General features: G+C 48.4%; 114 protein-coding genes (1 of these 114 running past the window's edge). 113 read left to right on the top strand and 1 reads right to left on the bottom strand.

From position 1 onward, the window contains the following. The 10 genes from EDM21_RS06530 to EDM21_RS06485 all read left to right on the top strand — a co-directional run. On the top strand, positions 1-214 hold the 3' portion of the coding sequence (locus tag EDM21_RS06530; protein WP_157334051.1) for a KH domain-containing protein. The gene continues 17 nt to the left of window position 1, outside the view; 214 of the gene's 231 nt are visible here — the last part of the coding sequence; its start codon lies off the left edge, out of view; it ends in the stop codon at positions 212-214. A gap of 183 nt (positions 215-397) precedes the next feature. Beyond that, positions 398-919, top strand: a complete 522-nt coding sequence (gene rimM, locus EDM21_RS06525; RefSeq protein WP_157334049.1) for a ribosome maturation factor RimM — start codon at positions 398-400, stop codon at positions 917-919. Beyond that, a complete protein-coding gene (gene trmD, locus EDM21_RS06520; protein ID WP_157334047.1) occupies positions 916-1728 on the top strand; it encodes a tRNA (guanosine(37)-N1)-methyltransferase TrmD in 813 nt (270 codons plus the stop codon). Before rimM ends, trmD begins: the two co-directional genes overlap by 4 nt. A 234-nt stretch (positions 1729-1962) precedes the next feature. After that, positions 1963-2304: a 50S ribosomal protein L19 gene (rplS, locus tag EDM21_RS06515; protein WP_068774603.1), complete on the top strand. Its 342-nt coding sequence runs from the start codon at positions 1963-1965 to the stop codon at positions 2302-2304. Positions 2305-2387: 83 nt separating this feature from the next. Continuing rightward, a complete protein-coding gene (gene lepB / locus EDM21_RS06510) occupies positions 2388-3020 on the top strand; it encodes a signal peptidase I (protein WP_157334045.1) in 633 nt (210 codons plus the stop codon). A 36-nt stretch (positions 3021-3056) separates the two neighbouring features. Continuing rightward, on the top strand, positions 3057-3926 hold the full coding sequence (gene ylqF, locus EDM21_RS06505) for a ribosome biogenesis GTPase YlqF (protein ID WP_068774605.1): 870 nt from the start codon (positions 3057-3059) through the stop codon (positions 3924-3926). Positions 3927-4141: 215 nt separating this feature from the next. After that, positions 4142-4777, top strand: a complete 636-nt coding sequence (locus EDM21_RS06500; RefSeq protein ID WP_268893062.1) for a ribonuclease HII — start codon at positions 4142-4144, stop codon at positions 4775-4777. Positions 4778-4831: 54 nt separating this feature from the next. Beyond that, positions 4832-7003, top strand: a complete 2172-nt coding sequence (locus tag EDM21_RS06495; RefSeq protein ID WP_157334041.1) for a hypothetical protein — start codon at positions 4832-4834, stop codon at positions 7001-7003. Next, positions 7000-7356: an EscU/YscU/HrcU family type III secretion system export apparatus switch protein gene (locus tag EDM21_RS06490; RefSeq protein ID WP_157334039.1), complete on the top strand. Its 357-nt coding sequence runs from the start codon at positions 7000-7002 to the stop codon at positions 7354-7356. Before EDM21_RS06495 ends, EDM21_RS06490 begins: the two co-directional genes overlap by 4 nt. Position 7357: 1 nt before the next feature. Then, on the top strand, positions 7358-7732 hold the full coding sequence (locus EDM21_RS06485) for a YraN family protein (RefSeq protein ID WP_157334037.1): 375 nt from the start codon (positions 7358-7360) through the stop codon (positions 7730-7732). Positions 7733-8004: 272 nt separating this feature from the next. On the opposite strand, the gene EDM21_RS06480 is transcribed toward EDM21_RS06485, so the two are convergent. Then, positions 8005-9606: a YifB family Mg chelatase-like AAA ATPase gene (locus tag EDM21_RS06480; protein WP_157334870.1), complete on the bottom strand. Its 1602-nt coding sequence runs from the start codon at positions 9604-9606 to the stop codon at positions 8005-8007. 144 nt (positions 9607-9750) lie between these two features. Between EDM21_RS06480 and EDM21_RS06475 the strand changes: the two genes are divergently transcribed. The 103 genes from EDM21_RS06475 (at position 9751) to EDM21_RS05965 (ending at position 115060) form a co-directional block, all read left to right on the top strand. Continuing rightward, positions 9751-10011, top strand: a complete 261-nt coding sequence (locus EDM21_RS06475) for a hypothetical protein (protein ID WP_157334035.1) — start codon at positions 9751-9753, stop codon at positions 10009-10011. A gap of 321 nt (positions 10012-10332) precedes the next feature. After that, positions 10333-11490, top strand: coding sequence for an ADP-forming succinate--CoA ligase subunit beta (sucC, locus tag EDM21_RS06470; protein ID WP_068774612.1), 1158 nt, complete (start codon positions 10333-10335; stop codon positions 11488-11490). Between the two features lie 69 nt (positions 11491-11559). Next, on the top strand, positions 11560-12492 hold the full coding sequence (gene sucD / locus EDM21_RS06465) for a succinate--CoA ligase subunit alpha (protein WP_068774613.1): 933 nt from the start codon (positions 11560-11562) through the stop codon (positions 12490-12492). 133 nt (positions 12493-12625) lie between these two features. Next, positions 12626-13735 (top strand): DNA-processing protein DprA, encoded by a 1110-nt coding sequence (dprA, locus tag EDM21_RS06460; protein ID WP_157334033.1) that lies wholly within the window; start codon positions 12626-12628, stop codon positions 13733-13735. Positions 13736-13804: 69 nt separating this feature from the next. Further along, the gene (topA, locus tag EDM21_RS06455; RefSeq protein WP_157334031.1) at positions 13805-15898 is read left to right on the top strand and encodes a type I DNA topoisomerase; all 2094 of its coding nucleotides are present in this window, start codon (positions 13805-13807) and stop codon (positions 15896-15898) included. A gap of 16 nt (positions 15899-15914) precedes the next feature. Then, positions 15915-17243: an FADH(2)-oxidizing methylenetetrahydrofolate--tRNA-(uracil(54)-C(5))-methyltransferase TrmFO gene (gene trmFO / locus EDM21_RS06450; protein ID WP_157334029.1), complete on the top strand. Its 1329-nt coding sequence runs from the start codon at positions 15915-15917 to the stop codon at positions 17241-17243. 159 nt (positions 17244-17402) lie between these two features. Beyond that, positions 17403-17954, top strand: coding sequence for an ATP-dependent protease subunit HslV (hslV, locus tag EDM21_RS06445; protein WP_068774617.1), 552 nt, complete (start codon positions 17403-17405; stop codon positions 17952-17954). A gap of 81 nt (positions 17955-18035) precedes the next feature. Next, the gene (gene hslU / locus EDM21_RS06440; protein WP_157334027.1) at positions 18036-19436 is read left to right on the top strand and encodes an ATP-dependent protease ATPase subunit HslU; all 1401 of its coding nucleotides are present in this window, start codon (positions 18036-18038) and stop codon (positions 19434-19436) included. A 60-nt stretch (positions 19437-19496) separates the two neighbouring features. Then, positions 19497-20282, top strand: a complete 786-nt coding sequence (gene codY, locus EDM21_RS06435) for a GTP-sensing pleiotropic transcriptional regulator CodY (protein WP_157334025.1) — start codon at positions 19497-19499, stop codon at positions 20280-20282. A gap of 219 nt (positions 20283-20501) precedes the next feature. Further along, the gene (gene flgB / locus EDM21_RS06430; RefSeq protein WP_157334868.1) at positions 20502-20915 is read left to right on the top strand and encodes a flagellar basal body rod protein FlgB; all 414 of its coding nucleotides are present in this window, start codon (positions 20502-20504) and stop codon (positions 20913-20915) included. Between the two features lie 3 nt (positions 20916-20918). After that, positions 20919-21368, top strand: a complete 450-nt coding sequence (gene flgC / locus EDM21_RS06425; RefSeq protein WP_157334023.1) for a flagellar basal body rod protein FlgC — start codon at positions 20919-20921, stop codon at positions 21366-21368. A gap of 21 nt (positions 21369-21389) precedes the next feature. After that, positions 21390-21701 (top strand): flagellar hook-basal body complex protein FliE, encoded by a 312-nt coding sequence (gene fliE / locus EDM21_RS06420; RefSeq protein ID WP_157334021.1) that lies wholly within the window; start codon positions 21390-21392, stop codon positions 21699-21701. Positions 21702-21747: 46 nt separating this feature from the next. After that, positions 21748-23319 carry a flagellar basal-body MS-ring/collar protein FliF gene (gene fliF / locus EDM21_RS06415; RefSeq protein ID WP_166541865.1) on the top strand — a complete coding sequence of 524 codons (1572 nt, stop codon included), beginning with the start codon at positions 21748-21750 and terminating at the stop codon, positions 23317-23319. Positions 23320-23331: 12 nt separating this feature from the next. Further along, a complete protein-coding gene (gene fliG, locus EDM21_RS06410; protein WP_157334019.1) occupies positions 23332-24351 on the top strand; it encodes a flagellar motor switch protein FliG in 1020 nt (339 codons plus the stop codon). Continuing rightward, the gene (locus EDM21_RS06405; RefSeq protein ID WP_157334017.1) at positions 24344-25177 is read left to right on the top strand and encodes a FliH/SctL family protein; all 834 of its coding nucleotides are present in this window, start codon (positions 24344-24346) and stop codon (positions 25175-25177) included. The genes fliG and EDM21_RS06405 overlap by 8 nt, the downstream gene beginning before the upstream one ends. Further along, a complete protein-coding gene (gene fliI, locus EDM21_RS06400) occupies positions 25174-26505 on the top strand; it encodes a flagellar protein export ATPase FliI (protein ID WP_157334015.1) in 1332 nt (443 codons plus the stop codon). The genes EDM21_RS06405 and fliI overlap by 4 nt, the downstream gene beginning before the upstream one ends. 7 nt (positions 26506-26512) lie before the next feature. Then, positions 26513-26959, top strand: a complete 447-nt coding sequence (gene fliJ / locus EDM21_RS06395) for a flagellar export protein FliJ (RefSeq protein ID WP_157334013.1) — start codon at positions 26513-26515, stop codon at positions 26957-26959. Beyond that, positions 26868-27887 (top strand): MotE family protein, encoded by a 1020-nt coding sequence (locus EDM21_RS06390; protein WP_235918107.1) that lies wholly within the window; start codon positions 26868-26870, stop codon positions 27885-27887. The genes fliJ and EDM21_RS06390 overlap by 92 nt, the downstream gene beginning before the upstream one ends. 43 nt (positions 27888-27930) lie before the next feature. Beyond that, positions 27931-29286, top strand: a complete 1356-nt coding sequence (locus EDM21_RS06385) for a flagellar hook-length control protein FliK (protein ID WP_157334009.1) — start codon at positions 27931-27933, stop codon at positions 29284-29286. 34 nt (positions 29287-29320) lie between these two features. Then, a complete protein-coding gene (locus tag EDM21_RS06380; protein WP_157334008.1) occupies positions 29321-29833 on the top strand; it encodes a flagellar hook capping FlgD N-terminal domain-containing protein in 513 nt (170 codons plus the stop codon). Continuing rightward, complete coding sequence (locus tag EDM21_RS06375; protein WP_157334005.1) at positions 29830-30204, top strand: TIGR02530 family flagellar biosynthesis protein; 375 nt, start codon at positions 29830-29832, stop codon at positions 30202-30204. The genes EDM21_RS06380 and EDM21_RS06375 overlap by 4 nt, the downstream gene beginning before the upstream one ends. A 112-nt stretch (positions 30205-30316) precedes the next feature. Continuing rightward, entirely contained in the window at positions 30317-31147 is an 831-nt protein-coding gene (gene flgG / locus EDM21_RS06370) for a flagellar basal body rod protein FlgG (RefSeq protein ID WP_157334003.1), read from the top strand. A 62-nt stretch (positions 31148-31209) separates the two neighbouring features. Further along, positions 31210-31431: a flagellar FlbD family protein gene (locus EDM21_RS06365; RefSeq protein ID WP_157334000.1), complete on the top strand. Its 222-nt coding sequence runs from the start codon at positions 31210-31212 to the stop codon at positions 31429-31431. Further along, the gene (locus EDM21_RS06360) at positions 31431-31883 is read left to right on the top strand and encodes a flagellar basal body-associated FliL family protein (protein ID WP_166541864.1); all 453 of its coding nucleotides are present in this window, start codon (positions 31431-31433) and stop codon (positions 31881-31883) included. Before EDM21_RS06365 ends, EDM21_RS06360 begins: the two co-directional genes overlap by 1 nt. 41 nt (positions 31884-31924) lie before the next feature. Continuing rightward, positions 31925-32923, top strand: coding sequence for a flagellar motor switch protein FliM (gene fliM, locus EDM21_RS06355; RefSeq protein WP_068774633.1), 999 nt, complete (start codon positions 31925-31927; stop codon positions 32921-32923). Then, positions 32913-34175, top strand: coding sequence for a flagellar motor switch phosphatase FliY (gene fliY / locus EDM21_RS06350; RefSeq protein ID WP_157333998.1), 1263 nt, complete (start codon positions 32913-32915; stop codon positions 34173-34175). The genes fliM and fliY overlap by 11 nt, the downstream gene beginning before the upstream one ends. A 27-nt stretch (positions 34176-34202) precedes the next feature. Next, complete coding sequence (locus EDM21_RS06345) at positions 34203-34565, top strand: response regulator (protein ID WP_068774635.1); 363 nt, start codon at positions 34203-34205, stop codon at positions 34563-34565. 32 nt (positions 34566-34597) lie between these two features. Continuing rightward, entirely contained in the window at positions 34598-35233 is a 636-nt protein-coding gene (locus tag EDM21_RS06340; protein ID WP_157333996.1) for a flagellar biosynthetic protein FliO, read from the top strand. Continuing rightward, entirely contained in the window at positions 35220-35993 is a 774-nt protein-coding gene (gene fliP, locus EDM21_RS06335) for a flagellar type III secretion system pore protein FliP (RefSeq protein WP_157333994.1), read from the top strand. Before EDM21_RS06340 ends, fliP begins: the two co-directional genes overlap by 14 nt. A gap of 25 nt (positions 35994-36018) precedes the next feature. Then, positions 36019-36288: a flagellar biosynthesis protein FliQ gene (gene fliQ / locus EDM21_RS06330; RefSeq protein WP_068774638.1), complete on the top strand. Its 270-nt coding sequence runs from the start codon at positions 36019-36021 to the stop codon at positions 36286-36288. Positions 36289-36296: 8 nt separating this feature from the next. After that, complete coding sequence (gene fliR / locus EDM21_RS06325) at positions 36297-37094, top strand: flagellar biosynthetic protein FliR (RefSeq protein ID WP_157333992.1); 798 nt, start codon at positions 36297-36299, stop codon at positions 37092-37094. A gap of 26 nt (positions 37095-37120) precedes the next feature. After that, entirely contained in the window at positions 37121-38218 is a 1098-nt protein-coding gene (gene flhB, locus EDM21_RS06320) for a flagellar biosynthesis protein FlhB (protein ID WP_157333990.1), read from the top strand. 17 nt (positions 38219-38235) lie between these two features. Next, positions 38236-40269 carry a flagellar biosynthesis protein FlhA gene (gene flhA / locus EDM21_RS06315; protein WP_068774641.1) on the top strand — a complete coding sequence of 678 codons (2034 nt, stop codon included), beginning with the start codon at positions 38236-38238 and terminating at the stop codon, positions 40267-40269. Beyond that, entirely contained in the window at positions 40266-42074 is a 1809-nt protein-coding gene (gene flhF / locus EDM21_RS06310) for a flagellar biosynthesis protein FlhF (RefSeq protein ID WP_157333988.1), read from the top strand. The genes flhA and flhF overlap by 4 nt, the downstream gene beginning before the upstream one ends. Then, a complete protein-coding gene (locus tag EDM21_RS06305) occupies positions 42067-42957 on the top strand; it encodes a MinD/ParA family protein (protein WP_157333986.1) in 891 nt (296 codons plus the stop codon). Before flhF ends, EDM21_RS06305 begins: the two co-directional genes overlap by 8 nt. A gap of 27 nt (positions 42958-42984) precedes the next feature. After that, positions 42985-44151, top strand: a complete 1167-nt coding sequence (locus EDM21_RS06300) for a protein-glutamate methylesterase/protein-glutamine glutaminase (RefSeq protein ID WP_157333984.1) — start codon at positions 42985-42987, stop codon at positions 44149-44151. Positions 44152-44186: 35 nt separating this feature from the next. Beyond that, complete coding sequence (locus tag EDM21_RS06295; RefSeq protein ID WP_166541863.1) at positions 44187-46280, top strand: chemotaxis protein CheW; 2094 nt, start codon at positions 44187-44189, stop codon at positions 46278-46280. Between the two features lie 22 nt (positions 46281-46302). After that, positions 46303-46764, top strand: a complete 462-nt coding sequence (locus EDM21_RS06290; RefSeq protein ID WP_157333982.1) for a chemotaxis protein CheW — start codon at positions 46303-46305, stop codon at positions 46762-46764. A gap of 4 nt (positions 46765-46768) precedes the next feature. After that, positions 46769-47389, top strand: a complete 621-nt coding sequence (locus EDM21_RS06285) for a chemotaxis protein CheC (RefSeq protein ID WP_166541862.1) — start codon at positions 46769-46771, stop codon at positions 47387-47389. Beyond that, positions 47386-47880, top strand: a complete 495-nt coding sequence (locus EDM21_RS06280) for a chemotaxis protein CheD (protein WP_157333980.1) — start codon at positions 47386-47388, stop codon at positions 47878-47880. Before EDM21_RS06285 ends, EDM21_RS06280 begins: the two co-directional genes overlap by 4 nt. A 197-nt stretch (positions 47881-48077) precedes the next feature. Further along, complete coding sequence (locus tag EDM21_RS24915) at positions 48078-48296, top strand: hypothetical protein (RefSeq protein WP_235918082.1); 219 nt, start codon at positions 48078-48080, stop codon at positions 48294-48296. A gap of 14 nt (positions 48297-48310) precedes the next feature. Then, entirely contained in the window at positions 48311-49093 is a 783-nt protein-coding gene (locus EDM21_RS06270; protein WP_068774650.1) for a FliA/WhiG family RNA polymerase sigma factor, read from the top strand. 27 nt (positions 49094-49120) lie between these two features. Next, positions 49121-50533 carry a DUF342 domain-containing protein gene (locus EDM21_RS06265; RefSeq protein WP_157333976.1) on the top strand — a complete coding sequence of 471 codons (1413 nt, stop codon included), beginning with the start codon at positions 49121-49123 and terminating at the stop codon, positions 50531-50533. A 47-nt stretch (positions 50534-50580) separates the two neighbouring features. Then, positions 50581-50901: a hypothetical protein gene (locus tag EDM21_RS06260; protein WP_157333974.1), complete on the top strand. Its 321-nt coding sequence runs from the start codon at positions 50581-50583 to the stop codon at positions 50899-50901. 46 nt (positions 50902-50947) lie between these two features. Beyond that, positions 50948-51592: a hypothetical protein gene (locus EDM21_RS06255; RefSeq protein WP_157333972.1), complete on the top strand. Its 645-nt coding sequence runs from the start codon at positions 50948-50950 to the stop codon at positions 51590-51592. Next, positions 51579-52088: a hypothetical protein gene (locus tag EDM21_RS06250; RefSeq protein ID WP_166541861.1), complete on the top strand. Its 510-nt coding sequence runs from the start codon at positions 51579-51581 to the stop codon at positions 52086-52088. Before EDM21_RS06255 ends, EDM21_RS06250 begins: the two co-directional genes overlap by 14 nt. 299 nt (positions 52089-52387) lie before the next feature. Next, positions 52388-53086, top strand: a complete 699-nt coding sequence (gene rpsB, locus EDM21_RS06245) for a 30S ribosomal protein S2 (RefSeq protein ID WP_068774655.1) — start codon at positions 52388-52390, stop codon at positions 53084-53086. Between the two features lie 104 nt (positions 53087-53190). Next, entirely contained in the window at positions 53191-53847 is a 657-nt protein-coding gene (gene tsf, locus EDM21_RS06240) for a translation elongation factor Ts (protein ID WP_157333970.1), read from the top strand. 114 nt (positions 53848-53961) lie between these two features. Next, complete coding sequence (gene pyrH, locus EDM21_RS06235; protein WP_068774657.1) at positions 53962-54687, top strand: UMP kinase; 726 nt, start codon at positions 53962-53964, stop codon at positions 54685-54687. Between the two features lie 3 nt (positions 54688-54690). Then, a complete protein-coding gene (frr, locus tag EDM21_RS06230; protein ID WP_157333968.1) occupies positions 54691-55245 on the top strand; it encodes a ribosome recycling factor in 555 nt (184 codons plus the stop codon). A gap of 62 nt (positions 55246-55307) precedes the next feature. Further along, on the top strand, positions 55308-56078 hold the full coding sequence (locus tag EDM21_RS06225) for an isoprenyl transferase (RefSeq protein WP_157333966.1): 771 nt from the start codon (positions 55308-55310) through the stop codon (positions 56076-56078). Positions 56079-56102: 24 nt separating this feature from the next. After that, positions 56103-56900 carry a phosphatidate cytidylyltransferase gene (locus tag EDM21_RS06220; protein WP_157333964.1) on the top strand — a complete coding sequence of 266 codons (798 nt, stop codon included), beginning with the start codon at positions 56103-56105 and terminating at the stop codon, positions 56898-56900. Positions 56901-56955: 55 nt separating this feature from the next. Beyond that, positions 56956-58101, top strand: a complete 1146-nt coding sequence (locus EDM21_RS06215; RefSeq protein WP_157333962.1) for a 1-deoxy-D-xylulose-5-phosphate reductoisomerase — start codon at positions 56956-56958, stop codon at positions 58099-58101. Between the two features lie 200 nt (positions 58102-58301). Next, the gene (gene rseP, locus EDM21_RS06210) at positions 58302-59552 is read left to right on the top strand and encodes an RIP metalloprotease RseP (protein WP_157333960.1); all 1251 of its coding nucleotides are present in this window, start codon (positions 58302-58304) and stop codon (positions 59550-59552) included. Positions 59553-59663: 111 nt separating this feature from the next. Beyond that, the gene (gene proS / locus EDM21_RS06205) at positions 59664-61112 is read left to right on the top strand and encodes a proline--tRNA ligase (RefSeq protein WP_157333958.1); all 1449 of its coding nucleotides are present in this window, start codon (positions 59664-59666) and stop codon (positions 61110-61112) included. A 127-nt stretch (positions 61113-61239) separates the two neighbouring features. Further along, positions 61240-65541, top strand: coding sequence for a PolC-type DNA polymerase III (locus EDM21_RS06200; RefSeq protein ID WP_157333956.1), 4302 nt, complete (start codon positions 61240-61242; stop codon positions 65539-65541). Between the two features lie 198 nt (positions 65542-65739). Beyond that, positions 65740-66198, top strand: coding sequence for a ribosome maturation factor RimP (gene rimP / locus EDM21_RS06195; protein WP_157333954.1), 459 nt, complete (start codon positions 65740-65742; stop codon positions 66196-66198). 48 nt (positions 66199-66246) lie between these two features. After that, positions 66247-67344 carry a transcription termination factor NusA gene (nusA, locus tag EDM21_RS06190; protein WP_068774665.1) on the top strand — a complete coding sequence of 366 codons (1098 nt, stop codon included), beginning with the start codon at positions 66247-66249 and terminating at the stop codon, positions 67342-67344. Positions 67345-67370: 26 nt separating this feature from the next. After that, positions 67371-67685 carry an RNase P modulator RnpM gene (rnpM, locus tag EDM21_RS06185; protein ID WP_068774666.1) on the top strand — a complete coding sequence of 105 codons (315 nt, stop codon included), beginning with the start codon at positions 67371-67373 and terminating at the stop codon, positions 67683-67685. Then, positions 67672-67974, top strand: coding sequence for a YlxQ family RNA-binding protein (locus EDM21_RS06180; protein WP_068774667.1), 303 nt, complete (start codon positions 67672-67674; stop codon positions 67972-67974). Before rnpM ends, EDM21_RS06180 begins: the two co-directional genes overlap by 14 nt. A 22-nt stretch (positions 67975-67996) precedes the next feature. Further along, complete coding sequence (infB, locus tag EDM21_RS06175; protein WP_338043942.1) at positions 67997-70741, top strand: translation initiation factor IF-2; 2745 nt, start codon at positions 67997-67999, stop codon at positions 70739-70741. Positions 70742-70747: 6 nt separating this feature from the next. Continuing rightward, positions 70748-71104, top strand: a complete 357-nt coding sequence (gene rbfA / locus EDM21_RS06170) for a 30S ribosome-binding factor RbfA (RefSeq protein ID WP_068774669.1) — start codon at positions 70748-70750, stop codon at positions 71102-71104. Further along, positions 71101-72105, top strand: coding sequence for a DHH family phosphoesterase (locus EDM21_RS06165; protein ID WP_157333950.1), 1005 nt, complete (start codon positions 71101-71103; stop codon positions 72103-72105). Before rbfA ends, EDM21_RS06165 begins: the two co-directional genes overlap by 4 nt. Then, complete coding sequence (gene truB, locus EDM21_RS06160) at positions 72102-73040, top strand: tRNA pseudouridine(55) synthase TruB (protein WP_157333948.1); 939 nt, start codon at positions 72102-72104, stop codon at positions 73038-73040. The genes EDM21_RS06165 and truB overlap by 4 nt, the downstream gene beginning before the upstream one ends. Positions 73041-73142: 102 nt before the next feature. Further along, positions 73143-74087: a bifunctional riboflavin kinase/FAD synthetase gene (locus EDM21_RS06155; protein WP_157333946.1), complete on the top strand. Its 945-nt coding sequence runs from the start codon at positions 73143-73145 to the stop codon at positions 74085-74087. 156 nt (positions 74088-74243) lie between these two features. Further along, a complete protein-coding gene (rpsO, locus tag EDM21_RS06150; protein ID WP_157333944.1) occupies positions 74244-74513 on the top strand; it encodes a 30S ribosomal protein S15 in 270 nt (89 codons plus the stop codon). A 262-nt stretch (positions 74514-74775) separates the two neighbouring features. Beyond that, positions 74776-76881, top strand: coding sequence for a polyribonucleotide nucleotidyltransferase (gene pnp, locus EDM21_RS06145; RefSeq protein ID WP_157333942.1), 2106 nt, complete (start codon positions 74776-74778; stop codon positions 76879-76881). Between the two features lie 143 nt (positions 76882-77024). Beyond that, a complete protein-coding gene (locus EDM21_RS06140) occupies positions 77025-78077 on the top strand; it encodes a polysaccharide deacetylase family protein (protein WP_157333940.1) in 1053 nt (350 codons plus the stop codon). A 99-nt stretch (positions 78078-78176) separates the two neighbouring features. Next, a complete protein-coding gene (locus tag EDM21_RS06135; protein ID WP_166541860.1) occupies positions 78177-79433 on the top strand; it encodes an insulinase family protein in 1257 nt (418 codons plus the stop codon). Next, the gene (dut, locus tag EDM21_RS06130; RefSeq protein WP_157333937.1) at positions 79420-79899 is read left to right on the top strand and encodes a dUTP diphosphatase; all 480 of its coding nucleotides are present in this window, start codon (positions 79420-79422) and stop codon (positions 79897-79899) included. The genes EDM21_RS06135 and dut overlap by 14 nt, the downstream gene beginning before the upstream one ends. 343 nt (positions 79900-80242) lie before the next feature. Continuing rightward, positions 80243-81142 (top strand): dipicolinate synthase subunit DpsA, encoded by a 900-nt coding sequence (gene dpsA, locus EDM21_RS06125; protein ID WP_157333935.1) that lies wholly within the window; start codon positions 80243-80245, stop codon positions 81140-81142. Continuing rightward, positions 81139-81735, top strand: a complete 597-nt coding sequence (locus tag EDM21_RS06120; RefSeq protein WP_157333933.1) for a dipicolinate synthase subunit B — start codon at positions 81139-81141, stop codon at positions 81733-81735. The genes dpsA and EDM21_RS06120 overlap by 4 nt, the downstream gene beginning before the upstream one ends. Before the next feature lie 35 nt (positions 81736-81770). Continuing rightward, positions 81771-82811 carry an aspartate-semialdehyde dehydrogenase gene (locus EDM21_RS06115; RefSeq protein WP_157333931.1) on the top strand — a complete coding sequence of 347 codons (1041 nt, stop codon included), beginning with the start codon at positions 81771-81773 and terminating at the stop codon, positions 82809-82811. 87 nt (positions 82812-82898) lie between these two features. Then, positions 82899-84116 (top strand): aspartate kinase, encoded by a 1218-nt coding sequence (dapG, locus tag EDM21_RS06110; RefSeq protein ID WP_157333929.1) that lies wholly within the window; start codon positions 82899-82901, stop codon positions 84114-84116. 21 nt (positions 84117-84137) lie between these two features. After that, a complete protein-coding gene (dapA, locus tag EDM21_RS06105) occupies positions 84138-85004 on the top strand; it encodes a 4-hydroxy-tetrahydrodipicolinate synthase (protein WP_166541859.1) in 867 nt (288 codons plus the stop codon). A 176-nt stretch (positions 85005-85180) separates the two neighbouring features. Continuing rightward, a complete protein-coding gene (locus tag EDM21_RS06100; RefSeq protein ID WP_068774681.1) occupies positions 85181-86857 on the top strand; it encodes a ribonuclease J in 1677 nt (558 codons plus the stop codon). Positions 86858-87536: 679 nt separating this feature from the next. Then, entirely contained in the window at positions 87537-88352 is an 816-nt protein-coding gene (locus tag EDM21_RS06095) for a ClpP family protease (protein ID WP_420850646.1), read from the top strand. Then, positions 88349-88579, top strand: a complete 231-nt coding sequence (locus EDM21_RS06090; protein WP_157333925.1) for a YlzJ-like family protein — start codon at positions 88349-88351, stop codon at positions 88577-88579. Before EDM21_RS06095 ends, EDM21_RS06090 begins: the two co-directional genes overlap by 4 nt. Positions 88580-88643: 64 nt before the next feature. Beyond that, complete coding sequence (locus EDM21_RS06085) at positions 88644-91226, top strand: DNA translocase FtsK 4TM domain-containing protein (protein WP_166541858.1); 2583 nt, start codon at positions 88644-88646, stop codon at positions 91224-91226. A 128-nt stretch (positions 91227-91354) separates the two neighbouring features. Continuing rightward, a complete protein-coding gene (gene sleB / locus EDM21_RS06080; protein ID WP_157333920.1) occupies positions 91355-92134 on the top strand; it encodes a spore cortex-lytic enzyme in 780 nt (259 codons plus the stop codon). 140 nt (positions 92135-92274) lie between these two features. After that, positions 92275-93561 carry an EF-P 5-aminopentanol modification-associated protein YfmF gene (gene yfmF / locus EDM21_RS06075; RefSeq protein ID WP_157333918.1) on the top strand — a complete coding sequence of 429 codons (1287 nt, stop codon included), beginning with the start codon at positions 92275-92277 and terminating at the stop codon, positions 93559-93561. Continuing rightward, entirely contained in the window at positions 93558-94844 is a 1287-nt protein-coding gene (yfmH, locus tag EDM21_RS06070; protein WP_166541856.1) for an EF-P 5-aminopentanol modification-associated protein YfmH, read from the top strand. Before yfmF ends, yfmH begins: the two co-directional genes overlap by 4 nt. Then, positions 94841-95596, top strand: coding sequence for an elongation factor P 5-aminopentanone reductase (gene ymfI / locus EDM21_RS06065; RefSeq protein ID WP_157333916.1), 756 nt, complete (start codon positions 94841-94843; stop codon positions 95594-95596). The genes yfmH and ymfI overlap by 4 nt, the downstream gene beginning before the upstream one ends. Positions 95597-95728: 132 nt before the next feature. Then, entirely contained in the window at positions 95729-95980 is a 252-nt protein-coding gene (locus tag EDM21_RS06060; protein WP_068774688.1) for a DUF3243 domain-containing protein, read from the top strand. Positions 95981-96248: 268 nt separating this feature from the next. After that, a complete protein-coding gene (locus EDM21_RS06055) occupies positions 96249-97013 on the top strand; it encodes a DUF3388 domain-containing protein (protein ID WP_068774689.1) in 765 nt (254 codons plus the stop codon). 48 nt (positions 97014-97061) lie between these two features. Continuing rightward, the gene (locus tag EDM21_RS06050) at positions 97062-97919 is read left to right on the top strand and encodes a helix-turn-helix domain-containing protein (RefSeq protein ID WP_157333914.1); all 858 of its coding nucleotides are present in this window, start codon (positions 97062-97064) and stop codon (positions 97917-97919) included. Between the two features lie 50 nt (positions 97920-97969). Beyond that, a complete protein-coding gene (locus EDM21_RS06045) occupies positions 97970-98461 on the top strand; it encodes a YajQ family cyclic di-GMP-binding protein (RefSeq protein WP_157333912.1) in 492 nt (163 codons plus the stop codon). A gap of 130 nt (positions 98462-98591) precedes the next feature. Next, positions 98592-99920: a 30S ribosomal protein S12 methylthiotransferase RimO gene (gene rimO, locus EDM21_RS06040; protein WP_157333910.1), complete on the top strand. Its 1329-nt coding sequence runs from the start codon at positions 98592-98594 to the stop codon at positions 99918-99920. Beyond that, positions 99917-100504, top strand: a complete 588-nt coding sequence (gene pgsA, locus EDM21_RS06035) for a CDP-diacylglycerol--glycerol-3-phosphate 3-phosphatidyltransferase (protein WP_157333908.1) — start codon at positions 99917-99919, stop codon at positions 100502-100504. Before rimO ends, pgsA begins: the two co-directional genes overlap by 4 nt. Before the next feature lie 85 nt (positions 100505-100589). Next, the gene (locus EDM21_RS06030) at positions 100590-101843 is read left to right on the top strand and encodes a competence/damage-inducible protein A (RefSeq protein WP_157333907.1); all 1254 of its coding nucleotides are present in this window, start codon (positions 100590-100592) and stop codon (positions 101841-101843) included. 220 nt (positions 101844-102063) lie between these two features. Beyond that, positions 102064-103125, top strand: a complete 1062-nt coding sequence (gene recA / locus EDM21_RS06025) for a recombinase RecA (protein WP_157333906.1) — start codon at positions 102064-102066, stop codon at positions 103123-103125. Positions 103126-103255: 130 nt separating this feature from the next. After that, positions 103256-103918 carry a RecX family transcriptional regulator gene (locus EDM21_RS06020; RefSeq protein WP_338043941.1) on the top strand — a complete coding sequence of 221 codons (663 nt, stop codon included), beginning with the start codon at positions 103256-103258 and terminating at the stop codon, positions 103916-103918. 318 nt (positions 103919-104236) lie between these two features. Next, positions 104237-105778 (top strand): ribonuclease Y, encoded by a 1542-nt coding sequence (rny, locus tag EDM21_RS06015; RefSeq protein ID WP_068774697.1) that lies wholly within the window; start codon positions 104237-104239, stop codon positions 105776-105778. Between the two features lie 86 nt (positions 105779-105864). Further along, positions 105865-106659 carry a TIGR00282 family metallophosphoesterase gene (locus EDM21_RS06010; RefSeq protein ID WP_166541908.1) on the top strand — a complete coding sequence of 265 codons (795 nt, stop codon included), beginning with the start codon at positions 105865-105867 and terminating at the stop codon, positions 106657-106659. Positions 106660-106776: 117 nt separating this feature from the next. After that, a complete protein-coding gene (locus EDM21_RS06005; protein WP_005550495.1) occupies positions 106777-107037 on the top strand; it encodes a stage V sporulation protein S in 261 nt (86 codons plus the stop codon). A gap of 109 nt (positions 107038-107146) precedes the next feature. Continuing rightward, positions 107147-108085, top strand: a complete 939-nt coding sequence (locus tag EDM21_RS06000) for a dipeptidase (RefSeq protein ID WP_157333905.1) — start codon at positions 107147-107149, stop codon at positions 108083-108085. Between the two features lie 222 nt (positions 108086-108307). Further along, positions 108308-110059, top strand: a complete 1752-nt coding sequence (locus EDM21_RS05995; RefSeq protein WP_166541855.1) for a 2-oxoacid:acceptor oxidoreductase subunit alpha — start codon at positions 108308-108310, stop codon at positions 110057-110059. Further along, positions 110047-110913, top strand: coding sequence for a 2-oxoacid:ferredoxin oxidoreductase subunit beta (locus EDM21_RS05990; protein ID WP_157333903.1), 867 nt, complete (start codon positions 110047-110049; stop codon positions 110911-110913). The genes EDM21_RS05995 and EDM21_RS05990 overlap by 13 nt, the downstream gene beginning before the upstream one ends. Positions 110914-111043: 130 nt before the next feature. Then, the gene (gene pduL, locus EDM21_RS05985) at positions 111044-111613 is read left to right on the top strand and encodes a phosphate propanoyltransferase (RefSeq protein ID WP_157333902.1); all 570 of its coding nucleotides are present in this window, start codon (positions 111044-111046) and stop codon (positions 111611-111613) included. Between the two features lie 146 nt (positions 111614-111759). Continuing rightward, positions 111760-113244, top strand: a complete 1485-nt coding sequence (miaB, locus tag EDM21_RS05980; protein ID WP_157333901.1) for a tRNA (N6-isopentenyl adenosine(37)-C2)-methylthiotransferase MiaB — start codon at positions 111760-111762, stop codon at positions 113242-113244. A 31-nt stretch (positions 113245-113275) separates the two neighbouring features. Next, a complete protein-coding gene (locus EDM21_RS05975; protein ID WP_068774704.1) occupies positions 113276-113692 on the top strand; it encodes a YlbF/YmcA family competence regulator in 417 nt (138 codons plus the stop codon). Between the two features lie 144 nt (positions 113693-113836). Continuing rightward, the gene (locus EDM21_RS05970) at positions 113837-114607 is read left to right on the top strand and encodes a DUF2087 domain-containing protein (protein WP_157333899.1); all 771 of its coding nucleotides are present in this window, start codon (positions 113837-113839) and stop codon (positions 114605-114607) included. A gap of 99 nt (positions 114608-114706) precedes the next feature. Beyond that, positions 114707-115060: a four-helix bundle copper-binding protein gene (locus EDM21_RS05965; RefSeq protein ID WP_157333897.1), complete on the top strand. Its 354-nt coding sequence runs from the start codon at positions 114707-114709 to the stop codon at positions 115058-115060. The last annotated feature ends 283 nt before the right edge of the window (positions 115061-115343 follow it).

Below are 115343 nucleotides of genomic sequence, written 5' to 3'. Positions count from 1 at the left end.
CGTTATCGCTAAGGCACTCGTGGATCATCCGGAAGACGTGCGTGTGAATGCAGTGGAAGGCGAGAGCAGCATCGTTTACGAGCTGTCGGTTCATCCCGAAGATGTTGGTAAAGTTATCGGCAAACAGGGACGTATTGCCAAAGCTCTTCGCACAGTCGTCACGTCGGCAGCAGTGAAGGAAAGCAAACGTGTTACGGTAGAAATAATGTCATAGAGGAAAAGGTTGGGATCATTCCTAGCCTTTTTCTTTCATCTTGGCCGGTAACCGGTTTCTTGAGAAATGGTCTTTACAGGAATGAGGCAGAGCTCGTTGAGGTGAACAGAAACGAGTCTGTGAGCACCTGTTTTTAATAGATGCAAGGGTTTGAAATCAGTACGGAGGTGGAAACATATAAAGATGAGCGATAAATTGTATACGGTTGGAACGATCGTTAACACCCACGGCTTGCGCGGTGAACTTAAAATCGTGCCCCATACGGATTTTCCGGAGCAGCGATATGCGGATGGAAGCAAGCTTATTATTGAGGACGCCAAAGGAAAGCACATTCCGGTGACAGTGAAAACATCGCGCCTGCATAAAAATATGTATATCGTACAGTTCAAAGAGTTTGCTAATATAAACGAGGTTGAATCTCTTAAAGGTTCTCTTTTGAAAGTGGAAGAACGTTATCTGGACGACCTGGAAGATGATGAATATTACTATCATGAGATTATCGGATGCCGTGTTGTTACGGAAGAGGGCGAAGAGCTTGGCCTCATTCAGGAGATTTTGACCCCTGGGGCCAACCATGTCTGGGTAGTAGGCAGGCCGAACAAGAAACAGCTGCTTCTGCCAGTTATAGATGATGTGGTGCTGGATGTCAATGTGAAGGACAAGATAGTGACCGTGCATCTGCTGGAGGGACTTCTCGACTTATGAACATCGATGTGCTGACTTTATTTCCCGCTATGTTCGAAGGTGTCTTTTCATCGAGTATTCTGGGCAAGGCCCGGGACAAGGGTCTTGTCCGTTTGTCCACGGTTAACTTTCGGGATTTTGCGACCAACAAGCATAATACGGTGGATGATTATCCGTACGGCGGCGGCGGCGGGATGGTGCTGAAGCCAGATCCCATCTTTGCGGCTGTAGAGTCCATTCTGCCGGCTGATGGTCATGTGGCGGATGCGGACCCCGCTGCCGGACCAAACGTTCCTCATCCTGCTGCAGGACCAGGAAGCGGAAAGCCGCGGGTTATTCTGATGTGTCCCCAAGGAGAAACCTTTACGCAGAAAAAGGCAGAGGAGCTGGCGAAAGAAGATCACCTGATCTTCATCTGCGGGCATTATGAGGGCTATGACGAGCGTATCCGTGAGTTTCTAGTAACGGATGAGTTGTCAATCGGCGACTATGTTCTTACCGGGGGAGAACTGCCGGCTATGGTCGTCATAGACAGCGTCGTGCGTCTGCTGCCAGGGGTACTTGGCAATGAACAGTCCGCCGTAACCGACTCCTTCAGCACGGGACTGCTCGAATATCCGCACTATACCCGCCCTGTGGAATTCAGGGGCTGGACGGTGCCGGATGTGCTCGTCTCGGGGCACCATGCCAACATTACTGAGTGGAGGCGCATGCAGTCTCTTTATCGTACCTACAAGCGCCGCCCTGAGCTTCTGGACAGGGTGGAGCTAACAGATAAGGAAAAGCGCTGGCTCAAGGAAAAAAGGCTGGAAGAGAGCCGCAAGGAGTAATGGAGAAGTTCTTGGAACCCGGCTTAAAGCTCTAGGGGCTTCGGGTTCAGGTGGAGCTTTCAAAATTATCGGCATTTCTCTAGAAAGTCGGGATTTTAGTTGTGTTTCTTCTGGGTATATGGTAAACTATCCAATGTTGTGTTGTTTGAATCGGGTGGTCCTCTACGTATGCAGCAAGAGTACATCTTAAGAGAAGACGGAATGAACACCTATTGTGAAAGGAGTGAATCTTAAATGAATATCATTCAGGAAATTACCAAAGATCAAATTCGTACAGATCTTCCAAACTTTCGCCCAGGCGATACATTGAAAGTGTACGTAAAGGTTATCGAGGGATCCCGTGAGCGTGTTCAGCTGTTTGAAGGTGTTGTGATCAAGCGTCACGGCGGCGGAATCAGCGAAACATTTACCGTTCGTAAAATTTCTTACGGCGTTGGCGTGGAAAGAACTCTTCCGCTTCATTCTCCGAAGATTGAGAAAATTGAAGTTGCTCGTCGCGGTAAAGTTCGTCGTGCGAAACTTTACTATCTGCGCGGACTTCGCGGTAAGAAAGCTAGAATTAAAGAAATTCGTTAATAAAGACCTGGGGGGCTTGTTTTCAAGTCCCCTTTTAGTTTTCCGATAAACATTTCATTTGAACAGGAAATGGGGTCTGGATCATGGAGAGAAAAGAGCGGGAGCCGGTGGCTGAAGCAGGAAGCCAAACGGTCCAAACTACCAGCCCGGTCAAGAAAGAAATATGGGAATGGGCGAAGGCTTTGCTTATTGCAGCCGTTCTTGTGTTTGTGATTCGTTGGCTGTTATTTGCTCCGTTTATCGTCGAAGGCCCTTCGATGGAACCTAACTTTCACACAGGCGAGCGGTTAATTGTCAACAAAGTTACATACAAGTTCAGTGAACCGAAACGTGGAGAAGTCATTGTCCTCCGCGCCCCTGAAGGGATAGATTATATCAAGCGGATTGTAGCGCTTCCCGGTGAAACGATTCGGGTGAATGGAGACAAAGTCTTCGTTAATAATGAGGCCATAGACGAGCCTTATCTTAAAGAAGCGATTGATAATGCTCTGAAAGAAGGGCATGCTTATAATAGAAGAAACTTCCCAGAGCTGGGGGCGGACCCGGGTACAGAAGTGAAAGTACCGGCTGACTCCGTATTCGTAATGGGAGATAACCGTTCCGACAGTAAAGACAGCCGTTTCTCAGAAGTGGGATTCGTTCCTTATGATAAAATTATCGGGCGGGCAGACTTAGTGTTCTGGCCCATCAATAAAGCAGGTTTCGTGCACTTCTGATGAAGAAGTGCTCGTTTTGTATACAGAGGTGATAAGATGACGATACAGTGGTTCCCCGGTCATATGACCCGGGCAAGAAGACAGATCGAAGATAAGCTCAAATTGATTGATGTCGCGATCGAATTGCTCGATGCCCGCATTCCTTTATCGAGCCGGAATCCCATGGTGGATGACATCCTTCAAGGCAAGCCGCGACTGGTTCTGCTTAATAAAGCAGATTTGGCCGATCCGGCTATTACAGCGGAATGGGTGCAATATTTTGCGGATCAAGGTCTGAAGGCGCTGCCGATGGACGCGTCAACAGGAACGGGAATTAAAGAAATTTTGCCCCGCTGCAAGGAGCTATTGAGCCACAAGATCGAAGCCCAGCTTCGTAAAGGGATCAATCCCCGGGCAATACGGGCGCTGATTGTTGGAATCCCGAATGTTGGGAAATCTACATTGATTAATCAACTGGCTGGACGTAAAATCGCGAACACAGGTGATAAGCCGGGTGTTACGAAGGGGCAGCAGTGGATTAAATTCGGAACAGATATGGATTTGCTGGATACACCCGGTATTCTGTGGCCTAAATTTGACGATCAGAATGTCGGGATGAAACTGGCTGCTACCGGAGCGATTAAAGAAGAGATTCTTCATCTGGACGATATCGCCTTTCATACGATCCGTTATATGATCGATTACTACGGAGAGCGTCTAATGGACCGTTTCGGCATTGGAGACCTGCCGGAGGATACAGAGAATCCGAATGAAGTGATCGAGGTCATGGAGACGATCGGACGTAAACGCGGCTGTATCGTAAGCGGGGGACGTGTGGACTTGGATAAAACCTCCCTGCTGTTCCTGCGTGAACTTCGTTCCGGCAAACTGGGACGTGTCAGTCTGGAAGTACCGCCGGAATATTGAGGTAGGCTGCGCTTACCTTATTGAGTAAGTAAATATTTTTTTCGAAAATGTGATGTCTAGTATTCACTAGTACAAGTGAATAAGGCATCACGTTTTTTGTTTTTGTCCAAAGGAGCAGGAACGGTACAAAAAAGCCCGGATGGAAATGTTTTTTATGAGAAAGAGCAGGTTTCTTTAGACGGTTTTCATGGGATAAAGTTAGTTCTTCCGTTATAATGGAGAGCGGGAGGGGAATACAGAACATGCTTCAGGAAGAAACACATTTGTGGCAGCAGGGCTTCGAGCATGTCGCTGGCGTTGATGAAGTCGGACGCGGCTGCTTGTTTGGTGACGTCGTGGCTGCTGCCGTTATACTGCCTAAAGGACTTATTCTCGAAGGGGTCAATGATTCGAAGAAATTGTCTGAGAAAAAGCGTGAAGAACTATACACGGTTATTATGAATGAAGCCATTTCGGTAGGCATCGGTATCATTGATGTGCCAACCATTAACGAAATCAATATAAAGCAGGCATCCAGGCTTGCGATGCGGACTGCCGTCAGGCAGCTGACTCCCGATCCTGATTTTATACTGGTAGATGCTGAAAATATAGATACATCCATACCTCAAATGCCCCTAATTCACGGGGATGCTGTAAGTCAAACGATCGCGGCGGCATCCATTATTGCAAAAGTAACCCGGGACCGGATGTGCCAGGAGTGGGACATGCTGTATCCGGAGTACGGGATTGCGAGGCACAAAGGGTATGCGACTAAACAACATCGTGAAATGCTGATCGAGTACGGGCCTACCCATTTGCACCGCAAATTGTTTATCCGCAATGTCATGCTGGTGCAGCAGGAGTTATTTTAAAAGGGGCTCCAGCCGATATATACATAAAAGAACGTGTAAACGGAGGCGGTCGGCATGAATATCAGCGGAATGATCCGGGGTTTGGCCGGGAATGTGCGTGCGGCAGAGCCTAAAGCTCTCGAGTTAAAACCAGGACAGGTCGTGAAAGGCGTTGTCCTCCAAGTATATGATAATCAGGAAGCCCAGATGTCGATAGACGGCGTTCAGGTCCGTGTAAAATTAGAAGCCCAGATGTCACAGGGTCAGACTGCATGGCTTCAGGTTCAGCCAGAAAGTCCCGGCGGGCAGATCGTTCTTAAGCCTGCGGCAGCTGCTGCTGTACCTGTAACGGATGAAGAGCTGGGACAAATGCTGCGGCAAACGGGTTTAAAAGATACACCAGTGAACCGGGAACTTGTGCAGCTCATGCGCCAAAATGGTCTGCCTCTCACGAAGGAATCAGCAGCTCCGATCCAAGATATCATCAGCCGGATGCCTGCATCCGCAAAGCCGGAACAATGGCTGCAAACAATAGGCGTCGCTCTTTCCAAGGGGCTGCCTATGACGACGGACACGGTTAGCGCCCTTCATCAGACTTTATTCGGCAAACCCTTCGGGGATACTCTCAAAGACTTGTCGCAGGCTATCCAAAGCGCCTTGAACAAAGGAATGGGAGAAGCCTCCGGCGGCTCTGCGGATAAACTGCTCCGGCAGCTGGGCGATGTTCTGCGAACGTTAGAGCAAACAGCCGGCAGCGCAGCAGGGAAGAATGCTTCCGCAGGAAGCGGTGCAGGCGGACAGGCTGCAGGAAGCGCTGCCCCTGGCCCGGGAGCCGCTCTACTGGGCCAGGGAGCGGCAAACATGAGCGGTCAGGCTCCGGCAAGTACTGGCGGTCAAGCAGTTGTCTCTGCTGGCACAGGACAGCCGGCACAAGGGGGCTCTCCGGCTGGCGGCACCATCCCCGCCGCCGGGACAGCTTCCGGAGCCGCGCATGGAGGCGGAGCGGCAAACGCGCAGGTGCAGCTCGGCGGGTCCGCTGCTGGTACCGGCGGCCCTGGCCCGGGTCCGGGAGCCGGTACACTGCCCCAGGGGTCAGGTGCCCCTGGGCAGGGTCCTGCAGCCCGCGCAAGCGGCCAGTCTTCTGGTCCCGCTGCCGCAGGGCAGCCGGCACAGGCGGCTGTGCACGCCGGCAGTTCTACTGGCGCAGCAGGGACAGCCGCTGGTGCTGCGCAGGGCAGCAACACGGCAAGCGCGCTGCCTGCCTCAGGCGCAGGACAGGGGAGCACCCCGCCGGCAGCGCTTGGCGCAGGCTCGGCATCTGCTGCCCGTGGCGGCCAGGCGCCAGGCCCCGGCGCCGCCCCTGGCGCCGTCCAGGCGCAGCAGGCTGCCAGCGGCACTGGCGCGGAGGCGCCTGGCAGGAACCCCGCAGGGGGCGCTTCTGCCGCGCCTGCCGGCACAGCTCCGGCGGAAGCGGGGCCGGCCCGCAGCGCGCAGCCAATTAGTGGCAGCCAGGCTGCTGCCACTGACAACGGATGGGTGCGCGAATTGCTGCGCGCAGTCGGCGTAGATCATGAGAGCCGGCTGCTTAAGCAGCTTGGCGGATCTCAGGCGGCTGCCGGAGCCGGGCTGCCGGGAGGAGCGCGGGCGGCAGGCGATATGCCGCTTGCCGCTTGGAAGCCCGAAGCGGCAGAGACGCTCAAAAGCCTGCTTCTGCAGCTGTCTACTGCGGACGGGCTCCCTGCATCGCTGCGGGATTCTGTCCAGCAGGCGGTGCAGCACATAACCGGGCAGCAGCTTCTGATGTCGCAGGACAAAAGCGGTATGTTCACTCACATGACGCTGTTCGTGCCGCTTTTGAATGCGGAGGGTCAGCCTACGGCAGCTATCCACATACAGTCGCGCAAAGGTAAGCGTGGCGAGCTTGATGCGGAGAATTGCCGCCTCTTATTTGATCTTGATATGAAATCACTGGGAAGTACGCTTGTAGATGTTCAGGTAATGAACAGGATTGTAAGCTTGCAAGTGTTTAACGATATGCCTTTTATAGGTGAGCTGCTCAATAATTCAAGGGAGGAAGTTGGCGAGGCACTGGGCAAATTAGGGTATCAGTTCCTATCATTGAAAGCTTCTCCTTTTCCTGATACGGCTGCCAAGAAAGATTCTGCGAATTCTTTACCGTTAAGCCGTACGATGATCGACACCATAGCACCAAGTGTACCGTACCAGGGAGTTGATTTTCGTATATGACGTTATCAGAGGATAGGGACCCGTCAGGCAAACCTGCGGTTCCCGGCAATCAAAACGAGGGTAAAGCAATCCGAAAAGCGGTAGCCCTGAGGTATGCTCCAAGTGAGCAGAAAGCACCGTCGGTTATAGCCAAGGGGAAAGGGAAAGTTGCCGAGGCGATTGTAGATAAAGCAAAAGAAAACGGTATCCCTGTCCAGGAAGACGCCTCTCTGGTCGAGGTATTGTCCAAGCTGGAAATAGACCAGGAAATTCCGGCCGAACTGTATCAGCTGGTCGCAGAAGTTTTAAGTTACATTTACCGCTCGGATAACCGTATGAAAGAAATGCGGCAGCAAGAGCGAAGGGAGCTGTAGGATGGCCGGCGTACCCTCTACCAGACAATCACTGGGTAAATACGGGGAAAATAAGGCAGAAGAGCATTTGCAAGGTCTGGGCTACCGTATTCTCGCACGCAATTGGCGGTGCAGGTACGGTGAGCTTGATCTGATTGCCGAGCATGAAGATGTTGTCGTGTTTATCGAAGTCCGGACGCGGAGATTAACCGGCCGGTTCGGGTATGCCAAAGAATCGGTTGATGGCCGGAAACAGACGAAAGTACGTCAGATTTCGCAAATGTATCTGCATTCCGTTAAACAGCAGGAACGCAAGCTGCGCTTTGATGTTATTACAGTTGAAATGTCTGCTCTTTCCGAATTCGTCAAGCTTGAACATTTGTGCGGCGCATTTTAAATGATTTCCCCGTTTTCTTCCTTGCACGCTTCCTCTTATTTTTACAAGGCTTTTTCTGTCAGGCTGATTTGTCTCCTATACCGAGTAGACAGAGTAGACAGCCTTGCGAGCATAACTCCTCCGATGGAAATCTTCTGTACCGATTGCTTCTCTAGGGTAGTTCTTTTCTTTCCGAACCAAACAGACTCCCTGGAACAAGGAGTCTGTTTGGTTCGTTTTTATATAAGGTCTTGAGTTTCATTATCGATGTAAATCAAGTTTTTTCATAGGAGTCACAGCATACCTGATTTATCTAAATTCCGGTACTGTATCGCTTCAGCCAGGTGCTGGGCGGCCAAATGTTCTTCGCCTTCAAGATCTGCTATCGTTCTGGCAAGCTTGAGAATGCGGTCATGAGACCTCGCACTCAAATGAAGGCGATCAAAGGTTCGGCGAAGGAGCTCTTCGGCATCAGAGGGAAGGCGGCAAAACTGCCGCAGCCATTTGCCGCTGAGTTCCGCATTAAAACGAACGGGAGTTTGTGCATAGCGGCGCTGTTGGATCTGATGAGCTTCCCGTACACGTTCTTTCATTTGGGAAGAGGACATAGATTGCCGCTTGTCCGTCATAGCGGAATAATCGAGTCTAGGCACCTCAACGTGCAAATCAATACGGTCGAGCAGAGGACCTGAGATTCTGGCTCGGTATTGGCGTATTTTAAGCGGACTGCAGATACAACTTTGATTGGGGTTCGAATCAGAGCCCCAGAACCCGCAAGGACAGGGATTCATGGAGGCTGCCAGAAGAAATCCGGCAGGGAAGGTGAAGGTGGCTCTGGCTCTGCTGATCGTTACTTTCCGGTCTTCAAGCGGCTGCCGCAGAACTTCCAGCACACTTCTGGAGAATTCGGGGAGTTCGTCAAGAAAGAGTACCCCGTGATGAGCCAGGCTGACTTCCCCCGGTTTGGGGATGGAACCTCCTCCGATTAAGCCTGCCGCGCTTACGGTGTGATGGGGAGAACGGTAAGGCCTGATTCGCATGAAACGGTCGGACTGCGCCAACTTACCCGACACACTGAGAATCTTAGTAACTTCCAGCGCCTCTTCATCTGCAAGTGGCGGGAGAATCCCCGGGATTCGTCTTGCCAGCATGGTTTTTCCGGTGCCTGGAGGTCCGATTAGCAAAATATTGTGCATGCCCGATGCGGCGATCATCAATGCTCTTTTGACATGATGCTGCCCGATTACATCGGCAAAATCTTCAACCGGCTGCTGGATTCCTGCATCTTCGATGCCATGGACTGTTACTTGGGTTTCATGGTGGGGAATGAGGCTGGTTGAATCGGGACGGTTCCGCGTAGTAGAATCCCGAGCATTCCGCAAGTTTTCCTCGTATATGGAAGAGCTTAATTGATCTAATTTGGTTAGACCGCTGACTTTCATACCGGCAATTAATTGAGCTTCTTCGATATTGCCCTGAGGCACAAGAACACGCCGCAAGCCTTGTTTGCGTGCCGCATCTACCATAGCCAGCACGCCAGGCACAGACCGCAGGCTCCCGTCCAGAGCAAGCTCGCCGAGTATAAGTGTGTCCTCTACTTCTTCAGCCTGGATTTGTCCGCTTGTGAGAAGTATGCCTGCCGCTATAGCCAGGTCGAAAGAGGCTCCTTCTTTTCGCAAATCAGCAGGAGCCAAGTTCACCGTAATCCGCTCAAGCGGGAACTGGAATGAACAATTTTTAATCGCGGACCGCACTCTGTCAATGGATTCACGCACGGCCGTATCGGGCAGACCGACTACATTGATTTGGGGCAGGCCATTCGTGATATCCACTTCAACATCGATACAGGTACCGTCAATGCCATGCAGACAGCCGCTGGTTACTTTTCCGTACATCAAAAAACACCTCTCTCCTCATGTAAATGGACAAAGGTGCTTCCTTATGCCTTACTCGTATATCCAGTATAACAAAAGGGTCAGATCTTTAAAATGACTTTTTGTTTCTTGCAAATTGGTCATACTATAGGCGAGGTGATCAACATGCAGGAAAAACCGTATTTTTGCCCCAATTGTCGTTCCAACCGGGTTAAATTCAGTGTAATTGCGAGTTATTCTCAGTCTTTTCTGAAAGATGCGCTTACAGGTGAAGTAAAAGAAACACAAGATCCCAGCCCCGTCTCTGAGAGTGAACCGACCATTCAGTGTCTCGTGTGCAGCTATGTCGGCAATGAAATGAGGTTTGTCAAGCAGGCGGAAAGGGAGCCGCGAGTGACGACGGAGACGAATCCCTCTTATACTTAGGCAAAGCGATTGAGCAGCTGCACGAAAAATGGTAGTGATAAAATGCATAAAGCGCCCCGGGACCGATGTTTCCGGGGCCTTTTCTTTTTTATATTTCCTGCGCAATAATAAAAAACGATTTCTTTTTAAAAAGAAGAGGAAACTGTCGACAAAAAGTGATACAATAATTCGTGGCAAAAGTTTGTCCGAACCCGCTAAAAGACGGGCAGGATTTCCCCTGTCAAACGGCGAATACCCTACGTTGGTTGTGCGAAAAGAATCGAAACTTGAACATGGTTTCGTGCATACAGGGAGAAACAATACGTTTAGGAGGATTTGCAAATGAATATCCATGAGTATCAAGGCAAAGAAGTCCTGAGACAGTACGGAGTGAATGTACCCCAGGGCAAAGTGGCGTTTTCCGTGGATGAAGCGGTTGAAGCAGCCAAAGAGCTAGGCACTCAGGTCGTTGTAGTCAAAGCGCAAATTCATGCAGGCGGCCGTGGTAAAGCGGGCGGCGTGAAAGTTGCCAAGAATCTGGATGAAGTCCGTACTTATGCACAAGAAATTCTGGGCAAAGTACTGGTTACTCATCAGACCGGTCCTGAAGGTAAGGAAGTTAAACGCCTGCTGATCGAGCAAGGCTGTGATATTAAGAAAGAGTACTACATAGGCGTAGTTGTTGACCGTGATACGGGCCGCGTCGTCATGATGGGCTCCGAAGAAGGCGGCATGGACATTGAAGAAGTTGCTGCCAACACTCCGGAGAAAATTTTCAAGGAAGTTATTGATCCGGCAATCGGTCTGCAAGTGTTCCAAGCCCGCAAACTGGCTTATGCCATCAACATTCCTAAAGAGCTGGTTAACAAAGCGGTTAAGTTCATGATCGCTCTGTACACGGCTTTTGTTGATAAAGACTGCTCCATTGCTGAAATCAATCCGCTTGTTGTAACCGGCGGCGGAGATGTTATGGCTCTGGACGCTAAACTCAACTTCGATTCCAACGCGCTTTACCGTCACAAAGATATTCTGGCGCTTCGTGACCTGGAAGAAGAAGATGAGAAAGAAATTGAAGCTTCCAAGTATGACCTCAGCTACATTGCCCTTGACGGAAATATCGGCTGTATGGTTAACGGTGCCGGCCTTGCTATGGCAACGATGGATATCATCAAGCACTATAGCGGAGATCCTGCGAACTTCCTCGACGTAGGTGGCGGTGCTACCAAAGAGAAAGTTACCGAAGCCTTCAAAATCATTCTGTCCGATTCCAAAGTTAAAGGTATTTTCGTTAATATTTTCGGCGGAATTATGCGTTGTGACGTTATTGCCGAGGGTGTAGTAGCAGCAGCGAAGGAACTCGGTCTGGACCGTCCGCTCGTTGTGCGCCTGGAAGGTACTAACGTTGAGCTTGGCAAGAAAATCTTGAACGAGTCCGGTCTGAACATCGTTTCTGCAGATTCCATGGCAGACGGCGCTCAGAAAATTGTTGCGCTTGTTTAATTGCATGTGAACGTACGTTCTTTATATGTTATACGCTTTTCAATTTGTAAAGGGATGTGAACAAAGATCATGAGTATTTTGGTGAATAAAGACACAAAAGTGATCACACAAGGTATTACCGGTTCTACCGGCTTGTTCCATACGAAGGGCGCGCTCGATTACGGCACGCAAATGGTCGGAGGCGTAACCCCTGGTAAAGGCGGCACGAACGTCGACATTACCCTCGAGAACGGCGAGACTGTTTCCTTACCGGTTTTTGATACGGTCGAGCAGGCAAAAGAAGCAACGGGTGCTACCGCATCCGTCATTTATGTCCCGCCCGCTTTTGCAGCTGATTCCATCATGGAAGCAGTAGATGCGGATCTTGATCTGGTCATCTGTATCACAGAAGGCATTCCGGTTCTGGACATGGTTAAAGTTACCCGTTATATGGAAGGCAAACGTACTCGTCTGATCGGACCTAACTGTCCGGGCGTCATCACACCGGGCGAATGCAAAATCGGTATTATGCCGGGCTACATCCATACACCAGGTCACGTGGGCGTTGTTTCCCGCTCCGGAACTTTGACGTATGAAGCGGTTCATCAGCTTACGACCCGCGGTATCGGTCAATCCTCTGCAGTAGGTATCGGTGGAGACCCTGTTAAAGGTTCCGAGTTTATCGATGTCCTTCATATGTTCAATGAAGATCCGGATACTTATGCCGTCATTATGATTGGTGAGATCGGCGGTTCGGCTGAAGAGGAAGCGGCTGAATGGGTCAAAGCTAACATGAAGAAGCCTGTAGTAGGTTTCATCGGCGGTAAAACAGCTCCTCCAGGAAAACGTATGGGCCATGCAGGCGCTATTATTTCCGGCGGTAAAGGTACAGCGGCTGAGAAAGTAGCTACTCTTGAAGCTTGTGGTATCAAGGTAGCAGCTACTCCTTCTGAGATGGGTTCGACACTTGTCGAAGTCTTGGAAGAAAAAGGCCTGTTGGAGAAATGCATAACTAAAAAATAAGTTTATATTCATGCATGGATATAAATCAAACGTTGGAATGGTAAGCAACCTTCCGGTTCCCTTAGGGGAATTGGGAGGTTTTTTTGTTTCACAGGTTCAAAATTTGTGAATGCAAAGGGAGTGCTTTATACTGATGGAGAATCGAAGCATGCTCATCGGACTTCATGGAATAACCGGAGTCGGCTGGAAAACCATTAAACGTGTGATCGATTCCTGTTCCGATTTGAGGGAACTGAGAGAATGGTCATTTGCAGATTACACAAGAACCGGAATCCCAGCGGCCAAAGCAGAATGTATTATAGAAGGTTTAGATGAAGGTAAGCTTCAGGAGCGAGTAGAGCTCGCCAGAAGGCTCGGTATTGGATTTTTGACACGATTTGATAGTGATTATCCTGATTTGCTCGCAGAAACCGCACAGCCGCCGTGGGTGCTTTACTACAGGGGTTCGCTCAAAGCCTTGGAGTATCCTAAGATAGGAATAGTCGGCACCCGAACACCCACCGCCTACGGGAAGAAAATCGCGGAGGAACTGGCTGCTGCTTTGTCGGGATCCGGGATAACCGTAGTAAGCGGGTTAGCACGGGGAATCGATGCCCAGGCTCATCGGGGCGCAATAGGCAAAACTGGCGGAACGATAGCAGTTCTCGGCGTATCTCCTGATCGGATCTACCCGCCGGAACATGGCCGGCTTCAGGACGAAATTATCGGCAGCGGAGGGCTCCTTCTATCGGAGTATCCGGTTGGAACTCTTCCGCATCCGGGGCTGTTTCCACTGCGCAACCGCATCATTGCGGGACTGAGCCTGGGGATTGTCGTAGTCGAAGCTGCCGAGCGCAGCGGTTCTCTGATTACGGCAGATTTGGCTCTGGAAGAGTCGCGTGACGTATTCGCGGTGCCGGGTCCGATTCATTCCCCCAAAAGCAGAGGAGCTCTGTACCTGATTAAACAGGGGGCTAAGATGGTAATTAGTCCCGAAGATATCCTTGAAGAATATACTCATTTGTCCCCCTCCAGTGGACATTTCGTGGAGCCTCTTACGAAATCGGCAACTCAATCTCCTGAAGAAGGCATGTCTGCAGACGAAGTCGTTCTTTATCGATTCTTGTCGAGCGTACCGGTGACTGCCGACGTCCTCCTGGAGCAGACTCAATTTACGTTTGGACATTTGCATTCAGTTCTGCTATCCTTGCTATTGAAAAACAAGATAGCGGAGCAGCCCGGCTCCACATACGTATCCATATGAAAATACCATAACCATTAAAGTGATATACATGCAGCATTAGATGACGTTGAAGGGAGGAGCATTCGGTCGATGGCAGACTCATTAGTAATTGTAGAATCACCGGCAAAAGCCAAAACGATTGGGAAATATTTGGGAAGTAAATATATCGTCAAAGCATCGATGGGTCATATCCGCGACCTTCCGAAGAGCCAGATCGGTGTTGAAGTGGAACGCGGTTTTGAACCGAAATATATAACGATCCGCGGCAAAGGCTCCATCTTAAAGGAACTGAAAGATGCCAGCAAGAAAGTGAAAAAAGTGTACCTCGCAGCTGACCCGGATCGTGAAGGGGAAGCTATTGCCTGGCACTTGGCTCATTATTTAGAGTTAAACGAAACCGAAAATTGCCGCGTTGTGTTTAATGAAATTACGAAGCAGGCGGTTAAAGACGCTTTCAAAACTCCGCGTCCGATTAACATCGACCTGGTTAATGCACAGCAGGCTCGCCGTATTCTTGACCGGCTCGTTGGTTACAAGATCAGCCCGCTACTCTGGAAGAAAGTAAAGAAAGGCTTGTCGGCAGGACGGGTCCAATCGGTAGCGGTTAAGCTCATCATGGACCGCGAGAATGAAATTAAAGCTTTTGTACCCGAGGAATATTGGACGATTACAGCGATGCTGCAAGCGGGCAAAGCGAATTTCGAAGCCAAATTCTATGGCATCGACGGTTCGAAGAAAGAATTGGGTTCGGAAGAAGAAGTCAATGCTATTCTAAAAGCGATTGAAGGCGCTCCTTTTATTGTAAAGGAAGTCAAGGAAAAGGAACGTCTTCGCAACCCTTCTCCGCCTTTTATAACAAGCTCCATGCAGCAGGAAGCCGCGCGCAAGCTGAATTTCAGGGCAGCCAAGACCATGTCCGTGGCTCAGCAGTTATATGAAGGAATTGATCTGGGGAAAGAGGGTACTGTCGGTCTTATTACATATATGCGTACCGATTCTACGAGAATTTCCCCGGTCGCCCAAGAGGAAGCAAAGGAATTTATCGTAGGCAAGTACGGGGAGAACTTCTATCCTGAAACTCCTCGTGTCTATGTCAAAAAAGGCTCGAACACCCAAGATGCGCATGAGGGCATTCGTCCTTCATCTGTTCTGCGCGATCCGGATTCAGTTAAGGAATTCCTGTCGAGAGACCAATTCCGTCTCTATAAGCTGGTTTGGGAACGCTTCGTAGCAAGCCAAATGTCTTCTGCTGTGCTGGACACGATGACGATTGATTTGAATGTCAATAATGCTGTGTTCCGTGCGGTTGGCTCCAAATTGAAATTCCCGGGTTTTATGAAAGTGTATGTAGAAGGCAATGATGACGGTACTACGGAAGAAGACAAACTCCTTCCTCCGCTTTCATCGGGAGATGAGGTGGCTTCCAATGACGTCGAGCCGAAGCAGCATTTCACCCAGCCGCCTCCGCGCTATACGGAAGCTCGGCTGGTCCGATCTCTCGAGGAGCTGGGTATAGGGCGTCCGTCTACTTATGCGCCTACGTTGGAGACCATTCAGAAGCGCGGTTATGTGGCCATTGAAGAGAAGAAGTTCGTTCCTACCGAACTGGGGGATCTGGTCATTCAACTGATGGTCGAATTCTTTCCTGAGATTCTCGATGTTGAATTTACGGCCCAGATGGAAGAAGAGCTTGACCATGTAGGTGAAGGTAAAGAGAACTGGGTCAAGGTGCTCGATGAATTTTACACTTCTTTCGAGAAGAGGCTTGAGTTCGCAGAGGAAGAAATGAAAGAGATTGAGATTCAAGACGAAGTCTCGGACGAAATTTGTGAGAAATGCGGTAAGCATCTCGTTTACAAGATGGGCCGGTTCGGCAAATTTCTGGCATGTTCCGGGTTCCCCGACTGCCGGAATACGAAGCCGATTATTAAAGATATCGGTGTAACGTGCCCGAAATGTAAAGAAGGCAAAGTTGTGGAGCGGCGCAGTAAGAAAGGCCGTATTTTTTACGGTTGTGACCACTATCCTGAATGTGACTTTGTCTCATGGGACAAACCGGTTGCACAGCCTTGTCCCAGCTGCGGCTCGATGATGATCGAGAAACGTACGAAGACAGCTGTAAATCACCAGTGCGTCGAGTGCGGTTTTAAAGAAGAACTCAAAGATGAAGAAGTAAATGATTAAATTCGAGGTGTAGAAATTGACAGCAGGACAAAGAGTAACTATAATCGGTGCCGGCCTGGCAGGCAGTGAAGCCGCATTTCAAATCGCCAGTCAGGGCGTGCCCGTAACTTTATATGAAATGCGTCCCGTACGCAAAACACCCGCGCATATTACGGATAAATTTGCCGAGCTCGTATGCAGTAATTCTCTGCGCTCCAATGGCTTAACGAATGCGGTCGGCGTCCTTAAGCAAGAGATGAGAGTACTCAACTCTCTCATTCTTGCCAGTGCCGATAAGCACTCCGTACCGGCGGGAGGAGCGCTTGCCGTGGACCGGGACGGCTTCTCGGGCGAAATCACGGATACGCTGAGAAATCATCCGCTGATTGAAGTTCGTAATGAAGAGCTGACTGAGCTTCCCGATGGTATTACCATCGTAGCTTCAGGCCCTTTAACTTCGCCGGCATTGTCGGCAAGACTTCAGGAGCTGATGGGTGAGGAGTACCTTTATTTCTACGATGCGGCAGCTCCGATTATCGAGAAAGACTCGATTGACATGAGCAAAGTATATCTGGCCTCCAGGTACGACAAAGGCGAAGCGGCTTATCTGAACTGCCCGATGACCGAAGAAGAGTTCGATGCCTTCTACGATGCTTTGATTCATGCCGAAACGGCACCGATTAAGGAGTTTGAGAAGGAAATTTACTTTGAAGGCTGTATGCCGATCGAAGTCATGGCAAGAAGAGGCAAGCAAACGGCCTTGTACGGCCCGATGAAACCGGTAGGCCTGGTGAACCCGCATACAGGCGAGCTGCCTCATGCGGTCGTCCAGCTCCGTCAGGATAACGCGGCGGGTACGTTGTATAATCTCGTAGGATTTCAGACTCATCTGAAATGGGGCGAGCAGAAGCGTGTCCTCTCCATGATTCCGGGTCTTGAGAATGCCGAATTCGTAAGATATGGCGTTATGCACCGGAATACATTTATCAATTCGCCCAGCCAGCTCCGGCCAACCTACCAGTTCAAAAACCGGGATCAGTTGTTTTTCGCCGGTCAGATGACGGGTGTGGAAGGGTATGTGGAATCAGCCGCTTCCGGCCTTATTGCAGGTATTAATGCAGGCAGACTTGCACGCGGGTTGGAGTGTCTCGTTTTCCCGAGTGAAACGACCCTCGGCGGTATGGCGCAGTACATCACAACCGCCGATACAAAGCATTTTCAACCGATGAACGCTAACTTCGGGCTTTACCCGCCGCTGGCTGAGAAAATCCGCAACAAAAAATTGAAGATTGAAAAGCTGGCTGAGCGTGCGATTGAAAGTATTCAGAATTTTTCGCAAAATCATGTACAACCGCCTTGTAACTGAAACCTCGGCTGTGTTACGATAAAATTGTTTTGAACGCTTTGAATGTGCCTATATATGAAATTAACAATGGAAGCAGCATCAAAACGACCTTTTGCTGCTGCTTCTTATTTTCCGCTCTGCTAAATGCAGGCTGTACAGGAAAGAATTGAGGGGTGACTTATGGATCCTACGAATGCTACATTTCATGCAACGACTATTTTTGCCATCCGTAAGGATGGGCGGGGTGCGATTGCAGGCGATGGCCAGGTGACCTTCGGTAACAGTATGATTATGAAGAATACCGCCAAGAAGGTCCGCAGGTTATACCGGGGCAAAGTCATTTCCGGCTTCGCGGGTTCTGTTGCGGATGCGATTACTTTGTTTGAGAAGTTTGAAGGTAAACTGGAGGAACATCACGGCAATCTTCAGCGGGCGGCAGTAGAACTGGCAAAGGAATGGCGTTCTGACCGTGTGCTGCGTAAACTGGAAGCAATGATGATCGTAATGGATGAATCCGGGCTGCTGCTTATATCCGGTAACGGTGAAATTATTGAACCGGATGACGGAATCGTAGCGATTGGTTCAGGCGGAAGTTTTGCTCTGGCGGCAGGACGGGCGTTGTCCAGGTATGCTCCAGAAATGAACCCGACGGAAATCGCAAAAGCCGCCCTTGAAATGGCCGCTGACATATGCGTTTATACGAACCACAATATTATCGTGGAAGAAATATAGGTACTGCCGGGACCAGAAGCATTCGTATGCGGTCTGCCGGCGCATCGAAGTGGAACAAGTAATCATGAAGGAGGGGTTCATTTGAGCACAAGCTCACTTACTCCAAGACAAATCGTTCAGGAATTGGACCGCTATATTGTCGGCCAGAAGCAGGCTAAGAAATCGGTAGCGGTTGCCCTGCGCAACCGCTACCGCCGCAGCAGACTTGATGAGTCCATGCGTGATGAAATTGTTCCGAAGAATATTCTGATGATCGGGCCGACAGGTGTCGGTAAGACAGAGATAGCGCGCCGCCTGGCCAAGCTTGTAGGCGCTCCTTTCGTCAAGCTGGAGGCTACAAAATTCACAGAGGTCGGTTATGTGGGCCGTGATGTGGAATCGATGGTCCGTGATCTCGTGGAGACGTCTATTCGTATGGTTAAAAGTGAGCGGACCGAGAAGGTCAAGGACAAGGCGGAGGAGCTTGCCAATGAGCGTCTGGTGGCGATTCTAGCTCCCAGCGCAGCCCGGCAGAAGTTCCAGCGCAACCCGCTTGAAATGTTCTTCGGCAATCAGCAGTCGCAGCCTGAACCGGATGAAGAAGACAAGGACCCGGCTCTTGCCACTAAACGTTCGCAAATCATGGAGCAGTTAAAGCGCGGCGAACTCGAGAATGTGATGATTGAAGTGGACGTGGAAGATAATTCTCCTTCGATGCTGGATATGTTATCCGGTCAAGGCAATGATCAGGCCGGCATGAACATGCAGGAGATGTTTGGCAGCTTATTGCCCAAAAAGACGAAGAAGCGCAAGCTTCCGGTCAAGGAAGCCCGTAAAGTCCTGACACAAGACGAGGCGCAGAAATTAATTGATATGGATGAAGTGGTACAGGAATCAGTCCAAAGAGCGGAGCAATCCGGTATCATCTTCCTGGATGAGATTGATAAAATAGCGGGTGGCGGACGCGGCAGCGGAGGCCCGGATGTGTCCCGTGAGGGCGTCCAGAGGGACATTCTGCCTATCGTGGAAGGTTCTACGGTTATGACCAAATACGGCCCCGTTAAAACCGACTACGTGCTGTTTATAGCCGCAGGTGCTTTTCATGTTTCCAAACCTTCCGATTTGATTCCGGAACTGCAGGGGCGTTTTCCGATTCGGGTTGAGCTCAGTAATTTGACGCTTGATGATTTTGTGCTGATTCTGAAAGAGCCTAAAAACGCTCTGACGAAGCAGTATACGGCTTTACTTGAAACCGAGGGCATCAAAGTGGAGTTCAGTGAGGCTGCCATTGAAGAAATTGCACGGATTGCAGTAGATGTAAATCAGAGCACAGAAAATATAGGAGCGCGCAGACTCCATACTATTCTGGAGAAGCTTCTGGAAGATTTGTCTTTCGAGGCACCGGAGCTTAGTCTGGAAGAGATCGTTATAACACCGGAATATGTTCGTGAGAAGCTGGGCGATATCGTCCGGAACCGCGATTTAAGCCAATATATTTTATAAACCGGATGGCGTATGGTCTTCGGTTTGTGATTCTTTTGTATGATTGTAGGAGGCTAGCCAATGACCTTGTTGAATAAGACGAGAAGGCTGAACCGTTTGCTGCAGAAAGAAGCAGTAAGCGCCGTCAGTTTTATGGATATGGCCGAGGTACTTCGTGATACGATTCACGCGAATGTTTACGTCGCCAGCAGGCGCGGTAAAATTCTGGGCTTCGCTACCACCAATGAACTCCCGGCATCGGCATTAAACCGTATTGTAGAGGAAGATCGCCGTTTTTCTTCCGAATTCAATCATTTTTTATTACGGGCGGATGAAACGACTTCGGATAAAGAAGCGGTAGAAATGTTTCCGACATTTGTAGAAGAAATGAAAATTTTGAGAGAATATACCCACTTCACCATTGTACCTATTTTAGGAGGGGGAGACAGACTAGGGACTTTGGTCCTATGTCGGACCCATTCTGAATTTATCGATGATGATCTGATTTTGGCAGAATATGGATCAACTGTTGTGGCGATGGAAATTCTCCATATGCGTGCAGAAGAAGTGGAGCAGGAAGCTAGAAGTAAAGCGGTTGTACAGGTAGCAATCGGATCGCTTTCTTTCAGTGAGCTGGAAGCTGTAGAGCATATTTTTGAAGAACTAGAAGGAAAAGAAGGACTTCTCGTGGCGAGCAAAATTGCAGACCGTGTTGGAATCACTCGTTCCGTTATTGTAAATGCTCTACGAAAGTTGGAAAGTGCTGGAGTCATCGAAACTCGTTCGCTTGGCATGAAAGGAACGTACATTCGCATATTGAACGACCAGCTTATGCGTGCTATTGATCAAGTGAAATCCAAAATGTAACAAAATTCTCATAGTTTTACTTCGTGCAAAACAAAGCCCTTTCTCCTAAAGATAGGGCTTTTTTCTTATTGTCTATTTCCATTGTTTTCTTCATGATAATTTTAGCAACATTATTCTACATAATGTATACACTCTGAATATTCTTGTGTCGAAGTTAGGAGGAATGTGAAGTTTCGTTATGGAATAAAGTTTCATAAAGATAACGAAGGTGGGGTAACCATGTTTTTGCTAAATCAGACCGGGTTTCAGTGGATGGAGAAATCATTAGATGCATCCGCACTCCGGCAGCGTGTGATTGCTAACAACGTGGCCAACGCCGACACTCCTCATTTTAAAAGGTCAGACGTTGTGTTCGAAGAACTGCTGAAAGGGACAATGAATGGTTCACAGCCAGTTTTGGAAGGCGTTCGTACAAATTCGAAACATTTCAGAATCCCGCCCAATACCAACTTACCCGCTAATCCAATAGTTGAAACAGGGCAGACGTCCGTTATGAACAACAATTTAAACAATGTCGACATGGACTACGAGATGTCATTGATGGCCAAAAATCAGCTAAAATACAACACGATCATACAAGAGATGAGCAACGAGTTCCGCAAGCTTAAAATCGCCATGGATGGGAGAAGGTAACAGATGAGAATAACGAACAGTTTTGACATCAGTTCATCGGCTTTGACGGCTCAACGATTGAGGATGGATGTTATTTCCTCCAACATTGCTAATGCGGATACAACGAGAGCTTCTTTTGTAGACGGGCAATGGACGCCATATCAGAGAAAAGTCGTATCCGTTGAACCGAAAGGGCAGCCTTCCTTTGCGCAAATGTTGAACACGGCAATGACCGATGGAACCGGACAAGGGGTTCGGGTATCCAGCATTACCGGAGATACAACACCATTCAAGCAAGTGTACAATCCGACTCATCCTGATGCAAACCAAGACGGATACGTCATGATGCCGAATGTAGACGTTGCGAAAGAAATGATTGATATGATCTCAGCAACCCGTTCTTACGAAGCAAACGTGACTGCGCTCAATGCAAGCAAGAGTATGATCATGAAGGCGCTCGAAATTGGCAGATAATAGCACAAAGGGGATATTCATTTGATTAACAATACCTATTTGAACGCATTTAGTCCGGTAGGCAATCTAAAACAGCCGGCTGTAAGCCAGACAGTAAGTGCATCAGATGTGACGAATCAATTTTCTTCATTTCTGAATAATGCCATTAACGGATTGAATGGTGACCAGCAGGCCGTTGACAAGTTGAACCAGCAGTTTGCCAAAGGGGAGTTATCGGACGTCCATCAATTGATGATCGCATCCGAGAAAGCATCACTCGGTTTGGAGTTCACCGTACAGGTGCGCAATAAAGCGATGGAAGCTTATCAGGAAATCATGCGGATGCAGTTATAACAGACGGCCACGTGAGGACATTGATTGAATCGGATGGGGTGACATTGTGAACGAAAGATTGCTCCAGTATTGGGAGAAGGCCAAACAATATTGGAATCAATATAATAAAACGACAAAACTTGCTTTCATCGGCACGTTGGTCGTTCTGATTCTGACGATTGGAATCATCAGTTACAATCTGGCCAAGACAGAATATGCACTCGCTTATACGGACTTGCAACCGGCTGACGCAGCTGCGATCAAAGGGTACTTGGATACGGCAGCTATTCCATATGTACTGAGCCCGGATGGGAAAAGCATCGAAGTGCCGAAGAGCGAAGTAGCCAGCGTCAAGCTGGGGGTTGAGTCGCAAGGCCTTAACAAAGGCAGCTCAATCGGATATGAGTCTTTCGCTACCGATAGTGCATTCGGAATGACGGATAACGAGTTTAGAGTCAAACATTTAAGTGCTGTACAAGGCGAACTCCAGCAGTTGATTAACTCGAATCAATCGATTGAGAAATCAAAAGTCTTGATTTCGATGCCGGACGAAACCGTTTTTCTTGCCAAAGAGAAACAAGAAGCTACTGCTTCCGTCATGCTGAACGTTAAAAAAGGATATACACTGGATCAAGCTCAGGTTGATACCATTTACAATTTGGTTTCTCATAGCGTGAGGAACTTGCCGATCCAGAATATTACAATTTCTGACCAGTACGGTCAGTTCCTTGCTTTTTCCAAAGAATCGAACATGGGACAGTCTTCGAATCTGGCTCAGAGCCATCTTGAAATTGAGCGTAAGTTTGAAGCGAAAGTTCAAAGCAGTGTAACGAATCTGCTGAATAAAATGCTTGGCGCTGATAAAGCGGTCGTGAGTGTATTCTCGACAATGAACTTCGATCAGAAGAAATCGGTCGAGCAGCTTGTAACAGCTCCGAACGTTCAAGATAACAGAGGGCTGGAAATTTCCACTCAGGAATCAAGTAAAAGCTCAACCAGTGCTGGCGGGGCCGCCGGAGGAGTTGCCGGAACAGGACAAACCGATGTACCGGGCTACCCGGGGGCAGCTGGTTCCGGAAACGCTAATTCGGAGGAAAGCTCCAAAACGGTTAATTACGAAGTGAATAAAATCACGAATGACATTATCCAGACACCTTATGTAGTCAAAGATTTGGGTATTAACATTGCGTTTGATTCCACAGGCAGAGATCAGGCTGCAAATGATAATTTACAAAGATTGATTACAGATCAGATGGCGAATATCGTACGGACGGCGCTGGCCGATAACAAACAAGAATATACAGCCGATCAGATTAGAGGAAGAGTAACCGTTACTCCTCAGAGTTTTGCGGCACAGCCGGGCTTAACCGGAACGGATTGGAACAATTATTTGATGTATGGCGGAATCGGACTTGCTGCCTTGCTGTTAGGTGCGCTCGGCATGTATGCGATTCGAAGAAAGAAAAAAGCGGCGGAAGAAGAAGAATTGGATCTTGCACCTGCTAAGGTAGAGTACCCGACCATTGATATTGAGAACGCATCGAACGAGAACCAGGTGCGCAAGCAATTAGAGACATTAGCCAAAAAGAAACCGGATGAATTCGTTAATTTGTTACGGACATGGCTTGTCGATGAATAGAGGTGTGAGTGATTGGCAAGAGCAGCATATCAGCAGGGATTAACAGGCCGGCAAAAAGCGGCTATCTTACTAATCAGTTTAGGGCCGGAAGTTTCCGCTCAAATATTCAAACATTTGCGTGAGGATGAAATCGAACAGCTGACACTGGAAATTGCTAATGTGAGAAAAGTGGATGCGATTGAGAAGGATTCCATTCTAGGTGAGTTTCATCAAATATGCCGTGCACAGGAATATATTTCCCAAGGCGGTATCGCATATGCGAAAGAGATCCTTGAGAAAGCGCTCGGATCCAATCGGGCAGTCGATATCATTAATCGCCTAACAGCTAATCTGCAGGTCAGACCCTTTGATTTTGCAAGAAAAGCAGATCCCGCACAAATCTTGAACTTTATCCAGAACGAGAATTCACAAACGATCGCACTGGTCCTTTCTTACCTGCAATCTGAACAAGCATCCATTATCTTATCGTCACTTCCACAAGAAAAGCAGGCAGATGTAGCGAAGAGGATTGCGCTCATGGACAGCACATCACCCGAAGTCATTAGTCAAGTGGAGCGGATTCTGGAACAGAAATTATCGGCTACCGTAACGCAAGACTACACTTCAGCCGGAGGTATTTCCTCAATCGTACAGATTCTGAACGGGGTTGACCGTGGGACGGAACGTACCATTCTCGACTCACTCGAAATTCAAGATCCGGAGCTTGCTGAAGAAATTAAGAAGCGGATGTTCGTATTCGAAGATATCGTCAATGTGGATAACCGTTCTATTCAGCGAATTATTCGCGACATTGAGAATGCGGATTTGCAGCTTGCACTCAAAGTGGCCAGCGAAGAAGTCCGCGAAGCAATATTCCGCAATATGTCCAAACGGATGTCGGAAACATTCAGAGAAGAGATGGAATTTATGGGCCCGGTACGTTTGCGGGATGTGGAAGAAGCTCAGACTCGAATCGTATCTACTATTCGTCGCTTAGAAGAAGCGGGCGAGATTATAATCGCGCGTGGTGGAGGAGACGATATTATTGTCTAATATCCTTAAACCTGCCCATTATGTACCTGCTGAACAATCCAAGGCTTTTCAAGTACCGGTTAAACCATTGTCTTTCCCGTCTGCACATTTTGAAGATGAGGCATCGGGATTTACGCCAGAAGAAGAAGCTGTGATTAGTGAAGCGGAAGCTTTAAAGCGGCAAATCATAAGCGATGCTGAATCGTTTGCTCAGACTCAAATCCAGGAAGCTTTTCAGGAAACATCCGAACTTAGAAGTCAAGCGGAAGCCGAGATTGAAGCATGGTGGAACCAGCGGCGTGAAGAAGATGAACAACAATTCGAAGCATCCAGAGAGACTGGTTATGACACGGGTTACAAAGATGGGTTAATGAAAGCTCAGGAAGATATCCATGAGCAGCATGCTGAAATGCTTCAAGAAGCTCAGAACGTTTTACAGCAGGCTTATCAGGTCAAACAACAAATCATTCAGGAATCGGAGCCTTTTCTGATTGAACTCAGCTGTTCGATTGCTGAAAAAATTATTTCCAAGCAGCTCACGCTTACTCCCGATTGGGTGCTGGATACGATCCGAAGTGTACTCTCAAGGCGTAAAGAAACGGGCGTAATTACGCTTTGTGTCGCGCCTAAACAATTCTCCTATATCCAAGATGCAAGAGAAGAGCTGTTATCATCGATTGATTCTCAGGCAGAACTGCAAATCATACCCGATGCGAGCGTGCAGGATCAAGGCTGTGTAGTACGATCCACTTTTGGAAGCATTGATGCCAGAATTGATACACAACTGCACGAGATCAAAATCGCTCTGCAGCGCATTGCTCTTCACGGTGAAGGTGATGAAACATGAGCCAGTCTTCCCAGATCCCGAACGCCGGCAAGTATACAGACTATCTCCGGCAGATCGATCCCGTTCGGGTAAACGGTAAAGTAACCCAGGTCATTGGTTTGACGGTAGAATCCGAAGGTCCGGATGTCAGTATCGGAGAGTTGTGCCACATCTATCCCCATAAGTCGAACCGGCCGTTAATGGCGGAAGTCGTGGGGTTCCGGGGCAACAAAGTTATTCTAATGCCGCTTGGCGAACTTGAAGCCATCGGACCTGGATGCGACGTTGTCGGAACAGGCAAGCCGCTTAGCGTACAAGTAGGGCATGAACTTCTAGGCAAAGTTCTGGACGGGTTAGGTCAGCCGCTTGACGGTTCGTTTCTTCCATCGAGGATGACACAGGTGTCTACGAACAATGTACCCAGTAATCCGCTTTCAAGACCGCGTGTTCAGGAACCGCTTGGTGTAGGTGTAAGAGCCATCGATGGGCTTTTATCCGTTGGCAAGGGCCAGCGTGTTGGTATATTCGCCGGATCCGGGGTAGGTAAAAGCACACTGCTGGGAATGATTGCCCGGAATACTTCGGCGGATGTCAATGTTATCGCTCTAATAGGCGAGCGGGGACGCGAAGTGCTCGAATTTGTAGAAAAAGATCTGGGTCCTGAAGGTTTGGCGCGTTCCGTTGTCATCGTAGCGACGTCTGATCAACCGGCGATGGTAAGGATCAAAGGCGCTTTTATCGCAACGAGTATTGCGGAATATTTCCGTGACCGCGGTTTGAACGTCATGCTGATGATGGACTCTGTCACACGTTTTGCGATGGCTCAGCGGGAAGTCGGGCTTGCTGTTGGCGAACCGCCTGCTACGAGAGGGTATACGCCTTCCGTTTTCGCCCTCCTGCCCAAACTGCTTGAACGATCGGGTACAGGGCTTAAAGGCTCTATCACAGCTTTCTACACCGTGCTTGTAGACGGGGACGATATGAATGAACCTATTGCGGATGCTGTCCGGGGGATTCTAGATGGTCACATCGTGTTGGATCGGAATATCGCCAATAAAGGCCAGTATCCTGCTATTAATGTCCTGGCGAGTGTAAGCCGGGTAATGAAAGAAATTGTATCCCGCGAACAGCTCGATGCAGCAGCGCATCTTAAACGAATGATGTCTGTTTATAAAGATTCGGAAGATTTGATTAATTTGGGGGCGTACCAGAGAGGTTCAAATCAAGAAATTGATCTATCCCTCGAATATATGGATGCAATCCTTGATTATGTAAAACAGAAGACGGATGAGAAAGTGACATTGGAAGAAGCTCAGCACCGCCTGATTCATCAATTTTCTTTAGGGTGAGGGTCATATGAAATTTCAATATGCGTTCCAACAAATCGTTAATCTAAAAAATAATGAGCGCTCGCAGGCGGAATGGAATTTATCCTCGGCGATAGGCAGGCTGAATATAGAAGAAAGCAGTCTTCATGATCTGACGAGGATGAAGAGTGAGGCCCAGGAAAAACTGATGGAGTCATCCGAACGTCCTGTCTCAATGTCTGAGATCAGACAACTGCAGTATTATGTGGAGCACATTGATCAGCTGATCGCTATCAAACGCCGTGATATTGCGAAGGCCCAGTATCAAGTTACGCAAAACCGGGAAGTTTTAACGGACAAAATGGTCGATGAAAAAGTATGGACGAAAGCAAGAGATAAAGCCTATGAACAATTCAGCAGCTTTGTTCTTAAGAAAGAACAAGAAGCGCTGGATGAGATTGCTACAAACCGACACACCCGACTGTCTTATTCCTAACCACACGAAAGGAGGTAACGTCATGGAACAATCAGGCGCAGAATCATCCTCAGGTGGTGGATTAGAGCGTTTTCTGGTCTGGTTTCTCATCCCGTTCGTGTTTACCGCTGTTCTACTCGGGGTTCTATTATCGGTATTCGATTACGATATTATGAAAACCGTTCAGCGGACCATGCACAAACTTCCCGTTGTGGGTGAAATGATTCCTCAGCCCAAAGAAGATGCCCAAGCGGAATCTGCTAAAACTCCTAGCGCAGCTGATACAGAGAAGGAAAAAACCAAAGAAGTGGAACAACTGAACAGCAAGGTAGAGGAATTGGAAGCAGAACTGGGTAAGGCTGATCAAATGATCGCCAAGCAGGATGAAAGAATTGCGGAGCTTAAACAAGAACAAGCCGAACTTTCTAACAAGCAGCTGGCTGAGCAGGATGCAGAATATGATAAGAAAGTCCGGGAGCTCGCTACGGTCTACGCTAGGATGATGCCTAGCAAAGCTGCAAAAATCATACAAAATTTAAGTCCTAAAGAGACGATTCTGGTTTTAAATGCTATGAAAACGGATGAAAGGGTCAAGATTCTTGAGAAAATGGACCCTAAAAAAGCGGCAGATGCTTCTATTGCCTTGAAAGATTTAACAAGCGCGGAGAATCAGAAAATCGCTGCATTGCAGGAACGTTTGGAAATCCAGAACAGTCCGAATGCCGATACCGCCAAGATGACCAAAGTTGAATTGAGTCAGACATTTGCAGCTATGAAGGCGAATCAGGCAGCGAAAGTTTTGACGGATATGTACGGTAAAAACTCAACACAAGTTCTGAACATTTTAAGGGAAATGGACAATACCAGCCGTGCTTCATTAATGAATGAGATTGCTGTAATCAGTAAAGAAACAGCCGCTTCTATTACAGGAAATCTTCTTCTGCCTTAAGGTGAGTGAGCATCGTGTGACTTGAAAGGGGGTGAACAACAATATGGAAATGGCGTTTGCCAGTATGGGTACAGGAACCGGTACTGCTGTTTCGGCGGCCGGTACAGCGGGGACAGTGCAGAGTAAAACGGTTGTAGACGGAGCTGTTTTTGCAGAGATCATGGGAAACCAACTGTCAACAGCGGTTGCTGAGGAAGAACAAGCACCATTGGATGCCCTTTTATCCGGTTTAATGCAAGTGATTCCTTTACTGCCGCCAGCGATCCAGGAGGCACTGGCCGGTACAGAAGCCGATGCTGAAGGAATGATTGATGCCTTACTTCAGAATATTCAGCAGAATCCGGAAGTCCTGCAGCAGTTGGTTCAATCGGAAACGATGCAGAGCTGGCTGACGGAAGCTTCCGCTATGCTCAGCGTTTTACAGGGAACAACCGCACTGTCAACTCAAGCCGTCAATCAGCCGCAAGATGCTTCCCTGAAACTACAAAAAACACTTCTGGATCTTACTGCTATGTTGAAACAGCAGCCGGATCATCCGATTCTCCAGCATTTATCGAAGGAGTTTACACAGCTTCTTGAAAAAGTGCTACCGCAAGCAGCTTCTTTAGCGGTAAACACGGAGAAACCGAAATCCGCTTTGAATGCTGTTACAGACCATGCATCTAAGCTTCCGGCATCAACCGGTGAACCGGGGTTGGATACACCCGTCGTTACGGTAACCAAAACGAATCCGATCAAAACCTCATTAGAAGCGTTAGCTGCTAAAAGTAGTGCGTGGAACGTCGTCAGACAGACTGCTGAACTTACTGCAGAACCGGTAAGCCCGCAGAATTCCATACCAAGTGAACAAGCGGATACGACATTAATGACGGGAATGCAGGAAATGCCTAAGACAGCGGGCACGGAACAAGCAGCTAAAACTGCGCTGCCTACCATCCAAGCCAGCAACCTGACTCAGGAATTAAGCGAGTTTATGGTTAAACGGATGAACGTTAAGGTAGGCGATGGTTTTGCTGAAGCCAAGCTTTCGCTTCGTCCACAGCATTTGGGTAACATTGAAATCACGCTGAAGATTCAGAACGGTCAATTGATGGCAATCTTTACAGCGGATTCTGCCGTAGGCAAAGAGCTTCTGGACAGCCAGCTTTCGAGTCTCAGACAGTCTTTGCAAAGTCAGGGAGTTCAGGTCGATAAAATGGAAGTAAGTCAAAGCAGCATGTCCTCCAGTATGTTTCAAGACTCAAGACAGCAGCAGTCTTCCCAGCAATTTCTACAGCAGCACGAGGGAAGAGAGAGCGGTAGCGTAGCTGAAGAAGTGACCGAATGGAACGAGGAACTGCACGCACTTACGGAGACGCGTAAAGCGGCTTTAGGCAACTCGTTTGAGACGTCAGCTTAAGCTATACACGTTCATAGAAGAATGGAGGTGCACAATGGCAGAATTATGGCAGGATGTTACTAAAACAGGAACAACTAACACAGCATCTACCAAAAAGGCAAAAGAAAAAGATGGTTCAATATTAGGCAAAGATGACTTCTTGAAGATCATGATCGCTCAACTCCGTAATCAGGATCCTATGCAACCTATGCAGGATAAAGAATTTATTGCTCAAATGGCGCAATTCACCTCTGTCGAGCAATTGTCCAATATGGCAGCTGAGATGAAACTGCTTCGTTCTTCACTCGGTTTTACCTCTAGCCTGATTGACAAAAACATAAGCTGGATCGGGTTAAACGATAAAGGTGAAACGAGTACCATGTCAGGCAAGGTAGAGTCGATCATTATCCGTGACGGCGTCCAGTATGCGGTAGTCGGAAAGAGAGAAGTTGTGCTGGAAGATGTTCTAAGCATCGAGAACGTGAAACCGGATGTTCCTAAGCCGGAAGAACCTAAACCAGAGGAACCCAAACCTGAAACTCCGGCACCCGGTAATCAGACACCATGAATGAGCGGTTAACAGTCGGCAGGCTGTACCCGACTCCAGCAGCTCCCCTTCAAAGAAATCAGGCTGCAAAGCAGACGAACGGTTCATCGGATTTTGACCGTTTATTACAAAATCAGATTGTCAAGTTCAGCCACCATGCAGAGATGCGGCTTCAGCAAAGAGGAATTAAGCTGGACAGCGAACAACTCTGCAAACTGGAGAGTGCCATTGATAAAGCAGCTGCCAAAGGTGCTAAAGATACATTGATGATGCTGGGCGGGACAGCTTTAATTGTAAATGTACCTAACCGGACCGTTGTCACAGCTCTTGATGGAGCGTCTATGAAAGAGCAAGTGTTTACGCAAATTGACAGTGCAGTCATTATTACTTGAAGCAATGTAACGGGCTGGACCTATCAGGAAGCCCTTGTACCGCCGATCGATTGAAGCGGTTCAACTGAAAGATTGTATCTATTCTGCAACAACCAAGAGGAGGAACATAAAAATGTTAAGATCCATGTATTCCGGAATTTCGGGTATGCGCGGTTTTCAAACCAAGCTTGACGTTATTGGTAATAACATCGCTAACGTAAACACTGCCGGGTTTAAAAAGGGTCGGGTAATGTTCCAAGATATACTCAGCCAGACAGTATCGGGTGAAACGGCACCGGCTTCAACAACACAAGGCGGGGTCAATTCTAAACAAATTGGTCTGGGTGTGGGAACAGCCGCTATCGATACGGTTCATACCGGTGGCAGTGCGATGACTACAAATGTCCCAACCGATTTACGTATAGATGGAAATGGATTTTTTGCAGTTACTCAAGCTGGAGCAGAACCCGTCTTTTTAACTCGTGCAGGGAACTTTTATGTGGATGGTGACAACTACATCGTTAATCCTGAGGGCATGTATCTGATGTCTACAGATGGGGAACCCATTCAACTTGATCCGACAGCTACAAAGTTCTCAATTGCTCAAGATGGCACCGTAATGCAAGTTATCGGCGGTGTAGCAACCCCATCCACGTATAAGATCGCGGTTGTTAAAGTGGCTAACCCAGCAGGACTTAACAAAGCAGGCGGAAATTTATATGAATATACGCTTAATGCTGATTTAAACAATGTTGTAGATATAGGATTCCTCAGTTCCGCTCTTCCTGCTGATCCGGCAACTGGAACTGGCTCTATTATTTCCGGCCAGCTAGAGATGTCTAATGTAGATTTGACGGAAGAATTTTCCGAAATGATCGTTTCCCAGCGTGGTTTCCAGGCTAACTCCCGTATCATTACGACTTCAGATGAAATTTTACAAGAAATCGTAAACCTGAAGCGTTAATAGTCGGTTATAAAGGGTAGGGGGGCAAGCTTGCTCCCCTGCTGTAACTAATGGAGGGTATCATGGTACGTTTAACCCGCATGAACGGCAAGCCGCTAGTCATTAATGCTTTGATGATTGAAAGTATGGAGGAAACGCCCGATACGATCATTACCTTGATCAACGGAAAAAAGATTATGGTTCTTGAAGCAGAAGCAGTGATCATGGAACAGGTTGTACAATTTTTACAACGGATCGGTGCGGTTCAAGCAACGATCAAGTCGACGAATACGGAGGGCTTGTAGTGCTTAAAAACCGATTTTTTCTATTGACTGTCTCCATTCTGGTTGCCATTACTTTAATACTAACCGCTGCATTTGTTCTATGGACCTTCATGGACAACAAAGCGGAAACTTCTGGTTCAGAAGATAGCAAACCGATAACAACATTGGAAATAAAAGAAAACACAGTCATCATGAAAGACATTATAACGAATCTGGCGGAGCCAGGCAGTTTCATCAAAATCAGTTTGGCATTTGAACTTGAAAACAAAAAAGCAAAAGCGGATTTCGAAAATTTGATTGATTCCCGCATCAAAGGCACGATTATCCGTACACTTGCCGATATGAAAGCGGAGCAGATCCAAGGCAGTAAAGGACAGGACAACCTGACCAGCACTTTAATCAGCAAATTAAATACGCATCTCAACGAAGGAAAAATAAGGCGAATAAATATTACCGATTTTGCACTTGAGTAGCCTTTAACATAGATCGGATACGCACAAAGGGGGTGACTCTTATGGTTGATGTTATGTCTCAGAATGAAATTGATGCGCTGCTGGCAGCCCTCTCATCGGGTGAAATGGATGCGGAGGAGCTCAAAAAAGAAGATACCCAGAAAAAAGTGCGGGTATATGATTTTAAAAGAGCCGTGCGTTTTTCCAAAGATCATATCCGAAGTCTTACGAGGATACATGAGAATTTTGCCCGGTACTTGACCACGTACTTCTCGGCTCAGCTCAGGACGTTCGTACAAATTAGCGTAGTTCAAGTGGAACAACTGCCCTATGATGAGTTCATCCGTTCAATTCCGAAGATGACGATTCTAAACATTTTTGAAGCGGAGCCGCTTGAGGGCAGGATGGTGCTTGAAGTGCACCCGAACGTTGCTTATGCGATGCTCGACAGACTTCTTGGCGGTGTCGGTAACTCTCCTCAAAAGACCGGTGCCCTGACAGAAATCGAAACGATTGTCATGGAACGGATTTTCAGCCGAGCGTTTGAAAGCCTTCAAGAAGCCTGGAAGACGATTATCGATCTGTCTCCTCGCTTAGAAGCACTAGAGACGAATCCGCAGTTCATGCAAATTGTGTCTCCGAATGAGACGATTGCGCTGATATCGCTCAGTACCAAGATAGGGGATACCACAGGGATGATCAATCTTTGTATCCCTCATGTTGTTATCGAGCCTATCATGCCTCGCTTGTCCGTTCATCATTGGTTTGTGTCGCAGAAGAAAAACCGGGCTCCTGAAGAAATGGAAATCCTGCAGGAAAGACTGACTCAAGCGAAGCTGCCGATCATTACAGAACTGGGAGAATCACAGATTACGATTCACGAGTTTTTGAATCTTCAGCCTGGAGACGTTATTACACTAAACAAGCCCGTAAATGATCCGCTGCATATCAAAGTCGGCGAAAAATTGAAATTTACGGGAAGTGCCGGAACAGTTAAATCACGGATGGCTGTTCAAATCGGTGAAATTGTACACGAAGGAGTAGAAGAAATTGACGAATAATAAAGATTATTTGTCGCAGGAGGAAATTGACGCCCTGTTAAGACAGACTTCGGATGAGCGTTATGACGACGATCAAGCGGCTTCTCTTGCTCCGGTAATTGATGATTATCTGACTCCCCTCGAACAGGATGCATTAGGAGAAATCGGCAATATTACGTTTGGCAGTGCAGCGACAGCACTCTCGACATTGCTTGGTAAGAAAGTAGATATCACGACACCTAAAGTATCGATCATCCTTAGAGATGAGCTTGTGAAAGAATTTCCACAGCCTCATGTTGCGGTCCATGTAAATTATGTAGATGGTTTTCATGGCATTAATCTGCTCGTCATCAAAACTCGTGATGCACAAGTCATTGCCGATCTTATGATGGGTGGAGACGGACATGCACCGAATGATGAGTTGACGGAAATTCATATTAGCGCTGTGCAGGAAGCCATGAATCAGATGATGGGATCATCGGCTACGTCCATGTCCGCTATCTTTAATCGCTTCGTTAATATTTCTCCTCCAGGAATAGATATTTTGAATCTGTCGAATGGAGAAGGAAAACTGCCGAACGAAGACGTATTTATAAAGATATCCTTCAGACTGACAATCGGAGATTTAATCGATTCAACTATTATGCAGCTGCTTCCGGTAGATTTCTCCAAAGAAATGGTAAGAACTTTGTTGGGCGGCGGCTCTGAAGATTCATACAATGAGGTTGCTCCGACGATTGCCGAGGAAATACCGGCTCCCGTGTATGAACAGCCTGCGGAAACTACATATCAGGAGCCGCAGCAAGCACCTCATTCCAGTCCTTCTATGGGAGGAAATCCAATGCCGGTCAATCAGCCGCCCGTTCAACCGCCTTATTCCGAGCCGTATGTTCAGCAGCCTCAGCATAGCGTTCCTCAAGGAGCGCCTGGCGGAGGAAGCATTAACCGCAATGTGAATGTACAGCCGGTACAATTCTCCAGTCTCCAGTCCGGCGGTTACGGTCAAGCCGATGACACGAACCTGAATCTTTTGCTGGATATTCCTTTAAAGGTAACTGTCGAACTTGGCAGAACTCAGAAGGTCATTAAAGATATTCTGGAATTGTCACAAGGCTCTATTATTGAGCTGGATAAATTGGCGGGTGAACCGGTAGATATTCTAGTCAATAACAAACTCATTGCTAAAGGTGAAGTTGTCGTTATTGACGAGAACTTTGGAGTTCGTGTCACCGATATCGTCAGTCAGTGGGATCGCATTCAGAAAATACAATAATCATTATCCTAGGAGGACTATTTTAACATGGCTAACCGAATTCTGATTGTGGACGATGCAGCTTTTATGAGAATGATGATTCGCGATATTTTGAGCAAAAATGGCTACGAGGTAGTAGGGGAAGGCAATGACGGCGTTCAAGCTGTCGAGAAGTTTAAAGAACTGCGCCCTGACCTGGTGACGATGGATATTACGATGCCGGAGATGGACGGAATTAATGCTTTGAAGGAAATTAAGAAGATTGATCCTAATGCTAAGGTCATTATGTGCTCAGCAATGGGCCAGCAAGCAATGGTTATTGATGCCATTCAAGCCGGTGCTAAAGATTTTATCGTAAAACCTTTCCAGGCTGACCGTGTAATTGAAGCTATCAAGAAGACGCTGGGTTAAGCGGAAGTTTTAAAAGGAAAGGAATGTGAAGTTTGAAGAAAAAGGCAGGTAAGCTGCTTCTGGTAACGGCAGGTCTGTTGGTACAGCTGCCGTTCTGGTCTGCCGTGTGTTACGGCAATCCTAGTCCGGGATTTCAATCTGGGCAAGGAACGCCAGGTAACGGGGCAATTGATTCGGTTCTGATGATAGGGAAGGTTATTTTCTTCCTTATCCTTATCATCGGTCTTTTTTACGGCATTATGAAGGTGTTGGCCAAAAAAAACAGCCTACGTCCTCATCGTACCATGCAGTCGCTCGGAGGAGTACCGCTCGGTCAGAACAAATCCATTCAAGTCGTTGAAATCGGAAACGCCCTATATGTAGTCGGGGTAGGGGATGACATTCAACTGCTCGAGAAAATTGCAGACCCTGTGGAAGCCGCTCAATTAAAAGAAAAAATAACCGCACAAACCCAGTCTGCAATGGATTTCGTCCCGGTAGGCAAACTATTCGATAAGATCCGGCGGAAGCCAAGTGCAGGGACTGTAGAGGAAGAAGAGCTCACACCTACATTCCAGCAAGTTTTTCATGATAAACTGCAGCAGGCGACCAAGCGCAACAAGCATGTAGAAGAATGGCTGCAGGAAGAAAATGAACAAGAACGGTTGAAATCAAATGAGCATAAATAAAAGACTGGCCCTATTGTTTGCAGCTGTATTCCTGCTCTCAGTTTACTCGGGCGATACTGCGTTCGCTGCTCCGAGTGGTAATTTGATCCCCGGACTCAATGTGAATATTGATGCGGGAAGCGGGACAACGGGCGCATCCAACACCATTACAGTCATCTTATTGCTGACCGTCCTGAGTTTGGCGCCGTCGTTCCTTATCTTGATGACGAGCTTTACACGTATCGTAATCGTAATGGGTTTTGTCCGAACCTCTCTGGGAACACAGCAAATGCCGCCGAATCAGGTACTGATCGGATTGAGTTTGTTTTTGACCCTATTCATCATGTCGCCGACTCTAGGTCAAATCAACGATACGGCACTGCAGCCTTTTTTGAAAGGTGAAATGAATCAGACGGCTGCACTGCAGCAAGCCTCACTTCCCGTTAAGGAATTTATGTGGAAACATACGAGGCCTAAAGATTTAAAGCTATTTTTGGACTATACAAAAGCGGATGCACCAACCGGATACGAGGACACTCCATTAACAGCACTTGTACCGGCCTTTGCGATCAGCGAGCTTAAAACGGCCTTTCAAATGGGATTTATGATCTTTATTCCCTTTCTGGTCATCGACATGATTATTGCAAGCGCCCTAATGGCCATGGGGATGATGATGCTGCCGCCTGTCATGATATCGCTGCCGTTTAAGATATTGCTCTTTATTCTGGTGGACGGATGGTATCTTGTCGTCAAGTCGCTGCTACTCAGCTACAGTACATGAACGCAGAAGCGGGAGGTCACTTAACATGAATGCCGAATTTGTCATCAAGCTGGCCGGCGAAGCGGTCTATACGGTACTGAAGGCTAGCGCACCCATACTCATTATTGCCCTTGTCGTGGGTCTGGCGATCAGTATTTTCCAAGCAACTACACAGATTCAGGAGCAGACACTTGCCTTTGTTCCCAAGATCGTTGCCGTGCTTCTGGCTGTGCTTGTGTTTGGTCCGTGGATGCTTAATACACTGGTGGATTATACCTTTAATTTACTTAATAATCTGCACCAATATATCGGGTAGGCGACCATATGGAGCTGTTCGTCCAACTTTTGCCTAACGCTATGTTGATATTTTGTCGAATGACCTCATTCTTTGTCGTGGTTCCGTTGTTTTCATCTAAAAATGTGCCGAATGTTTTTAAAATAGGCTTGGCGCTATTTTTAACTTTGATTGTCACGGCTACGCAGGGAACGACTCAACTGGTGGTCATGGACGCACAATTTGTGCTTCTGATCCTAAGAGAAATTCTTGTGGGAATTACACTCGGTTTTATCGCTTATATGTTTTTTACAGCGGTTCAGATCGCAGGTTCCTTTATTGATGTTCAGATCGGCCTTGGTATAGCGAACGTCTTGGATCCAATGACCGGAACATCCGTTCCTATACTCGGCAACTTGAAATACATGGTTGCCATCCTGCTGCTGCTCAGCTTTAACGGCCATCATTTTCTGATACAAGGCATCATGAACAGTTACGAATGGATTCCGCTGTCCAATGAGATGTTTGCGCAAGTTTATAAGGGTCAAATTTCAGAGTTTATGATCCGGACTTTCTCTACGATGTTCGCGCTTTCGATGCAGCTCGCAGCACCTATTGTAGCCGCTATGTTCCTGACTGATCTAGGACTTGGCCTGCTGACGAGAGTAGCCCCCCAGTTTAATATATTCGTCATTGGGGTTCCGCTGAAGCTTATGGTGGGTTTTCTGCTTATTGCACTGTTGATGCCGGAACTTCTGGGACTGTTTCATGGATTATTTGACCGGATATTTGCCGCTATGCAGAAATTTCTTAATATCGTCGCCGGCGGGCCGGTAGAGGGATCTTAGTTTGTGCGAGAAAGGAAAAGATGTATATGGAATCGCTTAGGTTGAAGCTGGATTTACAGTTGTTCTCCCAGGAGAAAACTGAATCGGCGACACCCAAAAAACGCCAAGACTCCCGGAAAAAGGGTCAGGTGGCCAAGAGTATGGAACTGCCGGCGGCGTTTATCCTGTTCTTCTCGTTCTTGTCCTTCTACATGATCGGCGGGTTTATGAAAGAAAAACTGGTTGATTTATTTACCGGATCACTGAGGCACGATTTATTAATGGATGTCACTATGTCTAATATACAAATGCTCTCTTACCGGATACTCGTGCAGTTTCTTATCTTACTGGCCCCTATTATGATTTTAACTATGGTCACTGCTCTGGCTGCTAACTACATGCAGATCGGTTTTCTGCTGACAGGCGACCCTCTTAAGATGAAGCTGAACAAAATTAATCCCATTGAAGGCTTCAAAAAGATTTTCTCGATGCGTTCCTTTATTGATTTTCTCAAGTCTATTCTAAAGATTGTCATTATCGGTGTCGTCGTTTACTTAACCCTGTGGGGCGAGAAAGAAAAACTCCTCGCACTTAGTCATGTGCCGCTGGAAAAGGCGCTGCAGTATGTATGGTCTATGACTCTCATGCTTGGCATCAAAATCGCGATTATTCTCGTCGTGCTTGCCGTATTTGATTATTTATACCAACGCTATGAATTTGAAAAAAGCATTCGCATGTCCAAACAGGATATCAAAGATGAGTACAAAAAGACGGAAGGCGATCCCTTCATTAAAGGCAAAATCCGTGAGAAGCAGCGCAGAATGGCTATGCAGCGGATGATGCAGGAAATACCTAAAGCGGACGTCATTATTACCAACCCGACGCACTATGCGGTCGCGATAAGATATGATGCGGCCAATATGCAGGCGCCGACTGTGGTTGCCAAGGGGACCGATTTCGTAGCGCTGAAGATTAGAGAAATTGCTAAAGAACATGGCATTTTAATTATGGAAAACAAGCCGCTCGCACGAGCTCTGCATGCTCAGGTCGAACTGGAGGAAGCGATACCCGGGGATCTGTTTCAGGCGGTAGCTGAAGTGCTGGCATATGTATACAAAATAAAGGGCCGAACTAAGAGAGCATAAGAAAGGAGGAGCCGTTCATGAAAGCAAAAGATTTAGTTGTGCTGATTGGGATTATCGGAATCGTATTGATGATGGTTATTCCCATCCCGATCGTTCTGCTGGATTTTTTACTCATTATTAACATTACCATCTCGGTAATGATCGTGCTTGTCGGCATGAACACGCAAGAGGCACTCCAGTTCTCCGTGTTTCCGTCCTTGCTGCTCGTAACCACCTTGTTTCGTCTGGCACTCAACGTCTCCACGTCCCGTAATATTCTGGCACATGCGGAAGCAGGGGAAGTAGTTGAGACGTTCGGAAACTTTGTTGCGGCTGGCAACATTGTGGTCGGTTTCATCGTGTTCCTCATTCTGGTTATCGTCCAATTCATCGTAATCACGAAGGGTTCCGAACGGGTAGCTGAAGTAGCGGCCCGGTTCACCCTCGATGCGATGCCGGGTAAACAGATGAGCATTGATGCCGATCTTAACGCGGGCATGATTAATGAACAGCAGGCAAGAGACAGGCGCCGCAAAGTAGAGCGGGAATCCGATTTCTACGGGGCTATGGACGGGGCGAGTAAATTCGTCAAGGGAGATGCCATCGCGGGGATCATTATCCTGCTTATTAATCTCATCGGCGGGTTCATCATTGGAATGACTATGAAAGATATGTCCTTCGGAGATGCGGCCGCTACTTACTCCATCTTGACCATCGGCGACGGTCTGGTCAGTCAGATTCCGGCGCTCCTTATTTCGACAGCGGCCGGCATTATCGTAACCAGAGCTTCCTCGGAAGGTACATTCAGTAACGATATCATGTCGCAGTTGACCGCCTATCCGAAGCTTCTCTACATAGCCGCTGGAACCGTCGGCTTTCTCGGAATCTTCACTCCAATCCATTGGTTTACAACGTTGCCGATCTCGGCCGTGCTTATATTTGCCGCTTTGAAAATGCAGAAAAATCTTAACCGCAAACAGGTTGAAGAAGAGCAAATGGTGGAGGAGCAGCAGATTGAGGAAGTCCGCAGTCCGGAAAGCGTAATTAGTCTTCTTCAAGTAGACCCGATCGAGTTCGAATTCGGGTATGGCCTTATACCGCTGGCGGATACACAGCAGGGAGGAGATCTGCTGGACCGTATTATCCTGATCCGGAGACAATGCGCGCTTGAGCTTGGAATCGTAGTGCCGGTTATCCGGATACGGGATAACATTCAGCTGCGGCCTAACGAGTATATCATCAAAATTAAAGGCAATACCGTTGCGGGCGGCGAATTGCTGCTTAACCACTATTTGGCGATGAGCCCCGGATATGACGATGATTCGGTAACGGGCATCGAAACAACGGAGCCTGCTTTCGGACTTCCCGCATTATGGATTGATGAAGTCACCAAAGAGCGTGCCGAGCTATCCGGTTATACGGTTGTGGATCCGCCTTCCGTGGTTGCTACGCATCTCACAGAAATAATTAAGAAACATGCACATGAGCTTCTTGGACGTCAGGAAACGAAACTGCTCATCGACAATGTGCGCGAAACGTATCCGGCTCTGGTCGATGACCTTATTCCGAATGTTCTGGCAATCGGGGATATCCAGAAGGTACTGGTGAAGCTGCTGAAGGAGAAAATTTCCGTCCGGGATCTGGTTACTATTCTGGAGACACTGGCTGATTACGGAACCTATTCCAAAGATCATGACATTCTGACGGAGTATGTCAGACAAGCCTTGTCGAGACAAATCACCCAGCAATACACGTCGCAGGAAGAATCGCTTCGTGTCATTACGGTAGGTCCGGGATTAGAGAAGAAGATTGCGGAATCGGTTCAACAGACTGACCAAGGTTCTTACCTCGCGATTGATCCTACATCTTCACAGATGATCTATCACAAATTAGGGGAACAAGTCAGTAAAATGGTCCAGTCAGGCCATCAGCCGGTTATTCTGGCGTCTCCGACGATCCGTATGTATCTCCGCCAGCTGCTAGAGCGTACCATGCAGGACATCCCGGTTCTTTCTTACAGTGAATTAGAGCCGAATGTAGAAATTCAAAGCATGGGGGTTGTTAACCTATGAGGGTGAAACGTTATATTGTCGATTCGATGCCGGATGCTCTTAACAAAATCCGGTCCGATCTCGGCAAGGATGCCGTTATTTTAAATACGAAAGAAGTGCGGACAGGCGGCTTTCTCGGTTTTTTCGGTAAAAAGAGGATCGAGGTGATCGCTGCGGTAGAGGAAGGTCAACCTGCACCTGCCGGAGCCGGGTACTCTGAGAGTAAAGCAGAACCGGCCCGGCCATCCTCCAAAGCGGCGGCAGCCGCTGCCGTAACGGCAGTGGCACGGGCAGCGCAGCAAGCCGAAGAGGATGCGGCTCATGCTTCAGTTGACCCTTCGCCAATACGGAATGGTCAAACCGGTAATGCCGCAGGGCAGACGGTTCCGCAGCCGGAATTAGCGAAACCTCCTGTACCCGCCAGGCCGATACAGCCGAGTCTTATAAAAAATCAGGAACTGCACACCATGGATCAATTTTTGCAGAGGGATAGAAATGATCAGCAGCATGGTGATTTGCCAGCTTATGGCAGCCGGGAAGAAGCTGCTGCTCTACAGCCAGCCATGACCAACACTTCAGGCGCTCAGCGGGATGCCGATCAGCATCTTGATACGCAAGACCGGCTGAAGCCCTCGGGACAGCCGGATCAGAGCCGGCAGGCGCTGGACAAGCAGCGGCCCGCAGCGCCGCGCGAAGTCCCGCCGCCTGCGCATATGCCGCAATCGGCCGCCGCTGCCGCATATGCGCAGGCGAAGCCGATGCCGGCGGCTCCACCCGCGCCTGGCGTACGGCGGCAGCCCGCAGCCGCTCCGGCTGAGCCGCAGCCGGACGAAGCGCCGGCGGAGCGCGGCTTTGCCGATGCGCAGGCCGAGGCGCTGCGCGCCGCTCTGGCCGCCGCCCGCTCCGCGGAGGCAGCGCCTGAAGCGCCCGCTTCCAAGGACGCGGAGCGCGATGACCTGATGCTGGCGGAACTCCAGCATCTCAAGCGCATGATGGCCGATCTGGCCCGGCCATCGGCTGAGCCTCAGCTGCCGCCGGTCTGGAGGCGGCTGGAGGAACATCTTCTGGCGCAGGAAGTGCTGCCGGACCTGGTCCGGCAGTGGACTCAGGGCGCCAGGATTGATCTTTCTGCGGCGGGTATAGAGCCCGGGCCGCAGGAAGCTGCGGAGGCGGTGCGCAAGCGGATGCTCGCGCTATTCCCGCCTCCGCACGGCAAGCCGATCTCGGTGGAGTCGAGGATCGTTCACATCGTCGGTCCGACGGGTGTCGGCAAGACGACAACGATCGCGAAGCTCGCTGCCGATCAGGTGCTCAAGCAGCGCCGCAAGGTCGGACTGATAACTTCGGATACTTATCGGATCGCAGCAATTGAGCAGTTAAGAACTTATGCCAATATTTTGGATATCCCGGTTGAAGTGGTTTTCTCGCCGGCGGATTTAACCAAAGCTCTTCATAAGCTGCAGGACTCCGATGTGATTTTCATGGATACAGCCGGCCGCAATTTCCGTAATGAGATGTATGTTTCGGAGCTCAGTACGCTGCTTCGTCACCAAGGTCCGAGCGAGACTCTTCTTGTACTCAGCCTGACTTCTAAATATAGCGATATGAAAGCCATCACGGCTAATTTTTCAAAATATAAAGTAGATAAAGTTCTATTCACTAAAATGGACGAGACGCATTCTTACGGTGCTATCTTGAATCTGCTGCATGATTTTCCGGTTAAACTCTCTTATGTGACGGACGGTCAGAATGTACCGGACGATATTATGATCATAGATGAGGCTAAAATCGTGGATGCGATTTTGGAGGAATATATTTATGAGTGACCAGGCGCAGAAGTTGCGGAATCTGATCCGTCAGCGAGAAGGGGCGGCAACACCGTTGTCCGAAGCCGCTCCGCAATCAAACGCCAGAATTATTACGGTGACTAGCGGTAAGGGCGGAGTAGGCAAATCCAACTTCACCTTGAACTTTGCCCTTTGTTTACTGGAGAGAGGGTACCGTACCCTCATTATCGATGCGGACATCGGATTTGCCAACATTGATGTTCTGATGGGGATAACGGCACAAACTAATCTGCTGCATCTGATAAAAGGGGAGAAAACGATCTCCGAGCTGGTACAGACAGGACCCGGTGGGATTCAATTTATTGCGGGCGGTTCAGGTATGTTCGATTTACTCCGGCTGACCGATGAAGAGACCGCTTCTTTTACGAATCAGATTGAGGAACTTTGCGGGATGGCTGATTTCATTTTATTTGATACAGGGGCAGGATTGTCAAAGGAAACGCAGCAATTTATTGCGGCGGCCCAAGAGACCATTGTTGTTACTACACCTGAGCCTACCGCGATAACAGATGCGTACGCTTTAATTAAAATGGTTCGAAACGAAGATCCCGATGTTACGTTCCGTCTCGTTGTTAACCGTGCTACCAGTACTAGAGAAGCCAAGGCTACAGCAGATAAAATCCGGATGGTTGCAAGACGTTTTCTCGATATCGAAATCGCTTCAATCGGTCACGTCGAGGACGATCATCTCGTTTCCCGGGCGGTTAAGGAGCAGACTCCTTTTATCATCGCGTATCCGCATTCAGCAGCAGCCAGAAGCATGAAGGTCCTCGTTGACCAATTTTTAGGCCAGCCGTCCAAAGCGGACTTAGGCGGGGGGATGAAGAAGTTCCTGAAGCGCCTAATCGGCCGAACACACTAACATCCTAGAGCAAAGTCTGGAGGGGCTATGGAACCATACCGTATTCTTGTCGTCGACGATTCGGTTTTTATGAGGAAGATCATCACTGATCTAATCGAAGAAAAATCAGAGTTTCAAGTCACTGCAGTAGCTAAAAACGGTATTGAGGCCATCGAGAAAGCGCTGGAACTGAAGCCGCATGCCATAACCATGGACATTGAAATGCCCGTAATGAACGGGTTACAGGCTCTGGAGCGGATTATGGAAGTGCAGCCGACGCCTGTTATTATGCTCAGTTCCCTGACGGAAGCAGGGGCTTTAGAGACCATACGGGCGCTGGAGCTTGGCGCCATTGATTTTATCCGGAAGCCGTCCGGGTCCATCTCGCTTGATTTGTATAAAGTGAAGCTGCTGCTTCATGAGAAACTTCGTATCGCTGTCCAAACCAGGCTTAGAGCGCTGCCTCCTGTCAGAAGCTCAAGGCCGTATGAAATCTCACCTAAACCGGGATCGGCACCCGCCCCTGCAGCAGACAGGTCCTGGCGAACGACGGCTGAGCCGCTTGTTGAGAGACCCCGGCCGAGCCAAGAGGAATCAGGGGGGGATAAAACTGCCCGCGTTATCCGTGATCTGGTGGCCATCGGGACTTCGACTGGCGGTCCGCGGGCTCTGCAGTGTGTCTTAAGTGCACTGCCGGCCAATTTCGCAGCTCCCGTTCTGATTGTCCAGCATATGCCGCCTAATTTCACAAAGTCACTTTCGCTGAGGTTGAACGATCAATGTGCCATTCGGGTAGTGGAAGCGGAAGAAGGACAGATACTTACCAACGGAACCGCTTATGTTGCTCCGGGGGGCTTGCACATGACGGTTGTCCAATCGGATGCCGGGGATTACCGTATTGCTCTTAGTAAAAGCGAACCGCTCTCCGGACACAGGCCGTCCGTGGATAAGATGTTCGCATCGCTCCTCCCGCTCAAGAATCTGTCAAGGCATGCTGTCATTATGACCGGGATGGGGAGTGATGGTGCCCGTACACTTGCGGAGCTGCGCCGGGATGGGGCCACTACAACCATTGCGGAATCGGAGGAAACCTGCGTCGTGTACGGGATGCCGAGAGTGGCTGTTGAGAATGAAGCGGCTATGTTTGTTCTCCCGCAGGGAAGTATTGCCGGCAAATTAATCGAGCGGGTGATGAAAGATAGCGGAGGCCGGTAACGAAAGTAATCACTATTTCACGGAGGTGTGGATTTGTGGATATGAATCAATATTTATCGATGTTCATCGACGAATCAAAAGAACATCTGCAAGCGCTCAATGATAATATGCTCAGCTTGGAAAACAGTCCGGACGATATTGATATCGTTCATAATATTTTCCGCTCGGCTCATACGCTTAAAGGGATGTCTGCCACCATGGGCTTCGAAGACTTGGCATCCCTTACACACGAAATGGAAAATGTACTCGATTTGGTCCGTAATCATAAACTCAAAATGGATTCTTTTATTTTCGACAGTCTGTTCCAGAGTCTGGACGCCCTTGAATCGATGGTAGAGGATATCGTACAGGGTGGAACAGGCAAGGCCGATGTTACTCATATCGTAGTTTCTTTGAAGGCAATTGTAAGCGGCGACTATCTCAAAGCGGCACAACCATCAGCTGCTGCGCAGGGTACAAGTGCTCAAGGCGATAGTGCGATTGCCCTTGACCAGTTTCAGCAGTCTGTTCTGCAGCAGTCTATTGAAGCGGGACTTCAGGTTTTCTATGTTGAAGTAACGGTTCGTGAGGACTGTGTTCTGAAAGCGGTCAGAGCTTATATGGTTTTTGAAATTCTCGAACGCTGCGGTGAAGTCGTAAAAGCTACCCCTTCGGTGCAGGATATCGAACAAGAGAAATTTGACCGCTCCTTCTCTGTGTATTACATAGCAAATGCGGAAAAAGAGGCTCTGGAAAATGAAATTCTGAATGTGTCTGAAATTGAGCATGCTCAGATCATCGTTCTCGACCGCGAATCTCTGGATGAAATGACAGGGAATTCAGCTGCCAAAGCAGAGATTCAAGCCAGTGAAGCCCAGGCAGCCGCCGCAGCTCTGTATGCCGCACCGGCTGCTCCGACTTCTGTTGAGTCAGCTGCCAAACTGGCGGGCGGATCTGCTCCTTCCAAGCCTGCTGCGTCCCAAGGCGGAGGTCAGGTCGGCGGACGCACCATCCGTGTTGACATTGAACGTCTGGATACTCTGATGAATCTGTTTAGTGAGCTGCTGATTGACCGGGTGCGCCTGGAGCAGCTGGCAAGTGAGATCAAGAACAGTGCCTTGACTGAAACGGTGGAGCATATGTCACGGGTCAGCAGCGATTTGCAGAGCATAGTCCTTAAGCTTCGCATGGTTCCGGTAGATACCGTATTTAACCGTTTCCCGCGAATGATTCGCGACATCGCCAAATCTTTGGACAAGAAAGTGGATTTGATTATTACCGGGGCAGAAACGGAACTGGACCGTACGGTTATCGATGAAATCGGCGATCCCCTCGTTCACTTGCTGCGCAATGCAGTCGACCATGGTGTTGAAACCATCGCTAAACGGATTGAAAAAGGGAAGAGCGAGAACGGCACCGTTCATTTACGCGCTTACCATAGCGGCAATAACGTATTTATTGAAATTGAGGATAACGGCAACGGCATCAATAGAGAGAAAGTATTGGCCGCTGCTGTGAGCAAAGGAATCGTTAAGCCGGAACTGGCGGATAAAATGACGGATTCCGATATCGATCAGCTGCTTTTCGAATCCGGCTTCAGTACGGCAGATAAGATTTCGGACATCTCCGGGCGCGGTGTCGGGCTGGATGTCGTCAAGACCAAAATCCATTCCCTTGGCGGTCATATTCATGTGGAATCCGTACCAGGGAGCGGATCCATTTTCTCCATTAAGCTTCCTCTTACACTCTCTATCATTTCGGCTATGCTGGTCAAACTGGGAAGTGAGAAGTACGCGATTCCATTGTCGTCCATTGTGGAAACATCACTTGTGCAGAACTCTCAAATCCGCTCCGTTCAAGGCAACCGGATGATCGATTACCGTGGAAGCATGATCCCGCTCCTGTCCCTGTCCTCCGTGCTGGATGTGCCCGACTATAGTGATGCAGAGGAAGAAGAGACAGAGGTTGTGATTATCCGTAAGGGAGAGAAAATGGCTGCGCTGATGGTGGAAGAATTTATCGGACAGCAGGAAATCGTTCTTAAGTCCCTCGGAAAATATTTGAAGAATCTATTTGCTATCTCCGGAGCAACTATTCTGGGTGATGGTCAGGTGGCTCTGATTCTGGATACGAATGAACTGATTAAATAACCTATACAGGGAGGCAATTCCAATGGCTGAAGACAAGAAAATTATTGTATTTGCACTGGCCCATGAAGAATACGGCGTAGAAGTAGATAAGGTCAAAACAATTGAGCGGATGCAGCCGATGACACGCGTACCCAAAACACCTGTTTTTGTTAAAGGAGTTATTAATTTGCGCGGTGTGGTGGTGCCGATTATCGATCTTCGTTCACGCTTCGGGCTGCCGGAATCTTCTTATACCGAGAATACGAGAATAATTATCGTAGCCGTCAATGATATAGAAGTAGGACTTGTTGTAGACTCAGCGAACGATGTTATCGACCTCAATGAAGACAGCATTGAGAATCCTCCCGAGGTTGTTGGGGGAATTAAAGCGAAGTATCTGCACGGGATAGCCAAAATCGGCGATGAACGTCTGCTGGTTCTCATGAATCTTAATGAAGTGCTGAATAAAGACGAAATCATGCAACTCGAAAAAATCGAGGCTTGATCGAGTGGATACCATAAAGGGACTAGCAGATTATCAATTAGATGTACTGAAAGAAATCGGTAATATCGGTGCCGGCCATGCGGCTACTGCTCTCTCTACTCTATTGGACAAACCGGTTGATATGCTTGTTCCGAAAGTGGTGGTGCTGCCGTTTGAAGAAATTCCTGACATTGTCGGCGGTGCCGAGGAAGTCGTGCTTGCCATCTTTCTTCGGGTGGTCGGAGAAGCGCCCGGTAACATGTTTTTTATTCTGAATCTTGAATCGGCAAGGAATATGCTGTCCAAGCTGATCGGAATGGATCTATCGGATAACGGGGATTACAGCGAACTGGAGTTATCTGCTCTGAACGAAATCGGCAACATTTTAGCGGGTTCCTATTTATCATCCTTGGCTGATTTCACCCGTTTAACGATGTATCCGACGGTTCCGGCATTAGCCATTGATATGGCAGGCGCTATTCTTAGCTACGGACTCCTGCAGTTCGGTGAGATGGGGGACCAGGCTCTCTTGATCGACACGAAATTTCTGGAAGGTTCCGAGGAAGTTCAGGGACATTTCTTTCTTATTCCGGATCCGGAGTCATTCGGGAAATTATTTGCGGCACTAGGGGTAGAAAGCCTATGATTCAACAAACGATCATTAAAGTCGGTATGGCGGATTTAAATGTAGGCACACAGGAAGGCGTCTTAAAAACGACCGGACTGGGTTCCTGCGTTGGTCTCACACTTTTTGACGGTGTCGCCAAGATCGGAGGGATGGCTCATGTCATGCTTCCGACATCGGACATCGCCCGTGAAGGCTCACTCAACATTGCGAAGTATGCGAATACCGCCATTCCGGAATTGATCGAACGGATGACCCTGCTCGGCGCCTCGATCACACGCATGGAAGCGAAACTGGCAGGAGGGGCGCAAATGTTCGCCTTTGCGGGCAGCAGCGATACGATGAGAATTGGGCCGCGTAATGTAGAATCTTGCAAAGCCATGCTGATCCGGTACCATATTGGAATTAAAGGTGAAGACACAGGCGGGAACTACGGAAGAACGATCGAATTAAACTGCGACAGCGGAGCTCTTACGATCCGGAGTGTCTTGCAGGGAATAAAGGAATTGTAGCCATGGTAGGTAATCTTCGTTGGAATTTTATTGTTGGTGCAGCCTCGTTCATTTTTACTTTTTTTCTGTCCTTCTCTGACAACGTATGGCAGACGACTCTGCTTCGGAGTTTCTATAGTTTCGTTATCCTTTTTATACTTACTTTTATTTTTCGCTTCATTATAAACCTTGTTTCCGCGATGGGGGCAGCACCTGCAGTGGACCCGACTGAACAGCCTGGGGAACCGCTGGATGAGAACAAAGTAGGACAGCATCTGGACCTGTCTACTCCGGATGAGGCCGCTATCCCCACAACCGACTCGACAGCTAGAGAAGAAGACGGATTTGCACCGCTGGCGCCGCCTAAACTCGTTACCCGGAAGCAGCCTGATACGGAGCAGTCAGTTAGAGCCCTGAGACAAATGTCTGAAGAATAGGACGGTGAACTGCCATGATTGAAAAAAAACCGAATCTGGCCCATTTTGAAACTTGGAGGCAGTGGAAACAAGCGGGTTCAAAAGATGCCAAGCAGATTCTGATCGAAACGTACCTGCCCCTAGTTGAATATGTATCAGGGCGGTTGGCCATAGGCCTTCCAAAGAACGTTTCCAAGGAAGACTTGGGCAGCTTTGGGATCATGGGTCTCATCGATGCGGTTGAGAAGTTTGATTACGAACGCGGTCTTCAATTCGAAACGTATGCTTCGTGGAGAATTCGTGGTGCAATCATTGACGGATTAAGACAAGGAGACTGGGTTCCCCGTTCTGTTCGAGAGAAGGCCAAGAAGATTGAAGAGGCGTATCAGAAATTAGAGCAAAAATATTTGCGGAGCGTGTCAGATTCTGAAATTAGCGATTACCTCCAAGTGACGGAAGATGAGTTTCAACACATGCTGCAGGAAATTGCGGTAACTTCCATTACATCCATAGATGAGCCTATCCGGGAAGAAGAGTCAGAGACACGTTTATCTCTTCTGGTAGATGAACGTGCCAAAAATCCGGAATTTACCGTCAATGAATTTTACCTGAAAGAAACCTTGTCACGTGCAATAGAACGTTTAACGGAAAAAGAACGCATCGTGGTTTCCCTGTTTTATTTTGAAGAGCTGTCCCTGAGTGAGATTGCGGAGGTTATGAGTTTATCTCCCTCTAGAATATCTCAGCTGCATTCCAAAGCGATGCTTCGTTTGAGAGGTGCTTTAAGTCGTTATAAAGTTCAACTTTTTGAAAAATAATCGATGTCGGAAAGGTTGTCGATTTTGATGGATCGGATTTTGGAATTAGATCAGGTAATTAACATATCCGTCTCCGATGACAAGTTAACTTCTCTGCTTAAATTTTCGGACGTTCGGGAAGATTTTCATGTAACACCAGATGAACTGCACGGGTTAGCACGCGCGAACAGTATTGTCCACGGTCTCGACAGTGAGGTTATACTTCGTGTCGCGGTTAATCCGGAAGCGTATTTGCTGAGTGAAACGGTTATTGCACGGGGGACGCCTCCTGTTCAGGGCAAGGACGGTTACATCGCCTATCTCTTTGAGACGAATAATAACACAGGCAAGCCGTTGGAAACGGAAGATGGCCGTGTGGATTTTAAAGAAGTATCGACCTTAAACAACGTCAAAAAAGGCCAGCTGATCGGTAAAAAGATTCCTCCAACTGCCGGAACGCCGGGCAGAGCCGTTACAGGCGAAGAGATTCCGACGCGTTCGGGTAAAGAAGCGCGTTTTAAACTCGGCAAAAATGTCGTCACAGATGCCGAAGAAACGGCCATTTATGCTGCGATAGACGGTTTGGTTACTTATACCGACCGGAATAAGGTTAACGTCTTTCCTGTATATGAAGTCAATGGGGATGTGGACTACCGGACAGGTAACATCGATTTCGTCGGTACGGTGGTTATTCGGGGGAATGTAAGCCCGGGCTTCAAAATCAAAGCCTCCGGCGATATCCGAATTATCGGCGGCGTGGAAGCTGCCGAACTCGAGGCTAGCGGCTCTATTGATATTACAGCGGGCATAGTCGGCCGCAATAAAGCATTAATCCGTGCCGGCAAGAATGTGAAAACTTCATTTATACAAGATGCCATTGTGGAAGCGGGGGAAATAATTGCGGTTTCGCAAAGTATTATGCATTCTACAATCCGCGCAGGAAAAGTGATTTCGTGTAACGGTCCTAAGGGGTTAATTGTAGGAGGTACAGTTCAGGCAGGGGAAAAAGTGATAGCACGTACGGTAGGTAATTCGCTGTCCAATACCACCATTATTGAAGTCGGCGTACTGCCCGAACTGCGCAATGAACTGATTCAGCTTCGTTCCCAGCTCATGGAGATCACAGAGAACCGTTCAAAAACGGACAAGGCTCTTATTTTACTGGATCAGTTGGCTGCATCCGGCCAGCTGTCACCTGACAAAGTAGCGCTGCGAATTAAGCTGAATCATACTAAAAAACAGGCGAACGAAGAACATAAAGAATTAAGAGAACGGGTTTACGAGATTGAAAAGTCCCTGGAGGATAGCGACCGTGCCAGAGTCGAAGTGATTTCGACTATTTATGGCGGTGCCAAAATCGTCATTGGCCGCTATACCAAATTCATTAAAGATCCAATGAACCGCGTTGTGTTCCATTTTACGGCGGGGGATATTGGTTTTGGGACTTACACGCCCAGATAACACAGGGCCAGATATAATTCCTGCAGCAGCTAAGGAGGAATCCTCATATGGATATGAAAGCCATCGATCTGCAGTTTGCTATACATAAAAACGATGAAGCTGGAATCCGCCAGCAGATGCTGAACCATAAACCCGAAATGGATCAGGCGCTGCTTGGGGCTGAAGCCGAAAAGAAGGCGGAACGCAGCCGCAGATCAAGCGAGCGGATATCGGATACAGATGAAGTACATGTAAGAAAAGAGGGGCACCCGAATAATGGCAGCGGTCATAACGGCAATAAGTCTGCAAAAGAAAGACAGGTAGAGGAAGCGCAGCCTGTGAAAGCCGTACATCCGTATAAAGGCTCTCATATCGACTATAGTTTGTAAACAGCAGGTATAAATGCTTTGAAGTGGAAAGTGCAGGTGAGTATATATGGCACCGTGGATGATGATTGCACTCTTAGGACTGGTTATTGTTGTATTTGCCGGGCTAATTCCGAGGTCCCGGAGCAAGAACGGCGAAGCCGGCGGATCTAAAGAACTTGTCCGTGAAATGGAAGAAACGATGGATAGTTTTGCGTCTGACTTGGAAGAACAGAACAACGCACTGATTGAGTTATTTAAAAATACAAAACAGGAACATCAGATTGAAGTGGCCAAACTCCATGCAAGACTTGAGGTGCTGGAACAGCAGCGGAGAGAACCGGCTGCACCCGTACCCGCGGCTGATCAACTGGCTGCGTCTCAAGCATCGGCCAGCCGGGGGCAATCCGCCGTCTTTACATCCGCCGGTATTAAGATGCCGGTTGATGCGCGGCATGAGGATCCAAAGCCGCACAGCTTGGACTCGCCGGGAGCTGTTGAACCCATTTGGTCCACGGCTGCTGCTTCAGAAGAAGCCGTAGCAAATGTGGACCCTGTTGCATCTGTTCGCTTGAGATATGCAGAACTTCTCGAGATGTACAGCAAAGGGAGATCGACCGAGCAAATCGCCAAGCAGTTTGGCATGAACAAAGGTGAGGTCATGCTTATTCTGCAGCTTGCCAGACAGGAGGACTCTGCCCGTGAAACTAAATAGAACATTACTCCTAGGCATTGGAATCGGTATGATGACAGGTGCAGGTCTTCTGCAACTAATGGTATCCGCCCAGCAGACGGTTCAGCCTCTGACTACAAGCACGACGGTTTCTGTTGAAGGGATGGATATAGATAAACTTAAGACAGAGGCGGGCAATTATTATCAAGTTTTCGACAAGAACCAGGTGCTCTTTACGAAAGAACAGTTTGACCAGGAGCTGCAGAAACAACTCCAGCTGGAGAAAGACAAGTTGGCAGCGGTACCGCCGGCACCTCAGCCGCCTCAAGTTACGGCGATTTATATTGCACCGGGGATGCAGTCCAGCAATGTCGCGAAGATTGTCAGTATAAGCGGTCTTGTCCAGAATCAAGCGGGCTTTGAACAAGCGATGGCTGCCAAAAAGGCGACAGGGAAGATTAAATCCGGTGTCCACAAATTCGTAGGGACCCCGACACTGGATGAACTCATTCAGAATCTTATTACCAAGCCCGAATAATGCAAAGACTCAGCCGTCCGGCTCGGGTCTTTTTTAAGTTAATGAGGCGGCTTTCAAAAGCAGCATATCGATGTCCGGAGGAACATACGAATTAGCTGAAAATACTGGCGGAACTTGTCTCCAAAGGTTGTTGCATCCTCTATAGGAGTTGTGGTATAGTTATTGACGGTGTTGATAACACACGTCGGTTAATCCGGATAACGGTGCTTGCTAAGCCTTGTGCGAAGCGAGTTTTATGCGGAGATGCGGCCGGCGGAGGAGCACGACCAAAAACCATTTTATTGAGGAGGTGTGTGAGGATGGCAGTAATTTCCATGAAGCAGCTTTTAGAAGCTGGGGTACACTTCGGTCACCAGACCCGTCGTTGGAACCCGAAAATGGACAAATACATCTTCACTGAAAGAAACGGCATTTACATTATCGACCTACAAAAAACGGTCAAAAAGGTTGAGGAAGCTTACAACTTCGTTAAATCGGTCTCAGCTGAGAACGGTACGATCATGTTCGTAGGTACTAAGAAACAAGCTCAAGATTCCGTTAAAGAAGAAGCGGAACGTTGCGGCATGTTCTACATCAACCAACGTTGGCTCGGCGGAACGCTGACTAACTTCCAAACGATCCAAAAGCGTATCAACCGTCTGAAAGAGCTTGAGAAGATGGAAGCGGATGGCACGTTCGAACTTCTTCCTAAGAAAGAAGTTATCATTCTGAACAAAGAAAAAGATCGCCTTGATAAGTTCCTCGGCGGCATCAAAGGCATGAAAGGCCTGCCTAGCGCTTTGTTCATCATTGATCCTCGTAAAGAACGTATCGCTGTTGCTGAAGCTCGCAAACTTGGTATTCCAATCGTAGGTATCGTAGATACTAACTGTGATCCGGATGAAATCGATTATGTGATTCCGGGTAACGACGACGCGATTCGCGCAGTGAAACTGCTCACCGGTAAAATGGCTGATGCTGTGATCGAAGCGAACCAAGGCGAACAAACAACCGCTTAATCGACATAAAAAACGAACGTAACAGGAAAAGGGTGGTCTGAAGGCGCTTGAGCCTATCACCGCCCTTTTTTTAAAATACTTAGATAATTAGGGAGGCCCCTATAATGGCAGTTACAGCAGCTATGGTAAAAGAATTGCGTGAAAAAACAGGCGCCGGTATGCTAGATTGCAAAAAAGCACTGGATGAAGCAAACGGTGATTTGTCGAAAGCTAGCGAACTTCTTCGTGAGAAAGGCCTTGCAGCAGCAGCAAACAAAGCGGGTCGTATCGCAACTGAAGGCGTGGTTGAATCTTACATTCATGCCGGCGGCCGTATCGGCGTTCTTGTAGAAGTGAACTGCGAGACCGATTTCGTTGCTAAAACGGATAACTTCAAAGATTTCGTAAGAGGTATTGCGATGCAGATCGCTGCAGCTAATCCTTCTTACGTTCGCCGCGAAGAAGTGCCGACTGAAGCACTTGACAAGGAGAAAGAAATTCTTCGTGCTCAAGCTCTGAATGAAGGCAAACCGGCTCATATCGTAGACAAAATGGTAGAAGGCCGTATCAGCAAGTATTATGAAGAAGTTTGTCTGATGGAACAATCTTACATCAAAGATCCGGACAAAACAGTATCCGTTCTGCTCAACGAAATGATCAGCACGATCGGAGAGAATATCTCCATTCGCCGTTTCGCACGTTTTGAGCTTGGAGAAGGTCTTGAGAAGAAAGTGGACAACTTCGTTGAAGAAGTAATGGCACAAGCTAAAGGCAATGCCTAATACCGATTGACAAGAGCGGGAACACGTAGTGTTCCTTCTTTTTTAGACAAGAATAAGTAAACGGTTATAATAAAGATAGAAGTACGTTGATTTGTTAGAACGGAGGGTACCAAGTTGGAGCGACCTTTGTATAAACGAGTAATCTTGAAACTGAGCGGTGAGGCCCTGGCAGGCCAGCAAGGATTCGGGATCGAATCGGACATCATTTCTTCTATTGCCCTGCAGGTAAAAGACGTAGTGGACCTCGGCGTAGAAGTTGCGATCGTCGTAGGCGGGGGCAACATCTGGCGTGGAATCGCCGGAAGTGCCAAGGGCATCGACCGGGCTACGGCCGACTATATGGGCATGCTGGCTACAGTAATGAACTCGCTGGCTATGCAGGACGCGCTTGAGAACATCGGCGTGCCAACCCGTGTGCAAAGCTCCATCTCTATGCAGCAGGTAGCGGAGCCTTATATCCGGAGAAGAGCGATTCGTCATTTGGAGAAGGGCCGTGTCGTTATTTTTGCTGCTGGTACGGGTAACCCTTACTTTTCCACAGATACGACTGCGGCTCTAAGAGCTGCTGAGATTGAAGCGGAAGTTATCTTAATGGCCAAGAATAAAGTGGATGGCGTTTATTCAGCGGATCCTTTCAAGGATGCGACTGCAGAGAAGTATGAAACCCTCACTTACATGGAGGTTCTTAACAAGAATCTCGGCGTGATGGACTCCACTGCTTCCTCACTTTGTATGGATAACAATATCCCGCTTATCGTATTTTCGATTACAGAGAACGGCAATATTAAACGTGTTGTCCTCGGCGAAAAAATCGGTACCATTGTCAAAGGGAGTGTATAATACATGCCGCAATCGATTAAGAAGAATGCAGAAGAGCGGATGGGCAAAGCAATCGACGCGTTGAAACGTGATTTTGCTACTTTGCGCGCCGGACGCGCAACACCTGCTTTGCTCGATAAAATACAAGTTGAATATTACGGTGCGATGACCCCGGTCAATCAGCTGGCGAATATCTCCACACCTGATACGCGTACGCTGATTATTCAACCTTGGGATAAGAGCTCCATGTCGGCAATTGAGAAAGCCATTATGAAATCCGAGCTTGGATTGACTCCTGCTAACGATGGCACGATCATCCGCCTTGTGATTCCTGCGCTGACTGAAGAACGTCGTGCCGAACTGGTTAAACTGACCCGCAAATACGGCGAAGAAGCTAAAGTAGCCATTCGCAACATCCGCCGCGATGCTAACGACGACATCAAGAAAGAGGAGAAGAACGGCATCTCCGAGGATGAATCCCGCCGGCACCAAGATGACATTCAGAAGTTTACAGATAAGTACACGGCTGAGGTCGAGAAAGTTCTTGCTGTAAAAGAAAAAGAAATTATGGAAGTGTAACAACTGTCGTCGCCCCCTGAAATACCGGGGGCTTTTCATCTTTCCAAAGTGGGGGAAAAGAGATGTTCAATCAACTGAAAAAATGGCTTGGTAACGAGTCTGCACAGGACGAGAAGTCTCCCCATTTGGAGTTGGACAACGTTCCGTCTCATATTGCGATTATTATGGACGGAAACGGACGGTGGGCGAATCAGCGGGGACTTCCGCGTGTGGCCGGACATCATTCCGGGATGAAGAATGTGAAGAAAATAACGATCGCAGCGGACAGTATCGGTGTCAAGGTACTGACGCTGTATGCTTTTTCTACGGAGAATTGGAAGCGTCCCAAAGAAGAAGTTGAATTCTTAATGAAACTTCCACAGGAATTTTTCCCGCTTGAAATCCAGGAACTCGTGGAACGGAATGTGAGGATTCGAATGACAGGCTGGAAAGAAGGCCTGCCGGATTACACACTTAAGGCAATCGAGGACGCTATTGAGCGTACGAAGAACAACACCGGATTGGTGCTCAATTTTGCGCTGAACTACGGGGGCCGCAAAGAGGTTCTTGCTGGTGTGCAGGAAGCCATGCAGGATGCTTTACAAGGAAACCTTCGTCCTGAAGAGTTAACGGAAGACAAATTTTCTGCCTATATGCTTACTTCCGAGCTGCCTGATCCCGATCTATTGATCCGGACGAGCGGAGAGCTCAGGCTGAGCAACTTTTTGCTGTGGCAGCTTGCCTACTCCGAATTATGGTTCACGGACGCTTATTGGCCGGAGTTTTCAGAGGAGCATTTTTTCCGGGCCGTTGCCGAATACCAACGAAGGGCAAGACGATACGGAGGCTTATAAGCATCGGTTTGGAGGAATGAAACTTTGAAGCAGCGTATCTTGACAGGCGCTATTGCAGGAGCTGGTTTTTTGGGGCTGCTTGCAGCCGGTGGCAATTGGTTTGCCGCTCTTATTTTACTTATGGCTGTAATTGGCTATGATGAATTTGTACGTATGAATAACTTGAAACAGCACCGGATTACGTGGCTGCTGGGGATGGTTGCACTGGTCCTTCTCACTTTGCCGTGGGAAACGCATCGGTTTACATACGAACTGAATGAAATCGGCCTGATATGGGGTGCAGCATTTGTGCTGTTGTCTGCAACCGTATTTTCTAAGAATAAGATTACTATAGATATGATATCTCTTCTTTTCTTGGGCGTTGTGTACATAGGTGTAGGTTTTCACTATATGATCATGACTCGCTGGATTGAAGATCACGGACTTTTTTGGACGCTGCTTATTTTCGTCTGTATCTGGGCTACGGATTCCGGGGCTTATTTTATCGGTTCCAAATTCGGGAAAAGACTGTTATGGCCGGTAATCAGCCCTAAAAAGTCGGTTGAAGGCGCTCTGGGAGGCGTTCTGGTCGCTATTGTCGTAGCGTTATGCTTCTCCCTTTATCGTCCGGACCTGCTTGAGCCTGCCAGAGCTGTTCTTTTGGGTGTAGTGGTAGCCGTGTCAGGACAGTTAGGGGATTTAATGCAGTCGGCGTATAAGAGGGTGAAAGGTATCAAAGATACGGGTACAATTCTTCCGGGACATGGCGGAATTCTAGACCGTGTGGACAGCTGGCTTATCGTCTTCCCGCTCGTTCACTGGTTGGCCCTTATACCTTATTAAATCAATGTTCCTACTCGATGATCCGATAAATCCATACAGATAGACGGGGTAACGCATGAATAAACGAATAGCAGTACTAGGCTCTACCGGCTCAATCGGTACTCAAACACTTGATGTCATTGCGCACCATCCTGAATTATTTTCGCTTGAGGCAATTGCGGGTGGACATAATGTGGAGTTACTCGCGGAGCAGATCCGGCAGTTTCGCCCGAAGCTGGCTTCGGTTGCAACACGTGACCTTGCTGACAAGCTTAAGACTCTCGTTCCGGCAGGCACGCGTGTCGTATACGGTGAAGAAGGATTGATTGAAGTTGCTTCAGCGAACGACGCCGACTTCGTTGTCACTGCGGTTGTCGGCAATCAAGGACTGCGGCCGACTCTTTCTGCTATTGAGGCAGGCAAGCATATAGGATTGGCCAATAAAGAGCCCTTGGTGAGTGCAGGTCATCTTGTTACTGCGGCTGCGCGGCGGATGGGCACAAGCCTTCTGCCGGTTGACAGCGAGCACTCTGCGATTTTCCAGTGTTTGAATGGAGAGCGGCGCGACGAGGTCAAGAAAATTACAATTACGGCATCGGGTGGTTCCTTCCGGGACCGGACAAGAGAACAGCTCGAAGGAGTTACTGTAGAGCAGGCCCTTAATCATCCGAATTGGTCGATGGGGGCCAAAATTACCATTGATTCCGCCACCATGGTTAACAAAGGACTCGAAGTCATAGAAGCCCACTGGCTGTTCGACATGCCCTACGATCAGATAAATGTACTGCTGCATCCCGAGAGCATAATCCACTCTTATGTGGAATTCAAAGACAGCAGTATTATTGCGCAGCTGGGGAATCCGGACATGCGCGTTCCGATCCAGTATGCTTTATCTTACCCGAACCGGTTGTCATCGCCCGCCAAACCGCTCGATCTCGCTGAAATTGCCTCTTTACACTTCAGGCCTATGGATTATGTCCGCTTTCCTTGTCTGCGGATGGCCTTTGAGTGCGGCCGTCTGGGAGGAACCGCGCCAACGGTGTTTAATGCAGCCAATGAAGTTGCAGTGGCACGTTTTCTGCGGGGCGAAATTACGTTTCTGCAGATCGAATCGGTTATTGAGGAATGCCTGAACCGTCATTCCGCACAGCCGAATCCGCAAATCGGAGACATTCTGGAAGCGGACAGGCGGGCAAGAGAAGCGGCTGCGGCGATAAGCTGATCTATAGCAACCGTGAAACCGACCGGCCCGGAAAAGTTTCCGGTCGGCCGGTTTTTTTAGTCTAGCGGCTCCATGCATCTGCGTATACTGTCATAGGCGATCAGCTTGTATTAGCCTGCTCAATAATGGTACATTAAAAGCATACGCAAGCAGAAACGAATCAGCTTTCATGAGAAAGCATTTTGAGGAGGCAGATACGGTTGGGAAGTATTGAGACGGGACTGAAAATTGTCCTCATGTTCTTCGTCCTCGTCACGATTCACGAGTGGGGGCATTTTTACTTTGCGAAACGGGCCGGAATTTTGGTGCGTGAATTCGCTATCGGGTTCGGACCAAAATTGTTTTCATATAAAAAAGGTGAAACCCGCTTTACACTGAGATTGCTGCCTTTTGGCGGCTATGTAAGAATGGCCGGAGAAGATCCCGAGATTGTACAAATTCAGCAAGGCCAGACGATCGCAGTCAAACTGACTCCCGATAACCGCGTATCCAAAATTTATTTGGATCAGCTTGAACAGCGCGGAGGCGTTGTACAGGGAGCAGTAGAAAGTATTGATCTGGAGAAAGAGCTTTATGTAAGGCTGGAAGTCGGAGACGAGAAGGTGCGTTATCCGATTCAGCCCGCAGCCATCATGGTTGCAAGAGGCGCTGAGACACAAATCGCCCCTTATGACCGCCAGTTCGGCAGTAAGACCGTCGGTCAAAGATTCCTGGCCATCCTCATGGGACCTGTCATGAACTTCCTGCTTGCAGCGGTTCTGTTCTTAGGTCTGGTCATTATGCAAGGGATTCCTACGAACGTTAAAGTGGATAAGCTCGAGCCGGGACGTCCTTCGGAGCAGGCTGGACTAGTTGCAGGCGATGTGATCAAGTCCGTGAACCAGCAGGCAATCGGGGATGACCGTGAGAAGTTCATGAAGCTCGTAGGTGCATCCGCCAATCAGAAGATGAACTGGATCATCGAACGTGGCGGTCAAGACAAGGAAATTACGATTACTCCCGATCAGACGGGTAAAGTCGGTGTCTATATCACGGGAGATACCCGTAATGCAACTTTCAGTGAGACCATTACCGGTACGTATGATATTATATCGACTTCCACGATAGGGATTCTGGACGGCTTCAAGAAGCTGGTTCTCGGCCAATTCAAAATGGATGATCTTGGAGGACCAGTCCGTATCGTTCAAGTAACGGGTGAATTTGCCAGCCACGGTCTTGAATCATACATTTATTGGGTTGCCTTGCTTAGCTTGTATCTGGGTCTGTTTAACCTGCTGCCGTTCCCGGCTCTGGACGGAAGCCGCCTTGTTTTTCTGGCAATCGAGGGAGTTCGAGGGAAACCGGTTGACCCGAGCAGGGAGAGCATGGTACATTTTATCGGATTTGCAATGCTGATGCTTCTGATGGTTGCCGTAACCTATAACGATATTTTACGTTTAATAAAAGGCTGATCTGTATTATCATAGTAAGTTGTAACCATCTTGTTGAAACGATGCCTGTCCAGCGGCGGTATTGGCTCCGCATTTCACGCGATACTGCCTGGACTTCGTAGGAGGATCCGTATGTCAAAAGAGAAACAGTTTGTGCGCGAAATTACACCGCAGGGTGAGGATTTCTCGCAATGGTATATTGATGTCATTAAAAAAGCCGATCTAATGAGTTATTCCCCCGTTCGCGGATGTATCGTGTTCAAGCCGGACGGCTATGAAATGTGGGAGAACATTCAACGTGAGCTTGACGCCCGATTCAAAGAAACCGGCCATCGTAATGCTTATTTCCCTCTTTTTATTCCAGAGAGCTTTTTCCAGAAAGAAAAAGAGCACGTTGAGGGCTTCAATCCTGAGCTGCCGTGGGTAACCGAAGCGGGCGGCGAGAAGCTCGAAGAGCGTCTGGCTATCCGTCCGACTTCCGAAACGATGATCGGTCACATGTATGCGGAATGGATTAACTCTTACCGTGACCTCCCGCTCCTTATTAACCAGTGGGCGAACGTAGTCCGCTGGGAGAAGCGTACGCTTCCGTTCCTTCGTACAAGCGAGTTCTTGTGGCAGGAAGGACACACAGCGCATGAGGATGAGGAAGATGCTCGCCGTGAAACGATGCAAATGCTGGATATTTACCGTGATTTCGCGGAGAACTTCCTGGCCATGCCGGTTATTATGGGACAGAAGACGCCTTCAGAGAAATTCGCCGGGGCTGTAGACACATTCTCCATCGAAGCGATGATGAAAGACGGCAAAGCGGTCCAAGCCGGTACTTCCCATTACCTGGGTACGAATTTCGCGGTTGCTTTTGACATCAAATTCCTGAATCGTGAGAACCAGCACCAGTTTGTACACACGACTTCATGGGGAGTAAGCACCCGTCTAATCGGCGCTACCATTATGGTGCACGGTGATGATCGCGGTCTGGCACTGCCGCCTAAAGTAGCTCCTACGCAAGTGATTATGATCCCGATCGGACCGCCGAAGACTCGCGAACAAGTAGTGGCAAGAACAGATGAATTGTTCGCTGAGCTTAAAGGAGCGGGTGTCCGGGTTCGCGTTGACGATCGTCCGGATCAGAGCCCCGGCTGGAAATTCAACGAATACGAAATGCGCGGCGTACCTATTCGTGTAGAACTGGGACCTCGTGACATGGAGAAAGGACAAGTTGTACTTGTTTCCCGTATATCGGGTGAGAAGAAAGTTGTCCTTCAGGAAAACTTCGTTGAAGAAGTTAAGCAGCTGCTGGAGCAAATCCATCAAGATATGTTCAATCGTGCGAAGCAGCACCTGGATGATCATATGTTCGCTGTAGATACGCTGGATGAATTTAAGCAAGAGCTAGAAGTAAAGCGCGGGTTCGCGCTTGCCGGCTGGTGCGGTTCGGCTGCTTGTGAAGCCCAGGTTAAGGAAGAAGCGGGTGCAACCAGCCGCAACATTCCGTTTGCTCCTGAGCAGACGAAGCCAACATGCCTGGTTTGCGGAGAAGCAGCCAAGCACACCGTAGTCTTCGGTAAATCATACTAATTTTATTGTGTTTGATTACGTTTTTTAGATCTTGAATGAAGGGCAAACGAGATACTCTCTTTTGCCCTTTTCTTTTTCCGGGCTTGTGCTTAGCAGCTTTCACTCGGAAAGCTTGGAGGAGGATATTATGAGTCATACACCAGACCAGAGACAGCGGTTTGAGCTTTTAATGAAGCAGGCTGATATTTCTGTCGATATGGCTTCGACATATTTTGCCGACGGCTATATCGATAAGGTCGAAATCAGTCGTAAAAACCGCGAGTGGAAGTTTCACTTAGTGAAACAAGATTTTGTGCCTCAGGATGTTTATCGCTCTTTTTGTCGTCATATACAGGAAAAATTTGCTCACATAGCCAAAACCCGCTTCGTGCTGCACATGGAGCAAGCGGATCCGGCAAAATTGGTAGAGGAGTACTGGAGTCTCTTTCTTGAATGGGTTCAGCGTGAAGCGGTAACGGTAAACGGATGGCTCAGCAAAGCCCAGATTGAAGTCAGCGGCAATCAGTTGACCCTTATCCTTCTTGATCAAATCGGTTTTGAGCTGGCCAAAAAGAAAAACATGGACGCATGGGTAAAGTCTTTCTTCATGGATTATTTTAAAACGGAGTTTACGGTTAAGTATGCCGTGAGTGAGAAGAACGGGGAAGAATTCGAACGTTTCGCTAAAAAGATCGTAGAAGAAGAAAAGCAGGTTACCCAAGAAATCATGCAGTCCATCGAGCAGGAGATGACTTCCGCGATACCGGATGCCGATGTGCGCTTAATGGTCGGTTATGACATTAAGGACGTGCCGGTCCCGATTCAGAACGTTGTAGAAGAAGAGAAGAAAGTGACGATTCAAGGGACCGTATTCGGTCTGGAAGTTAAAGAACTCCGGAACGGCAGCACACTCTATTCCTTTAATGTAACGGACTACACCGACTCGATCATGCTGAAATGTTTTGGCAAAACGAAAGAGGATGTCCGTATCTTGAATTTGCTGTCCAACGGAACGTGGATTAGGGCAAGAGGCCGGGTTGAGTATGACCGTTTTATGATGGTGCCCGAGCTGGTAATGATTCCTTCTGACATCAATGAAGTGCTGGCGCCCAAAGGACGCATGGATGATGCGGAAGAGAAGCGGGTTGAATTTCATTTACACACTTCCATGAGCACGATGGACGGGATCACTCCCATCGATCAATATATTAAAACAGCAGCCAAATGGGGACATAAAGCTATCGCGGTAACCGATCACAGCGGGGTGCAGTGTTTTCCAGATGCGAATAAAGCAGGCAAGAAACACGGAGTGAAGGTGATTTACGGAGTAGAGGCCAACGTGGTGAACGATTCCGTTCCCATCGTCTTGAATCCGATAGATGCCGATTTAAAAACGGCGACTTATGTAGTTTTTGATATTGAGACGACGGGTCTTTCTGTCATGAATAACAAAATCATTGAAATCGCAGGCGTTAAAATGCAGGAAGGTAAGGAAATCGGGCGTTTCGCCACTTTCATTAACCCGCACGAGAAGATTCCTTATCACATCCAGCAGTTGACGAATATTTCGGATGATATGGTTGTAAATGCACCCGAGCTTGAAGATGAGCTTCCTAAATTCATTGAATTTATTGAGGATGCCGTTCTCGTTGCGCACAATGCCAGGTTTGATATCGGGTTCATTCAAGCGAATCTGAAAAAACTCGGCCATCCGGAACTGACCAACGCCGTTGTGGACACTTTGGAGATGGCGCGTCTTCTTTTTCCTTCCATGAAGAATCACCGGTTGAATACTTTATCCGATAAATTCAAAGTTTCTCTGGAGAATCATCACCGCGCGATTGATGACTCCATTGCACTCGGCCACGTCCTTTATCATTTGATTAATGAAGGTTATGAGCGTCAAATCACTAATGTAATGCGGCTGAACGATCACGTCGGCAAGGATCTCTCCAATCAAAGGCCGTTTCACTGCTGTATTTACGCCACGAATGCGGTTGGCAAGAAGAATTTATTCAAGCTGATCTCGCTTTCCCATACGGAATATTTCAACAAAGTCGCCCGTATTCCCAAAAGCAAGCTCGTTGAGCTCCGTGAGGGACTTCTGATAGCATCGGGTTGCGAGAAAGGTGAGTTTTTCGAAACGGTTCTGAATAAGTCAGAAGAAGAAGCGGAAACGGTAGCTGAATTCTATGACGTTCTCGAAATCCAGCCGGTCAGCTACAACATGCATCTGGTGGACAAGGGCCTTGTGGGCAGCAGGGCGGACCTGGAAGATGCGGTTAAGCGTGTAGTTGCCATAGGAATGAAGCAGGGCAAGCCTGTTATTGCTACAGGCAATGTTCACTACCTGGAGCCCCGTGAGAAAATGTCGCGTGACATTACGATTAACGGGATTACAGGCTTTAGTCCGCTTAAGGATATGAAAAAGCCGGATGCCCACTTCCGCACAACCCGTGAAATGTTGGAGGAATTCAAATTTCTGGGGGAGAGCAAAGCCAAGGAAGTTGTAGTAACGAATACCAATGAATTGGCAGAACGGTTTGAGGAGATCGAATTATTTCCGAGCAAACTCTTTACGCCGATCATTGAAGGAGCGGACGAGGAGATTAGGAATACCTGCTATGCAACGGCCCGCAGCATTTATGGAGAAGAACTGCCGGAAGTTGTAGTAGCCCGCTTGGAGAAGGAACTCGTTCCGATCATCAAATACGGCTTCTCCGCCAACTACCTGATTTCAGAAAGACTTGTCAAAAAATCTAATGAAGACGGGTATCTTGTCGGCTCGCGGGGATCGGTAGGTTCTTCTGTCGTCGCGACTTTCCTCGGTATTTCGGAAGTAAATCCGCTGCCGCCGCATTATATTTGCGGAAGCTGCAAGCATAGTGAATGGATCATGGACGGTAGTATACCGAGCGGCTTCGATTTGCCGGATAAAGTCTGTCCGGCCTGCGGCCACAAGCTCAAAGGGGAAGGCCAGGACATTCCGTTTGAAACGTTCCTAGGCTTCAAGGGGGACAAAGTTCCGGATATTGACTTGAACTTTTCAGGCGAATATCAGCCTGTAGCCCATAACTATACCAAAGAATTGTTCGGTGAGAAAAGTGTATTCCGAGCGGGAACGATCGGTACGATTGCCGAGAAAACAGCTTTTGGCTACGTAAAGAAGTATGAAGAAAGCCAAGGCCAGAAATGGCGGAATGCGGAGATCGTCAGACTGGCATCCGGCTGCACAGGTGTGAAGCGGAGTACGGGCCAGCATCCGGGCGGGATTGTTGTCGTTCCGGATTATATGGAAGTGGATGATATTACGCCCGTCCAGTTTCCGGCGGATGACAAAACCTCGGAATGGAAAACGACGCACTTTGACTATCATGCTTTTGACGCCAACTTGCTTAAGCTCGATATCCTTGGACACGACGATCCGACCATGATGCGGATGCTTCAGGATTTGACGGGTGTTGATCCGACGACCATTCCGATGAATGACACGAAGGTAATGAGCATCTTCCATTCCACGGACGCCATTGAGGTCACTCCGGACAAGATCCGCACCCCTGTCGCGACCTACGGAGTTCCCGAGATGGGAACGAAATTCGTTCGTCAAATGCTTCATGAAACCAACCCGACCAGCTTTGCGGATTTACTTCAGATTTCGGGACTTTCTCACGGTACGGGAGTCTGGCTGGGGAATGCTCAGGAACTCATCCGCAAAGGAATCTGCAACATTAAGACGGTTATCGGCTGCCGGGATGATATTATGCTGTTTCTCATCTATAAAGCGGGTATGGATGCCGGTCTTGCCTTTAAAATTACGGAGAGTGTACGTAAAGGTAAAGGGCTGACTGACGAGTGGAAGCAGGATATGAAGAAGCATAATGTTCCGGACTGGTACATTGAATCCTGTGAGCGGATCGAGTATATGTTCCCGAAAGCCCATGCCGCAGCGTATGTTATTTCAGCTGTAAGAACGGCGTATTTCAAAGTCTATTATCCAATCGCGTACTATGCGACTTATTTTACGGTCCGGGCAGAAGACTTTGACCTCGAACTTCTTTGTCAGGGCTATGATGCGATCATGAAAAAACTGATTGAGATCGAGGACAAAGGCTTCCAGGCACTTCCGAAAGAGAAAGCGATGGTCTCGATTTTGGAGATGGCTCTGGAGATGACGGCGAGAGGTTTCAGCTTCAAGCCGATCGACTTGTATCGGTCAGAGGCGACGAAATTTATTATTGATGGAGATTCTCTCATTCCTCCATTCTCAGCCGTTCCGGGTATTGGTGAAAATGCTGCGCGTAATATCGCCGCTTCCAAGGAAAACGGCGACTTCCTTTCGATAGAAGATTTCCAGACGAAATCCAAAGCTTCCAAGACCGTCGTTGAACTGCTCGGCAGTATGGGTTGTTTCCGTGGACTGCCCGAATCTAACCAGCTATCGCTGTTTTAATCGGTCATGAAGCCTTTTGCGGCAGTGTCCTATCATTTTCTTGCTATTGTCAAGGTTTACATGGTTATGGTATAATTTTTCTTGGCAATAATGAGGATATCGACTGTGAACCGGAGAGTGGGGCGACCCACTCTTTACATTTTGCTTAGACTTTTTGGCAGGTTTACCGGGAAGGTCATACAGGAGGGTAGAGAGAAAATGAATTCACCAATTAAAACCGTCATAGAAGATATGCTCCAGGATTACTTAAACGAACAAGGCTTTGAGCTGGTTGACATCGAATATGTTAAAGAGGGAAGCAACTGGTTTCTTCGTGTATTCGTAGACAAAGAAGGCGGCATTGACATAGATGATTGCGGCCGTGTCAGCGAATATCTCAGCTCAAAACTTGATGACAACGATCCGATATCGACGGCTTATTTCCTGGAAGTCTCTTCACCGGGAGCCGAGAGGCCGCTTAAAAAACCGGAAGATATTAAGAAGGCTGTTGGCAAACATGTGTTTATCACTACATACGAGCCAATTGACAATAGCAAGGAATTCGAAGGCGAGCTTCTGTCGTTCGACGATGAAGAACTAGTCGTGCAGACCGGCAAAACACGAAGCGCGATCCCATACGGCAAAGTGGCCAGCGCGAGGCTTGCCATCGTATTCTGATGCGATTTATCGCGTCTGCGAAGCATTGAAAGGGGGAATTGGGTTCAAATGAACATGGATTTTATCGAAGCGTTGGCTGAGATCGAAAGAGAGAAAGGGATTTCAAAGGAACTTCTCATTGATGCGATTGAAGCCGCGATGATTTCCAGCTATAAACGAAATTTTAATACGGCGCAGAACGTCCGCGTTGATATTAACAGACAAACAGGCGTCATCCGCGTCTATGCTCGTAAAACCGTCGTGGAGGATGTACTTGATGCGAGGCTTGAAATTTCGCTTCATGCTGCACGTGAAATAAATCAGAACTATGTGCTTGATGATATCGTAGAGATTGAAGTGACACCGCGCGATTTTGGACGTATTGCCGCGCAAACCGCTAAACAAGTGGTTACACAACGCATACGTGAAGCGGAACGGGGACTTATTTACAATGCTTTTATTGAAAAAGAAGAAGATATTGTAACAGGGATCGTCCAGCGTCAAGATCAGCGTCACTATTATATCGATCTTGGTAAAGTGGAAGCGGTTCTTCCGCTCACTGAAGTTATGCCGAACGAGAAGTTCAAACAAGGGGAACGGGTTAAGGCGTATATCACGAAAGTGGAAAATACGACCAAAGGCCCTCAAATCATTCTTTCGCGTACTCACCCTGGTTTATTGAAGCGGCTATTCGAACTCGAGGTTCCTGAAATCTATGAGGGTGTCGTTGAAATTAAATCCGTCGCACGCGAAGCGGGCTTCCGTTCCAAGATTGCCGTTCATTCGCGCAATGACGAAGTGGATCCGGTGGGTTCCTGTGTAGGCCCTAAAGGCTTGCGCGTACAGACGATCGTCGGCGAATTGCGCGGAGAGAAAATCGATATCGTACGTTGGATGGAAAGCGTGGAAGAGTATGTTGCTAACGCGCTAAGCCCTTCTAAAGTCTTGGAAGTCAACGTGTTCGAGAACGAGAAAATGGCCCGCGTGATCGTTCCTGACTATCAGCTTTCCCTCGCTATCGGGATTAAAGGCCAGAATGCACGTCTGGCAGCCAAACTGACAGGCTGGAAAATCGATATTAAAAGCGAGGCTCAGGCGGAGCAGGAATACGGCCGTCCGAGAACGCAAGTCGAGGAAATGCATCAAGATTCCGTCAGCATTGACTGACGCCGGCGGGGCGAGGTGAAGATGACGTGAAAACGCGGAAAATCCCTATGCGCAAATGCGTAGCCTGCCAGGAAATGATGCCCAAGAAAGAATTGATTCGTGTTGTCCGTACGCCGGAAGGCGAAACACAGATCGATTTGAAAGGCAAAAAATCCGGCAGAGGTGCTTATTTGTGCGGTAAAGTGGCTTGCTTTAAACTTGCCAAGAAATCCAAGGCGCTGGACCGCGCGCTTAAACAGCCCGTAGGCGCCCCCATTTACGACCAGCTTGAGCAGGATTTTATCCAAGTGGAAGAAGAATTTCATGCAGGTAAAGATGGGATGGACGATGACGAATTCTAAATATTTTTCGAATTTAGGGCTGGCGATGAGAGCCGGCAAACTTGTTACCGGAGAAGAAACCGTTCTTAAAGCGATTCGATCGGGTAACGCCAAATTGGTTATCATAGCGGAAGACGCGGCTGATAATACGAACAAGAAGTTTCAGGACAAATGCCGTTCATACGACGTCCCTTTGCTGGTGCTAGGCAACCGCGAGGAACTTGGAGCCAGCATTGGTAAGGAAGCGCGAGTCACGATTGCCGTCGTTGACGCCGGCTTCGCAAAGATGCTGCAAAAGTATCGGGTTTAACGACCCGCGGAGGTGAATGGGTTTGACAAATAAACAAGATCCTAAGGATAAACTTCGGGTTTATGAATATGCCAAATCTTTGAATATGAGCAGCAAGGAAATTATAACGATCCTGAAGCGTTTGAATATCCCCGTAAACAACCACATGAGCGTCATGGAGAACAATGCTGTCAGCAGCGTTGAGAAATTCTTTCATGACATTAAAGCAAATGCGGCTGCCAAACGGGCAGGATCAGATGGAGGTAACGTGAGTTCTACCAATTCAAACCAACCCAAACAAGATAAGACCAACCAGCCAGCACCCAAAGCAGAGGTGAGTGCTAAGCAGCCTGCAGCACAAGCTGGGCAGGAGCAGCCGAAAAGAGAGGACACTCGTCCTCAAGGCTCTCCAGATAACCGTGCACCTCGTACGGACAACAGACCGAGCGGTCAAAGCGGAGCGCCACGCAGCCAGGGTACCGGCCAGCGTCCTCAAGGCAGCGGACAACGCCCGCAAGGCAGCGGCCCGCGTCCGCAAGGACAAGGCAGTGGACAGCGTCCACAGGGCCAAGGCAGCGGCGGACAACGCCCTCAAGGCCAGAGCAGCGGACAGCGTCCGCAAGGTCAAGGCGGCGCTCCGCGCAGTCAGGGCCAAGGCGGCGGACAACGCCCTCAAGGCGGCGGTCAGGGCGGCTTTAACCGCGGTCCTCAAAGCGGCGGCGGCCAACGTCCGCAAGGCAGCGGCCAAGGCGGTCAAAACCGCGGGGGCGCTAGCACTGCCGGCAGACCTGCTGGCACAAGCGCAGGCCAAGGACAACGCAGAACCGATGGACGCCCGGCGTTTGATTCGGCACGCAGCGGCCAGCGTCCTGGCGAGAACAAGCCAGGCACCCGTGATGACCGCAGCAAGAACTCAAGCCGTTATGATGACGGCCGCGGCGGTCGCGGCGGACGCAGCGGCGGCAATAACCGCGGCGGACGTAATAACGGACGCGGACGCGGTCAGGATCTCGTTAAGAAAGAGAAGATCGACAACACACCTAAGAAGATTATTGTTCGTGGCAATATGACAGTAGGCGAGCTCGCTAAATTGCTTCATAAAGACGTGTCGGAAGTAATCAAGAAGCTTCTCTTCCTGGGAGTTATGGCAACCATCAACCAGGAGCTTGATCTGGATACGATTCAGCTGGTAGCGACAGAATATGGTGTCGAAGTGGATCTGAAGATTCGCGTCGAAGACGACCGTTTTGAGCTCGAAGAAGAAAAGGACGACGAAGCCGATCTCAAAGAACGCCCGCCGGTCGTTACCATTATGGGTCACGTCGATCACGGGAAAACGACCCTGCTCGATGCTATCCGTCATACAAGCGTTACCGAAGGCGAAGCAGGGGGTATCACGCAGCATATCGGTGCCTACCAGGTTGAAGCCAGCGGTAAGAAAGTAACGTTCCTGGATACTCCGGGTCACGAAGCTTTCACAACGATGCGTGCACGCGGAGCCCAAGTTACAGACATTACCATCATTGTGGTTGCTGCTGACGACGGCGTTATGCCGCAAACAGTAGAAGCGATCTCTCATGCCAAAGCGGCAGGGGTTCCGATTATCGTAGCTGTGAACAAAATCGACAAACCGGAAGCGAATGTCGAGAAAATTAAGCAAGCACTTACCGAGTATGAGCTGGTACCGGAAGAGTGGGGCGGCGATACGATTTTCTGCGAAGTATCCGCCAAACAGCGTATCGGCCTTGAGAACCTGCTTGAAATGATCCTTCTCGTAGCGGAAGTGCAGGAATATAAAGCGAATCCGGACAAACGTGCAAGAGGTACGGTAATTGAAGCGGAGCTTGACAAAGGCCGCGGCCCGGTTGCGCGCATTCTCGTCCAGCACGGGACGCTCAAAGTCGGCGACAGCTTTGTTGCTGGTGTATGCTTCGGCCGGATCCGTGCCATGGTAAGCGACAAAGGCAAGCGTCTTAAAGAAGCGGGTCCTTCCACTCCGGTTGAGATTACCGGTTTAACCGAGGTGCCGCAAGCGGGCGATCCGTTCCTCGTCTTCGAAGATGAGCGCAAAGCTCGCGATATCGCGGAGAAGCGTGCGATTACACTTCGCCAGTCCGAAATTACGGCTAATTCCCGCGTAACTCTGGACGATCTGTACAAGCATATCAAAGAAGGCGAGATCAAAGATCTCAATGTCATTATCAAAGCAGACGTACAGGGATCTCTGGAAGCTCTTAGAGGCTCTTTGGAGAAGATCGAAGTTGAAGGCGCGCGTGTGAAAATGATTCATACAGGCGTAGGCGCGATCACGGAGTCGGACATCATTCTGGCATCCGCTTCTAATGCGATTATTATCGGTTTCAACGTTCGTCCGGAACCGGCCGCTCAAGTTACGGCTGACCAGGAGAAAGTAGATATTCGTCTGCACCGGATTATTTATAACGTCATTGAAGAGATCGAGCAGGCTATGAAAGGTATACTTGATCCGATCTTTAAAGAAAATATTATCGGACATGCGGAAGTGCGTAACACGTTTAAGATTACAGGCGTTGGTACCATTGCAGGTTGTATGGTTACTTCGGGTAAAATTTCTCGTAACGCAGAAGTACGCTTGATCCGCAACAGCATTGTTATCCTTGAAGGCAAGGTTGATGCTCTGAAACGGTTTAAGGACGATGTCAAAGAAGTAGCACAAGGCTACGAATGCGGTATTTCCCTTGAGAAGTTTAATGACATCAAAGAAGGGGACATTATTGAAGCCTTCGTCATGGAAACAGTAGAGAGGTGATCAGCTATGGCTAGAGTCCGCGTAGGACGAGTGGGCGAGCAAGTCAAAAAAGAGATCAGCCAAATTTTGCAGAGTGAAATTAAAGATCCGCGCATCGGTTTTCTAACTGTTACAGGTGTAGATGTTACGAACGATTTGTCGCAGGCAAAGGTTTATCTGAGCGTACTGGGTACCGACGAACAAAAGGAAGGTACCCTGAAGGCGCTAGGAAGTGCCAGCGGCTATATTCGCTCCGAACTGGGCAAAAGAATCCGGCTTCGTAAGGTACCGGAATTGATTTTCAAGTTCGACACATCCATTGACTACGGCAGCCGCATTGAGAATCTTCTCCATCAGCTTAATGATGGGAAGTCCGCTGAATGACGGCGGCTGCACCTGAATGCAACGGCAGTTATAATGAGCAGTTGGAGGCAGCCAAGCAATTCATCGAACAATATGATGACTTTCTGGTTGTTTCCCATGTTCAGCCCGATGGGGATGCAATTAGCTCTACGCTCGCAATCGGTTGGCTGCTTCACCGTCTTGGCAAGCGTTATACGCTTGCCAATGAAGGTGATATCCCGGCTAAATTTAATCAGCTTTGGGGGTTTGAAGATATTCAAACATTGTCCCAATTGCCTGAAAATAGACATTTTTCACATGTGATTAGTGTAGATTGTGCGGATTTCTCGCGAATCGGACAAGTTAGCCAGCGGTTCGCCGAATCGTTCGAACTTCTGAATATAGACCATCACGCAACCAATGACAGATATGGAAGCTGCGCGGTCATCCAGGCTCAAGCGGCGGCAACGGTTGAAATCATCTATGATTTAGCCAAACTTTTTCCATTTGAGGCTGATCTTGATTTCGGCACCTGTATATATACGGGACTGCTCACGGATACGGGGGGTTTCAGATATTCGAGCACAACTCCAAAAGTAATGAAAACAGCGGCAGATTTACTTGAGCTGGGCGTCAAAGGCTCTTTGTTGGCCGAGGCCTATTTGGAAAGAATGACATTTGAGCAGATTCGTATTCTTCAACGGGGTTTGTCCACATTAAACTTCCATAAACAAGGTAAAATCAGCTCGATTTCCGTAAATACAGAAGATGTAGCTGAAATAGGCGCATCGAATGAAGATATGGATGGTCTGGTGAATTATGCCCGTAATGTGGAAGGGGTAGAAGTGGGTTTGTTGTTCAAACAGAGAGATTCTTCTACCGTTAAAGTCAGTTTCCGCTCGGCTGGTAATGTGGATGTAGCTAGAATTGCACAAACCTTTGGAGGCGGAGGTCATGTCCGCGCCGCAGGCTGTACAATTAAAGGTACGTTGGAGGAAGCGATCCGGCTGGTTGTCGAGGAAGTAGGGAACAAACTATCATGACGTTAGAAGGAATACTTCCAATACTCAAGCCTAAGGGAATGACTTCTCATGATGTAGTAGCCAAAGCACGCCGTCACCTTGGTATCAAACGGATCGGACACACCGGCACGCTTGATCCTGAAGTGACCGGCGTGTTGCCGCTTTGTATCGGCCGGGCGACTCGTATGGTTGAGTACATTCAGGACTTGCCCAAAGAATATGTGGCAACCATGGTATTCGGACTTGCAACGGATACGGAAGACATGAGCGGTACTGTTCTCGAAGAACGGGATCATGTTGCTCTGGAAAAGGATCGTGTTCTGCAAGTGATCGATTCTTTTAGAGGCGAGATTTCTCAAGTCCCTCCTATGTATTCAGCCGTTAAGGTGGACGGCAAAAGACTGTATGAACTGGCACGCGCAGGTGTTGAAGTGGAGCGCAAGGCGCGGGAAGTCACGATCTATGAAATCGAGATCATGGAACTTGATCTTGAGAAGCGTCATCCCGAGATTCGTTTTCGCGTACTCTGCTCCAAAGGAACCTACATCCGCACCCTTTGTGTAGATATAGGGAAGGCACTCGGTGTACCGGCCGTTATGAAGGAACTGATTCGTTCTTCTTCAGGCAAGATCGGACTGCAAGCATGCGTCAAGCTGGAAGATCTTCCGCGGCTTCGCGAAGAAAATCAGCTGGATCGCCACATCATCGCGGCAGATCAAGCGGTAGATCATCTGCCAGCTGTTACATTGAACGAACAGTTTGCCGTCTTCGCACTGCAGGGACGTAAGGTCCGCATCTTCGAAGCGCCGCTGGTATCGCGCGGAGATCAAGGTCTTGATACACCTGCTGAGGATGGCGGTCTTTACCGGATATACGGGCCAAGCAATCTGTTTATTGGTCTTTTTCAATGGAACTATGATGAACGGCTACTTGTTCCCGTTAAAGTTTTTTCATAAACTCTTAAACCAGACTGCTGCTTCTCGATTCATTTTCAAGATAAGCAGGGATAACAGAGCAAGCATATAGCGGTTCAAGGAATAGTAGGTGAACTCGTACTCATGCAAACGATACATTTGTCCTATCCGATTCAGAATGCTGACATTCTGCCTTTTGCCGGCAGGAAAGTAATCGCAATCGGTGATTTTGACGGTGTGCATTTGGGTCATCGGGAAGTAATCGGCCGTGCTGTCGAGAATGCAAGAAGGCTTGGTGTTCCTGCGGCTATTATGACCTTTGATCCTCACCCGCGTGAGCTGCTTGGACAGGACAAGTACTCACGGCTGCTTTCACCCACGTCTTATAAGCTGGAAGTATTTGAAGAGCTAGGTGTAGACTGTACTTATGTCCTCCGGTTTGACAAAGCGCTTATGCAGGCTTCTCCTCAACAGTTTGTAGACCGGGTGCTTGCCGCACTCGGCGTTGAGATGGTTGTTGTCGGCTTCGACTTCACTTTCGGCTACAAAGGTCAAGGAACACCAGATACGTTATGTGAACTTGGTCAAGGCCGCTTCGCTGTTGAAGTTGTGCGCCCATTCCGGATGAACGGAGTTAAGGTAAGCTCCACGGCCATTCGTGAGGCTCTGCTGGATGGCAGACCTCCTGCTGCGACCGAGCTGCTGGGTCGCAGCTACGGTGTACGCGGTGTTGTCGTCTCGGGAGATAAGCGGGGCAGACAGCTGGGTTTTCCGACAGCCAACATGGATTTGACGGAAAACTTCGTTATTCCCGCGCCGGGTGTCTACGCCGTGCAGGTGCTGCTGGATGGCAGCTGGTACCAAGGCGTTATGAACATCGGAACGAAACCGACATTTCATAGCGGTAAAGTACTTAGCCTGGAGGCTCATCTGCTCGATTTTGACGCCGATATTTATGGCAGCACTATCTTTGTTAAATTTATCGATTACCTGCGTCCGGAGCGTAAATTCAGTGGTATGGATGAGCTCATTACACAGCTCAAGCGTGACGTGGATACCGCACGGATCAAGTTGGGGCAGATCGAATAGGGCATGGCATTTACTTCTGCCATCCACTTATGCTATACTGGTTTACGTTGCTTCGGTACTAGCCGAATTGCAGCGATAACGAACCTTGGCGTGGAGCCGCGCTTCACCGACGCTCTCTAGGCCATAGGCGATTATATGAAATCGGAGGTGTTTTTGATGGCATTAACTCAAGAACGCAAACAGGAAATTATTCAAACACACAAGACGCATGAAAGTGACACAGGATCTCCTGAAGTACAGGTAGCAATCCTGACGGAGAACATCGTAAACCTTACGAGCCATTTCCGTGCACACAAGAAAGATCATCACTCCCGTCGCGGACTTCTGAAAATGGTTGGTCAGCGCCGCAGCTTGCTGGCATACCTGAAGAAGAAAGATGTTAAACGCTACAGTGCTTTGATCGAAAAGCTTGGACTGCGTAGATAATATCTACAATCAATAAGCAACCCCTGCTGTTCTCTGTGGTGGGCTCGGAGCCGAGCTTCCGCAGCGGCTACGGGTTGCTTTTTGTGTATTTTTTAAATTGCTGAAAAGAAGGAAATACTATACATACGCAGAATTACTAGGAGATGCGGAAGCGAGCTAGAAATTCCGTTCATCCTTGCGTTTTCCCATAGAGAACCATTTTGCGCGGTGTAGGTTGGTTGTTTCCGCGTTTCATTTAGAGAAATCCACTAGGAGGTTGAGTATGGAAAAACGTGTGCAAATGGATTTTGCCGGACGTCCGTTGATTCTTGAGACAGGCCGGCTTGCCAAACAAGCCAACGGAGCAGTTCTTGCTCGTTATGGCGAAACAGTAGTGCTCTGCACCGTGACTGCTTCCAGCGAGCCTAAAGATCTTGATTTTTTTCCGCTGACAGTCAACTATGAAGAGCGTTTATATGCGGTAGGTAAAATTCCAGGGGGCTTCATTAAAAGAGAAGGACGTCCCAGTGAAAAGGCGATTTTGTCCAGCCGCTTGACGGACCGCCCGATTCGTCCACTTTTCCCGGAAGGATTCCGGAATGATGTTCAGATCGTAGCTATGGTTATGAGTGTGGATCAGGAATGTCCTCCGGAAATTACCGCTATGATCGGGGTATCGGCTGCGTTGTCGATTTCAAATGTACCTTTCAGCGGCCCGGTCGGCGGTGTCATCGTTGGCCGTGTTGACGGCAAGTTCATCGTTAATCCGACGCCTGCACAGGACGAGCTTAGCGATATCAACCTGGTCGTAGCCGGAACGAAGGATGCAATCATGATGGTAGAAGCTGGCGCGGATGAAGTGCCGGAAGAAGTTATGCTGGAAGCCATCATGTTCGGTCACGAGGAGATCAAGAAAGTCATCGTTCTTCAAGAAGAGCTTGTAGAGCAAGCGGGCGTACCGAAGATGGAAGTGAAGCTGCATACAGTAGATGCAGAGATCAATAAGTCCGTTCGTGAGTATGCAGAGGCTCGTCTCGTTGAGGCGATTAAAGTACAAGAGAAGCATGCGCGCCAGGAAGCGATCGATGCCGTGAACGCGGATGCGATCGAACACTTCACACCGCTTCTGTCTGAAACGCCCGAGAAGCTTAAAGACGTGAAAGAAGTGCTGCACGATATCGTAAAAGATGAAGTGCGCCGCCTGATTACTCACGATAAAGTTAGACCTGACGGACGTGCCCTTGAAGAAATTCGTCCGATTGATTGCGACATCAATCTGCTGCCACGTACGCACGGAACAGGATTGTTCACTCGTGGACAAACACAAGCACTCAGCGTATGTACACTAGGCGCCCTCGGCGATGTTCAAATTCTCGACGGTCTGGACCTCGTAGAAACAAAGCGCTTCATGCACCATTATAATTTCCCGCCGTTCAGCGTTGGTGAAGCAAGACCGCTTCGCGCACCCGGACGTCGTGAAATCGGACATGGCGCTTTAGGTGAGCGCGCGCTTTCGTATGTGATCCCGAGTGAAGCTGATTTCCCTTACACCATCCGTCTCGTATCGGAAGTGTTGGAATCCAACGGTTCGAGCTCGCAAGCAAGTATCTGTGCTTCCACGCTGGCCATGATGGATGCGGGTGTTCCGATTAAGGCTCCTGTTTCCGGTATAGCGATGGGTCTCATCAAAGACGGGGATCACTTCTCGATTTTGACGGATATCCAGGGCATGGAAGATCACCTGGGCGATATGGACTTCAAAGTTGCAGGAACTGCAAAAGGCGTAACCGCCCTGCAAATGGATATTAAAATCGACGGGATTAACCGCGATATCCTTAAGCAAGCGCTGGAGCAAGCCAAAGAAGGCCGTATGACGATCATGAACAAGATGCTGAGCCGCATTTCGGAACCTAAGAAAGAGCTTTCCGCATATGCACCGAAGATCGTGGTCATGCAGATTAATCCGGATAAAATCCGTGATGTGATCGGAGCCGGCGGTAAAATTATTAACAAGATTATCGAAGAAACGGGCGTTAAGATCGACATTGAGCAGGATGGTAAAGTGTTCATCGCTTCCTCGAATGCCGAAATGAACGAGCGTGCGAAACAAATCATCGAAGGTATCGTTCGCGATGTGGTAGTAGGCGAAACTTACCTCGGTACAGTTAAACGCGTAGAGAAATTCGGCGCTTTCGTTGAAGTGCTTCCGGGCAAAGAAGGCTTGGTTCATATTTCCCAGCTTTCCACTGAACGTGTAGCCAAAGTAGAGGATGTTGTCAAAATCGGAGATACGATCACGGTTAAAGTGACCGAGATTGATGGACAAGGTCGCGTTAATCTTTCCCGTAAAGCAACACTTGTTACTAACGAAGTTCCTGCACAATCCTAGAGAACATAATACCATTTACCCTACAAAGAGCCAGATTTTTCTGTCTCTTTTTTGCATGTCCGGAAATAATCATAAGAGGAAGTCATAACCTTGTCCTGTTATGCATAAACTCAGACATAATTCCGTACAGAGGAGTCTGGGTGATGCAAAAAAAGAAGCTGCTCCTGCTGGGCTTGGTGGCTATAGGCCATGTCTGGCTTTTGCAAAGTGAGAGTATTCACGTATTTGTGCAGAACGTACAGCAGGGAAAGTCGAATTCTCCAATTCCGGAAAGCCGAGCCCACACCGGTTCCACGTTCACTTTGTCGGGGGAAGATTCCAGCAAGGAAGAAGACGAACTCATGAAACAGATCCGGGAGGAAGCCCCCAAATTATACGTACCGCCGGTGGATGCCAAAGTGGATCGAATCTGGAAAGCCATTCCGGGTTACAATGGACTTGAGGTAGATATTGACCGCACTTATGAAGCGGCCCGTAAGCAGAGGGGTTCGGCCCCGCTCCCATTCTTAATGAAGCAAGTCGCACCTGAAGTCCATTTGGATCAACTGGGTCCGGAGCCGATTTACAAGGGAAATCCAGCTAAGCCTATGGTCTCCTTTATGATCAATGTCGCTTGGGGCGATGAGTTTATACCGGGCATTCTCGAATCCTTGAGAAATGAACATGTTAAAGCGACTTTCTTTTTTGACGGGAGCTGGCTTAAAAAGAATGTGGAATTGGCAAAAGTAATTCAAGCCGAAGGACACGAACTATCGAACCACGCCTATTCACACAAAAATATGAGTACGCTCAGCCGCTCGAAAGCTTATGAAGAAATAGTGAAGACAGAAGAACTCTTGAAGCATGAGCTTGGAGTGACGAATACGCTATTTGCGCCTCCATCCGGAGACTTTGATAAAGAAACAGTGAAAATTGCGGCGGAACTGAAGTTGAAAACCGTACTCTGGACACTGGATACAGTGGATTGGAAAAACCCCGGGGCACCGGCGATCCTGGCAAAGGTACGCAAAAATATCGAGCCGGGCACTCTCATTCTGATGCATCCTACTGCTTCTTCTCGTGCCGCCATGCCTGAAATGATCCGCATTATTAAGGGAAAAGGCTTGCAGCTCGGTACGGTAAGCCAGACGATATCGCCGGAGCGCCTATCCGACCCAAGCAAACCTGTACCGGGGAGCGGATCAAATACAGATTAGTTGAGTCAAAGGCTCATTTTTGTTAGAATCAGTTATAAACTTCATAAGGTCCTCACTTACGGACCTGATTTGTGTGTACTTACGAGGAGGAACTGCTTGGTGAACAAAACCCATTTAAAAAACGGTCTGAGAGTAGTAACCGAAAGCATTCCCACTTGCCGCTCCGTTGCGATAGGAATTTGGGTCAAAACCGGTTCCCGCAACGAAACGGAACAGAGCAATGGGATTTCGCATTTTATCGAACATATGCTTTTTAAAGGCACGGAACGTTATACAGCCAAAGAGATCGCGGAAGTATTCGATGGTATTGGCGGGAATGTGAATGCTTTCACATCCAAAGAATATACGTGCTATTATGCTAAAGTGCTCGACGATCATCTCAGTATTGCCGTAGATATTCTGTCGGACATGTTCTTCAACTCTGTTTTCAACGAGAAAGAAATGGAGAAAGAAAAAAACGTTATCTTCGAAGAAATTTCGATGTACGAAGATACGCCGGACGATCTCGTTCATGATCTTGTAGCCAAAGCCGCTTACGGGAATCATCCGCTGGGTTATACGATTCTTGGTACGCAAGATCAATTATCAGGTATGAAGCCGCAGGATCTCCGGGATTATATGAGAACCTGTTATACGATTGAAAATACCGTAATCGCCGTTGCTGGAAACATTGACGCCAGTGTCTATGATCTGCTTGAAAAGCATTTCGGCGGTTTCGCCAACTCAGGTGCCCCGGCTGCCCAAGAAGAGCCTGCATTTATGAGTGAGCGTGTTTTTCAGTCCAAGCAGACAGAACAGAATCATATTTGTCTATCTCTACCGGGCTTGTCGCTTCGGGAAGATAACCTGTACCCGATGGTGCTGCTGAATAATGCAATAGGCGGCGGCATGAGTTCAAGATTATTCCAGGAAATCCGGGAAAAGCGGGGTCTGGCTTATTCGGTTTATTCGTACCACTCTTCTCATATCGATAACGGAGTATTTACGATATATACCGGAACTGCGCCTAAACAAACCGAAGAAGTGCTGAAAGTCACCCTGGAGCTGCTGAATGAAATTGCTGAGAAGGGCATGACGGAAGCGGAGCTGCGAAAAGGAAAAGAACAGCTGAAGGGAAGCCTGATTCTTAGCCTTGAGAGCACGAGCAGCCGGATGAACCGGATCGGTAAAAACGAGTTAATGACAGGGAGACACTACACACTTGATGAAATGATCAATCGCATTGAGAGCGTAGAGATGGAACATATCCATGATCTGACCCGCAAGCTTTTCGCCAAACCGTTCGCTGTAGCAATGGTCGGCAGCCGTGATGAAGCTTTGCAGTCTTTAAGAGGTGACGAACTTGTCGGCAAATAACGCATACGAAGTTAGAATAAAGCGCCTGCCGGGCAGCGACAATCTTCCGCTGCCCGAGAGAATGTCCGCCGCGGCGGCGGGTTTCGATCTGCATGCGGCGAATACCGAGCCCGTCGTTCTTGCGCCCGGTGAACGGGCGCTCGTACCGACCGGGTTCGCGCTGGCGATGCCTGTAGAGCTTGAAGCCCAGATACGTCCGCGCAGCGGACTGGCTTACAAGCACGGCATCACTACGCTGAATTCGCCGGGCACGATCGATGCGGATTACCGCGGCGAAGTAAAAGTCCTCCTGATCAATCATGGTCAGGAGGCGTTCACCGTCTTGCGCGGAGAGCGGATTGCGCAGATGGTGTTCCAGCTCGTGCCTTCTGTCCGTCTGGCAGAAGTGGACGAGCTGGATGACACGTCCCGCGGCAGCGGAGGCTTCGGTCATACCGGCCTGGCCGCGAGCGGCCAAAGCCAGTAGTGAACGGCCGCCGCTTTATTGGCTTTGCAGTAGAATGAACCACGTTCCGGCGCGCTGTCTGGTTTCTATTCCACTATGTGGAAGATAGATTGCAGCACATAAGCAAGCCCTGATTCAGCGGATTCCGCCGAATCAGGGCTTTTTTTGCCCCCAGCGACAAGAGATACTTATTGGTTAACTCACAACTTGCTGTATGAACTGGGCTTAGCGCCGGTTTAGGCTAAAGGCTTTGTTAGGATGGGAAGGTAACTGGTAAAACAGCCTCCGGGTTAGTCACCCTTTCTTAGGCATCGGCATACGATATTTTACAGAAACGGATGCAGATAAGGGGGTACAGAGCAGAATGCTCACCGGAGCCGAAATTATCATTATTGGTGGAGATGCACGCCAGCTTGAAGTTGTTCAGAAGCTGGTCGAACTTGATGCGTCTGTTACTTTGATCGGATTTGATAATCTGCAGAAACCATTTACAGGAGCAGCAATGGGAATTCTCACGTCTGAAGTTCTTCAATGTGCAGACGCACTCGTTCTGCCGGTTATAGGGACCGACGACCAAGGTCGTGTTGAATCGGTCTTTTCAAGTTCAGAAATGGTCTTGACCGGAGAATTGCTCTCAGCGCTGCCAAAACATGCCGTGATCTATACAGGTATGGCTAAGCCTTATTTGAAAGATTTGTGCGACTCCCAAAGTCTCCGCCTAGTCGAACTGCTGCAGCGAGATGACATTGCGATATATAATTCGATCCCTACAGCCGAGGGTGCATTGATGATCGCGATTCAGAACACCGATATTACGATACACGGTTCTCAATCCATGGTGCTCGGATTCGGCAGAACCGGGTTTACGATGGCACGATCATTACAGGGACTCGGCGCAAAAGTGAAGGTCGGGGTGCGTAAACCAGAGCATTTCGCAAGGGCACTGGAGATGGGCTTCACGCCTTTCTACACCAGGGATTTGTATCAGGAAGTGGGGAATATTGACTTGCTTTTTAACACAATTCCGACTATGATAGTCACAGCGCAAATAATAACAAATATCCCGCATCGTGCCGTTATAATCGACCTCGCTTCTAAGCCTGGCGGAACCGATTTCCGCTTCGCCGAGAAAAGAGGAATTAAGGCGATGCTTGCTCCTGGTCTACCTGGAATCGTTGCACCGAAAACAGCTGGTCGGATTTTGGCGAATACGCTAAGTCAGTTGATGGTGGAAGAATTCAGGGACAGGAGTGATGAAGTTTGAACTGGCATGGGATAACGGTAGGTTTTGCGCTGACAGGCTCACACTGCACATTAGAAGAGATCATGCCGCAGATTCAAAGATTCGTAGATGTTGGGGCCAAAGTCGTGCCCATCGTCTCCCAGTCGGTGTTGACTACGGATACAAGATTCGGCAAAGCGGCAGATTGGCAGAAACAGCTCAAAGATATGACGGGCAGTGATCTCATTACGACCATTGTAGATGCGGAGCCGCTAGGACCTTCGAAGAAGCTCGATGTGATGTTGATTGCGCCATGTACAGGCAATACAACAAGTAAGCTCGCTAATGCAATGACCGAAAGTCCCGTATTGATGGCGGCCAAGGCACAGATGCGCAACCAGCGACCACTTGTTCTGGCCATTTCTACCAATGACGGTCTTGGACTTAATTCGATGAATATTGCGAAACTGCTAATTACGAAGAACATTTATTTTGTGCCGTTCGGACAGGATGCGCCTGAAGCTAAGCCGAATTCGCTCGTAGCTAGAATGGATTTGACTCTCGAAACATGCGAGGCGGCTCTCCGGGGAAAGCAGCTGCAACCGATGATCATTGAGCGGTTCCTTTATACTTAAACATAGATTATTCGTACAAATGGGGAGAGAACGATATGTCGAATCAGAAAAAGTTTAATGTTGCAGTAGTTGGCGCGACCGGCGCAGTCGGTGAACAAATTATTCGTTTGCTGGAAACACGTGATTTTCCGATCAATGAGTTGAAGCTTCTTTCTTCTCCTCGTTCAGCAGGAACTAAGATTAAATTCAAAGATAAAGAAGTTACCGTCGAAGCGGCAACAGCTCAAAGCTTCGAGGGTGTAGATATCGCTTTATTCAGCGCGGGCGGCGATGTGAGTAAGGAGCTTGCTCCTCTCGCTGCTGCCGGCGGTACGGTATGTATCGACAATACGAGTGCTTTCCGTATGGATCCTAACACTCCGCTGGTCGTTCCGGAAGTTAATATTGATGCTATCCAAGAGCATAAAGGCATCATCGCGAACCCTAACTGCTCTACGATTCAAATGGTTGCAGCGCTCAAACCTCTCTATGACCGTTACGGCATCTCCAAAATCATCGTATCTACATATCAAGCCGTATCCGGATCAGGCAGCAAGGCAATCGATGAGATGCTGCGCCAGTCCCGTGAAGTATTAGCCGGAAATCCGGTCAACCCGGATATTCTGCCGGTAGGATCATTGCCGGTTAAACATCAGATTGCTTTCAATGCGATCCCGCAGATCGATAAATTCCTCGATAATGGGTTTACGAATGAAGAAATGAAAATGATCAATGAAACCAAGAAAATCATGCAGGACGAATCCATCCAAGTTACAGCTACATGCGTGCGGATTCCGGTTGTGTACGGACATTCCGAATCCGTCTATGTGGAACTTAAAGAAGACTTCGAGATGGAAGAAGTTCTTAGACTTATAGCGGATGCGCCGGGTATCGTTCTTCAAGATAACCCGCAAGAACAGCAATACCCGCTGGCAACTGATGCTGCAGGCAAGCTTGAAACTTTCGTGGGCCGTGTTCGCCGTGATTTGAACAACACGCGTGCACTTAACATGTGGATCGTATCCGACAACCTTCTTAAAGGTGCAGCTTGGAATGCCGTTCAGATTGCTGAACATATCGCTCAAGAACAGAAGTAAGTGAACGAAGGCATCTTTTCAAAATTTTTATTCCTTGGCACAGCATGAATAACAACTAGACAAAGCGAATAGGAACGGGGGAAGGACATGCGTATTCGTGTTCAAAAATTTGGTGGAACTTCCCTGTCCACACCTGAAGCAAGGCAGCATGTGTTGGCACATATTCAAGATGCTCGTAATGAAGATTGCCGGTTGGTTGTCGTTGTTTCAGCAATGGGCCGGCAGGGCGAGCCTTATGCGACTGACACTCTGCTCGGATTAATCCGGCAGAATGGAGATACACTTCCCGCAAGGGAAAAAGACTTGCTGATGTGCTGCGGAGAATGGATCTCCGCAGCCAATTTGTGCAGCATGCTTCAAGCTGCGGGCATTTCTTCCGTTGTACTTACCGGAGGGCAGGCGGGGATAGAGACCAATGCCGCATATGGGAATGCCCAGATCGTTTCGGTACAGCCCAAACGTATTGTAGAGCACCTGGAACGCAGTGAGGTCGTAATTGTCGCAGGCTTCCAGGGGCAGACAGCTGATCATGAATTTACGACGCTTGGCAGAGGCGGCAGCGACACGTCCGCTACTGCACTTGGTGCGGCCCTTAAAGCGGAAGTCGTCGATATTTTTACCGATGTCAATGGTATTCTGACGGCGGATCCGCGGATTGTAGAAGACGCCAAGCCATTGTCGCGCGTCAGTTATATTGAAATTTGCAATATGGCTCATAATGGGGCCAAAGTGATTCACCCGCGGGCAGTGGAAGTTGCCATGCAGGCTAATGTACCGATCCGGGTACGTTCGACTTTTTCCAAAGAAGAAGGAACGCTGGTTACGAATCCGGAATCTTTGTATGCATCTGAGAAGAAAGTGGAAGACCGTCATGTGACAGGAATTGCGCATTTCGGACTAATTACACAAATTCAGGTGCCGGCAGTCGAAGGCCAGTATGATTTGCAGCTGCAAGTCTTCAAAACCATGGCTCAGCACTCCATTAGTGTGGATTTTATTAATGTTAATCCTTCGGGAGTGGTTTATACCGTATTTGATCATGTTGCGGATAGGGCGCTCGAGCTCCTTCGCGGTTTAGGTTTTAAACCCACTTTACTGAGTGGATGCGCTAAAGTCTCTGTGATTGGCGGCGGAATGAACGGTGTGCCGGGAGTTATGGCACGGATCGTAGAGTCGCTTACGCAGCAGAACATTCGTATCCTGCAATCGGCTGATTCGAATACCACCATATGGATTCTCGTTCATGGAGAAGACATGGTTGGCGCTGTACGGGCACTGCACAATTCTTTTAATTTGCATAAGTAGTCAATGTAGGGGGCGGAAGTTGTGGATTTCGGCAGAGTAATTACAGCGATGGTAACTCCATTTAATGATCAACTTGAAATAGATTGGACTCGTGTGGAACCGCTGGTCGACTATCTTATTAATGAGCAGAAAAGTGACGGAATAGTTGTATGCGGAACAACGGGCGAATCGCCTACGCTTACGGAAGACGAGAAGCTGAAGCTGATTGCCGCAGTCGCTAAACATGCCCAAGGGCGATGTAGAATCATTGCGGGTACAGGAAGCAACAGCACAGCTCATACCATAGAGTTTTCTAAAGAAGTGGTCAAACAGGGCGGAATTGATGCCCTATTGCTCGTCGCTCCTTACTATAACAGGCCCACTCAGGAAGGCTTGTATCAGCATTTCAAGACGGTCGCTGAAGCGGTGGAGTTACCGGTTATCCTGTACAACGTTCCAGGACGTACCGGTGTTAATATTGATGCGGATACGACAATCCGTTTGTCCCGGATTCCGAATATTGTCGCGACCAAAGACTGTTCGGACACGAATCAATTGTCCCGAATTGTGTTTGGAGCGGCAGAGGGTTTTACGGTATACAGCGGTGAGGACAGTATGACACTGCCTGCGGTTGCTGTAGGCTGCCACGGGATTATTAGCGTAGCCAGCCATGTCATCGGCAAGGAAATGCAGGAACTGATTGCAGCATACACCTCGGGTAATATCAAACGAGCAGCGGAAATCAACGCTGAACTGCTTCCAGTACTGACGGGCATGTTCTGTGCCCCAAGTCCAGCTCCAGTTAAGTATGCGCTTAAATTAAAAGGTTTTGACGCAGGCGGAGTGCGTTTGCCGCTGGTACATTTGAATGAAGAAGACGAGAATTTTGTCGCCTCCCTTATCAAGTAATATAGCCATAAAAAACCGGTGCCATGGGGCATCGGTTTTATTATTTTGGGAGACAATACATTTCACATACGAGCGAACTTGTAATCGGGTAGTTCTTTCCTGTATAATGGTGGCAAGTGACTGGTTCGGTTTCATTATAAAAATCGTCGTCAAAACAACTCGAGGAGGTAAGTTTGTTGTCTAAGAAAAATAACGATAAAGTTCTGATTTTTGCCCTCGGCGGCGTGGGTGAAATCGGTAAAAATATGTATGTGGTGCAGTATGCGAATGATATTGTGGTGGTCGATAGCGGTTTGAAGTTCCCAGAGGAAGATATGCTAGGAATCGACATTGTGATCCCGGATATCAATTATCTGTTGGAAAACAAAGACAAAGTTCGCGGCATTTTGTTAACCCATGGTCATGAAGACCATATCGGCGGACTCCCTTACGTACTGAGACATCTGAATGTGCCGGTATATGGCACTAAGCTGACACTTGGACTAGTGGAGAATAAGCTGAGGGAAGCCAATTTGCTCGGGGAAACCAAGCGGATTTTGATCAATGCGGACTCAGAGCTTAATTTGGGAACGATTACAGCTACATTCTTTAGAACCAACCACAGTATTCCGGATTCCGTAGGGATTGCACTTGAAACTCCCGAAGGCGTCGTAGTGCACACCGGAGACTTTAAATTCGACCAGACACCGGTTAATGATCAGTATGCTGATCTGCACCGGATGGCCGAAATCGGTCAGAAAGGCGTACTTGCCCTTCTTTCCGACAGTACGAATGCCGAGAAACCAGGGTTTACCGGCTCTGAGAAAAGCGTAGGCGTTACCATCGAGGAAGTATTCCGTAAAGCGAAGCAGCGTGTCGTTATTGCGACTTTCGCATCTAACATTCACCGTGTTCAGCAGGTTATTGACGCGGCTGAAGCGACTCGCCGTAAAGTAACGGTAATTGGCCGTAGTATGGTTAATGTGGTTTCCATCGCATCAGAGCTTGGATACCTGCGAGTTCCGGACGGAATGCTGATAGAGCCCGAGGAAGTAAATCGCATGGCTGCCGACCGCGTAGTTGTTCTTTGTACGGGAAGCCAGGGAGAGCCGATGTCTGCTCTAACCCGCATGGCCCGCTCGACTCACCGCAAAGTAGATATTCTGCCCGGTGATACAGTAATTATTGCGGCCACTCCTATTCCAGGCAATGAGCGTTATGTAGGTCGCACGGTAGATGAACTGTTCCGCCTTGGAGCCGATGTCATCTACGGACCAGGTTCCAAAACGGGTGTTCACGTATCCGGACACGGTAGTCAGGAAGAACTGAAATTGATGCTCAACCTGATGAAGCCTAAATACTTTATTCCGATTCACGGTGAGTACCGTATGCTTCGTCTACACGGACAGCTAGCCGAATCGGTCGGCGTTGCACAAGAAGATATCTTTATCTTGGACAATGGAGACACTGTTGAAATTCAAGGCGGAGTGGCTCGCAAGGGAGCGAGAGTACAAGCAGGTAACATTCTGATCGACGGACTTGGTGTTGGTGATGTAGGAAACATCGTTCTGCGTGATCGTAAACTGCTTTCCCAGGACGGCATTCTGGTCGTCGTGGTAACACTCAGCAAGCAGGATGGAACCATTCTATCCGGTCCGGACATTATTTCCCGCGGATTTGTATACGTCCGCGAATCCGAAGGTTTACTCGATGAAGCGAACCGTATTGTGACAAGTACGCTTAACAAATTAATGAATGATAACGTAAATGAATGGGCTTCACTGAAAACACATGTGAAGGACGCACTTGGACGATTTTTATATGAACAAACCAGAAGAAGACCAATGATTCTTCCAATCATTATGGAAGTCTAGTCTCTCAAAGCTAGTCACTTAACCCAAAACCCAACAAGCTCTCTCCTTAATTGGAGAGGGCTTTTTTAATGTTTTTCCCCGGTAAAACGAAATGGGTTTAAAAAAATGAATAAATTGGTGCTTCTAAAGCCTACACTAGGATGGATTACGACTAGGAGGAATGGGCATGGGATATGAAAATCAGCGTGACGGTCAGCCTTATTCAGCAGGTTACCGAGGGGAAAGACAAGGAAGCAACCCAAACAGGATAGACAGGAATCAGGTGCAAAATTCGCTTCATTCCGATCCGTATTCAAACGGCAGCCAAGCTTATAGAGCCAATACGGGAAGCTTGGTGAACGGGATGAACAACACAAATCCAGCTTCTTACTCGAGCGGGACAATTTATCACTCAAATCCCGTTTCAGGTAATGAAGGGCGGAGTCAGGATTACGGTTCAACCGATAACTTAACGTACGATCCACGAAATAATCCCGGAGGCCATGCGGGTTTTTCTCCTAATTCATTAATCCCGGGCAATGCCGTAAACAGGTCAATGCCGAATGGGAATGGTGGCGGGAGCTTGATTAGCCAGCGGAATCATGCTGTTAATGGTAATACTCAAGCTCAGAATTTTGCCGAAGAGGAGCATGCCTACATGGGTTTGGGGTACGCACCTAACTTAAGTACTCATGAACCTATGAATCAAAGCGGATCTTCTTATGCGGCTACGGCTGCCAATCGTACTTCGAATGAATCGCTTCCTTATCAGCGGGAGTCGTTTTCGAATGCTGAACCTCCTCCCAAATCGGAAGATCAAATCACGGAAGAGCAAAAAAAGCTTGCAGTTGTGGAGACCATACAGCAGCTTGGACAAACGAGTACCCCTGCCGGTGAGTCTAATATTTTCTGCATGACGATTATCGGGCAGGTTGAAGGTCATATTGTGCTTCCTCCGCAGAATAAAACGACCAAGTATGAGCATTTGATCCCGCAGCTGGTTGCCGCGGAGCAGAATCCCAAAATCGAAGGCATTCTTGTTATTTTAAATACGGTCGGCGGGGATGTGGAAGCGGGACTGGCTATTGCAGAAATGCTTGCGACGATATCTAAGCCGACTGTAACACTTGTACTTGGCGGGGGCCACAGTATAGGGGTGCCGATTGCGGTCAGCTCCAATAAATCCTTTATTGCGGAAACGGCAACCATGACGATTCACCCGATACGTCTGACCGGGCTTGTCATCGGCGTCCTGCAAACGTTCGAATATTTGGAGAAGATGCAGGAACGTGTGACTCGCTTCGTTATCAAGCATTCGCGAATATCGGAAGAGCAGTTTAAAGAACTGATGTTTAAAACTGGGGAACTCACAAGAGATATAGGAACAACCGTAATCGGTTCCGATGCTGTAAAGTATGGCTTGATTGATGAGGTCGGCGGAATCGGACAGGCTATTGCCGAGTTAAACCGCCGTATTGAAGAGCGTAAGTCTTCCCAAGGAGGTTCAAAGGCATGACGCATTATTCGATATTGCCGGAAGAACTGGTATATGAAGGGTGGGAGGATAACAAGCCCGCTTTTCGCGATATTGAAGTAGGGGGCGTGCTTATGCAGGTGGAGCCGGTGGAGGAAGGCCGTGTTCGCATTATCCGCCTTTACAGCCCCGATCCCAGCCATTACCTGAACCCGGGCCTGGCACCCGGAATTGTACTGGAGAGTAAGCCTGCTTTCCCTTTCGTCTAGGAACTGCCGCCCGTATTCCGCCTCCCGAAACTATGGTATAATGACATATCGGAGGTGGAATAGAGTGGCAAAACGCCGTAAAAAAAGTAAGACGATTAAAGCGAATTTGATGTACGAGCTATATGGTATTTTGATTCTGATTTTCTCGGTGATTGCACTGGCACGGGAAGGTCATGTAGGACGAGCTTTTCATTATGTCTGCCGCTTTTTCATCGGTACGTGGGATTTTCTGATCCCGCTGATCTGTATATACATAGCCCTTCATGTTATGGTAAAGCGTTCCTGGCCCTCACGATGGACAACCCGCAAAACAGGGGTGTTGTTAATTGTCGCGGGTCTTCTTGTCATGAATCATATCCGTCTATTCTCGCAGCTGTTTCCTAATAAAGACTATACAGCCTCATCTGTACTTACTCTGACTTGGGAAGCTCTTAAGCAGGGTTTGCAGCCGGCGGGCGGGAACATACTCGTAAACGATGTCGGCGGCGGCATGATCGGTGCGGTGATTTACAGCCTGCTCTACTTCTTATTTGATGAGGTGGGCGCAAGTCTCGTACAAATCGCATTGTTTGCAATTGGATTGATTCTTATTACAAATTTGTCTTATGTCGATTTCGTGCAAAAAGTACGGGCGCGTTTCAAACGTTTTTTTACGTTGCTGGGTAAAAAGCTGGAAGTTTGGCAGAAAGAGCATAAAGCGGCTGCCAGAGAAAACAGCAGATCGGTTTCTGCTTCCGTTTCCAAAAGTAAGGGGAAAGTCAGCAGGGAAGCGGAGATTCCGTACGATGATGAGTTTGATGAAGAAACGTATCGTCCCGAATCCAAACGCAAGAAACCGAGGTTCCTTCAGCTTCTCAAGCAACCTAAGGAGGAAACGGAAGAGTACGGATACGAAGATGATCAAGACATTCCTGTAAACGGTGCGGCTGCGTCACCGCAATCTGCCGATCAGGTGCTCTACAAGCCAGATGCAGGCATGGATAAAAATGAGGATACCTCAATTCCGCAAGACAGGGAATTTTCAACGGTGTTTCGCGATTTCCAGGAGCAGGTACAGCGAGAAGAAAAGGTGATTCCATCCGCTTCTTCTGCTGTGCCCGCGGCGGCGGGTGCTGCAGCCGCTCCTTCAGCGGCAGGTGGCAATAAGGCTGCCTCTATTGAAGAAGGGCTTGAGGAGCCGCTGGACTTAAATGTCGGAGCGAGCACCGCACCGCCTGTCCTGCCTCCGTACGACTTGCCGTCTTTAACGCTTTTGTCCAAGCCTATTGCAGGCAAAGGGTCCGAGATGGCCGATTATAAATCGAATGCCCGCAAGCTGGAAGCTACACTCGAAAGCTTCGGTGTGAGGGCCAAAGTGCTGGAAGTTGTGCGCGGTCCTGCTGTTACCCGATATGAGATCCAGCCGGATGTAGGTGTGAAGGTCAGCCGCATCGTCAGCCTGACAGATGATATTGCGCTTGCTCTGGCCGCAAAAGATATAAGGATGGAGGCGCCGATCCCGGGTAAATCCGCGATAGGGATTGAAGTGCCTAACTCCGAAGTGTCCGTCGTAACGATGCGGGAAGTGATGGAGACTTCGGCTTTTCAGGAGGCAAGTTCCCGGTTATCCGTTACTCTCGGCCGAGATATCTCCGGACAACCGATAGTCGGCAATCTCGCCAAAATGCCTCACTTGCTGGTAGCCGGAGCAACCGGTTCCGGTAAATCGGTATGTATTAACGGCATCATCACAAGTATTCTGTACAAGGCCAAACCGAACGAAGTGAAATTTCTGATGGTAGATCCCAAAATGGTTGAGCTTAACGTCTACAATGGTATTCCCCATTTGATGGCTCCCGTTGTCACGGACCCGCGCAGAGCTTCGCTTGCACTCAAGAAGGTCGTGGTCGAAATGGAAAAACGGTATGAGTTGTTTTCCAAAAGCGGGACACGGAATATAGAAGGGTATAACGCCATGCTCATAGAGCATGGCACTGAGGCTCCTCTTCCTTACATTGTCGTCATTGTAGATGAGTTAGCCGATCTTATGATGGTTGCCGCCAATGATGTGGAAGATGCCATATGCCGGTTAGCCCAGATGGCCAGGGCGGCGGGAATTCACTTGATTATTGCAACGCAGCGGCCGTCTGTCGACGTCATTACAGGTGTTATCAAGGCGAACATTCCATCGCGTATTGCGTTTGGAGTCTCCTCGCAGGTTGATTCCCGTACTATTCTCGATATGGTGGGAGCGGAGAAGCTGCTGGGCCGTGGGGATATGCTGTACTTGCCTGTAGGGGCTTCCAAGCCGGTTCGTGTGCAGGGAGCTTTTCTGTCCGACCAAGAGGTGGAGACAGTTGTTAACTTCGTAAGAACGCAGCAGGAAGCGAATTATTCGGAAGAAATGGTCCCTCAGATCGAAGAGCAGCCGGAATCCCAGGATGAATTCGGTGACGAATTGTATGAGCAGGCCGTTCAAATTGTCATTGATGCGAAGCAGGCATCGGCTTCTCTGCTACAGCGTCGTATGAGGATCGGTTACGCCCGAGCGGGAAGGCTCATCGATTCCATGGAATCTAATGGTATCGTCGGTCCTCACGAAGGAAGCAAGCCGCGCGAGGTTCTGATATCCCAAGAACAACACCAGCACAACCGGATATCTTCCTGACCACTAAGCGAATTGGAAAGCTCTGCCTGATCACAGGCAGAGCTTTCTTCTGTGTATAGAACGTTTCCTCCTTTCTCATAATAATCACTAACAGTCAGTCATCATGAGAGAAAGGTTGATTATGGAGCATGAATAAGCGATTGATCTTGATTACCGTATGCGTGATGCTTACCTTGTTTGCAGGTTTTCAGGTTAAACAGCATGTAACGTCCGAGGCGACGTTCAGCAAGAACAACATCAAATACGGAGCTAAGGGCTCCGACGTGTATGAACTGCAAGGGCGCCTTAAGTTTCTCGGATTCTATACGGGGAAAGTTGATGGAGATTACGGCTGGAGGACGCTTCGCTCAGTGAAGTGGTTCCAAGGTGATTTTGGATTAAAGGTCGACGGGCATGTCGGACCCAAAACGAAGCTGAAACTGTGGGAAGCTACGAAAAGCTGGAAACCAACTGCACCAGAAACTGGCCAAGCAAATAAGGTCAAACCTGAGTCCGGTGGGCAGGGCGCAGCTTCATCCAATTCCAATTTGACTCCAACCAGTCACAAAGGATACTCAAAAGCAGACCTGGACTTGATGGCAAATGCCGTATACGGCGAAGCCCGTGGTGAGCCTTACATCGGCCAAATTGCCGTAGCGGCGGTTATTTTAAACCGGGTAGACTCCGCGAGCTTCCCTAATACCGTTTCGGGCGTTATTTTCCAGCCGGGTGCTTTTACAGCTGTGGATGACGGCCAGATCTGGCTCAAACCAAATGAAACGGCACGTAAAGCAGTCAGAGACGCGATTAATGGTATGGACCCTACCGGCGGCTGTGAATATTACTTTAATCCGGAAACGGCGACATCCAAATGGATTTGGACAAGACCGCAAGTGAAAACAATCGGCAAACATATTTTCTGTAAATAAAAGCTGTGAAATCGAATAGAACGATAGGAGAAGTGACCGTTGGGTTGCTTCTTCTGTTTACCCGGCAATATAATGGTTATAGCCGGATGGTTGCCTGAATAAGGTAGACCATCGAAGGTTGTGAAGGGAGAATGCCAGCATTGAAAAAACCACAATTTGAGCGCAGTACCCTTAATCAGATACGTCTACATGTGCTGCCGACAGACCGATATAAAACATTTGCGATTTCTGCTTACATAGGCCGGCCGCTTTCCGAAGAAGAGGTGACGCCGACTGCGCTGGTTCCATTTGTACTACGACGGGGAACCGATCGTTATCCGGACACCAGGCAATTCCGGGAACGTCTGGATGATCTGTATGGGGCTGGTTTCGGTTTTGATATTTACAAGAGGGGCGATTACCAGATCGTCCAATTTCGTATGGACATCATTAATGACCGGTTCGTATCCTCGGATGAGCCGCTTCTAGAGCAGGCACTTCATTTTCTCGGTGAAGTTATAACGAAGCCCGTTACGGAGGGAGATGCACTGCTCCCTAAATATGTCGATGCTGAGAAGGAGACGCTTCGCAAAAGAATTGAATCGATCGTGAATGATAAAATTCGTTATGCTGCTGAGCGGTGTATCGCCGAAATGTGCAAGGATGAACCGTACAGGCTGCATCCGTTAGGACAGTTAGACGAGATAGCAGGTATCTCGCCCGAATCTCTGTATACTCACTTCCAGAACTGGCTTGCCGAAGCCCCTATTGATCTGTATGTCGTAGGCAATACAACGCTTGCTAAAGTGGAAGCGATGGTCAAGAACTCTTTCCGGCTGGACAGGGAAACCAATCCGAGCTACCGCCGCAGCACACCTGTCAGAAGAAGCGGCGACACGAATGTTGTCGTGGAGAAGCTCCCCGTCAGTCAGGGTAAGCTGAATATGGGTCTTCGCACGTCAATAACCTACGGGGATGACGCCTATGCTGCAGCACTTATGTATAACGGTATACTCGGCGGTTACCCGCATTCTAAACTGTTTCTTAATGTGCGCGAAAGGGCGAGTCTTGCGTACTACGCGTCATCCCGGCTCGATGGGCACAAAGGTATTTTAACGATTCAATCAGGGATTGAAGTTCAGAATTACGAGCAGGCCGTCACTATTATCCGCAAACAACTGGAAGACATGAAAGCGGGAGTTATTAGCGATATCGAGCTTAGCCAGACTCGCGCAATGATCTCAAATCAACTCCGGGAAATTGATGACTCTGCATTCGAGCAGATTGCTTTTGACTTCAACGCAGTACTTTCCGGACGCGAGCGTTCGGTTCAAGGTTTAATTGATGAAATTAACCGTGTAAATATTTCGGAGATTCAGCAGGCAGCTGAAGGGGTCTTCCTGGACACCATTTATTTTCTGCGGGATGAAAAGGAGGAAGCGAAGTGAACATCATTCCCTATCCCCATTTAAACGAAACCATTTATGAAGAGAAGCTTCCGAACGGTCTTCACGTGTACGTCCTGCCCAAAGAAGGATTTCAAAAAACCTATGCCACATTTTCAACTCGCTACGGTTCGATTGACAATCATTTTCAAGTGGAAGGCGGTCCCGAAATACGGGTGCCGGACGGAATTGCACATTTCCTGGAGCACAAAATGTTTGAAGAGCCCACGGGTGATATTTTTGCCACCTTTGCTTCACGCGGAGCTTCGGCGAACGCTTTTACCAGCTTTGAGAGAACCGTGTACCTTTTCTCCGCAACGGAGAGCATTTATGAGAACATAACGACCTTGATCGATTTTGTTCAGAACCCTTATTTTACAGAGGAGAATGTAGAAAAGGAAAAAGGGATTATCGGCCAGGAAATCAATATGTACCGCGACAATCCGGATTGGCGGGCCTATTACGGGCTGATCGAAGCTTTGTACAGCAAGCATCCGGTCCGGATAGATATTGCGGGGACAATCGAATCCATCTCTCAAATCACGAAGGATACCTTGTATGATTGCTACCATACGTTCTACCACCCCAGCAATATGACCGTGTTCATAGCAGGGGGAGTTAAGGCCGAGGAAGTAATCGAGCATATTAAGAAAAACCAAGCGTCCAAAACATTTGAGCCGCAGGGTGAAATTCACCGCTATTTTGAGAATGAACCGGAAGCCGTTTTCCAAGAACGGAAAGAGACACTGCTGCCTGTTTCTTTGCCTAAGTGCTTATTCGGGTTTAAAGAAAAGGCGTTGAATGAGGAAGGGCAAGCGATCCTCAGACGAGAGCTGACCACGAAGCTGGTCCTGGAAGTGGTTCTGGGTGCGAGCTCACCGATCTATCAGCAACTGTATAACGAAGGCTTGATATCGGACAGCTTCAGTCATGAGTATAACTCATCGCCTGAATATGCTTTCTCCGCAATGGGCGGCGATACGAAAGATCCGGATTTGCTTCTGGCGCGGTTCAAGGAAGAGATGAACCGGGTCAAGGAAGAAGGATTGAACGAGGAGTCGTTCGAAAGAAGCCGCCGCAAGAAAATAGGCGGATTCCTCCGCATGCTCAATTCGCCTGAAGCCATTACGAACGAGTTTACCCGTTATTTGTTCAAAGGTGCGGATATGTTCAATATCCTTCAGACGTATGAATCCATAACGAAAGAAGAAGCGGAGCAGCGGCTGCGCGAACATTTGGATTGGAGCCGCTTCGCCGTATCGATCGTCCGAAGCGGGGAGACTTGAGTGCGGTAAGGCCGTTCACCCGGCAGACTGTATTGGTTACGGGAGGCAGTCGCGGCATCGGAGCCGCGATTGCCCAGCGGTTCGCTACACTTGGATTGAACGTGGTCATTCATTACTTGCATTCCCATGAGTCAGCCAATGAGGTAGCCCGCCGCTGTATGAATCACGGGGCTAAGGTGATGACAGTGAGTGCGGACCTGAAATCCCGGGAACAAATCGAAGCTATGCGCGATAAATTAGAGGCGCGGGGCTTCATGCCCGATGTGCTTGTCAATAATGCAGGAATATCCCACTACGGCCTCTTATCGGACGTTACGGATGAGGATTGGGAAGAAGTGATGGCGGTGAACCTGAAAGGCACATTCCTGTGCAGCCAGGTGTTTATGGAGCGGATGGTCCGGCAGAAATATGGCCGGATCATTAACGTCTCTTCCATATGGGGAATTTCCGGGGCATCCTGCGAAGTACTATATTCCACCGCCAAAGGCGGAGTTAATTCCTTTACAAAAGCGCTGGCCAAAGAGCTGGCCCCATCGGGCATAACGGTTAATGCGGTTGCGCCCGGCGCCGTGGATACGGATATGATGTCAGGCTTCGATGCAGCTGACAAAGAAGCGATCGCAAGCGAAATTCCTGCAGGACGCTTTGCGGTCCCTGATGAAATCGCATCGCTCGTGTACTTCCTGGCTCTGCCCGAGTCAGGTTACATCAACGGCCAGATCATCAGTCCCAATGGCGGCTGGCTTACCTGAGCTGATTTCGGCTTTTTAAAAAATCCTATTTCCCTGATTTCCCTAAGCCGGCGGGCGTACCTTCCGAATATTTGATTGTCAGGATGCAGATATTACAGATGCACGTCTTGATCAACTAAAGGAGGTAAGCCCATGTCTACTGTACTGACCGTATTCGATAAGTGGAAAGAGTTCCTTGCACAGCGTGTGGATCAGGCTGAGAAAGTCGGTCTGGATGATGAGAAAATCTCCAAGCTTGCTTACCAGATCGGTGAGTTTCTTGCAGATAAAGTAGATCCGGAGAACGGCGAGGAGCGCGTGCTCAAAGAGCTCTGGGATGCAGGCGATGAAAGTGAGCGCAAAGTTATGGCGCGTTTAATGGTCAAACTGGTCAATAAAGAGTAGAATAGATGAATGGACATAAAAAAGCCCCCTTTGATGCGGGGCTTTTCCATGCCTTGCGATACCCGGATATTAAGTCGGACGTATTCTCGCAAAGAGCTGGATTGATTCAAGAAGGAGCCAGGGGGGTATAGAAACCTGTTCAACCCTTCAGGTACAATTTGGATGGGTAAAAAAGCTGTTCTTACAAATAAAGTGGCAGGACTTTGTCAAACGTTGTAGAATTATTATCTCGGAATGTTAAAATCGTACCATAAAGAGGTGTTTGTTGTTGGAAGTCAAAGAATGGTACATGGAATACCGAATACATAAGAACCGCCCGGGTCTGCTGGGGGATATCGCTTCACTGATGGGTATGCTCGATATTAACATTGTCACGATTAACGGTGTTGAAGACCGGACACGGGGCATGCTTCTGCAAACGAATGATGATGAGAAAATTGAATTAATGGGTAAAATGTTGAAAAAAGTGGATAATATCACAATAACCGCTTTCCGCACTCCCAAATTAGTTGATATTCTTGCCGTCAGGCATGGAAGATATATCGAAAGGGATTCAGATGACCGTAAGACTTTCCGGTTTACCCGAGATGAACTCGGTTTACTTGTTGATTTTCTCGGAGAAGTATTTAAACGTGAAGGCAACCAGGTGATCGGTCTGCGGGGAATGCCTCGTGTCGGCAAAACAGAGTCCATTATTGCGGGGAGCGTCTGCTCCAATAAACGCTGGTCTTTTGTCTCCTCCACTTTATTAAGACAGACTGTAAGAAGCCAGATGTCCGAAGATGAAATGTCGAATAATAACGTATTTATTATCGACGGGATCGTATCTACCATCCGCTCTAACGAGAAACATTTTGCCTTGCTGCAGGAAATTATGGCGATGCCATCTACCAAAGTTATTGAACATCCCGATATCTTTATCAAAGAGTCTCATTACACGTACAACGATTTCAACTATATTATTGAGCTCAGAAACAATCCGGATGAAGAAATCAATTATGACAGTTTTACTTATAATACGGAACCCTTTTAAGGTTTCATTCGTCTACTGAAAAGACGCTGAATTTGTGGAGGTGAGAACATGTCGGAACTCGGTCAAAGATTGAAACAGGCCCGATTAGAGAAGAAGATGTCACTCGACGATTTGCAGGAGATTACCAAGATTAGAACCCGATATCTTGAAGCAATCGAAGAGGGCAATTATAAAGTATTACCCGGCAGTTTTTATGTAAGAGCGTTTATTAAAAGTTACGCTGAAGCGGTAGGTCTCGATCCGAACGAGGTGCTGAACATGTACCAGGGAACGATACCCGCGGCTCCTCCAGAGCCGGCCGTCGAAACCATCCGTACACCGAGGCGCAGCTCGTCTGCCAGAAATACGGACAGATTGAGCCGCTGGGCTTCCACTGTCATGGTCATATCTTTTGTCGTATTGATTGGGGCGATCGTCTATTATTTCGTCGTCGTGAACAATAAAGGACCGAATGAAGGAAGTATAAGCGATCCGGTCCGTGTAACGGATAAAGCGGATCCTAACGCGACCGCAGCCCCGAATGCAGGAACGCCGACAGCTTCTGCGTCTCCGACACCAACGGTTACGCCAACGCCAACGCCTACTCCGACACCGGCGACATCCCTGACGCTTGTCAGTAGCGAGAAATCGCTGGATACGTACACTGCGACAGGCGGGAAACTGGATATTGTCGTCACGGCTTCCGGTGCCCAGTGCTGGTACAGGGTAGACTCTATTGTTAACGGAGCCAAGAAAATGGAAAAACAGGACACCCTTAAGCAGGGCGCAAATGCAACGTTCTCTTTGACATCCTCGGCTCAAATTCGTGTCGGTTCTGCCATGGCGGCCAAAATCACCGTAAACGGCCAAGAATTGACCGTAGGGGATACGTCTAATCCTAAAAACATCAAAATCAATTTACAATAAACGATTCACGTTATTTCATAAATTTTACATGTAAGGGAAGGACGGGAGTTATGAGTTCAGAGAGTTCATTTGATATTGTATCGAAATTAGATATGCCGGAACTGAACAACGCTATTTCGCAGGCCAGACGGGAGATCGAGACCCGCTTTGACTTTAAGAACAGTAAAAGTGAAATCACTTTAGAGAAAGACGAATTAGTGCTGCTTTCCGACGATGATTTCAAACTTCAGAACGTAATAGATATTCTTCATGGCAAAATGGCTAAGCGGGGCATTGCCCTCAAGAACCTGGAATACGGCAAAATCGAGCCCGCTTCCTTAGGGGCAGTCCGTCAAAGGGTTAAGCTCAAGCAGGGAATCGAAGGAGACATTGCAAAAAAAATTAACATCATGATCCGTGATTCCAAGCTCAAAGTTAAAAGCCAGATTCAAGGCGACTCTATACGGGTAACAGGCAAAAGTAAGGACGATTTGCAGAAAGTCATGCAGATGCTTAAAGGAGCAGATTTGGCAATCGACCTACAGTTCGATAATTTCCGGTAAAGCGAAGAAACCCCCAGGTGATCCTTGTCTAGCAGGGGTTATGCTGGGGGTTTCGTTGTTTTGACACTCCGAATCCGCATGTATTATACTTGTCTAGGATAGCTTCGCTATGACGTTTGGAGGTTTCGGAATGACGGAGAAGGTTAGGGTAGTAACGCTTGGCTGTGAGAAGAATTTGGTCGATTCGGAGATTATGTCCGGCTTGATTGATCAGCGTGGCTACAACCTGGTGGAGACTAACGAAGAAGCTACGATAATCATTGTGAACACGTGTGGATTTATCGATGCGGCAAAAGAAGAATCCGTGAATACAATTCTGGATATGGCTGATCTTAAAAGAACAGGGAATCTGAAAGCGCTGATCGTATCGGGCTGTCTGACGCAGCGCTACAAAGAAGAACTGATGCTGGAAATGCCAGAGATAGACGGGATTGTGGGCACTGGGGATTTTCACAATATCAATACCATCGTAGATGAAGCGCTTAGAGGGAAGAAACCGGTCTATGTAGGTAACCCTGTCTTTAATTATGAGCAGGCTCTTCCGCGTAAAGTGTCGACTCCACGTTATACCGCCTATGTCAAAATTGCAGAAGGATGCGATAATGCCTGTACCTTCTGTTCGATTCCGATTATGCGGGGGAAATTCCGCAGCCGATCTGTCGATTCGATTCTTGCAGAGACACGTCAGCTTGCTGCACAGGGCGTCAAGGAGATCAGTCTGATCGCCCAGGATTCGACGAACTATGGAACGGATCTGTATGACAAATTCATGCTTCCGGAACTCCTTAATCGTGTCAGTGAAGTGGAAGGAATAGAATGGGTCCGTCTCCATTATGCTTATCCCGGATTTTTTACGGATGAATTAATCGATACGATTGCTTCTAATCCAAAGATTTGCGAGTACATAGATATGCCTCTGCAGCACAGCTCCGATTCCATTTTGAAGCGTATGAGGCGCCCCGGTAGAGAAAAGGATGCCCGGGAGCTTATTCATAAAATACGCGGCAGAATGCCCGGTGCGGCCCTGCGGACTTCACTTATCGTCGGGTTTCCCGGAGAAAGTGAAGAAGATTTTGAACACCTGGTTGCCTTTGTGAAGGACATGCAATTCGACCGTTTAGGTGTGTTTACATATTCCATGGAAGAAGATACACCGGCTTCACGGCTGCCTGATCAGGTGCCGGACGAAGTCAAAGAATTCCGGGCCGCTACGCTTATGGAAATTCAACGTGAAATTTCTAATTTGCGCGGAGGGCGCCGTCTCGGCGAGAACGTGGACGTACTGATCGAACGATATGACGGGCGCAACGATATCTATATCGGGCGTTCCCAGTACGATGCCCCGGAGATTGACGGAGAGGTGTTCGTTTCCGGACGCAACGTTCCGATCGGAGGGGTGGTTAAAGTTCGTGTCACCCACTCCCTGGAATTCGATTTATCAGGGGAGGTTATCGCTTGAATCTGGCCAACAAAATAACACTGGCACGTATATTCTTAGTGCCGATCATCATGTTTTTCATGCTGATTAACGTCCAGTTTCCGCACATTGAGATTTCGTCGTTTACCATTACGTATAATCAGATTATTGCTGCGCTGATTTTTATCATCGCGGCGAGCACAGACAGTCTGGACGGGTATATAGCCCGTAAGAACAAGCAGGTAACGAATCTAGGGAAGCTGCTTGATCCTCTTGCGGACAAACTTCTGGTAACGGCTGTTCTCGTTTCTCTGGTTGAGATGGACAAGGTTGATGCTTGGATCGTTATCGTCATTATTAGCCGGGAATGGGCTGTTACAGGGCTCAGGCAAATTGCCTTGTTGGAAGGCTCCGTCATCATGGCGAGTAAGTGGGGGAAGGCTAAAACAGCCGCCCAGATTACGGCCATTATTGCCCTGCTGATCAATAACTTCCCGTTTGCTTTCATCGACGTACCGTTCGATTTAATCGCAACATGGGTTGCGGCTATTATTACGGTATACTCTGGAATTGACTATTTTGTGAAAAATAAGCATGTGATTGATTTTACCGAAAAAACACAGTGATGCTGCTGTGTTTTCTTCGTCTCCAATGCTAACAAGCGTTGAATTGAATAAGCGCTGCTGTACAATCAGAGGAGGAGGATTGCTCATGAAGGCGGAAATTATTGCTGTCGGCACTGAACTGCTTTTGGGACAGATTTTGAATACGAATGCACAATATTTGGCGCAGGAATGCGCTCTTTTAGGCATTGATGTTTATTTTCAGACGGTTGTCGGTGACAATCCCGCACGTATTCGTGAAGCGCTGGAGCAGGCGGGTAACCGGGCCGATCTTGTTATTATGACCGGCGGTCTCGGCCCTACGCTCGACGATCTGACTAAGGATGTTCTTGCCGATATGACGGGAAGGAAATTGTACCTGGATGAAGCTACCATGGTGAAAATCCAGGAACTCTTTAATTCTCAGGGGCTGCATATGGTGGAAAGCAACTCCAGGCAAGCGAATATGATTGAAGGAGCGGAGCCGATTCCCAATGACACGGGTCTCGCGATCGGATTAGGGCTTGTTCATGAAGAAACGCGTTATTTGCTTCTCCCGGGTCCTCCAAAGGAAATGAAGCCGATGTTTGAAAGATATGCGAAGCACTGGCTCAGCGGTATTATGACGGACGAGCTTCCTCTCCACTCTAAAATGCTTAAATTTGCAGGCATAGGGGAATCAACGCTGGAGCACAAACTATTCGATCTGATAGAGAAACAGACGGACCCTACGATTGCCCCCTATGCCAAAGAAGGGGAAGTGACGATCCGTTTAGCGACCAAAGCGCATTCTGAAGAAGAGGCATGGCGCAAAATGGCTGAGATTGAGGAAGAGATCCGAAGCAGAGTCGGTGAACACATCTACGCACAGGAAGATGTGCCTATCGAAGAGGTGGTGCTGGCCGCGCTGCAATCCCGCAATCAGACACTCACGACAGCCGAGAGCTGTACAGGCGGCCTTCTCAGTGATCTGATCACTTCCGTGCCCGGTCGTTCTTCTGTCTTCTTGGGAGGCGTTGTAAGCTATTCCAATGAGCTTAAGCACAGTATGCTGAACGTACCGGTAGAGACCCTTGAAGGGGAAGACGCGCCTGGGGCGGTTAGTCCTGAAACCGCGGAAGCTATGGTTCGCGGCTTACTGGAGAAGACGGACTGCGATTATGCGGTATCCGTTACCGGTGTAGCGGGGCCCACGATGTCTGAGGGGAAGCCGATCGGACTCGTCTATGTCGGCGTCGGCTGCAAGAACGGCGATATTCATATACGCCGATTGCAGCTGCCGGGTCTGCGCGAGACGATTAAGCTGCGTGCCGCGAAGAGCGCGCTGTATGAATTGTGGAAACTTGTCAAATCAGACGGTTAATTGCAGAATAGTGTTGAATTCAAACCGGCTGTGCAGTATAATGAGCGTATGTTAACGGAAGAACCGTAGCGAAGAATTTATCTTTGCTGCGGTTTTTATTTTTTTAGCGGCCGGATAAATGCGTGTCACAAAATAAACGAATGTATGTTCGAAAAAATGCTTGGCAACGCGTCAAAAAGAAGGTATGATAGACCTATCAAAGTAAAAGGAAGTGAGTGTTTTGTCAGATCGTCGTGCCGCATTAGAAATGGCATTACGCCAAATTGAGAAACAATTTGGTAAGGGTTCGATCATGAAACTCGGAGAATCAACACATATGCAGGTGGAGACCATACCTAGCGGCTCGCTTGCTTTGGATATAGCACTCGGAACCGGAGGATTCCCTCGGGGCAGAATTATCGAAATCTATGGCCCGGAATCATCCGGTAAAACAACCGTTGCCCTGCATGCGATCGCCGAAGTGCAGAAAACCGGCGGACAAGCAGCCTTTATTGATGCGGAGCACGCGCTTGACCCTCTTTATGCGAGCAAGCTTGGGATCAACATCGATGAACTGCTGCTCTCCCAGCCGGATACCGGCGAACAGGCTCTTGAGATTGCTGAAGCGCTCGTTCGAAGCGGAGCGGTCGATATTATCGTTATCGACTCGGTAGCAGCACTGGTACCAAAAGCTGAAATTGAGGGCGAGATGGGCGATGCTCACGTGGGTCTGCAAGCACGTCTGATGTCCCAGGCCCTGCGTAAGCTGTCCGGAGCGATCAACAAATCGAAAGTTATTGCAATTTTCATCAACCAGCTTCGTGAGAAGGTCGGCGTTATGTTCGGTAATCCGGAGACGACTCCAGGCGGACGCGCGCTTAAATTCTACTCGACGGTCCGTCTTGACGTTCGGCGTATTGAAACAATTAAACAAGGCAATGACATGGTTGGTAACCGTACTCGTGTTAAAGTTGTAAAGAATAAGGTCGCTCCTCCTTTCAAACAAGCGGAGATCGATATCATGTATGGTGAAGGTATTTCCCGCGAGGGCAGTATCATTGATATCGGGACAGAACTTGATATTGTCAACAAGAGCGGCGCCTGGTACTCCTACAACGGCGAACGTCTGGGTCAAGGTCGTGAGAATGCGAAGCAGTTCCTCAAGGAAAACAAGGAAATGGCCGGAGAAATCGAATTGAAGATCCGGGAAGCGAGCAACCTGACAACGAAGGTTCCTGATAGTGGCGTGGATGTAGACGATCCGAATGAAGAAATTGCACTTTTCTCTGAAGATGAAGAATAGAACCGAACGGCTGTCGGGTCGGGCATGAATGGTGTCGCGGCAGCCTGGGATAGAGCTCCTTTTAGGAGCTTTTTCTTTTATTCTTAACGATTAAACACAACGATGAGGATAAGGATAGGGGAGAGTACCAGTGGAACAAAACAGTCTCACTTCTGTCATTACGATGATCGAGAAGCAAAAGAGAAACAAGCGGAGATATAATGTTCATGTGGATGGGGAGTACTCCTGTTCCGTTCATGAGGATGTGCTGATTAAATATCGGCTTCTGAAAGGCGAACAAGTGGATGCTAAGTGGCTTGAGGAAGCAATCCGTGAAGACGAACGGCATGATGCTTACCTTCGGGCAGTCCGCTTTGTCGCCGTCAGGCCGAGGTCTCAACACGAGGTCCGCCGTAAGCTTAAGGAAATCGGTTATGAAGACGAACTTATCGAACTGACAATAAACCGGCTGCTGGATCAGAAGTATTTGGACGATGCAGAGTTCGCTAAGATCTGGACGGAGCAGCGTATCCAGTATCAGCGTAAAGGCCGCAACGCGGTGAGATACGAGCTTGCCCAGAAAGGACTATCAAAAGACGAAATTTCGAAAGCGCTGTCCAGCGTAGACGAAAATGAAGAGCTTGAAGGCGCTATGGTAGTCGGCCGTAAAAAATGGAAGGCAACTTCTGGCGAAACGATGGATCGCAAACGGAAAACCGCATCTTTTTTACTTAGGCGGGGGTATACATCCTCTGTAACGAGCCAAGTGGTACGCACACTATCCAATGAGGATTTTGACATCTTGGACGAATAGTCCATAAATTCGCTTCCCTGCGATGGATTAGTAGCAGGCATAGCTTGACAATGTTATTTGGGAAAAGATAAAATACAAGTGTATATTTTCATAAAAAATCATGCAGATTTTCTATGAGGCAAATGACTGAAGCAATTTCCGCCAAGATTGCTTCTGCATCATGTAATTCCGAACAACCCCCGTTGTACGGATGAACCAACCGAACCATTTCCTACTGGGGAATGTGGTCCTTAGGGCTTGAACAAAAGAATATCGGATTAAAAAAACCGAATCATCCCAAGCTAACACCTTGGAGTAACCAACGAGGAGGTGGACATGATGAATCCAATTATCTGGATCCTGATCATTCTCGTTGTTGGCTTTATTTGCTTAGGGATTGGTTATTTTATCCGCAAGTCTCTTGCAGAAGCGAAAATTTCCAGTGCTGAAACAGCCGCTGAACAAATTGTCGAAAGTGCTCGCAAAGAAGCGGAAGCGCTGAAGAAAGAAACGGTTCTGGAAGCCAAAGATGAAGTTCATAAGCTCCGGGCCGAAGCTGAAAAAGACACTCGTGAACGTCGAAATGAAGCACAACGACATGAAAGACGATTGTTGCAAAAAGAGGAATCGCTGGATAAAAAATTAGAATCTCTTGAGCGTAAAGAAGAGCAAGTAGCCAACAAAGAGAAGAGAATTGAAGAGACGCAGAATCAGATTGATGAATTGTATCGCAAACAAGTCTCTGAACTCGAGCGGATCTCCGGTATGACAATGGAAGAGGCTAAGAATATTATCCTTACTGGAGTCGAGCAGGAAGTTCGTCATGAAACCGCACAGCTTATTAAAGAAATTGAACAGCAAGCCAAAGAAGAAGGCGACAAGAAAGCGCGTGAGATTATCACGCTGGCCATTCAACGCTGTGCTGCTGATCATGTGGCAGAGACTACGGTATCTGTTGTAAGTCTGCCGAATGAAGAAATGAAGGGCCGTATTATCGGCCGTGAAGGCCGCAACATCCGCGCCCTGGAGACACTGACCGGGATTGATCTTATTATCGATGATACTCCTGAAGCAGTTATCCTCTCCGGCTTTGATCCGATCCGCAGGGAGATTGCCCGTACCTCACTAGAGAAACTGGTTGCTGACGGCCGCATTCATCCGGCTCGTATCGAAGAGATGGTGGAGAAGTCGCGTAAAGAAGTCGATGAGCGGATTCGCGAATATGGAGAACAAGCTACGTTTGAAGTGGGTGTGCATGGGCTGCATCCGGATCTGATCAAGATTCTGGGCCGTCTCAAATTCCGTACAAGCTACGGTCAGAACGTGCTCAAGCACTCCATGGAAGTTGCTTATCTCTCCGGACTCATGGCCGGGGAGCTTGGCCAGGACGTAACGCTGGCCAAACGTGCAGGCCTTCTTCATGACATCGGTAAAGCACTTGATCATGAAGTTGAAGGGTCGCACGTTGAGATCGGTGTAGAGATCGGCAAGAAGTACAAGGAGCATCCGGTTGTTATCAATGCGATTGCTTCTCATCACGGCGATGTGGAAGCTACTTCCGTCATTGCGATGCTCGTAGGTGCGGCAGATGCTCTGTCTGCAGCAAGACCTGGGGCACGTCGTGAAACACTCGAAACGTACATCAAGCGTCTGGAGAAGCTGGAAGGCATTTCCGAATCGTTTGAAGGCGTAGAGAAATCGTACGCGATTCAAGCAGGACGTGAAGTTCGTGTCATGGTTCAACCTGAGAAAGTCGATGACGCAGAGGCGTTTAGACTTGCACGTGACATCACGAAGAAGATCGAGAATGAACTGGACTATCCGGGTCATATCAAAGTTACGGTCATCCGTGAAACACGAGCGGTTGAATACGCTAAATAAAAGAAGTATACTTAGGAAAAGTGGCTGCCAAGCCACTTTTCCTTTTTGTAGCCGCAAATATAGAGAGATAGGCAGGGTGAGAGATTATTAAAATCGTATTTATTGGAGATATAGTTGGCTCTGTCGGCCGTCAGGCCGTTAAGACGATGGTTCCAAAGCTTAAATTGAAATACCCGAATGCCGTATTTATCGCCAATGGCGAGAATGCAGCCGGCGGCCGGGGAATTACCGCACAAATAACTAAAGAGCTGTATCAGCTCGGCATAGACGGCATTACACTTGGAAATCACACCTGGGACCAGAAAGAAATTTTTGATTTCATTGATGACGAGGTGAAGATGGTACGTCCGGCTAACTTTCCGGAGGGTACTCCCGGTCTGGGATATACGGTTCTGAAAGTGAAAAATCAGGAAATCTTACTGATAAATCTTCAAGGGCGTACGTTCCTGCCGCCTATCGATTGTCCATTTAATAAGGTGGATGAGATATTGGGCGAGGCCAAAAAGAAATACAAGTACATTTTCGTTGATTTCCACGCGGAAACGACTTCTGAGAAAATAGCGATGGGTTGGCACCTGGACGGCCGTGTATCCGCAGTTGTCGGGACGCACACACACGTACAGACTAACGATCACCGTGTGCTTCCTGGCGGTACAGCGTATGTAACGGATGTAGGTATGGTTGGACCGAGGGACGGAGTCCTGGGAATGGAGCGTTCGGCAGTGCTGCGTAAGTTTATTACACAGCTCCCGGTCCGGTTTGTTGTAGACGAGGGCCAGTGGCATTTTCACGGTGTTGTCGTGGAGCTTGACGACACGACGGGCCTCGCGAAGAAAATCGAGCTCATCCGGATCAATGAAGAGGATCTTCTCTTCGAATAGTTGTTCCATTGCTTACGCCTGGTTAACGTACCTCACGGGTTAGGAATGTTTGGGCACATGTCCGAATAGGATGAAGAAGGAAAACCTTTATCCAACAACCCAAGGAGGTACTTTTCCATGGAAGTATTAAAAGTTTCAGCAAAATCCAATCCAAACTCCGTAGCAGGGGCGCTTGCGGGCGTGTTACGGGAGCGCGGAGCGGCCGAGCTCCAGGCCATTGGAGCCGGTGCTTTAAATCAAGCTATTAAAGCAGTAGCGATCGCAAGAGGATTTGTCGCACCTAGTGGAGTCGATCTCATTTGTGTACCGGCTTTTACAGACATCGTGATTGACGGGGAGGATCGCACCGCGATCAAGCTCATTGTCGAGCCGAGATAATTTGAAAGCAATGCCTCAGGGTTGAGCATAAATGAACGGGCCTGTTTACACTGTAGACAGGTTTTTTTCGCATCAAATCCGGACAAGCCACACAAATCGGGAGGATCCCATGATTATAGATGCTCATTGCGACGCTTTAATGAAAATGTACCGGAACCGGCGGCTGGACTTCCAGACGCCTTCTGTGGAACTCGATGTTAATTATCCTTTGATGAAAACGGGCGGGATAAAAATACAGTTTCTTGCCATTTATTTGCCTGAAGAGATCCGTACACCTGGAATAGAACACGTGCTGGAATATGTGGATATTCTCTACCAGAGAATTTTATCGAACCCCGAAATTTGCCTGATCCAAAGCCGTTCGGATCTTAACGGTGTGATGAACAGCAGCCGCAAGGGCGTGATTTTGACATTGGAAGGGGTAGAAGGGCTGCAGGCCAATTTGGGGCATTTAAGAATTCTGCATCGCTTAGGGCTTAGAAGTGTGGGACTGACCTGGAATTTCGCTAACTGGTCGGCAGACGGCATTATGGAGGCAAGGGGCGGGGGGCTAACAGCCCGCGGCAGGATGCTGATAAAAGAAAGTAATCACTTGAACCTTATGTTAGATGTGTCCCATTTGTCTGTAAAAGGTTTTTGGGACCTGATGGAATACCCGGATTTGTCTGTATTTGCTTCTCATTCCAATGCCAAATCGGTATGTGAACATCCGAGAAATTTAACCGATGATCAAATTAAACAGCTCATTAATCAGCAAGGAATGATCGGGCTGACCTTTGTCCCCTGGTTTGTTCATAAGTCGGATCCTGTATCGATCTCGGATCTGCTTCGTCATCTTGATCATGTATGTGCGCTTGGCGGAGAAGATTATGTCGGATTCGGTTCTGATTTTGACGGAATTGACCGATACATAACAGGACTGGAAGATGCAGGCATGTACACCAACCTGGCAAATGAATTATGTAAAAGATACTCGCTAAGCCAGGTTCATAAATTTCTTTCCAGGAACTGGAACCGATTTCTGGAAAGAAGTTTGCCTGTTTCGTAGCGAACGATCTCTTTTTGATATGAGTATCATCTAAAAAAGCTATCTTTCCCTTTGTCAAAAACTCTTGCAATTTACATTCGGTAGGAATAGAATTTGGGTTAAGCTTGAAAAAATTTTTTTATATATAACCTATAAGGCAATCATACTGAATTGTACAGATATGTCTCACACACGGCTCTAGACCAAGGAAGAGCAGCTACCATCAAAAGGAGTGGACGCAAGGTGATTAGTCAGTTATCGTGGAAGATCGGGGGACAGCAAGGGGAGGGGGTAGAAAGTACGGACCGTATTTTCTCGACGGCGCTTAACCGTCTTGGTTACTACCTATACGGATACCGCCACTTCTCTTCGCGTATTAAAGGGGGACATACAAACAACAAGATCAGAATCAGCACCAGACCTATTCGTTCGATCTCGGACGATTTGGACATTCTCGTAGCTTTTGATCAGGAAACTATAGACCTGAACTCTCATGAATTGGGCGGACATGGTGTAATCGTGGCGGATGCGAAGTTCAATCCTACGCTCCCTGAAGGTGTCACTGCGCGCCTTTTCCCCGTACCTATTACCGCTATAGCGGAAGAACTCGGCACGTCCCTATTCAAGAACATGGCAGCTTCAGGCGCATCCTGGGCGCTTCTTGGCCTGCCTTTGGACGTATTTAATAAAGCGGTAGAGGAAGAATTCGGCCGCAAAGGCGCAGCGGTTGTAGAGAAGAATATCGAAGCGGTACGTAAGGGTGCGGAATCGGTTCTCGAGCTTGCGGGCGGTCCTATTAAGGAACTGCAGCTGGACCCTGCAGACGGCAAACAGAAGCTGTTTATGATCGGCAACGATGCGATTGCCCTGGGCGCCGTGGCGGCGGGATGCCGCTTCATGCCTGCGTATCCGATTACACCTGCTTCGGAAATCATGGAATACTTGACCAAAGTTCTGCCGAAATTCGGCGGTGCGGTTATTCAGACCGAAGATGAGATCGCAGCCTGCACAATGGCTATTGGCGCAAGCTACGGCGGCGTACGTGCCATGACTGCTTCGGCAGGTCCCGGACTATCCCTCATGATGGAAGCGATCGGCCTGTCCGGAATTACAGAGACGCCTGTCGTCATCGTGGATACGCAGCGTGGAGGTCCTAGTACAGGGCTTCCGACTAAGCAAGAGCAAAGTGATCTTAATGCAATGATTTATGGAACTCATGGCGAGATCCCCAAAGTTGTGCTTGCTCCAAGCACAATCGAAGAATGCTTCTATGATACAATCGAAGCGTTCAATATTGCGGAGAAGCTGCAGCTTCCCGTTATCCTATTGACTGATCTTCAGCTGTCACTCGGTAAGCAATCCTCCGAGGTGCTGGATTATAATAAAATTGTCATTGACCGTGGTAATCTGGTCGACCAGCCTGAAGCTGCCGAAGACGCCAAACAGCTGTTCAAGCGGTATGAATTTACAGCTGACGGCGTATCTCCACGCGTTCTGCCGGGTGTTAAGAATGGCCTGCACCATGTCACCGGTGTCGAGCATGACCAGGAAGGCCGTCCTTCCGAAAGTCCCGTGAACCGCAAAAAGATGATGGATAAGCGTCTGGAGAAGCTGAATCATGTAGAAGTGGCGAACCCGATTCTGGTGAACGCTCCTCATGAGGAACCCGATGTACTGATCATCGGCATGAGCTCTACAGGCGGAACTATCGAAGAAGCAAGAGTAAGACTTGAGCAGGAAGGTTTGAAGACGAGCCATATCCATGTCCGTCTGCTGCATCCGTTCCCGGGTGAAGCTCTGAAACCTTATCTGGAGAAAGCCAAGAATGTGATCGTCGTAGAAAATAACGCGACGGCTCAGCTTGCCAACCTGATTAAGTTGAATGCAGGAAGTGCAGATAAAATTAAAAATATGCTTAAATATGATGGAACACCGTTCCTGCCGTCTGAAATTTATCAAGAATGCAAGGAGTTGACTGTAGCATGGCAACATTAAAAGATTTCCGCAACAACGTAAAGCCTAACTGGTGTCCGGGATGCGGCGACTTCTCTGTGCAAGCTTCGATACAGCGGGCAGCAGCGAATGTCGGTCTGGAGCCGGAACAATTAGCCATCGTCTCGGGTATCGGCTGTTCCGGCCGCATTTCCGGGTATGTGAACTGCTATGGATTCCACGGCATCCACGGCCGCTCCCTTCCGATCGCGCAGGGCCTCAAAATGGCCAATCGTGAGCTGACCGTGCTCGCATCCGGTGGCGATGGAGACGGTTTTGCAATCGGGATGGGCCATACGGTTCATGCGATCCGCCGTAACATCGACATGACCTACATCGTCATGGACAACCAGATTTACGGTCTTACCAAGGGCCAGACATCACCGCGCAGCAGCGAAGGGTTCAAGACCAAGAGTACGCCGAGCGGATCGATTGAGACCGCTTTGGCGCCGCTTGAGATGGCTCTGGCTGCCGGAGCTACTTTCGTAGCCCAATCTTTCTCCAGCAATCTTAAGCAGTTGACCCATATTATTGAAGAAGGAATAAAGCATCAGGGCTTCTCGTTAATCAACGTATTTAGTCCTTGCGTAACCTTCAACAAAGTGAACACGTACGACTGGTTCAAAGAAAATATCATTGATCTGGAAGAAATTCCTGACTATGATTCGAGCAACCGTGTGATGGCTATGACGAAGCTGATGGAAACAGGCGGTATGCTGACTGGTATCATTTATCAAGATAAAGTGAAGCCGAGCTACGAGAATCTGGTTCCAGGTTTCAAAGAAGAAGGCCTTGCCAAGCAGGATATGAAAATCAGTCAGGCTGATTTTGACAAATTAGTTGCTGAATTTAGATAACTCTGTTAAATAAGGTGCGCAGCGAGGCTGCGCGCTTTTTTTTTCGGTCAAAAAAGGGTACTATTAATTTATAACAGAATAAACCTCAGATTGGGCACAGAGACGAGCAGAATACAGGAGGATGACACAGATGAAGCAGATACCGATTGGAATTTCGGCAAGGCATGTTCATTTAAGTGAAGACCACATTCACATATTATTCGGTGAAGGCTACGAGCTGAGCGCGATGAAAGATCTGTCCCAGCCTGGTCAATTTGCTGCGAATGAGACAGTAGCCGTAGAAGGTGCCAAGGGCCGTTTTGATAAAGTCCGTATTCTGGGGCCTGCACGTAAGAACTCCCAGCTTGAAATTTCCCGTACCGATGCTTTCACTCTGGGTCTGCAGCCTCCGGTTCGCGAATCCGGCAATATCGAAGGCACTCCTGGAATTAAAGTGATCGGTCCTAAAGGTGAAGTGGTACTTGAAGAAGGCGTAATCGTGGCTGCCCGTCATATTCACTTTCATACCGAAGATGCGAGAAAATGGGGCATTGAGGACAAGCAGCGCCTTCGGGTGCGTGTAGAGACAGACCGCCCGGTTATTTTTGAAGATGTCATTGCACGTGTATCCGATCAATTTGCTCTGGATATGCATATCGACACCGATGAAGGCAATGCAGCCGGTCTGAGAACGGGCGATGTGGGCCTCATCGTAGATTAAGAACTGACGAGCAGCCCAAGTAAAAAGGAGCCTTGGAACAGGGCAGCAAGCCTTGAATCCGGCTCTTTTTTCTTTGTCTGCCCGGCATGTGCATGGTATAATGAGAGTTATGAGTCTAGCATGGAATACTCAGGAGGAATGACGAAATGACGGTGAAATCCGGTAAATCCGACAAGGATTTTTCGATCTATTTTCAACCTCCTTCCTATAAGGATGCGAAAAAGCGCGGCAAAGAAGACATTGAAGTGCTGTATGATTTCAATATTCCGGTAGAGATGAAGGAGTTCGGCCAGGGGAAGCGGTACATGATCCGGACCTATGGCTGCCAGATGAACGAACATGACACGGAGACTATGAAGGGCCTGCTGGAGCAGCTTGGATATACTTCTACGGAGGACAAACAGGAGGCAGATGTCATTCTGCTGAATACGTGTGCCATCCGGGAGAACGCGGAAGACAAGGTGTTTGGCGAGCTGGGTCACCTCAAGCATCTCAAAATCGAGAAACCGCATCTGGTTCTTGGTGTTTGCGGGTGTATGTCCCAGGAGGAAGGCGTTGTCAAACGTATTTTACAAAAGCACGGGCATGTGGATCTGATTTTTGGAACGCATAATATTCACCGCTTGCCGGCCCTGCTGCACGATGCTTATCTAAGCAAGGAAATGGTCGTTGAGGTATGGTCCAAAGAAGGGGACATCATTGAGAACCTTCCGAAGAAGCGCGAAGGAATGCGTGCGTGGGTAAACATTATGTACGGTTGCGATAAGTTCTGCACGTACTGTATCGTTCCTTATACACGTGGAAAAGAGCGCAGCCGCCGTCCACAGGACGTACTGGCAGAGGTAAGAGATCTTGCCCGTCAAGGATTTAAGGAAGTTACCCTGCTCGGCCAGAACGTGAATGCTTACGGCAAAGATTTTGAGGATCTTACATATGGCTTCGGTGATCTTATGGATGATATCCGCAAAATCGATGTCCCTAGAATCCGTTTTACGACTTCGCATCCGCGTGATTTTGACGATCGCCTGATCGAGGTTCTGGCGCATAAAGGGAATCTGATGGAGCACATTCATCTCCCTGTTCAATCGGGAAGCAGCGAAGTGCTCAAAAAAATGAGCCGTAAATATACGCGGGAACGTTATCTTGAGCTTGTAGGCAAAATCAAAGCGGCGATTCCGGATGTAGTGCTCAGCACCGATATCATCGTAGGATTCCCGGGCGAAACGGACGAGCAGTTCGAGGACACCCTCAGCCTCGTCAAGGAAGTTCAGTATGACTTTGCCTATTCGTTCATTTATTCCCCTCGGGAAGGCACCCCTGCCGCCGCAATGGAAGACAATGTGCCGATGGAAGTAAAGAAAGAGCGTTTGCAGCGTCTGAACGACGCCATCGCTACTTATGGCAAGGAAGGCAATGAGAAGCTGCGCGGCCAGATTGTCGAAGTGCTCGTTGAAAGCGAAAGCAAGCGCAATTCCGAAGTTCTGTCCGGCCGTACCCGTACCAATAAGCTGGTACATTTCACAGGTCCCAAGGAGCTGATCGGATCGTTTGCTCATGTGCTTGTAACGGAGCCTCAGACCTGGTTAGTCAAGGGCGAGCTTGTTGAGAAACCTTTACAAATATCGATTTAGGAACGCCACTATAAGAATCGGAGCGTGTACCATGGAGCACTTCACCAACACAGAAATGGTAGTAAGGGAAGATATTCTGGCAAAAACTAAAGAATTGGCGCAACTGCTGACGACATCGACCGAAGTGCAATTTTATCAGCAGGCTGAGCGTCAGATCGCAACCAACGAGCATATTCAGACACTGATCTCAGCGATTAAGAAAAAACAGAAAGAAATCGTCGCTTTTGAAAAGTTCGATAATGAAGTGATGGTGAAGAAGATCGAGAAGGAAATTGAAGATCTTCAGGATGAACTCGACAATATTCCCATCGTCAGGGAATTCCAGCAATCGCAAGTCGATATCAACTACCAGCTGCAATTGGTCATGTCCGTTATCCGGGATACGATTGCGGACAAGATTAATGTAGAAGCCGGTGAAACACCGCCACCTTCTACCTGCAGTGAATAATACCGCCAAAACCGTTCCCTCACCGGGAGCGGTTTTTATGTATCCGATTGAATAAATGTTCCTAGTAAGGATATACATTGACATTGAACAAACATTATATTAAATTGTTTATATAAATATAAACAAAGAATGTGGGTGTTTGTTTTGAAAGATGTTTCGGAATTGTTCTGGAAGGCGTCTTCGGATGAAATACAAAGAGGGTACGTCTATATGGATAAAGAAGAGTCCTTCGTATGCCTAGTTTGCGGGAGAGCTTTTACCAAAGGTATCATTTATCAGGAAGCGGGTATCTTCTACGAAGCTGAGAAGTTCGCTTCCTTGCATATTACCCTTGAACACGAATCGATGTTTCATTATTTGCTGAATATGAATAAAAAATTGACGGGTTTAACGGATTTGCAGAAACAGCTGATTGGATTATTTCACAGCGGTTTGTCGGATAAAGAGATTGTAAAGGAACTGGGGGGCGGCAGTACCTCAACGATCCGGAATCACCGGTTCACGATGCGGGAAAGAGAGAAACAGGCAAAGGTTTACTTAGCCCTTATGGGTCTGCTTGATAAGAAAGTAGAGAATGGGCGTGACACCTCCTTTATCCCGGTCCCAAAGACCGCCACGGTGCTTGATGAAAGATTTGCCATTACGGAGCAGGAGAATGAAGAATTCATGCGGACGTATTTTCCGGATGGAGTAGACGGACGTCTTTCGAAATTCCCTAAGAAAGAGAAACGCAAGGTAGCGATTCTCCGCCAGCTCATTACACGATTTGAAGCCGGCAAGCAGTATAGCGAGAAGGAAGTAAACGCGATCCTCAAAGAAGCCTGGGATGACTACGTCACGCTTAGAAGGTATCTGATCGAATACGGATTTATGAAACGGCAGGATGATTGCAGCGCCTATTGGGTTCACAGCTAGGAAGTGGATAGGTGTAAGAATAAAATGAAGTCCGGAAGGGTCAAGAGCGTTTAATTAGGTTAATATTCCTTAGGTTAACAACGAAGGAGGAGTATTCACATGCGCTATGATATGACCCACGAAGCGAATAATGAAGAAATTCAAAGGTGTATAGAAGAATGTTTGCTCTGCCTCAAGGCATGCAATTATTGCTTCACCGCTTGTCTTCAGGAAGAGAATGCTTCTCACATGGCCGAATGCATCCGGCTGACTCGCGAATGTGCCGATATTTGCGCATACGCAGCATCTGCGATGTCCCGGCAGAGTCCTTTTGTCGTAGAGATTTGTAACCTGTGTGCGACCATTTGTGAAATTTGCGCGAAGCAGTGTGCCCAGCATGACCATGAGCATTGCCAGGAATGTGCCAAGGCTTGCCGCAGTTGTGCAGAGGTCTGCCGCGGAATGGCCTCTTAAATGATCTAAACATAAAGAACCCGATCCGGGTTCTTTTTTTATTTGACAGCCACTATAGATTTATAGAATGCTAGATGAGAAAGCGGAATAAGGAGGAGCACCGGAAAACATATCGAAATCTATTATACGGAAAAAGCACCTCCTAAGAGGTGCTTCCAGCCTGTAGACAAAGTTCCGCAAGGAGCAGGGTCTACAGGCTTTTTTATCGAATTAGTAAGTAAAACGGTGAGCCGAGGTGTAAAAAATGCTGAGTAAGAGCAATAACGAAGGTCGCTTTCAAGTT

This window comes from Paenibacillus lutrae (genome assembly GCF_009757775.1).
In the GTDB taxonomy this organism is placed as follows: Bacteria; Bacillota; Bacilli; order Paenibacillales; family NBRC-103111; genus Paenibacillus_F; species Paenibacillus_F lutrae.
Note: the sequence above shows the minus strand (reverse complement) of the source record. Positions and strands in the feature narration are given on the sequence as shown.

Excerpts from the sequence above, each read along its gene's own strand:
- frr (WP_157333968.1), top strand. The coding sequence starts at position 54,691 with ATGCCGCAATCGATTAAGAAGAATGCAGAAGAGCGGATGGGCAAAGCA.
- EDM21_RS06280 (WP_157333980.1), top strand. The coding sequence starts at position 47,386 with ATGATTCAACAAACGATCATTAAAGTCGGTATGGCGGATTTAAATGTA.
- EDM21_RS06270 (WP_068774650.1), top strand. The coding sequence starts at position 48,311 with ATGATTGAAAAAAAACCGAATCTGGCCCATTTTGAAACTTGGAGGCAG.
- EDM21_RS06500 (WP_268893062.1), top strand. The coding sequence starts at position 4,142 with ATGGAGAGCGGGAGGGGAATACAGAACATGCTTCAGGAAGAAACACAT.
- flgC (WP_157334023.1), top strand. The coding sequence starts at position 20,919 with ATGAGAATAACGAACAGTTTTGACATCAGTTCATCGGCTTTGACGGCT.
- flhF (WP_157333988.1), top strand. The coding sequence starts at position 40,266 with ATGAGGGTGAAACGTTATATTGTCGATTCGATGCCGGATGCTCTTAAC.
- EDM21_RS06225 (WP_157333966.1), top strand. The coding sequence starts at position 55,308 with ATGTTCAATCAACTGAAAAAATGGCTTGGTAACGAGTCTGCACAGGAC.
- EDM21_RS06375 (WP_157334005.1), top strand. The coding sequence starts at position 29,830 with ATGAATGAGCGGTTAACAGTCGGCAGGCTGTACCCGACTCCAGCAGCT.
- EDM21_RS06095 (WP_420850646.1), top strand. The coding sequence starts at position 87,537 with ATGAATCAAAGCGGATCTTCTTATGCGGCTACGGCTGCCAATCGTACT.
- EDM21_RS06485 (WP_157334037.1), top strand. The coding sequence starts at position 7,358 with ATGGCCGGCGTACCCTCTACCAGACAATCACTGGGTAAATACGGGGAA.
- EDM21_RS06060 (WP_068774688.1), top strand. The coding sequence starts at position 95,729 with ATGTCTACTGTACTGACCGTATTCGATAAGTGGAAAGAGTTCCTTGCA.
- EDM21_RS06215 (WP_157333962.1), top strand. The coding sequence starts at position 56,956 with ATGAATAAACGAATAGCAGTACTAGGCTCTACCGGCTCAATCGGTACT.
- sucC (WP_068774612.1), top strand. The coding sequence starts at position 10,333 with ATGAATATCCATGAGTATCAAGGCAAAGAAGTCCTGAGACAGTACGGA.
- pduL (WP_157333902.1), top strand. The coding sequence starts at position 111,044 with ATGAAGCAGATACCGATTGGAATTTCGGCAAGGCATGTTCATTTAAGT.
- fliI (WP_157334015.1), top strand. The coding sequence starts at position 25,174 with ATGAGCCAGTCTTCCCAGATCCCGAACGCCGGCAAGTATACAGACTAT.
- dapG (WP_157333929.1), top strand. The coding sequence starts at position 82,899 with ATGCGTATTCGTGTTCAAAAATTTGGTGGAACTTCCCTGTCCACACCT.
- fliJ (WP_157334013.1), top strand. The coding sequence starts at position 26,513 with ATGAAATTTCAATATGCGTTCCAACAAATCGTTAATCTAAAAAATAAT.
- EDM21_RS06005 (WP_005550495.1), top strand. The coding sequence starts at position 106,777 with ATGGAAGTATTAAAAGTTTCAGCAAAATCCAATCCAAACTCCGTAGCA.
- rny (WP_068774697.1), top strand. The coding sequence starts at position 104,237 with ATGAATCCAATTATCTGGATCCTGATCATTCTCGTTGTTGGCTTTATT.
- rplS (WP_068774603.1), top strand. The coding sequence starts at position 1,963 with ATGAATATCATTCAGGAAATTACCAAAGATCAAATTCGTACAGATCTT.
- dpsA (WP_157333935.1), top strand. The coding sequence starts at position 80,243 with ATGCTCACCGGAGCCGAAATTATCATTATTGGTGGAGATGCACGCCAG.
- EDM21_RS06255 (WP_157333972.1), top strand. The coding sequence starts at position 50,948 with ATGGCACCGTGGATGATGATTGCACTCTTAGGACTGGTTATTGTTGTA.
- topA (WP_157334031.1), top strand. The coding sequence starts at position 13,805 with ATGGCAGACTCATTAGTAATTGTAGAATCACCGGCAAAAGCCAAAACG.
- EDM21_RS06490 (WP_157334039.1), top strand. The coding sequence starts at position 7,000 with ATGACGTTATCAGAGGATAGGGACCCGTCAGGCAAACCTGCGGTTCCC.
- EDM21_RS06045 (WP_157333912.1), top strand. The coding sequence starts at position 97,970 with ATGAGTTCAGAGAGTTCATTTGATATTGTATCGAAATTAGATATGCCG.
- rimP (WP_157333954.1), top strand. The coding sequence starts at position 65,740 with ATGAATTCACCAATTAAAACCGTCATAGAAGATATGCTCCAGGATTAC.
- EDM21_RS05965 (WP_157333897.1), top strand. The coding sequence starts at position 114,707 with ATGCGCTATGATATGACCCACGAAGCGAATAATGAAGAAATTCAAAGG.
- fliQ (WP_068774638.1), top strand. The coding sequence starts at position 36,019 with ATGAATGCCGAATTTGTCATCAAGCTGGCCGGCGAAGCGGTCTATACG.
- EDM21_RS06200 (WP_157333956.1), top strand. The coding sequence starts at position 61,240 with ATGAGTCATACACCAGACCAGAGACAGCGGTTTGAGCTTTTAATGAAG.
- EDM21_RS06115 (WP_157333931.1), top strand. The coding sequence starts at position 81,771 with ATGTCGAATCAGAAAAAGTTTAATGTTGCAGTAGTTGGCGCGACCGGC.
- hslV (WP_068774617.1), top strand. The coding sequence starts at position 17,403 with ATGGATCCTACGAATGCTACATTTCATGCAACGACTATTTTTGCCATC.
- EDM21_RS06030 (WP_157333907.1), top strand. The coding sequence starts at position 100,590 with ATGAAGGCGGAAATTATTGCTGTCGGCACTGAACTGCTTTTGGGACAG.
- trmD (WP_157334047.1), top strand. The coding sequence starts at position 916 with ATGAACATCGATGTGCTGACTTTATTTCCCGCTATGTTCGAAGGTGTC.
- EDM21_RS06345 (WP_068774635.1), top strand. The coding sequence starts at position 34,203 with ATGGCTAACCGAATTCTGATTGTGGACGATGCAGCTTTTATGAGAATG.
- ylqF (WP_068774605.1), top strand. The coding sequence starts at position 3,057 with ATGACGATACAGTGGTTCCCCGGTCATATGACCCGGGCAAGAAGACAG.
- sucD (WP_068774613.1), top strand. The coding sequence starts at position 11,560 with ATGAGTATTTTGGTGAATAAAGACACAAAAGTGATCACACAAGGTATT.
- flgG (WP_157334003.1), top strand. The coding sequence starts at position 30,317 with ATGTTAAGATCCATGTATTCCGGAATTTCGGGTATGCGCGGTTTTCAA.
- proS (WP_157333958.1), top strand. The coding sequence starts at position 59,664 with ATGTCAAAAGAGAAACAGTTTGTGCGCGAAATTACACCGCAGGGTGAG.
- EDM21_RS06290 (WP_157333982.1), top strand. The coding sequence starts at position 46,303 with ATGGCTGAAGACAAGAAAATTATTGTATTTGCACTGGCCCATGAAGAA.
- flhA (WP_068774641.1), top strand. The coding sequence starts at position 38,236 with ATGAAAGCAAAAGATTTAGTTGTGCTGATTGGGATTATCGGAATCGTA.
- EDM21_RS05990 (WP_157333903.1), top strand. The coding sequence starts at position 110,047 with ATGGCAACATTAAAAGATTTCCGCAACAACGTAAAGCCTAACTGGTGT.
- EDM21_RS06385 (WP_157334009.1), top strand. The coding sequence starts at position 27,931 with ATGGAAATGGCGTTTGCCAGTATGGGTACAGGAACCGGTACTGCTGTT.
- EDM21_RS06000 (WP_157333905.1), top strand. The coding sequence starts at position 107,147 with ATGATTATAGATGCTCATTGCGACGCTTTAATGAAAATGTACCGGAAC.
- sleB (WP_157333920.1), top strand. The coding sequence starts at position 91,355 with ATGAATAAGCGATTGATCTTGATTACCGTATGCGTGATGCTTACCTTG.
- EDM21_RS06480 (WP_157334870.1), bottom strand. The coding sequence starts at position 9,606 with ATGTACGGAAAAGTAACCAGCGGCTGTCTGCATGGCATTGACGGTACC.
- EDM21_RS05975 (WP_068774704.1), top strand. The coding sequence starts at position 113,276 with ATGGAGCACTTCACCAACACAGAAATGGTAGTAAGGGAAGATATTCTG.
- nusA (WP_068774665.1), top strand. The coding sequence starts at position 66,247 with ATGAACATGGATTTTATCGAAGCGTTGGCTGAGATCGAAAGAGAGAAA.
- flgB (WP_157334868.1), top strand. The coding sequence starts at position 20,502 with ATGTTTTTGCTAAATCAGACCGGGTTTCAGTGGATGGAGAAATCATTA.
- EDM21_RS06495 (WP_157334041.1), top strand. The coding sequence starts at position 4,832 with ATGAATATCAGCGGAATGATCCGGGGTTTGGCCGGGAATGTGCGTGCG.
- EDM21_RS06165 (WP_157333950.1), top strand. The coding sequence starts at position 71,101 with ATGACGGCGGCTGCACCTGAATGCAACGGCAGTTATAATGAGCAGTTG.
- EDM21_RS06300 (WP_157333984.1), top strand. The coding sequence starts at position 42,985 with ATGGAACCATACCGTATTCTTGTCGTCGACGATTCGGTTTTTATGAGG.
- rpsO (WP_157333944.1), top strand. The coding sequence starts at position 74,244 with ATGGCATTAACTCAAGAACGCAAACAGGAAATTATTCAAACACACAAG.
- EDM21_RS06380 (WP_157334008.1), top strand. The coding sequence starts at position 29,321 with ATGGCAGAATTATGGCAGGATGTTACTAAAACAGGAACAACTAACACA.
- codY (WP_157334025.1), top strand. The coding sequence starts at position 19,497 with ATGACCTTGTTGAATAAGACGAGAAGGCTGAACCGTTTGCTGCAGAAA.
- EDM21_RS06365 (WP_157334000.1), top strand. The coding sequence starts at position 31,210 with ATGGTACGTTTAACCCGCATGAACGGCAAGCCGCTAGTCATTAATGCT.
- flhB (WP_157333990.1), top strand. The coding sequence starts at position 37,121 with ATGGAATCGCTTAGGTTGAAGCTGGATTTACAGTTGTTCTCCCAGGAG.
- EDM21_RS06390 (WP_235918107.1), top strand. The coding sequence starts at position 26,868 with ATGAACAATTCAGCAGCTTTGTTCTTAAGAAAGAACAAGAAGCGCTGG.
- pnp (WP_157333942.1), top strand. The coding sequence starts at position 74,776 with ATGGAAAAACGTGTGCAAATGGATTTTGCCGGACGTCCGTTGATTCTT.
- dprA (WP_157334033.1), top strand. The coding sequence starts at position 12,626 with ATGGAGAATCGAAGCATGCTCATCGGACTTCATGGAATAACCGGAGTC.
- truB (WP_157333948.1), top strand. The coding sequence starts at position 72,102 with ATGACGTTAGAAGGAATACTTCCAATACTCAAGCCTAAGGGAATGACT.
- rimM (WP_157334049.1), top strand. The coding sequence starts at position 398 with ATGAGCGATAAATTGTATACGGTTGGAACGATCGTTAACACCCACGGC.
- EDM21_RS06050 (WP_157333914.1), top strand. The coding sequence starts at position 97,062 with ATGTCGGAACTCGGTCAAAGATTGAAACAGGCCCGATTAGAGAAGAAG.
- rimO (WP_157333910.1), top strand. The coding sequence starts at position 98,592 with ATGACGGAGAAGGTTAGGGTAGTAACGCTTGGCTGTGAGAAGAATTTG.
- fliM (WP_068774633.1), top strand. The coding sequence starts at position 31,925 with ATGGTTGATGTTATGTCTCAGAATGAAATTGATGCGCTGCTGGCAGCC.
- EDM21_RS06265 (WP_157333976.1), top strand. The coding sequence starts at position 49,121 with ATGGATCGGATTTTGGAATTAGATCAGGTAATTAACATATCCGTCTCC.
- EDM21_RS06475 (WP_157334035.1), top strand. The coding sequence starts at position 9,751 with ATGCAGGAAAAACCGTATTTTTGCCCCAATTGTCGTTCCAACCGGGTT.
- rpsB (WP_068774655.1), top strand. The coding sequence starts at position 52,388 with ATGGCAGTAATTTCCATGAAGCAGCTTTTAGAAGCTGGGGTACACTTC.
- EDM21_RS06260 (WP_157333974.1), top strand. The coding sequence starts at position 50,581 with ATGGATATGAAAGCCATCGATCTGCAGTTTGCTATACATAAAAACGAT.
- EDM21_RS06140 (WP_157333940.1), top strand. The coding sequence starts at position 77,025 with ATGCAAAAAAAGAAGCTGCTCCTGCTGGGCTTGGTGGCTATAGGCCAT.
- lepB (WP_157334045.1), top strand. The coding sequence starts at position 2,388 with ATGGAGAGAAAAGAGCGGGAGCCGGTGGCTGAAGCAGGAAGCCAAACG.
- fliP (WP_157333994.1), top strand. The coding sequence starts at position 35,220 with ATGAGCATAAATAAAAGACTGGCCCTATTGTTTGCAGCTGTATTCCTG.
- EDM21_RS06180 (WP_068774667.1), top strand. The coding sequence starts at position 67,672 with ATGACGAATTCTAAATATTTTTCGAATTTAGGGCTGGCGATGAGAGCC.
- rbfA (WP_068774669.1), top strand. The coding sequence starts at position 70,748 with ATGGCTAGAGTCCGCGTAGGACGAGTGGGCGAGCAAGTCAAAAAAGAG.
- tsf (WP_157333970.1), top strand. The coding sequence starts at position 53,191 with ATGGCAGTTACAGCAGCTATGGTAAAAGAATTGCGTGAAAAAACAGGC.
- miaB (WP_157333901.1), top strand. The coding sequence starts at position 111,760 with ATGACGGTGAAATCCGGTAAATCCGACAAGGATTTTTCGATCTATTTT.
- EDM21_RS06090 (WP_157333925.1), top strand. The coding sequence starts at position 88,349 with ATGACGCATTATTCGATATTGCCGGAAGAACTGGTATATGAAGGGTGG.
- fliR (WP_157333992.1), top strand. The coding sequence starts at position 36,297 with ATGGAGCTGTTCGTCCAACTTTTGCCTAACGCTATGTTGATATTTTGT.
- EDM21_RS06155 (WP_157333946.1), top strand. The coding sequence starts at position 73,143 with ATGCAAACGATACATTTGTCCTATCCGATTCAGAATGCTGACATTCTG.
- EDM21_RS06305 (WP_157333986.1), top strand. The coding sequence starts at position 42,067 with ATGAGTGACCAGGCGCAGAAGTTGCGGAATCTGATCCGTCAGCGAGAA.